The organism is Zavarzinella formosa DSM 19928 (genome assembly GCF_000255705.1).
Classification (GTDB): domain Bacteria; phylum Planctomycetota; class Planctomycetia; order Gemmatales; family Gemmataceae; genus Zavarzinella; species Zavarzinella formosa.
Genome location: NZ_JH636439.1, coordinates 299315 through 414657 on the forward strand (window position 1 = coordinate 299315; position 115343 = coordinate 414657).

Here is a 115343-nt window from a genome sequence, read left to right on the forward strand (position 1 = left end):
GGTCCCGCACCAGAGCCAGCGGCGGCCGTTGGCGAAGGCCCTTGCGGCCGAGAAACCGGCTGATCTGGGCGCGATGACGCGGCTCCGAGGCCACCGACCCCGAGGCTTGCGAGGCGCTCATGCGCCCCCAATGCAAACAAAACGCCGCCACGCAACGAATCACCAGGCCGAGCGCCCGGGGACTCAGGCCGGCCGGACGAAGAAACTGTTTGATTCCGGGGAGTCCTTCTTGCACAATCATGACCGAGACTCCTTCCGGTTGGTGATCACCCGGCCTCACGGCCCAACCGATCCGGCCGGGGGAGTCTCGTTTTTCTATCCCGGCCCACTCTCCTCAGCAAAAAGCGCAACTTCAAAACGCGCCAGCGAGGGAACCGCGACTCCCGCAGGTTCAACGGTTCCCCGACGGGCGAAGATGGAGTTCGGTGGCATGTGGTGGGTGAGACAACACTAAAGGGAAGGTTTTCGGCTCTGCAGGCCGCCGCACCCACCTGTTTTTATCATTATTTTGGTCTTGTCTGAATCTCTGTTTGATCTGTGTTTAGTCCGTGGCCAAAATTCTCTCTGCCTCCGCTTTCGTGACCTACACTTCGGTACGCTCAATCTGGGGTACCCCTTCCGATGACGAATCAAGAATGGATTGACCTGTTTCGGGCCATTCCCGAACGGGAACATGGCAAGACAGTGATTGTCCTCAGCAATAACTCGGAAATTTGCGTGGATGCCCTGATCCGGTTGGACGCCAATTTCTTGTCCCTTCGGGGACGGGTCGGTGGCACCATCGAGGAATCCCGCGGGTTCATTGTGCCGTTCCATCAAGTTGTTTATGTTCGCATTGAACGCAATGTGAAAATCGAAGAGATGGAAGCCATGTTCGGCGTTGGGAACCACGGCGGCACCAGCGCGGCCACGCCGACCGTGACCGCCAGCGTCACCCCGGCGGCAGCCCTTCCGGCCGACCCGGCGGCTGCCTCCCGAATGTTGCTCGACAAACTCCGGGCCAGTCGCTCCACCCAGCAGGGCAAGACCTCCCCCACGCAAGCAGGGTGAGCATTGGCCCTTTCAAGCCTCATTCCGACATCGGCGGCGTGATCGCTTTCCATGATCGTTTTTGATAGTCCTTGGCGGACTCGGTAATCACGATCCCCTGATTGATGGCGATGTCGTGGAAGACTTGTGTCGTGCCGCTGGTCGGCCAGTAAACCTCCAGGCGGGCCACCTTGTCGGCTTTACCCAAGCCGATGTGCTGTTCCAGCGGGTTGGCCCCGAAACTACTGCCGGAAGAAACATGTCGGCAGACCGTTAGCGGTTCGTTCCCTGAAGTCACCACTTTGATGCGCGCTCCGATCGCCGCCCGGTTGGTTTTGGCGCCGATCAGTTTGATCGAGAGCCAGTTGTTTCCCTGACCGGGGTTCTGAAACAAAACATTGTGATACCGGTCGCCGTGGATGGCCCCTCCCAGTTCGACAAACAAATCAGCGGTCCCGTTGCGGTCCCAGTCGCCGATGGCCACGCCGTGCCCTTTTTGCAGATGCCCCGTCCGCGATGATTCGGTGATTTCTGAGAATCGCTTCCCGGCGACATTTTTGAACAAGCGGTTGGGGATCAGCGTGCCCAAGCCGGGGTCGCCGGTGGCCAGATAGAAATCGAGATAGCCATCGTTGTCGAGGTCGCCAAAGTTGCTGCCCATCGGGGAGTAAACCTTGTCCAGCCCCGCTTCTTTGGTCACGTCCTTGAATCCCTTGCCCTGAAGATTGCGGTAGAGTCTCGCCTTGGATTGTTGTTTGCACGGCATGTCCAGAATGCCCTCGACCACCTCTTTCAACGTGTGGCTGCTGGAAGTGGCGAAAATGTCCAGCCAGCCATCGTTGTCGAAGTCGAACGCCCAACAAGAGAAGCCGGAAGTCGGCCCGTCAATGCCCGCTTGGGTGGAGATGTCTGTGAAGGAGCCGTTGCGGTTGTTTCGGAACAATCGGGCGCTTCCTTCTCCGCCGTTCCCCAAAATCCCGGTCGAGATGTTCAAAAACAATTCCGGGTAGCCATCGTTGTCAATGTCGATCCACGATGCCCCAAGGCAACCGATCGTCAGGTCGGTCGGCAAACCGGAGCGGACGGACACTTCCTCGAAGGTTCCATCCCCCTTGTTGTGGTAAAGAAGGCTGGGTTGCCTCTGACAGCAGACGAACAGATCGAGAAAGCCATCGTTGTCGTAATCCGCCCAAGTGGCGCTGGTTGAATTAGTCGCGAGAAGCAACCCGGCTTCGAGTGTGACATCAGTGAACGTGCCGTCGCCGTTGTTCCGCAACAAGCTGGGGCGCTGGGCCAGGTTTTGCGGCAGCCACGAGCCTCGGGGAATGAAAATGTCCATGTGCCCATCGTTGTTGTAATCCGTCTGGACGCAGTAAAGCCCCCCCTTCTGCTTGTCCAGCCCCGCCGCCTTGGTCCGGTCCTCGAAGGTGCCGTCTCCCTTGTTGCGATAAAAAGCCATCGGTTCGGAGGGCGCCCAGCAGGTGACCGCGAGATCGAGCAACCCGTCATTGTCGAAGTCTTCCATGATGGCGCCGCCGGACTGGTTGAGCCGGTTCACGCCAACGAGATGGCCCACGTCGCGGAATTTGCCGATGTCAAACTCGGACTTGGCCAGGCCGTCCGGCATCAACACATGACGCGGATCGACCTTGGCGGGATGTTCGCCGAGAGTCATGTGCGCCAAGTTCAGCAACCACCTCACCTCCAAGTCGTCGGGAAACAGCCGGAGATATTCGGTGAAATGTTCGATGGCCTGCCGGGAACCGCCGGGATTGGTGTGGATGGCGGTTTGGGCAATCGGAAAAATACAGGAACTTTCACCCCGGCACAGAATGCAATTGTCGGTCTCGCCGCGGCGAAGGGCGGTCACGCCCTTGTAGTAAATCACCGTGTAAAGCCACTTCTCCTCAAGCTCGGTGCCTTTGATCCGTGATTCCAAGTCTTCGAGTGTTTTGTAAGCGGAAACCGTGTCCCCTTTTGCGTGATAAACGCTTGCCCTTTGCAGGAGAATCCTCGGATGAAAACCCCGCTCCATGTAGAGGTCCATCGAGGTCAGGCCCCGAGGGATCGCTTGCAGGTATGACTCGGCATGTTGCTCCAACGATGAATCGGGGCGCCAAGGCTCGATGCTGGCGAAAACGGCGAGAAACCCGCTCGTCTCGATCTCCTGACGAGGCTCATAGCGAGTTTGCTCTGCCTCGTTGGTTTTGACGGGCACCGGACTTGATCGAAGTATCCAGGCGCGGATGCCGAAGACGGCAAGGCCGATCACGACCCAGATCAAAAGCAGGCGGTAAAATCTCGTCATGGATCGTCCTTAAACAACGAAGTCGTCAGAAGCAGACATCGAGGGGAGAGATGCGACCATTTGACCGATGGCAGGAATTTTATCCGGTGGCCGATCCGAACGCCAGAACCTTGTTCATCTATTGATACGATCAATTGATCTTACTTCATGCGGGCAGTTCTTTGGGTCGCGGCGAGAATCTCGTCAATTTGTTGTTTCACCCAAGGATGCGTCTCGCCTTGGGCCAGTTCCAGCGCCGGAACACTCGCCTCGCCGAGTTTGATGAGCGATCTCCGGGCCGCCAGTTGCACCGGCCGGGGACCATATTTGAGCGCGAGCAACAACGGGCCAACCGCCTCGCTTGTTCCCAACTCTCCCAGCAATTCGGCCGATGTCTTGGCGACTTCGGGAACGGCGTGTTCCAATCCCTTTTGAAGAATCGGCGAGGCATTTGAACCGAGTTGTCTGAATGCCGCATTCGCGGCTTCCCGAACGACCGAGTGACTGTCGCCCAGCAGATTGACCAGTGCCGGTCCGGCCCACGGTTCTGCCGACAGGGCCAGCCCGTCAACCGCCCCGCGTCGTGTCTCGGCATCCAATGAGTTTGCCCGAACCAGCAATTCCGGCCGAGTCTCGCGCCGGGCGGGCGCGAGCATTCGGCGAAGCCAATTTTGCATCACGAGTCTCGAACATGAGGGCATCAAATCGGATGGTGACAATCATTCAAACAATCGATCATGACTGTCGCCGACATCCATCAAGCGGTCAATTGCCCGTTTATACCACACACAGATTGCGGATAAAAGGATTCAGCACCAAGAGCGAGGAATGAGGAATGAGATCAGCAAATTGCGACACACTTGGGGCATTCGCCCGGTGTCGTCTGCCGGGAAGACTTGGGCTGATTGTTGACATCCGCTTCCGGGATCACCGGAGGCTGTGTGCCTTCAAGAATGGCCAGCAATTCATCGACGCTTGTGGCCCGTTTCACGGCGTCAAAGAGGGTAAAATCCCCGAAGAGGTCAGCCAGCCGCAGCCATTGTTTCATTCGATTGACGGTGCGGGTTTGCCAACGATCCGTGAACGTTTGATTCCAAGCCATCAGCTTTTTCATCCGGGTCGGCCAGCCGATGTCATCGTTCATCATGGGTTGGGCCAACCCCAATTCAGTCGCGATCTCGTGCGAGAGTTGCGGTCTGGCAAGGGCGCCCCGGCCGATCATGAAATGTTCGCAGCCGGTCTCTTCGCGGCATTGGCGAAATCCCTCGATTGACTGGATATCCCCGTTGGCAATCACGGGAATCGACACGCGCTCGCGGACCCGGCCAACCATCGGCCAGTCAACCGGCGGGGCGTATCCCTGCGAGCGGGTGCGGGCGTGGATGGTAAGCCAAGATGCCCCGCCCTCGGTGGCCATCTCGGCATTCTCAAAAACCGAATTCACACAATCCCATCCCAATCGCATCTTGGCCGAGACGGGGATGTCCGCAGGCACGGCCTCCCGGACCGTTCGGACAATTTCGCGGAGGCGGGCTGGATGTTTCAGCAGCGTGGCGCCGCCGTCATGACGGTTCACGGTGGGGGCGGGACAGCCAAAATTCAAGTCAATGGATGTCGCCCCGGCCGAACAGGCGACCAAGGCCGCCTCGGCCAACCGGCCGGGATGACCGCCGAGCAATTGCACTTGAACGGGCAACCCGGTCGGCGTCAGCCCGCCGTTGTGAAGTTCGGGGACATGATGGAAAAAGACTCCCTTATGCGGGACCGAGTGGCTGATCCGCAAAAACTCGGTCACCGCATAGGTGAAGGAACCGATCTCCCCTTGAAGCGCCCGCATGGGGGCATCGGTCACCCCGTCCATCGGGGCAAGGACCAAAGCGGGAACGCCGGGCGTGATCGTTGGCTGGCTCATGAACTCTTATTTTGCGGGAATCAAATCAAACTTCATCGCCTTGGGCTTGGCCGCTTCGCGGATTTTCTCATCGGCCGCCTCAACCTGCTTGAGCAAGGCGTCGAACTTGGCTTTCACGTTCGCATCAACCCCCGGAGCAATCGCGGCCTTCGATTGACCACGCACTTGGCCAACAAGGTTTTCCTTGGAACCGACCGCGTTGAGAATCGCCTTGCCTTGATCGGCAATTGCCCCTTTCGCGAAGGTGGTCAGGTTGACCCCTTTTTCCAATTCCTCGCCGGACACGGTTCCCACGGCGAGGCCGTTGATCGCCAGATTGTAGTTCCCCTTCAAGCCTTTTACCGCAAGGGTGTGCTGGCTCAATTCGAGAATCACCGGGTAAAACGTGAGCATGGAGCGGGCGTCGTCCGGAATCGGGAAACCAGCACAGTCATCCGTGCGGGTGAAACTGATCGTCCCGCCGTCTTCTTTGCCTGCTTCCACTTTGCAACCCTTCGCCTCCGTGACTTGTCCCTTGGAATCCAAGACAACGCTGCTGACAAACGGTTCGGCCCCGAGTTCCTTCAGCAAAGCGGCGGCCATCGTCAATTGACCGGGCGTGCCGGGGTGAACGGGGTCGCCCGTCATTGAATACAGTATTTTCTTGCTCTTCGCCTGAACCGCTAAAAAGTCTTTCAAATGTTCGACACCTTCCACTTTGTCATTTTGCGCAAGTGAGCGGATGGTGCCCAAAGCAGTGAGCAGGTTTTCGTTCGGCTTGTTGTTCCCCCACACATCGACGAGTTGATGAAACTGGTCGGCAAACGGTGCGTTCTTGCCTTCGGCGAATTTCTTCAGGGCAATCGCGTAGTCATTAAGTTTGGCGTTGCCGCTGATGTTCTTCATCGTGCTGCCGTTGTTGATCGGGCTGGCCGTGAAATAAACCGGCCGGGCGCCCGCTTTGCGGATCATGGCGTCGAAGTCGCCCATGTTGGCGATGTACTTGTCAGTCGGGGTTCCCCCTTGATCGTTCATGCCGAGTTCGACGGAAACGACGGTCGGCTTCCAAACGGCGATGTCCCAATCAAAACGGGCCATCGTGGACGGGATGGTGTGTCCGCCGACGCCCGAGTTGCGGAAGGCGAATTTCAGTTTCGGATACCGGGCGTAGCAGAACGCCTCGAAATAGTTCGAGTGCAAGTGTTGGGCGGTGATACTGTCGCCGGCCATCACCCAAACATCGCCGTCTTTGAGGGGGAAGCCAACTGGTACGGCGGTTTGCGCCCCGGCTTGCGGCACAAAGGCCATCAACATGGCGGCGGCAAGTAGAATCCGTTTGTTCATGTTCAACCCGTTTCCAGTAAACAATGGGAATACGCTGGCGGAGAGTAACGCGATCGACGGGGAGTATCATACGCGACGATCAACAGTGAATGAAACGGAATTCAAGACCGTCTTCCAATTGTCCCGGCTCATCAAGGAAACAACGTGAAAAGTATCATCACTCTGACGGCATCAGCCGTCTTCGCCCTTACCCTGTGCGGAGCCGAACCCGCCCCAACGGACAACTGGCCGACTTGGCGGGGACCAGCTTCCAACGGCGTCGCCCCGGCGGGGGCCAATCCTCCGACCACATGGGACGCCAAAACAAACATCAAATGGAAAGCCCCGTTGACCGGCCGGGGAAGCGCGACACCGATTGTGTGGGGCGATCAGGTGATTGTTCTGACGGCCGTGGAAACCGACCGCGTCGCCAAGGCTGATGAATTGCCGAAAGTGAACAACACCTTGGAGCGGAAGACCACCGCGCCCTCTAATTTCTATCGCTTTGAAGTCATCAGTTTTGACCGGGCAACCGGCAAGGTTCGCTGGAAACAAATCGCGGCCGAGAAGGTTCCGCACGAAGGGCATCACGAAACCCATTCCTACGCCGCCGGTTCGCCGACGACGGATGGCAAACGGTTGTACGTCTCCTTCGGGTCGTTCGGCATCTACGCTTATGATTTGGAAGGCAAACAATTGTGGGCCAGGGATATTGGCCGGATTGTCTCACGACTGGGGTGGGGCGAAGCGGTGACTCCGGTGATCCACGGCGACACGCTTCTGTTAAACTGGGACCAAGAGATCGACTCCAAACTGATCGCCCTTGATGCGGCCACCGGCAAGACGAAGTGGGAAGTCAAGCGGGAAGAGAAGACAAGCTGGAACACGCCGCTGGTTGTCGAATATGCCGGCAAAACACAAGTGATTCTCAACGGGACCAACAAAATCCGGTCTTATGACATCGCCGATGGCAAAGTGATTTGGGAATGCGGCGGGATGACCGTCAACGCGATTCCTTCTCCCCTCGCGGCCGACGGGGTGGCCTTTGTGTTGAGCGGTTATCGCGGGGCGGCGGCCGTCGCCATTCCCCTTGATGCAACCGGAGATATCACGGGGACGAAGAAGGTGTTGTGGAGTTATGCCAAGGGGACGCCATATGTGCCGTCGCCGATTCTGTACGAAGGCCGTTTGTATTTCACGTCGGCGAATACTCAGATGATGACGGTGTTGGACGCGAAAACCGGCAAGGCTCTTGTGAGCAACGAACGGCTCCCGGCAAGTTCCTTTTACGGGTCGCCGGTGGCCGCCGCCGGGCGGGTTTACTTCACTGATCGTTCCGGAACGACCGTGGTGGTGAAAGCCGGGGATGCTCCGAGCGTGATTTCCGTGAACAAGTTGAACGACCCGGTGGATGCCTCGCCGGTGATCGCCGGAAAGACGCTCTTCCTTCGCGGCGAAAAGTTCTTGTACGCCATCGAGGAAAAGTGACCCCTTTGGCCCAAGCGTGTACAACGAGTTGACGGTTCTCTCCCTCCAAGGATCATGATGGCCGACACCGATTCTTCTCCTCCTGCCGAACCTGTCCCACCCCGATCACACTGGCTTCGTTCGGAAGATGTTTTTGCTGTGCTTTTGGGTTGCCTCATCATCGGGCTGAGTCTCGGGGTGATTGGCAAACTTGACTTGCTCGGATGGGCCGTCGCCACCAAAGAGTGGGTCGATCCCGCCAAGGTCATCGCCCCGGCCTCCAAGAATTTCGCCGACCTCGGCGGGCTTGGCAGTCTGGGCGTCACCTTTGCGTTTCTGCTGGTCACTCTGACGGCCGGTTCATGGTTCATCGGCGGGAATCCCAAACGGTTCGCGGCCGGGTTCACCGTGTTGTTCTTCCTCGCCTTTGGATGCTGGATCCTCGGCAATCACGGCTGGATCGCCGCCACGCCAGACAAGCGGAAGGCTCTCGGCCTCGAATGGTCGGTGGGCCTGACCGGCGAGGCCGGGTATTTGCTCGCCTTGATCGGCGGGCTGTTGATCGCCAACTTCATCCCGCGATTCGCCGGTTGGTTGTCCGAGGCCGCCCGGTCGGAATTGTTCGTGAAAACGGCCATCGTGATTTACGGCGCCGGTCTGGGCTTCAAGGCCGCCGAGGCATCTGATCGCACTTACGCCCTGTTGTTTCGCGGGCTGGCGGCCATCATCGAAGCCTATCTGATTTATTGGGCGGTCGTGTATTTCGTCGCCCGCAAGTATTTCAAGTTCAGCCGGGAATGGGCCGCGCCGCTGGCGTCCGGCATCAGCATTTGCGGGGTGTCGGCCGCCATCACCACCGGGGCCGCCATCCGGGCGCGGCCGGTGGTGCCGGTGATGGTTTCATCACTGGTGGTGGTGTTCTCGGTCATTGAAATGCTTCTGTTGCCGTGGGCGGCCCGCACGTTTCTTTCCGATCAACCAATGGTCGCCGCCGCGTGGATGGGATTGGCGGTAAAGACAGACGGGGCGGCCATCGCCAGCGGCGAGATCACCCAAGCGTTCGTATACGCGAAAGCCGCCGAGGGGGGCGTGGTCTACAAGCCCGGCGAAATGGCCATGACGACGACCACCGTGAAAGTGTTCATTGACTTGTTCATCGGCGTGTGGGCGGTCATCCTCGGAGCCATCTGGTCGTGGAAGATTGACAAAACTCAAGGGAAGAAACTTCCCTTTGCGGACATCTGGCAACGCTTCCCGAAGTTCGTCATCGGTTATGCTCTGACCTTCGGCATCTTCATGTTCATCGGCATGAAGCGACCGGAGTTGCTCAAAGAGCTGAAATCCGGGACAGATCAAACGGACGTGTTCCGCAAACTGTTTTTTGTGCTGACGTTCTTCGCCATTGGCTTGCACGCGAACTTCCGCAAATTGTGGGCCGAGGGGTTGGGTCGGCTGGCTCTTGTGTATGTCGTGTCGCTGTTCGGATTCATCATCTGGGTGGGTCTGGGCATCTCTTGGTTGTTCTTCCATGATGTGATGCCCATGACCGTTGGAGGCGCCAAATGAGCAAGCCAAAAACACCGACCACGGCCGAAACCGCCGCCGAACTGGCCCGCGTGCAGGCCGAACCGTTGCTGCCCATTGAGAAGCAACTGATTGCCGGAAGCCTGATTCTGGGAGTCGTCTTGTTGGGCATCCTTTATCGGGTCAGCCAGACCTACTTCCCGACCGGCTGACCCCAAACCTCTCGAAAACAGGCTTTGTTGGTCATTAAGGCCGGCAAAGCCCGGCCATGTCTTTTGCCATGCGTTTCCAACGGGTGTAACCATTTCACGCCATCTCAAGGCTCATTGTAAATTCCTGCCCCTCTTCTGCGATAAACTGTAAGGGAAACACCGCTGCTCCTGTAGGAATGGATGGGTGATCCGTGCGATTGGAATAAAAAAGATGGCACATACGGCACATTTTGGAGATGTTGGGCATTGCGGCTAATTCTTACCCGTGATGGCATTCTCTTTGCATAAGTTGGGCTGTGAATATCGCCCCTTGACGCTGGCAGCCTTCATGGAATCGCGTCGTCGATTCCGTCGGCCGCCAGCCCATCAGGACCCTTAATCGGAAAATAAACGATGTATCCCATCATCCTTGGCCTTCTTTCGCTCGCCCCGGCCGAAACCCCGGTCAAACCATCCGGTCATGAGGCGACCAATCCGCTTTACAAAGAACTGCTCGAACCCGGCCTGTCCTTGGGGTCGGAGTTTAAAGCGAAACTGCCCGCCCCGACAATGACGGACGGGCTGGATTCGGAAGCCCAGAAAATCATCATTAAGAAAGTGATCGGCACGGATTACACCTATGAGGCATTCACCCGCCAATCGGTCGTGGCTCCTCATGTGCTGAGAATCAACAATATCACTCCTTCTGACCCGAAAGCCCCGGCCCGCAGCGTTGACACATGGTTTGTGGCCTATGGCAACTTTGGCAACGCAGATGACCAGTCGGCCATTGATCGATTCAGCAACGCGGGCAAGGACGGCGGCAAGAACGATGGCAAAGTACTCACCAAGGCTGATCTGGCCAAGCGAAAAATTGAGTTCACTGATGCCGATGAAAAGCGGGAACGATTCGCCAACATCCGGATCGACTTCTTGGAAAAAGTCCAGATTCAGGCCACCGGCCGGGTGATGTGGAGCAAGGGTGATGATTCCGTGATCATTGCCGCCATGATCGATCCCCGGTTCGCGGGCGATGCCGAGTTCCCCAATCAGTGGCTCCCTTTGTCCAAAGGGGCGGGCAAGCTCTCCAGCGGATCGGCTTCTCCTTACGGCGGGGCCGGTTTTTATATGAAAGTGACCAAACTGGCCGAACCGGCCGGAGCGTTGTTCATCGAACAACACGTGGTGTTCACCGAACCCACCAAATGGTTCGAGGGGGCTAACCTCCTGCGATCCAAGTTCCCGCTGGTTGTCCAAAGTCAGGTGCGGTCGCTGCGACGGGAATTGATCAAAGAAGTGGCCGCCAACAACAAGTAAACTGTGTTTCAGTTGGCGACGATTTGTCCGTCACGCATCCGAATCACTCGATCAGCCCGGGCGGCCACGTCCGGGCTGTGTGTCACAATCAGCAGCGACAATCGCCGATCTCTTCGCAAATTCGTCAACAAATCAAGCACCAGCGTCGCGTTATGGGAATCCAAGTTCCCGGTTGGTTCGTCGGCCAGCAACAGAACCGGGTCGTTGGCCAGTGATCTTGCCAGCGCGATCCGCTGCCTTTCGCCGACGGACAACTGTCCCGGCCGGTGTCCGGCCCGGTGGCTCATCCCCACCAACCCCAACAATTCCTCGGCCTTGCGGGTCCGTTCCCGGCTGCCCAAAGCCCCCTCAAACATGGGAATTTGAACATTCTCCAGACTGGTGAGCGTTGGCAGCAGAAAGAAGGACTGGAAGACGAAGCCGATTTGTCTGGCGCGAAACCGATCCAAATCCCGTTGGTTCCCCAAAGGGGCCCCGCGAAAAAACACTTCACCTTTGTCCGGCCGGTCGAGCGCCCCGATGACATTGAGCAGCGTCGATTTGCCGCAACCGGACGGGCCGGTGATGGCCGTGTATTCGGCTTCCTTGATTCCGAGCGAAACACCGCCCAAGGCGCGCACCTGGCCGTCCGGGTACTGCTTGTGCAGTTGATCGGCATACAGCAAAAAGTCTTTGGGGTTCTCAGACATGTCGAATCGCCTCGGTGGGGAGCAATCGGGCGGCCCGGAAGGCGGGATAAGAGCCACCGAAGAGACCGATGAGAACAGCGAACGCCGTACCCTCCATCGCCACCTTCAAAGGCACTCCTCCTTCGATGAAACCGTTCACCTTCGGGAACAACGCAAGAACATAGGTGGCGGCAAACGCCCCGATGGTTCCCAAAACCGCCGCCGACAGGGCCAATATCACCGATTCACCGAGGATCATTTTCACCACCCGGCGACGCGGCCAGCCAATGGCCCGCAGAATGCCGATTTCTTGTGTTCGCTCCAGAACAGACATCACCATTGTGTTCAACATGCTGATGACGCCAATGAGCATGCCGATGACCGACACCATCCATGCCATCGCCCGCACCACCTTGAGTTGGGAAACACTGTCCACATAGCTTTGCGTGGTCTGGGCGGAAAGTTTGGCGGGCTTTCCGGTGGAGTCTGTCAGGGCATTCACCTGCTGGCGGATCGCTTCGACCGAACTGTTGGGATCGTTGTGCGATTTCTCTACTCGCATGGAGAAACCAGTCACCTTGCCCGGCCGGGCCATCATTCGTTGCACTTCGTCCAGCGGAAGCGCGGCCGATCCGTTTTCAAAGACAACAAAACTCTGATACACACCGACCACTTCAAATGGCTCGCCTTGAATGGTGACCTTGTCGCCAACGCCTTTGCCCATGCTTTCGGAAAGGGTCAGGCCGAGCATCGCCTTGCCATGATCTCCGGCCAGCAGTCGCCGGCCGGAGAGGATCTTGATGTCCTCATAAACAAAGTTGTCCGCCGGCCAGCCTTGGACGAGGACGTTGATGCTGGTTCCGCTGTCGCGGGTGATCTCGATCAACTCGACCATTGCGGGGGAGACTTCTTTCACGCCGGGAATCTGACGCACTTGGTCGATGAGCTTTTCATCAATTTCGCTGGCGAGTTGGTCGGTTTTGCCAGCCGAGGTCACGACGAGATCGACCCCTCGCCGTGCCAGTGAATCGGTGATGGAATGCTCGACATTTTCACTGATGCCAAGCAGGGCGATCATGCTGCCGACGGAGACGGCCAGACCGATCACAGTCAGGGCGGTGCGCACCGGCCTCCGGGTCAGATTTTTCAAAACGAACGTCACAAAATACATGTCGTTCCCAATTCGACCGTCAACCAATGTTGGATTGTTGCCCGCCCGCCATGCGCCGAAGATGCCGTTGAACGGCATCCGTAAACGCGGGAGTGTTCTCCACCATCGCCAGGTGTTTCGCACCGGGGATGATTTCCGTTTCGCATTGTGGCAGGTTTGCCTTAAGCCAGTCGCAAGTGGCGAGGAACGGGGAGAATTCATCGTACAGAGCCGCGACGGGTTGGCGCACTCCGGCGATCTTCCCGGCCGTCAACCCGGCTTCAGTCAGCACGTCGTTGCCGCATGTCGTCTCGGCGAGTTTGGGAAGTTGTCGCAACCAACCCTGGCCGAACACGCCCACTTTTTGTTCCAATGTCTTCATTTGCGAAGGGGACAAGTCGGCCGCCGAGCAGAACAATCGGTTGAAATCAACGATTTCGCCAAGGTCCACATCGACCGAAGAGAACGTCTCCCGAAGATCGGCCCAGATGTTCATCCGGCCAAAGTTCGGCTCGATGTCACGCAGGCCCGGAAAAAAGGAGTCTGACAAAATGACGCCCGCGACTCGTTCCGGCGACGAGATGGCCGCGTGCATTCCGACGACCCCGCCGAAACTGTGGCCGACGAGGATCGCTGGTTTCAACCCAAGCGATTCGTGAAGACTCTTGAAGTCTTCGGCCATGTCGCGGGAAGTATAACCTGTCGGCGGTCGTTCACTGAAGCCGTGGCCGCGGAAATCGTACAGCGTGACCCGGAATTGGGTCGCCAAGGTTTCCACCAACCCGGTGAACATCCAGACGGCCAGATTGCTGGTGACGGCGTGGAGCAACACCACATCCGGTCCTTCGCCGGATTGCTGGTAATGAAATCTGATCCCGTTCGCCTGAACTTCCGGCATCTGTGTCCTTAATCATCCCACTTGTTGGTGCAGGAATGATACGATTTCACCCAACTCCAAATCTTTGGCCCCGCGATCCCGCAGGGTGATGAGCAATGCCCCGAACGGGAGTTTGCGGCCGTAATATCCTTCCAATTTTTCCGCAAGCACGACAAACTCAATGGAGGCCAGGCCAATGTCGCCAAAGAGCAGAGTGTCGGGACCGACCGGGCCGGAATATTCTCGGTCGGGGAATGTTCGGGCCATCACTTCTTGAAGATCTTCGTAAATCGCCTCCACAGATCGGCCGGTCATCTGGCTTCCTCGCATGTGGTGGTCGCCACCACCAAGCCCTTTTGCCGGGCCGTCTGAACGGAGACTTGTTTGCCGACACTTGGGAATTTCGCCGAAAGTCCGGCGGATAGTTCAACAACCGCTTTCCCGGTGTTCACATCCACTTTTGCAGTCAATCCTTCTTCGGCAATTCGCAAGGCATCCGCGACAGACCGAATAGCGGCCGAGGCGAGGAGATTCTTAATGTCTGACTTCTCCTTGGGAACAACCAGCAAAGCGATGCCGACACGCGGAGCAAACGCCGAGAATGCGGCCACTTTTCCGTCAGCCATCGCCACCGTGACCGGCGACAGCGGTTCCGGGCCGGGATTGCCCCGAGGCCGGGCGACAAACCGGTCGTCAGAGTCCACATCAATCTCGATGTCGGCCGGGTACAAAGCCTCGCCATGCTTCTCGTTCCAGGCGGCCCGCACGGCATCTTTTGCCAGCATCCGGCCGAAGAACCAATCGTTGAGTCCGGCATCGGTCCCGGTCCAGTCATTGAACTCGGCAAGTTCGCGCGGCGTCATCGTCACGCGAGCCGCCGCCGCTCGCAACACGGGTTGTTTGAGGTCGGGCGGCAGTTCCAGAGAATAGCAGCGTTGCGGCTGGGCTTTCCCCTGTTCATCAAGTCTTGATGCAGGCGGAGGACAGGCTTCCGGCCAGTCATCACTCAGGAAGTATTCATCCTTCGGGCCAAAGAAATTGACGTGGCCGAACGGCAGATAAAACCGCCAATAACCGGCCCCTGCCATTCGCAGCCAAAGCCGCTTATCCGGCGAGAAGATCTCCAGCCCATGCCGGAAATGCCGGGCCGATTCTTGCTCGTTGTGACCGCGAATCAAACACATTCCGCCGACGGCCGGGGGCGGGCCGTAGAAATCGATCCGAGCCACCTCGAAGGGAAGCAGGATTCGCCCGGTCCAGTCCGGTTGTTCGAGGTGCCACGCCCCAAAAATGTGCATGGCCGCATCGACCAGCGCCGGTTCGATCACGACTTCCGGGTCGGGATTGGAGCGCAGCCAACGATCCCGCGGCTGTACTTCCAGCGTTCCTTCAATGCCTTCGTTGCCCGCGCGGTCCAGCGTCCGAATCATTTGAAAAATCGGGCCGTGGAACATGTTTCGCCGCAACACCTCAACCGAGACTTTGCAAGGTTGTTCGGCCGTGAGCGGAAACGGGGGCATCGTCGGCGGTTCGGGATATTCGTCCGCGAGGACAATCACCGCCTCGGAGGCGACTTTGTTCGCCCCGTCCCGCATAAACGAATTGCCGAGGTCACGAATGTCGGCTCGAACTTCGACCACGCCGGATGAATCATCGGACGAGAGAACCGACGCCCGGATCTCCAGTGTCGTCGGCTTGGGGTCGAACGGCAGCCATCGAGAAAGCCGGACATTTTTGATCGCCACGACGACTTTGCCGGGAACAAGCGTCGAGGCGGCCTCGGCCATCGCCTCCAGGCTGAACGTCATTGGCAAAACAGGAAGCCCGTTCTGTCGCGGATCAACCCGGCTGACTTCCCGGCCGCCCAATGTGTGATCGTCCGCGTATCGGTCTTCGGTTTCATCCAAAACGCGGCGGGCCATCAACTCATGCCCCGGAACATGATGCTCAATGCGGCCCAGCAGCGCATACGACGGGCTTCGTTCCGGCGTTTCCGGAACATGATGTTCGACGTGCCCCAACAAAGCATACGATTCGAGTGATTCCGGTTCGACTGGCTCGGTGAATTCGGCCTCAAACACTCTGGCAATATCGATGGCGCTCGGTTCTCCCGCCTTGCGGCCATGCAGGAACGCCATCATCACGTCTTGCTGGACATCAAGGAATTGCTCCATCGAATCCAGATAAGACCCCATCACGAAAGCGGAGGCATTCGACGAAATCTCCTCGTCGAAATCCACCGGCAACGGAGGTTGTTCAAACTGTTCGGCAATCCGGTTGACGGGAGCGAACAAATGATCGATTTGTTCCGTCACCCGCCGCTCGTACAAGTGGTCGAGATTGAGGGGGACATGGTGCGCCGCCAATTGGGCGACCAGATGGTTGATCTGGGTCGGTCCCGAGCGTCGTGAGGTGTTCGCGGGCAAGGCGGCAAACGGCTTGCCTCGCAGAATGTCCTCGACAAAGGCGGACAGATTGCCGCGAGGGCCAGCCTCGACAAACAGGCGAATCCCGTCCGCGTGCATCGTCTCGATGAGTTTGGTGAATTCAACCGGTGAAACCCAATGATCGACCGCCAGACGACGAATCGCATCCGGCTGGTCCGGGAATCGTTGCCCGGTGCTGCCGCTGTAAACGGGAATGGGTGGTTTTACGAACGGAATGCCTTGAAAAAGTTCCCGGAACGGAGGCATCCACGGTTCAAACAACGGCGTGTGATAAGGGCGGTTGAATGGCAACCGCTCGCAAATCAAACTGCGTTCCCGCAGTTTTTCTTCAATCGCCGCGACCAAGTGGGTCGGTCCGACCGCGACGCATTGATGCGGGCAATTGTCCATCGCCACGATCACGGCCCCGCCCGCCACATTCGCCGCGATCTCTTTCACAACGCCGCCGCCCGCCCCGACGGCCACAAGGGCGACATCAACTCCGGTGGCTTCATCTTCCTGCCGTTGCATCAGATCCTGAATCATCGACAAACGACTGCTAAAATCATTTATCTCCGGAATCGCTCCAGAGGCGACCAACGCCGCCAGTTCGCCGGCGCTATGCCCGGCGATGGCCGATGCCGGAACCCGAAGGTTGCGGAGAATTCTCTCCAAAACCAGATCGCCGATCAGCACGCCCAAGATTGACGGACCAAGCTTTCGCAGTTCCGTTTCCGCGAAAGCTTTTTCCGCTTCGCTGGCATCGGCGGCGGGATGAATGATCCGGCGCAAGGATTGGTCCGGCCGGCCTGAATCTTTCGCGATCTGGTCACAAATCGCAAATGTTTCCTCAACCTCCGGGAAAGGCTCGCACAGGTCGGCCATCATCCCCATGTATTGCGCGCCTTCGCCGGGAAAGAGCAACGCGAGGTTTCCCGGCACATACAGAGGCTGTTCAAAAAAGTAGATGCCCGCCGCATCCCGGATTTGCTGGCAGGCCGGATCGGCGAGCCGCCCCATTGCCCGGCCCAGTTTTTTTTGCGCGTCCTCGGAGGTGCTGGCGACAAATGACAATCTCGCCTTGCCGTCCCCCAGATTCCGGGCGAGCGTCAACGCGAGCGATGGCAAACTGACGGAAGGATGTTCGTCAAGAAAACTTGACAGGGCGCGCGCCCTGTCAAGAAGGTCGGCCCGGTCATGGCCGTCCAAAATAATCACTTCGGAATCCCATCCCCCGGCGGACGACACGGCGGTCGCGCGTGAGGGACGGATACGTTCAATGGTGTTCATGCTTCAGCCCGCTCCGACGGGGACGAGTCGGGCCTTGGGGGCGGCGGAGGGTTTTGCCGCTTGCTCCGTGCCCCCCGCGAAGACAACTTCGGGAGTGCCTTTCCGGCCAAACACCATCTCATCGACCGCAAAACCAGCCCCGGCTTCCGGAGAAATCAGCTTCAATCCACGGGCGACGAGATGCTTCTCCAGTTCCGCAACCATCCCCACCTCGGCCCAAGGCCCCCAGGCGACGGACACCACCCGACCGGGCCAGCGGCGATCCAAATCGCACGCCAGTTTGCTCAGCACTTCGTTGGCGGCCGCATAGTCCGACTGGCCGCGGTTGCCATACCGGCTGGTGATGGAGGCAAAGAGGGCGAAAGCCTTCAACTTTGCCGGGTCCAGTTTGCCCGCCAGCGTCAGGGCGCTATCAACCTTGGTGGCAAACACCCGCTCAAACGACTCCGGGGTTTTGTCCTTTAACAGCTTATCCTCGATTACGCCCGCCCCGTGAATCACAGCGGCGATCCCGCCATTTGCTTTCAGTTCGTCGATCAACGCCCCGAAGGCGGCCGAATCTTTCACGTCCACGGATCGATATTCGACCTTGCCCCCGGCCTTGCGGATCGCCGCGAGGTTGTCACGAATTTCGCGATCCTTCAATAATCGGCGATACAAGGTTTCGGCCGCCGCCGGGGAGGCGGGATGACCGGCGTTTCGCAGCCTTGCCATCAACGCAGCCTTGATTTCGGCCGGATTCGTCAGCCCCAACGTGTCCGCTTCCTCGTCCTGCGGTTCGGGCGAACTGCCCACCAGCACCAGTCTCGGTTGGTATCGCCGGGCCAATTCCTCGGCGATCTTGGCCGTGATTCCTCGTGCCCCGCCGGTGATCAGAACGGTGTCGCCCGTATCAATTTGAATGTTCTGGCCGTCGTCTTTGTCCAACGGTCCCGGATTGCATTGCCAGGTGATTCTTCCCTCGTCGGAACGACCCACCTCGGCCGGGCCGTCCGGATCACCCAGTTCGGACAAAATCAGTTCAGCCAGTTCGGTGGCGGGAAGTTCCCCGTCCAAATCCACGACGCGAACCGCCACTTCCGGCCATTCGTGTGACAGGCACTTGGTGAACCCGGCCACGCCGCCGTGTCCGGCCGAGAATTCTTCGGGCAGATCATCGCCGAACCCCATCCGACCACCCATCGCCGTGGCCGTCAGCAGCACCGCCCCGCCTCGGTTGCCTGCTTCCCGAATGTCCGTCTCCAACGCGCGGGCAAGCAGGTAAAGCGATTTCACCTCGCGACGCGCCTGCTCCGGAGTCGTTTCCCCGTCAGGCGATTCAGCCAACGGAAGCAGGTGAATCAAACCGGCAATCTGTCCGTGTTTCTCGCGTGCTTTCGCCACCAGTTTGGCAACTTCGTCCGGGTCGGTCAGATCGGCCGTCAAGGTGTTCTTGGCGGGGGCCTTTCCGTCGGTCATGTTGACAAGAGCCGTTGAGACATCCAATTCACCAAGGGCCTCGGCCAGACCGGCCGCGATTCCCCGACCATCGTTTGTAATCAGTATTGTCCCGGTCGGAGCCGGCAACTTGGGCCGTTCCGGCAGCGGAGCGTCAATCAATTCAACCACCAGCCGCTGAACTTCGCCGCTGCGGGCGCCAGGGTGGGCTTCTGAAACAGGCTTGATCGGTTTCTCTTCCGTATCCGTGGTGTCTTCCGGCTTGGCATCGGACTGCTCCAGCGCCGAGGACACATAATCGGCGATGCCGCGAAGCGTCTTGATGACTGACAGCTTTTCCATCTCCAAGGGAAGCGGACCGTTGGAAGATGATTGCAGCGATTCGGCCAATCCGCCCAAGACTTCAACCCGTTTGATGGAATCAATCCCCAGATCGGCCTCCAGATCAAGGTCGATGCTAAGGGATTCCTTGGGGTATCCCGTTCGGTCACTGACAAGGTCCAACAACCGGGCGAGCAAAGCCTCCTTGGTGGGCGGTCCCGCGATGGCGGCCGCCGGTTGGGGAACTTTCTCGGCGACGACCGGCGGTTGTTCCGCTTTGACCGGTTCGGGAATCGACTGAGGCGGCAGAACAACGGGTGTGATTTTAGCCGGGGGGGCTTGGGCCGATTTTCCGTTCGTGTGTCCGTTGGCGGGGCGGGGAACCGTCGGGTGGCCATTGGCCGGACGGGGTGGCGCACCCGTTGACTCGGCCACACCGAGGAAGCCGAGCATGACACTTCGCTGAGTGTCCAGAAACCGGCTCATCACTTCCTGATAACGCAACATCACTTGGGCGGCGTCTGATCCCACCGGCTGAGCGGAGGCGGCTCCGTTTTGAGCGGGAGGAGTCCCGTTCCCGTTGCTCAGCGGTGGCGGGGTGAATCGAGGGGGAGCGACTTCAGTATGATTCATTTTCGCACGTGTGTTCAGGGGTGGGGCGGCCGGAGCCGGAACCGGGGAGATCGAAGGCGGCGTCTCTGCCGACTTGGGTTGAAGAGGTTTGATCGCTGAAGGAGGCAAGGCCTGACCAAGCAGACGGGGTTCCGGGCCATTGATCGGCCGGCTGCGCACACCGTTGACCACCCACGTGGTCGGCGTGTGTTTCGGCTTGCCGGTCTCCGCACTGAGGGAGGCCAGATCGAATGGTTGCAAGCCCCGGCCTTGGAACAAACGGTCAAGCCGGGCGGGAACACCGTTGACGAGCAACTGGCCCAACACATGAGCCAGTTGCAGCAAGCCGGGTCGTGTCTTCAAATCGGTGGCGACGGCCGTGTGCGGCTGATTCGCCAGAATTTGCTGCGTCAACCCGGTGAGAACGCCCTGCGGGCCGACTTCGACAAAAATCCTGGCTCCGGCCGAGTGCATGGCCTCGATCTCGGCTTGGAACCGGACCGGGGCGAGCAGATGTTCGCCGAGTTGTTTTGCCATTCCCGCCGGATCGCCGTGCGGGGCGGCGGTTGTGTTTGAATAGACCGGCTTCGTCGGAGCCGCAAACCGGACTTCGCCAAGAGCCTCGACCAGCGGACCTTGAGCGGCGGCGATCAGCGGAGTGTGGAAGCCACAGGCCACCGGAATTCGTTGTGCCCGCACTCCCTTGGTTTGAAGCGTTTCCAAGGCTGATTTCAACCCGGCCTCGGTCCCGGCGATCACGGTTTGATGGGGCGAATTGTGATTCGCCAGCCAGACATCCTTGATGCCCTTCAAAAGCGGTTCGAGCACCTCGGGCGTTGCGTCCGCCGCCGCCATCCCGCCGGGCGATTTCTCGGCCGCCGTGCGAATGACCTGCCCGCGGCGATGAGACAACGAGATCAACTCACCGGCGGTCATCGCCCCGGCCGCCGCCAAGGCGGCATATTCACCATAACTATGTCCGGCGAGGAAGTCCGGCTTGATGCCAAGAGCCTCCAGCAACCGGACCATCCCGAGGCTCGTCGCCCCGACGGCCGGTTGAGCCACGTCCGTCCGTTGCAGATTCTGGCGGTTCGCCAACTCCTGTTCCGGCGTGAACGGCGAAGGAGGATAAATGAACTTGCCGAGCGGCCGTTCCAATTTTCCTTCAAGCGTGCGGTCGGCTTCGTCCAACACCTCGCGGACTTCCGCGAACGTCATGGCCGCTTGGGCCAGCATGTCCGGGTATTGAGAGCCTTGGCCGGGGAAGAGGAACGCAACTGTTCCGGCGGCATTGGCTGGTTTCAGGCCGAAGTACACCCCGCGAGGATCGCTGAGTTGTTCCTTGGCCGTCGGCAGGGCGGTCAGCACAAACGCCAGTTTTTCCCGCAAATCATCGAGCGATGTCGCCACGACAGCCAGTGTGGCCTGCCCCTGGCCGTTTCGGCTGGATTGCCAGACAGAGGAGGCGAGGTCGGCCAGTTCGGGCTTCCCTCCCGCCGCCAGAGCGTCATGGCAATGTTTCACACCGGCAAGGATCGCCGACTTTTCGGGACGCCGCCAGACGAACAATTCCCCCGGCCAATGTCGAAGCCCGGCATCCGGCCGGTTGGTGAAATTGCCGGTGTATTCTTCCAAAACGGTGTGGAAGTTGGTTCCGCCAAAACCAAACGCGCTGACTCCCGCTGTTCGCGGATGTTCGGCTCCGTGGACCCACGGGCGGGCCTCGGTGTTCAAATAGAGGGGGCCGCCATCCAGATTGGCTTGCGGGTTGGGCTTCTCGGCCAGCGTCGGCGGGAGAACCTTGTAATGCAGGGCAAAGGCCGTCTTGATCAGTCCCGCCAGACCGGCGGCACACTTGCTATGACCGATCATCGATTTCACCGACCCGAGCGCGCACGATTGCGCCGCCCCGCCGGCGTTTCGGAACACCTGGCCCAGCGCGCTGGCTTCCGTCCGGTCTCCGACAACCGTGCCGGTTCCGTGTGCCTCCACCAAGCCCACATTGGCCGGGGAGACGCGGGCTTGGGCATAGGCCCGTTCGAGAGAACGCAATTGCCCCTCGGCTCGCGGGGCGGTCAGCCCCTTGTCCCGGCCGTCGCTGGAGGCTCCCACGCCTTTGATGACCGCATAAATCCGGTCCCCATCCCGTTCCGCATCGGCCAGACGCTTGATGACAGCGATGCCAATCCCTTCGGAAAGGGCAATACCATCCGCATCAGCGTCAAACGGCCGACAACGGCCTTTCGGGCTGAGGGCGTGCGTCTTGCTGAAGGCGACATACGCAAAGGGCGTTTGGACCGTGTCCGCCCCCATGACGACGGCGACATCACTGGTCCCCGTGGTGAGTTCGCGGACGCCAGCATACAGGGCCGCCAGCGACGAACCGCAGGCGGCATCAATGGCCATGTTCGGCCCGCCCAGGTTGAAGCGGTTCGCCACCCGTCCGGCGGCGACGTTCAACAAAATGCCGGGGAAGGAGTCTTCCGTCCATTCAGGCAATATTCCATCGCCGAGATCAACAATCTCTGATGCCTTGATGCGAACGCCGGGGATCGAATCCACCAACGGCAAGCAGGCCCGGAAACCATACGAGACGGAAAGGGGCATACCGCCGCCCCCCACACCGAGGATGGCGGCCGTGCGTTCCCGGTTGAACGGCCGGTCCGCGTACCCCGCGTCGGCCAATCCCTGTCGAACCCCTTCGAGCAACAGCAATTGAAGCGGCTCAATGTTCGGGATCGACTTCGGGGTGATGCCAAACGTCAGCGGGTCAAAGACGGTGTCGCCCATGAAACCGCCCCACTTCGAGACACTCTTGTCCCGAGCGCGAGGGTCGGCATCGTAGTAGGGCCGCCAGTCCCAATGAGAGGCCGGGACTTCTCCGACCGCGTTGGTCTTGGCGAGGATGTTCTCCCAATAGGACCACAGATTGCCGGCATTGGGGAAAAAGCAGGACAGGCCGATAATCGCCACATCGCACGGCGGCGGGGCAGGGGGCTCGGCGGCCGACACCCGGATGGGAGACTCGGCCGTCTTGGTGTCAGCTTTTCCATCGCCGCAGACATCGGCATGCAACTTGGCGATGGTGGTGATTTCAGAGCGGAGGGCGGCCACCTGTCCGATCATGTACATGCCGCGTTGAAACTGTTCCTCGGCCGGAACTTCGGCCAGACCGTTGCTTTTTCCGTTCGATTCGCCCGACCTGTCAACTCCCTTGCTGGCGACGCGCAGACGGCCCAAGTTCATCCGCTCCAGGGCCAGCCCCACTTCAAGCGGGCTTTTTCCGGCGGCTTGCAACCGGCGTTTTTCGGTTTCAAAAGACTCGGCATACGGTGTCGGAATGCAACGAATGGCATGACCGGGGCCGGTCTCCAACAGCGTTGTGGCGCCGCAACCCAAGGCTTCTTTTTGGAAACGGGGGGTGATCGCCCCCGCATCAACCGCCTCTTTCGTGAACAGGTAGGCCGTGCCGATCAGGATGCCGATCTTCACTCCCCGCTCGGCCAGACCGGCGGTGAGGGCGGCCACCATCTTGGCGGAGAGATGATCGTGGATTCCACCGGCGAACACCGCGTGGACATCATCGGCCGGTTTGGCGGCCGCATATTCGGCCAGCGCTTCCACCATGCTTTCCCACAGGGAGAAACTGGTTCGCGGGCCAACGTGGCCGCCGCACTCCCGGCCTTCAAAGATAAATCGCCGGGCGCCATCCTTCAGGAACATCCGCAACAGTCCGGGCGAGGGAACGTGCAAATAGGTGGCGGTTCCGTGTTTCTCCATTTCCTTCGCCTGATCCGGCCTGCCGCCGGCGATGATGGCGAAGGGGGGCTTGTGCTTGCGAATGGCCTCCAATTGCTCCTGGCGAATTTCGGGAGTGACGAACCCCAACATCCCGACGCCCCAAGGGCGGTTCTTGAGTTTCGCCTTGGTTGCGGCCAGTAATGTTTCGGTCTCGGCCTTGCGAGACAACGCCAGCGCCAGAAACGGCAAGGCTCCCCCGGCGGCCACCGCGTCGGCAAAGGCCGCCGTGTCGCTCACCCTCGTCATCGGACCTTGGAGAATCGGGTAGCGGGTGCCGTGAGACTTCGCCAGCGGGCTGCCTTCACCCAAGGGGGGGGACTTCGCCAGGGCATCGGCAAGGCGTTCCACCCGCTCGATAATTGACTGAAGTATTCCGGCCACAGTGACGGATTTCGCCACCAACGGGGCGGCCGAGGCGATGTCCTGTCCCACCAGCCAAACACCAGTGGCGGGATCATCGGAGGCGAGCTTTTGAATCACCTCCCGCCAATCTCGTCGTTTTTCATCGTCGCTGAGTTTCGCATCTTGGAGGCGAGCTTCCTCGCGAGCGAGTTCTTGCACAGGCAAACTGTCCGCACGGGAATAACAGCGGAAAGCTTGGCCGAGCCGTTCGCCAAAAACGGCGGTTTCCCCGCCGTCGCTGCCGGCCAGTCGTTTCCGAACCTCCTCGGATGCCTGCGATTCGCGGGCAAGCAACAACTGTGTGTCGAGAACGACCCCTCTGGCCCCGGCCGCGAGACAGGCGGCGGCCGTATTCGGCCCGATGCCGCCACGAACCCAGAACGGTGGAACCGCCCGGTCGGCTTGGTCGGTGTATTGCCGCCATTTTTGAATGAGGACAAACGACGGATCGGGGCCGATTCGGCCTCCCGCCTCATGACCTTTGAGAATCAGACCGTCAACATTTGCATCGACACCCCGGATGGCTTCTTCCATCGAAGTGGCTTCAAGGAAAACTTCCCGATTGGCCTCTTGGAGTTTTCCGATCCATTCTTTGAGGTTTGAAGCGTCACCCGTGAGAATCACCCATTTGAGCATTCTCATTTCTTGGGTTGCCAGAGAGTCAATCAGAGCCTCGGCATTGTTTCCAATCTTGATCCCGAAATGTCCGCGTGAATGTTCAGCCAATCGGGAGATGGCCGCGCCCGCCATGCTGGCGTCAGACGCGAATTCGAGATCCAAAACCCCCATCGCTCCGGCCCGGCAAGCGGCGACGGCCATCGAAGGGTCCGGGCGGGCGGGCGGCGTGAAGACGATCAGATCGTTTGTGTTCATGTTCCAATCCCAACTTCTCCCGGTCCGGGAGGATACGTCACTAATTACTAGTCAGCGGAGGGGAGAAATCTTGCAAGATTCCGGATTGAAGATGACGAACAATTGGCGCCCTCCCCCGGAGATTCAGACAGTGAACGGATGAATTGAAAAGAGGGCGAAGCGCTTTTGGCAGGCAGCCGCACGCGGGCACACATCGAAGATTGGGAATTGCGAAACATCAGAATCCTTGCGCCGGTTCATGTTTTGAACCGGTCTGACGTATGAGTGAATGACTCCATCATTCGGTTGATATCTAGAGCGTCGTGACAGGACACATCCATCTATCAAAGATCTGATCGCTGATCGGTGACGATCAAATCGATCAGACGACACTGACTAAGAATCAGACAATTTGGCGATCATCATTTGGTGATTGGGTATGACATCTGCCAAAGATTCACTCGCGGTCGAAATACTAATAGGAGTTAATCGGGTGGCATTCTAGGTAGTTTGTCCGTTTGGCGTATTCTGCCGAATATCTTCCCCAATGTGCCCAAAGTCGTAAATCTAACTACGGCAGAACTTTCAAGCATTTTTAATGCCAAAAATCATTTGAATTGTGCGGGACATTTTTTTCATTCCATTCTTGATCCAACGGCGATCAGCCGAAAAATCCAATGATTTTCAAATGGTTGGTTTTTGGAATTCATTGCTTTTTCGATCAAAGCCAAAGCTGACAATCGCAAATCAAGCAACTTTCCGCCATCAATCGGGAGCCGGGCTTCTCCAGTCGCCAGATTTTTATCTCAAACTCATTTGCTGTCAGTAATTGCGCGTTTTATCTTGATTAACATTTCGCAAAATGACCGACTTGGGGGCTTGAACATTTCGGAGAAGGAAAATGAAAAACTCCGCATGAATCGGGAGGGTTTTGCCGAAAAGAAGCGTGATATCTTTCAATTGGTAAAAACAGATGAAACCGATTATGCCGACGATGCCGCAACCGTACGTTGGCAAATTCGTTTTAATTTTGCTGATGATTTCCTTCGCCACAGGATGCAATTCGATTATTCGCACAGATAATCGTGTGAAAATCGACGGCCCGGTTGAGACCAAGGTGTCAGCCGACATTGCCCCGGTCTCCGTGGCCGGTCCGGTTCGGCAAGTGATGGTGTCCGCAGGGGAGGGATGTCCCCGCGTGGCGTTGGTGGATGTGGACGGCCTCTTGTTGAACACTCCCTTCGTAGGCCCGTTGTCGCTCGGCGAGAACCCGGTGGCGACCTTCCGCGAAAAACTGGATGCGGTCGCGGCCGACCCGGCTCTGCGGGCCGTCGTATTGCGGATCAACAGTCCCGGCGGCGGCGTCGCGGCGGCGGGAACCATGCGATTTGAATTGGAACGGTTCAAGGCCCGCACCGGATTGCCGGTGGTTGCCTGTCTGATGGATCATGGCTGTGGCGGGGCTTATCATCTGGCCTCGGCCGCCGATTACATCGTGGCCACGCCGGGCACGCTCACCGGCGGCGTCGGGGTCATCCTGAACCTGTTCAACTTGCAGGATTTGATGGCTCAGTACAACGTCGTTCCCCAACCGATCAAAGCCGGCAAGTATGTGGACATCGGCTCTTCCGCACGGCCCCAAACGGACGAGGAAAAAGCCCTCTTCCAAGCAATGGCCAACGAGTTTCACACCAAGATGAAGGCGGACATCGCCAAGTCGCGGTACAAGATCAAAGCGGATGATGCCACGGTGTTCGACGGACGAATTTTCACCGCGACCCAAGCGACCGAACGAGGCTTGGTTGACCGGGTCGGCGAACTGGATGACGCCTTGCATATCGCGGCTTGGATGGCCATCCCGCCGACCGCGAGGACGGAAGTCCGGTACAACCCGCCGGTGGTGATGTTCCGTCGCGGCAACGATCCGGCGAACTCTCCTTATGCAGTCTCGGCTAACATTCCCTTGCAGGGAGCGGGCTTGCTTCCCAACCTGCCCGGCTTGGATCGCACCAAGTTGCCAACGTTCCTTTCCCTGTGGCAACCTGAATTGACGATGGAAAAACTGAGCGGTAAGTGATTGCCGGGAAAACAGCACATCCGAGACGTCCCAGATTGTTCATCCTTGACAGTCCCCCCAATTCAACTTAATGATGAAAGGGACTCATTCGGGATGTTTCGTCAGGATGCACGATGTTTGTCCATCAACAACACTTACGGCATCTCCTGCGCCCGGATCAATATTACTCGGCGGAACAGCACCAAGCCGAATTGAGGCATCTCCTTCACCCGGCTTGGCATCCGGTGGCGATCAAAGCCGATCTCGCCAAACCGGGTGATTTTCTCACGCTTCAGTTGCTCGACACGCCGCTGCTTCTCCGCAACATGGACGGCGAATTAACCGCCTTCCTCAACGTCTGTCCGCACCGGCACAGCAAGTTGACGGATCAAGCCAGGGGATCGTCCCCCAAACTTAAATGCCAATATCACGGATGGGAGTTCGACCGGGACGGCCGCACCGGGAAAATCCCGGACGCACGGGCTTTTCGTCCGTGGGACCGGGAAAACTCTTGTTTGAGAAAGTTCCGCGTCGATACCTGCGGAGAAGTCGTGTTCGTTTGTCTGAGCGACGAGACCCCGGCCTTGCGGGATTGGGCCGCCCCTTTTTGGGAACTGTGGAACGAGGGCTTTGGCGGCGACTACGAGTTTTCGGCCGCGTGGGAGATTGATTTTTCCTGCAACTGGAAGGTGATTTTGGAGAACTCGCTCGAATCGTATCACATCCCGCAGGTGCATCCCAAAACATTCAAAGTCTTCCCCGAGGAGACGAACGCCTGGCACGAACTGAATCCTCGCTTTAGCTCGTTCCGAACCATCCCTCCCTCGGAAGTTGCCATTCGTATTCAAAATTGGATTATCCGGCGTCTGGGCGGGCGAATCACCCATGAATACTGGCACCGGGTTTTGCACCCGCATCTGACATTCAGCACAATGGACTCGACCCGCTTGATTCAGTGCGTGCTGCCGACTTCTCCAACGACCTGCCGTTATCGTTCGATGCTCTTCACGTTGCGGGGATCGCGACGAAATCCGCTGGCTTATGCCCTGTATCGCTTCCTCAAAATGACGGCGACTTTCGTGGCCAAGAAAGTGGTTAATGAGGACGGGGTGATCTATGAAGGTGTCCAACGTGGCTTGGAGGCCAGCCCCCATCCTGGTGTGATTGGAACACGGGAGGAACGCATTTTCGTTTTCCAAGAATACGTCCGCAATGCCTGCAAAGGCCCCAAGGCATTAACCGTTTTGGAGGATCATCAGGTTCCCGACGTGGCGAATCCTGTTCATTGACGCCAAAGGATCTTGGCGAACCGCCGGTGTGTCTGGCATCAGGGATCCCTCATTTTGGGCCATTTTCAATTGGTCAAAATCGCTGCGCATTTGTCCAAAATCATTAAGCGGCCCCTTTGTTTTTCCGGGGGTTTTGAAAAATAGTGTTCAGTTGGCCCGCTGTTTTTGACCACTTTTGGGGCGTGCAACTGTCCAAAAATGGTCACCCGAGGGCTGTTTTTGGCGTTTTCAGGTCACTTTTGGGGCTGATTTGGACCGGTTTTGAAAATCGTGAAACAGAGCGCCCTGTAGCCCCATCTCTCGGGAGCAGGAAACAAAAGCGGCCCTCTCTTCCACGGAAGAGAGGGCCGCTTTTGTTTCAATTCATGGCTTTCCAAACTCACTTCATGGGCGGCAATGGCACCTGTTCACGACCTTGCAGATACGCCACCAAATCCAGCACTTCCTTCGGCGTCAGTTGATCGAAGAGACCCTCGGGCATCATCGAGACTTTCGACACCGTGCGGGCATCGATTTCATCTTTGCGAATCAACAGGACTTCATTGGTTGTGGCGATGGTCAACGCCTGGTCGGTTTCGGTCTTGATGATGCCGTTGACCAATCGGCCGGACTTGAGTTCAAACACGTTGACCTGATACTCACGCGGCACAACAGCACTCGGGTCGAGGACGTTTTCCAAGATGTAGTCGAGGTTGCCGCGTTGCGCTCCGGTAAGGGCCGGGCCGATGTTGCCCCCTTCGTTGTAAAGCTGATGACACGAGGCACATCGCTTGGCGAAGACCGCCCGGCCGTTGCCCAAGTCGGCTCCTTTCAGTTTCTCCGGGGCAAGTTCGACTTTGTATTTTTTGGTCAGTTCCACCCGTTTCGCAGAGGCGGGCAACAATTGCCCCCACACGGCCGTCAGACGTTCGCCGACCTTTTTATCCTTCAATCCCTGCATTTGTCGAGCGATGAACGGGGACACATCCCGGCGGTTCACCTTTCCGGCTTCGACGGCATCCAACAGGGCCAAGGCCCAATCACTGCGGGCAGCGAGGGTTTGCACCACATCCTCCCGCTCGGCTTCGGTGAGTTCCGGGTAAATGCCTAACAGCAATTTTGGCGTTTCCGGGCTGGCGAACGCGGCCAGCCCACGAATTGCCTCAGCTCTCAAATCTTTGTCTTTGACCAGTTCTTTCAGCATCGGCGCCAAGTCGGGTTTCTGCCGACGCAGCAAGATTCGCAACGCGGCAATCCGCTCATCCTTCGGCGATCCGGCGTTCATCACCGTCTTCTTCATGGAGTCGATGGCCGAGGCGTCGCCGAAAGTGACGGCAATAATCATCGCCTTCTCCCGCACCGCCGGGTCTTTGCTGGCGAGCAAAGTCGGCGACAATTCCTTCCACCCATCCGCGGCCGGCAATTCCCGGCTTCCACCGAGAGCATCCTGAATCCCCGTGAGAATATCCCGCTGCGTGACCGCATCCGATTTCACCGCATGTTCGAGCAGCGGCTTGATGTATGAATGATTCGTCAGCGTCGCCTTGCGGGCGATGAACTCCCGATGCCGGGGGATCTTGGCCACTTTCAAAAGTTTCATCGTTGTATCTTGATCCGGTCCGATCAACGGTTCGATGGCGTACCACGCGACGAGTGGGATGTTCTGGTCATTCCAGTCTGATTCCGGCAGACTGGCCAGCAGAGTCCATGCAAGCGATCCGCGTGTCTTGGACGGTACCAAACGAATGTTTGATGCAAAGTTTAATCGTAACCACGCTGTCGAGATTGGTTTGATATTGAGGGTTTCATCGATTGGAATGACTGCTGATGCCTCCAGCTGATTGGCTGCCTGAATCAAGGAATTATCCATCATCAAACGCCGTGCAAATCCCAAAAGCAGATCAAAGTCCTTCCAATCGGCCGATTGAAAAACTTGGCCAGTCGTCTGGTAGTATGTCCATAAATACTTCAACGCATGATAACCCGCTGGCGTGTTGGCCATTCGATCCTCAATGACCGACTCGGTTGTCTTGTCTAATGCCTTCGTCACCGCCCGCTCGTGCAACAACCGCCGGGCATGTCGCGGATACCAGTCGTTTTTGTGTGTTTGCAAGTCGATCAGTTCCTTGTCGCTCAGCTTGCTCAAATCAAACGGTTTCACTTTCGGATCGCCGTACACGACACGATGTAGCCGACCGTTGGTGGCATCAACCAACACATAGTTGTGGCATTCGCCGGTGTCGCTCCAGTCGGAAACGTAGAGGCCGCCTTCGGGCCCGGTCTTCACACAGATGCCGCGAAACCACGGGTCGTTGGCGAAGAGAAAGTCCGGGGCGCGTTCGGCCTTATAGCCAGACTTGTAGGGGACGAGTTTGTCTTGGTTCAGCCGGTTCCCGTGGATGTTGCAGGTGAACAGATTGCCGCGATATTCCGGCGGGAAGTTGTCCCCCAAGTACACCACCGCTCCGCTGTGGGCGTGGCCGCCGCCGGCATCCGAGTGTTCCGGCTTGTTGCCGCGGGAACTGGTCCAGTCGCCGCCGGCCCAGTGAATATAGTCGGCGATGCTCGGGATCAGGGCGAAGGAATTCGGGTTGATGTCCTGCCCGTACATGCGGTCAAAGTGGGCGCCGGGGGCCACATGGAACAGGTGCTTGATGACGCAGTTCGTGATGAAGAATTCCCCGGCTTCGTTGTAATCCAGCCCGAACGGATTAGTGGTGCCGTGGGCGAATGCCTCGAAGATTTTGTGAACCGGGTGATAGCGCCAGACGCCCGCGTTGAGTTCGGTTCGCTTGTTGGCGGGCGTGCCGGGAGCGCCGACGTTCGCCTTGGCTTGGATGCCGTTGCAACCGTACAGCCAGCCATCCGGCCCCCAGATCAGCGAGTTGAAGATGTTGTGTTTGGTGTCCTTGACATTCCAGCCATCCAGAATGATTTTCGGCTCGCCGATCTTCGGAGTGTCCGCGTTGAAATCACAGGGCACGAACACCAGATTCGGCGACGAGCAAAGCCAGAGACCGCCGTGGCCCAGCTCGATGCCGCTGAGGTTGGCTCCCTTGTCGAAGATCACCTGCCGCTTGTCGAATCGGCCATCGCCATCGGTGTCCTCAAACATCGTGACACGGTCGGCCCCTTTGCCGTCAAACGTCCACTTCGGATAGGAGAGACATTCGACCACCCACACCCGGCCCCGGTCGTCAAATGTGAAGGCGATGGGTTGCACCACATCCGGTTCCCCGGCGAATAGGGTGGCCGAGAACCCCTTGGGCAGCGTGAACTTGCCGGGGGCTTCCTTGGCGGGGACAGGTTTGTCTTGGGAAATCGCCGGGCCGCACAGGCCCAACGCCAACAAGGTGGAAAGAACACATCGCTTCGTCATGAGTCAGTCACCGTCTGGTCCGGGGAGAAAGGAACATCGGACAGGATAACCGGCGGGGAGCCGAAATGCAAAAGGGTGATTGGAGAAGCGCAAAAAAGAACCCCGGTACGGGATCGCCTTCCCGCCGGGGCCTTGGCCAAAGTTAAGAACTTTGGTTTCTCGTGCTGAATGCTTGCAGAAGTCCGTTGACCGTTCGGAGCCAGTGAAAATTTAGGACACACGCTCTACCACTGAGCTACCACCCCGGAAATAGTCGGGCAAGCGGGGCGGGCAGAAGTTGAATCTGCGACCTTGTGTTTGAATTTGGCTCCAGTTCGATGACCTCCGACCCGAGAAGTTTAGCCTGGCGTGTGCAACCTGAACCTGTGTCTGACCCGGACAACCGAATTAACGGATTCCACTTGCCTCTGCTAATTGGGCTACCCGGCGGGGATAGTTTGGGCAGTCGCCGGGGTGGGATTTGCACCCACACTCTTGGTGGCCGCGTTCTTCAGGAACGTGGTTGGCCGATGAACCTCAGTCTGAATCTGCACGCCTGTGCTTCGTTATGATGACGCGGACAGTGCCCGCGTTCAAGCTCACTCTTTCACGACATCACCAAAAACATAATCCAGCAACGCCTTGGCCGATTGCTTTTCCACTTCCAACAGATTTGCCTGCTCGCGGGCAACCTTGACGGCCTCCTGCAATTTGCGAATCTTCGTCAACAGTTCCTCCTTGCGGGAGTTCTGAATCGCTCCGCTGTACTGAATCTGGCTCCACGTCCCGACCGGAATGTCCTTCGTGAAGATTTCCGTCTGGGCCGGGTGTTCCTTGGTGGCCTCGTACTTGACGATGACCGTTGGTTCCTTGCTGGTTCGCATGGATTCCGTCAGACGGCCCTTCAGAAGGTTCGTGTTTGGGTCCGTGGACCATTCTTCGGCCGGGTCCGGCACCGGCAGCTTGCTGATGAACGTTTCCAAGTCGTTCAGTTGCTTGTCGAAGTAGAGCAACGTGGTGACCGGGACATTTGCCAGCAGGGTTTTCCCGTCCACGACAATATCGGCCTTGGCCGACTGGTTGCCGGTGTCCTGCGTGAGCGTCAGCCCCCAGACGGTGTTCCACAAACTGGCGACCTTGACAATCAAGTCGTTGGCCCGTTGCTGAACCTTCTGGGATTCCGGCGGCATCCGCTGCCCCTTCTCCTCGTCTACGGGACGATAGGTGCGTTCCCGGCCTTGGAAGAGGACTTCCTTCTGGATCAGCTTGTACACTTCGGTGACCTGCTTCTCGACCTCAGATTTCTTCGAGGTAAGGATGGCATTCACCTGGTTCAACTTGCGCATGGCATTACTCGCAATCAGCCGTGACGGCCGGTATGAAAAAGAGCGGAATCGGGGTGTTTTATGAGAAGAAACCGGCCGAATGCTCGATTGACAATATCCGCCAGATAGGACGGGCGAACACGAACAAGGTTCAGGCGAGCCGGGGATTATTGGAAAGGAACCGGCGGACGGGAGATCACCCAATCCGTGGCGGGCCGTCCTTCATAGAACAATGTTTTGATTTTTCGGCCTCCAGGTTCATCATGAGCATCCGCACTCGGTTTGCCCCCAGCCCCACGGGATACCTCCACATCGGCGGCGTCCGCACCGCCTTGTTCAACTGGCTTCTCCGGCAACGCCTCGGCGGCCAGTTCATCCTGCGCATCGACGACACGGATGTGGAACGCAACCAAGCCGAAGCCCTGCAACCAATCCTCGACGGTTTCCGCTGGCTCGGCATCCAGTGGGATGAAGGCCCGGAAGTTGGCGGCCCGTATGCCCCTTACTTCCAGTCTCAACGGCTGGCCACCTACAAAGAAGCCGCATTGAAACTGCTGGCCACCGGGCACGCCTACCCGGATTACATGACCAAGGAAGAACTGGACGCCGACAAGAAGAAGGCCGATGCGGCCAAGAAGCCCTACGTCCATCGCGGCCCGCATCGGGATACCCCCGCCGACGAATGTGTGAAGCTTTACGAAGCCAACCCCACAACGCTGCGGTTCAAGGTTCCCGTTGGCCGAAAAGTCGTGGTGGAGGACTTGGTTCGCGCTAATTGCGAACAATCGACCGATTTGATGGGCGACCCGGTCATCCTCCGGGCCAATGGCATCGCCTTGTACAACTTCGCCAGTGTGGTGGATGATGCCGCCCTGAAGATCACACACGTGGTCCGGGCCAGCGAACATCTGGCGAACACATATTCGCAAAAGCTGTTTCTGGAAGCCCTCGGCTTGCCGATTCCCAAGTATGCCCACATTCCCGTGGTGAATTACAAGGGTGAGAAGATGAGCAAGCGGAAACTGCCGCCGCTCACCGAGGACGAACGGCAGAAACTCCGGATGCTTGGCTGGACGGATGAGGAGATCACCACGTCCGGCATCAACATCGCCACCGTCGCCTTCTACAAGGAAATGGGCTATCTCCCCGAGGCGATCATTAACTACCTTGGCCGTCTGGGCTGGTCCTTGGACGACAAGACCGAGTTCTTGCGCCTCAAGGACATGATTTCCCATTTTGACATGGAAACCGGCATCGGCCGGGTGACGAAAGCTCCCGGCGAATTCGACACGAAGAAACTTTTCTGGCTCCAAGACGAGTACATGAAGTTGCTTTCCGTTGAGGAAAAAGTGACGAACTGCATCCCGTTCCTGAAACGGGCCAAACTGATTTCCGAAACGCCTGACGAAGCTACGCTGACTTTGTTGAGTCGAATCGTGACGGCCAGTGGCGACAGGCTCAAGTTGTTCTCGGACATCCTCCAATACGGGGCGCCGATTTTCAAAGCGGAACCGGAGTACAACGCCAAGTCAGTTGAGAAACGGCTGAAGAAACCGGGTGCCGCTGACTTGCTCCGCGAGTTCGCCGTGGTGCTGGCCGCGACGGAATCGTTTGACGCCGCCACGCTCGACAAGGCGATGCACGAATTCTGCGCCGCCAAGAATGTGAAACTCGGCGACATGGTTCACCCGGTTCGCGTGGCCACCACCGGCGTCGAAGTGGGCTTCGGCCTGTTCGACACACTGGAAATCCTCGGCAAACAACGGGTGTTGGAACGGATTGAAAAAGCATTGAGTTTGTAACACCGCCAAGAGCCCCACTGCGTGAGCGGTGGGGGTGGCTTCTGGCAGGGAAGAAACCCCCACCGCTCACGCAGTGGGGCTCTTGGCTAATGTGAAATATCACGGCCGCCAGTTTTAATTTTCAGTTGGATGAAAACGAATGAAAGAGTTTGCTGTCTGCGGGATCGGCAACGCCATCGTTGACCTGTTTGTCGGCGTCACCGACGAGGAATTCGCCACGCTTGGTTTCGAGCGGGGAACAATGCGGCTCGTCGAGGCTGATGAGCAGAAGGACATCCTGAAGCAATTCCACGAACGGGTTCCCCGGCTCGTCAGCGGCGGTTCGGTCGCCAACTCGGTGATCGGGTTTTCGCAACTTGGCGGCAAGGCGGCCTTCATCGGCATCGTCGGTGACGACCGCTACGGCTTGCACTATCAGGAAGAATTCCAGCAACTCGGCATCGACATGGGGAACCCCATTCTCGTCGACCAGACGACCGGAACATGCGCATGCGTTATCACTCCGGATGCTGAGCGCACGATGCGGACCTGCCTCGCCGTCAATGGCCAACTGAGCGGCGCTCATGTGGACGCCGACCGCGTGGCGAAATCGGAATGGTTGTTCGTCGAAGGCTATTTGCTCGCCAACCCCGGCACGGGGCAGGAAGCGGTGGCCGAGGCCATTCGCGTCGCCAAGAAGAACGGTGTGAAGGTCGCCCTCACATGTTCGGAAGCGTTCATCGTCCATGTGTTCGGCGATGCGTTCTTCAAGACATTGAGCAACAGCGATTTTCTGTTTAGCAATGCCTCCGAGGCGATGGCCATCACCAAGACGGATTCGGCCAAGACTGCTTTCGCCAAGTTGAAAGACCTCGTCCCCGGTTGCGTGGTGACGGATGGGCCGCACGGGGCGTACATCCGTTATCAGGGTGTGGAAACGCACGTCGATGCCTACCCTTGCACGCCGAAAGACCTCACCGGTGCCGGGGACATGTTTGCCGGGTCGTTCCTTTACGGGATTACCCAAGGCTTGGCTCCGGATGCGGCCGGGCGCGGGGCGAACTTCCTCGCCATGAAGGTGATTTCGCAAGTCGGGGCCAGGCTCCACTCCGGCGCGAAAGAATTTTGGTCCGAAGCCACCGGCGGGAAATAACTCATGGCCCGAATCCGAACCTTTATCGCCTTCGCCGTCCCCGGTCGCATTGCCGGGGAGATTGTCGATTTGCAACGAGAGTTAGCAGTCGATCACGAGGGCGTGAAGTGGATGATGGAGAAGGAACTTCATCTCACGCTGTTGTTCCTCGGAGAAGTCGATGAGTTGGATCTGGTGTCCGTCTGCCGGGCGGTGAAGAAGATTGCCGCCAAACACCCGTCGTTTGCGCTGGATGTGACCGGCATGGGTGGCTTCCCGAATAAACGCCGACCCAAGGTGCTGTGGGCCGGCATCGGCGGCGAAGGAATCGACAACCTGCTTGCCTTGCACAAAGAACTGGAAGCCGCGTTGATGGAAATCGGCTGCTACCGCCGCGAAGAACGGGCCTACACCCCTCACCTGACCCTTGGCCGCATTTCCACGGAAGAACGCGACGAGGCCTGGGGGCCCGTCTTCACAAAACATGCCGACTGGAACGCCGGGACATTTTCGGTGAATGAAGTGCTGGTGATGGGCAGTGAACTACGCCGCAGCGGGCCGGAGTATTCAGTGATCGGGCGAGGGGCATTGGCTTCGGCAACGAATGACGAATAACCCTTCGGAAGAACCAGGCAATTTTCCGGCCGAATCATCAGACGACATTTTTCGCGGCTGGCGTCATTTTGTGGCATGTGCAATTGTTCTTCCGATACAAACCGGCTCGATGGAGCAATTGCTTAAACTCCGAGCGGCCGCCGTTGAGAATGATCTCGGCCGGAGTGAGGCCAAAGACCGCGAGGCTGATTGATGGCTCGCGGGAAACCACGGCATGCCAGTTTTGCCGGGGAATGAACAACGCATCCCCCGCCTCGACGCAAGCATACAAGCCTCGGGCCTTCGCAAACGACTCTCGTTTGTCCGGTTGTTCTCCGAGACGAGAAATATTGATGTCGCTGAGCGTCGCGCCCCAATCGTATTTCGACGAGCGGCAAAGATGCGGCGACTGATCGGGGGGGAAAAGAATCACTTCTTTCGTCCCCCGAACCTGACAAAACCAGTTGTTCGGAAAGTCGTAATGCAAACCGGTGACGGTGTTGGCCGGTCCCATGAACACAAATTCCCAAGTCCAGCGCCATCCCGGCCAGAGGGATCGAATGGCAAAATCTTTGCGCAGTTCGGGAAATTCGTCGAGGATGTTCCACTGGGCGAGGTAAAGCTTGTTGGGCTCGAATGACTGCATGTGCGACCAGTCGAGATGAAACGTAGCATCGCGGCCAAGCGATTCAAGACGCTCGACGGGCAGCAGTCCTCCTCGTGAAACAGAATTCTCCGCCTGACGGCCCAACTGTCGCAAATACGGCGAGATCGCCAATCGCGGCGGTTCTCGGGTCACTCCCTGCTCAACCAATCCGTCTTGAAAAGTGGCCGAGACTTCGGAACCGTCCTTCCGCTTGAGGTCGGCCAGTTTATCGAACGACCAGTTATCCCAAGCCGGCCAGGCGCGAACCGCTCCTTTGATGAGCAAGGGCGATGTGCGAGGCCCGAATCCCCCGCTTTTCGACAGCTCTTCCCACTGAATTTCTTCGACAAATTGAAATGACGGACCTTGGTATGTCATTTTCAGAACTCGCAAACGGAATGATGGCAAGCAGCCTAATCAAATTGGGCGGAACGCACAACCCGAAGCCACCGCGTGAAGGCAATGGTGGTTACGCCTTGTTTGGAATTGAACGCTCGGGTATTGGCCGCATCTGAAATTGGCGAAAATGTGTCCCGAGCCGTGACTCAAATGGATCGCACGAAACGCAGCCCGAAACTTCTCCTCTTGATCATCACGGCGGCGTTGTTCACTGATTTGGCCGTCTACGACATGGTCGTGCCGTTCTTGCCGCAATACGCCCTCCCTTGGTTGAGTGGTGACAGTGAGTTGGGATTGCTGTTTGCCGCCTATCCGCTGGCTCTGATCGCCACTTTACCGTTCGCTGGCCGGCTGATGAGCCGTGTCGGCCCCCGAAACATGGCGCTCCTTGGCGGCGCCGGGCTTTTACTGACACTGTTGCTTTACTTTTTCGCAAGCGGGCGGGAGCTCCTCTTCGCGGCCCGGCTCGTCCAAGGAGTGGCGGGAGGGCTCACTTGGACCGCCGGACTCTCGTTGGTGGCGGCAAATTACCCGGCCGAACGGCGCGGGACTGCCCTTGGATTCACCATGTCCGGCATGTCCCTCGGGGCGCTGGTCGGTCCGCCTCTCGGCGGATTTTTGTTTGATACTTTGGGAAGCCAATGGCCTTTTGCCATTGTTGGCGTTTGGGCACTGATTGTTCTGATCGGGTTGTTCGCCTTGGCGCCTCCGATCACGTTTCAGGAAGATCTGCCATCCTCTGATTCATGGCGGGACAAATGGCGGCCCTATTTCAAACCGGCGGTCGCGGTCGTGTTCGGGGCGGCCATCCTGAGTGCTCTTGAACCAATGCTCCCCCTTGACTTGGAACGTCGGCTCGGAATGTCACCGTTGACCATTGGGTTGCTCTTCGGTCTCGCGGCCCTGTCATATGGGATGTGCGCCCCGCTGGCGGGTTGGATTGCGGATCGCGTGGGTAATCAACGAACCATGACCGTTGGTTTGCTTGCATGCGTTGTGACATTCCCGCTGATTGTGCTTCCCGCCTCCATCACCGGAGTGGCAATCGCCTTGGTGGCTTTCGGCGCAAGTTGCTCATTGTTACTCACGCCGACATTGCCGGAATTTGCCTCCATCTGTGAGCGGCGAGGTTTTGGCTCGTTGGGATATGCCTATTCGCTGTTTAACCTCGTTTATGCCTTGGGGATGGCCCTCGGACCGATTGTCTCCGGAAATCTTGAGCCTCATATTGGCTTGCCGTTGACGCTTCTTGTGTTTAGCTTGGGCGCGTTGTGCTGCCTTCCGATTCTTGGGCGAAACGCGGGAAATCCCAACAAAAGCGAAGGTCCGGCCAATGATTTCTTTTCCATGCCAGGCATGACCAAGCACGCCGCTTAAATAGATGGTCGGGGATAGGCAGCGTCGGTGACAGAAGAACGGCTCTCGGGAAACGGCCCATTTCTTTCAACTCGTTTTCCGCAAATGCAATCTCAACAAGTTCAACGCCAGTTTCGCCGTCCGGCTTTGAACTTCCAATCGTGTTCCGGGCCAGTTAAATTTTTGGAAACTGGTTCCTTCGCTCGTCGCCAACGCAACAAAGACAGTTCCCGCAATCGTGCCGTCGTCGCCCCCGGTTGGGCCGGCGTAGCCGGTGGTGGCGAGGCCGTAAGTGGTGCCGAATTTCTCGCGGACGCCTTTGGCCATCGCTTGGGCCACTTCGGCGCTCACGGCCGTGTGGGTGGCAATCAATTCGGAAGGCACATCCAGTTGCTTGATTTTCATCTCGTTTGTGTAAACGACCACGCCGCCGTTGAGGATGTTGCTGGCTCCCGGAATGTGGGCGAGGCGGTTGGCGACCAGTCCGGCGGTGATGCTTTCAGCGGTCGCCACTGTTTCTTTGCGGCTGATGAGTTGATCGACGATGATGTGCTGGAGTTCGTCGTCCTCAGCCCCGAAGACCAGTTCGGCCAGTCGTTCGCGGATGGTGGCTTCCACCGGGGCGACTTGGGCGAGGGCTTCATCCAAGGAGGCCGCTTTCGCCAGAATCCGCAGGGAGATGACGGCATCGCTGACCGTGATTCCCACTTCGGGCACATGGCCCCGTTTCGTGAGATCAAGCAGCTTTTCCTCGACGGCTGATTCCCCCAACCCGAACGTGTTAATTTTTCGTTGGATGAACACCCCGCCGGTTAGGCCCATCGCCTCCAATCGGGGCTTCACCTGCTTGTCGAACATCACCTTCATTTCAGAAGGCACGCCGGGCATCGCGGCCATCACACATTGGCCGATCTTCAGCCAAACGCCGGGGGCCGTTCCGCATTCGTTGTAAATCGCCTCCCCCCCCTGGGGGATCAATGCCTGCACGCGGTTCCGGTCCGGCATCACCCGGCGGCGCTTGGTGAACATCTCCTGAATGGTCGCCAGCGACACCGGATCTTCGAGGAGCGGGACGCCCGCCACCGTGGCCATCACTTCCCGAGTGAGGTCGTCCTGTGTCGGTCCCAGGCCGCCGCTGCAAAGAACGAGGTCGGCCCGTTCGCTGGCGGTCTTGAAGACGGCGATGTTATCCGTGAGGTCGTCGGCCACCGTGGTGTGAAACGCGACCGGAATACCCATTTCGGCCAATCGCCGACTGAGCCATTGCGAGTTGGTGTCCAAGTTCTGGCCGCTGGTGATCTCACTGCCAATCGAAATGATTTCTGCTTTCATTTGCGTGAACACCGAGTTTCTGTTGTTGGCCGAATTTTGGAAAACGACCGTTCACACCGCCCGGATGGCCCAGCGAACTTTGGCCGAGCGGGAACGTGGATTCTGAAACCGCTCAATGGGCGACGGTCGCACAAAATCTTCGCTGATGGACGAATACAACCCCGTGCGCATGCCTTCCTTGAACGCCGCCTTCACCAGGCGGTCTTCGCCGCTGTGGAAGCTGATCATCACCGCCCGGCCGCCCGGTCGCAGAATCCAGGGTAGCACTCGCAACAATTCCTGAAGGCTGGCCAGTTCGCGGTTCACCAGAATCCGCAGGGCTTGAAACACGCGGGCAGTCGGCCGGATCTGCTGTTGCCACGGGGAAGGTTCGCCCGGCCGCGGGTTCTGGATCACCTTCACCGGGGCCGCTTTCATAATTAAGTCTTTGAGTTCCGTCGTGCGAGCGAGCGGTTCCGTTTCCCGGTGGCTCACGATGGCTTCGGCGATGCGCATCGCCTCCGGTTCGTCGCCAAACTCCGCAAAGGCTTTTGCCAGTTCCTCGGCGGGAAGCGTCATCAACAACTCGGCGGCGGTGCGGCCGCGACTGGTGTCCATCCGCATGTCGAGGGGGCCGTCCCGCATGAAAGAGAATCCCCGCTCGGCCTCATCCACTTGCATGCTGGACATGCCAAGATCGGCCAGGAGAATGTCACACCCGTCAAATCCCTTCTCGGCCAGCACACTTGGAAGACCGGCAAAATTGCCGTGGTGGAGATGGAAGGAAGAATTGATTTCAGCCAGCTTTTCCGTCGCGGCCGGGATGTTGAGTCCGTCCAGATCACAGGCGATGAGGAACCCGTCGGGTCCGACGGCCTTCAGGAACTCCATCGAATGCCCGGCAAACCCGAGCGTGCAATCGACGGCCACTTCTCCCGGCCTCGGGTCGAGAATCTCCATCACCTGATTGATCATGACAGGGATGTGTTCGTTCGTCGGTGTCGAACGCTGCGGCTTTCGGCGAAACATGCGATGAAACTCCGAGAACCTTGGAAGCCTGATTTTGGTGAGAGCAGATCAGGCTTCCGCTTTTTCCTTCGCCATATTTTCCAGGCGTCGTTTCTCCGTGGCAATTTCCAGTTCTTTCTCGTATTCCGCGTCCAGGGCGAGGATTTCGAGAGTGTCCCGTTTCGATTGCCACCACGACCAACTGACGGCCACGCCCGCGACCACCACCACCAGATAGCCAACGCCGGAACCGGCCAATTCCCCAGTCTTGACGTTGTACATGATGACTAGCGGCAACACCAGCAGACTCACCATGTTCATCACTTTGATGAGCGGGTTGATGGCCGGGCCGGCGGTGTCCTTCAACGGGTCGCCCACGGTATCCCCGGTCACGCTGGCTTTGTGTTGCGGAGAGCCCTTGCCGGAAATATCCGTCTTGTGCTGATCCTCGATCATCTTCTTCGCGTTGTCCCAAGCGCCGCCGGCCGTTGCCATGAACACGGCCAACAATTGGCCGACCACCATCATCCCCGCCAAGAATCCGCCAAGAGCATACGGCCCAAGGAGGAAGCCCACCAGCACCGGAGTGAAGATCGCCAACAAGCCGGGGCCGATGAGTTCGCGTTGGGCCGTCTTTGTGCAAATGTTCACCACTCGGGCGTAGTCCGGGCGTTTCTTTCCCGCCCAGATCTCCTCGTCCTTGAACTGCCGACGACACTCGTTCACGATCAGAAACGCCGCCCGACCAACGGCCCGGATGGTCATGCTGCTGAATAAAAACGGAACCGCCCCGCCGATGAGCATCCCAACGAACACCTCGGGCCGGGCGATGGAAAGCATCCCCGCCTTGCTCTCGAAGTCGGCGGCCGTCAGTTCGTTGATCTTCTCTTCGCTTTGCTTCACAAGAACCGCGATGAAGCTGGCAAACAGCGACACAGCGGCAATCACCGCCGAACCGATGGCGATGCCCTTGGTGATGGCTTTGGTGGTGTTCCCGGTCGCGTCCAGATCGGTGAGGATTTGCCGGGCCGCTTCCATTTCGGCCTTGGGTATGAAATCCGGGTGTCCCTCGGTCAGCTTTTGGTTGTTCTCGTCACGGTTATAGCCCATCTCGCCGATGCCGTTGGCATTGTCGGCCACCGGGCCGAACACGTCCATGCTCAACATGTCCCCGGTGAGGGCCAGCATCCCAATCCCGGCGAGGGAGATGCCGAAGGCGACAAAGATGGGGCTGTGGGTGTCCTGATAAATAAACACCCCGGCAAACACGGAGACGGAAACTAAAATGACCGCCCACACAGCGGATTCGTAACCCACCGCGATGCCCTGAATGATGTTGGTGGCGTCCCCCGTTCGGGAACTCTTGGTGATCGACCGCACCGGCGTGTATTCGGTGCTTGTCCAATATTCCGTGCAGAACATGAGCGCCAAGGTAAGGGCGATCCCCACCAGACAAGCGAACGCCGGGCGAAGGTCCAGCCCTTCCTGAACGGGGACAATCCGGTCGGCCTCCTCGAAGATTGTTCGCGTGGTCGGTTTGCCTTCGGTGTCCGACGCGAGAGTCACCCCGGAAAGTTCCTGTTGTTTCTCAGAGGGTAGGTTCTTCCAAGCGGCCAGTGCCTCCGCTCGGGTGGTCGTGGATGGAACACCCACGCCGGTTTGAAACTCTGGCAGAGCATATAGCCCGCGTTCGACGGCCTGCGTGATGATGTACGGTTTGTCGAACCGGAGAAAGACAACGGCGATGGCAAAGATCGCCACCACCGTCAGCCCGGCGCCGACGCGGAAACTGTTGTTGATGGCCCGCATTGTGCCGGCGGCCCCGTTGGCCGGTTCCTTCTTGCCCACCAGCGACGTGCTGAACACGCTCGCCAGAATTCCGGCCGCCTGCACCAGCAACGGCAACAGCATCGCTTTGGTGCCGAAAGCCGCATAGCCGAGAATCATCGCGGCCACCATCGTGACCGTGTAACTCTCGAACACGTCGGCGGCCATGCCCGCGCAATCGCCGACGTTGTCGCCGACGTTGTCCGCGATGGTCGCCGCGTTACGGGGATCGTCTTCAGGGATATCCTTCTCGATCTTGCCGACGAGATCAGCCCCGACATCGGCGGCCTTGGTGTAGATGCCCCCGCCGACCCGCATGAACAACGCCAGCAGCGATCCGCCGAAGGCGAAGCCGAGCAGCGTTTCATAAGCTTTCACCCCCATCACCACGACGATGAGGCAACCGCCGAACAGGCCGAGGCCGGTCGTCAGCATTCCGGTCACGGTGCCGGTTTGGTAGCCGAGTTTCATGGCCGGGGCCATCCCCTTGCGGGCGGCGGCAGCAACCCGGAGATTGCCGGTGGTCGCCAGCCGCATCCCGAAGAAACCGACTGACGCCGAGAAGATGGCCCCGATCAGGAACGCGGCCCCGCGAGAAATGGCGATCACTTTCAGATCAGCCGGGTTGCCCTCGCTGGCATCCCACGGCCATTTGCTGAGGACGATCATCGCCGTGAGAAAGACAAGCAAGATGCCGACCGTGGTGAACTGACGCCAGATGTAGGCATCCGATCCTTCGCGGACCGCCTGGGCGATGGCCCGCATCCCCGCCGTTCCTTGATCGGCGGCGAAGACCTTTTTGGCGAGAATCCATGCATAAACCAGTGCGCCAATGGAAATGATCATGGCCAGCAAAACGCCGGCCTGTTCGATGCCGCTGAAGTCCTTGGCGCTGAAGAACGAGGCAAACGGACTCCACGCCGGATGGGACATCCCTTCCACGCCGGCCGGGCCGGCGCCGAGAGCTCCCAACACACCGAAGACGATTGCCAAATGCAGCCACCAACGGGGTTGACGCCGAGATGATTGGGGTGAAATCACTCGCATCGGATGCCGAGCCTTTCCGTCTTTGCGTAAACGACAAAGCCGCCGAGTCCGCAGGGAATCCGCGATGGCGGTTGGTTGAAAGTAAACACAAGATAGGGGGGACGAGAGGCGAAGTCTAGGATGGGCTGGCATTTGCGAGAAAGCGTGAAAAGACGACAGTTTCGGTGTCAGGAGAATCCCGCTCATGATCGGCATGATGCCGCGTCCCGACAGACAATCCTCTGAATTGACTGGCATTATTGGCCGCTATCCAAACTGACGGTGTAAACTCTTGAATGAGTGTCAGGCTCGATTAATCAATGGAAACCAATTCCCAACGCGGCCGACATGGGTTCTCTGATGCGGACTTTCCCTGGAGAAATGCCACATGATTCGCAAAGCCGTTTGCTTCCTCGTCATTAACATCGGCGGCCTCTTCTCATTCACAAACGATCTGCCGGCAGCCCCCCGTCCGGCGGCGCCTCCGGAAAACAATGCCGTTGAGGTGCGCAAACTGGAAATCCCCGGCGTGTTTGTCAACATGGCGGCGTTCTCGTCTGACGGTGAAACGCTTGCCTCGGCCAGCGAGGACGGCATCGTCCGTTTATGGAATTGGAAAACCGGCAAGTTGCTGACAAACTTGGAAGGGCATACCGGGGGAGTCTTGCATGTCAGTTATTCGCCGGACGGCAAAACGCTCGCGACCTCCAGTCGGGACAAAACAGTCATTTTGTGGGACGCCGTCAAAAAGGAAAAACTCGCCACACTGGACGATCACGCGGGAGCGGTTAGTTCGACCCTGTTCTCTCCGGATGGCAAAACCCTCGCCACCGCTTCCGATGACCGGCTGGTGATCGTGCGCGAGCCAGCCGGAAAGGCACGGCTCAAACTTGAAAATCATCGGAATCCGGTGATCGCGCTGGCGTATTCCCCCGATGGCAAGACGTTGTTCAGCAGCGGCGGAATTTGGGCCAACACCAGCCAGGGAGGGGAGGTCAAGGCTTGGGATCTCGCCACCGGAAAAGAGCGATGGTCTGCGCCGGGCGATTTCGGCGGCGTCTGGGGCATCGCCTGTTCCCCGGATGGCAAGACCATCGCCGGAGGTTGTCTGGACAGCACGATCCGAATCTGGGACACGGTCACCGGCAAAGAAGTGGCTGTGTTGAAAGGTCACAAGAATTTCGTCATCTGGGTGGCCTTCACCTCGACGGGAAAAACACTGGCCTCGGCCAGTTCCGATGGCACCGCCCGTCTTTGGGATCTTTCCACCGGCAAAGAGAAAGCCGTGTTGAAGGGCCACACGGACAAGATTCAACGCCTTGAGTTTTCACCCACCGGAACACATCTGGCCACCACCGGCAACGATGGAACCATCCGAATCTGGCAACTCAAATGAATCGTTTGACCGGGCTTCATCCTGCGGAATTCTTCGGCGCCCCGTGACGCAGGCTCACGCCCCAGATTCGTTCCCAAGCGGCGGTGAGCCGGAGGACTGTCGGGCCGTCTTTCGGGAACGTCAACTCATTCACCCGAACCACGCTGGCCAACCCATAGGTCGAGTTCATAGCGAACACTTCGTTGGCTGTCGCCAGTTCGGAAAGCGGAATAGCCCGTTGTGAAAAGGGAATCTTCTCTTTCTCGCACAACGTGCGGACGGCAGCGAGGGCTGTTCCCGACAACACTTGTTCGGCCGGAGGAGTGACAACCTCACCGCCGATCACGGCCGCCACACTGGCCGATGAGGTTTCCAAGATGGCCGGGGCTTCCCCCGCCGTGACATACAACGGCTCAAAGCCGGGATGGGCTTCGAGTGTTTCCCGCATGGCAATCCACCACGGCAACCGGCTGCGGTGCTTGATCTGCGGCGAACAGCCAAGCGAAACATCCGAGGTCACCAGTTTGATGCCCCGTTCGTGGATGCCTGCCACCCGTTTGGAATCGAGCGGAGTAACCAGTACCATCAGTGTCGGGTTCATCACGGCGTGCCCGTGCGGAAAATGAGGCACGGAGCCGGGCGAAGCCAGGAAGAGATAAGCGAACTCCATCGATTTTCCGGCGCGCTGTTTGTTGTCAACCAGCAGGTTCTCGCAAAGCTCGGACAGGTCTTCCACGGTTAAAGCCAGCGGAACATGGGCCAGTCGGCAACTCTCCGCGAAGCGTTCCAAGTGTTCCTTCAACTGGAAGAGTTTCCCGCCGAAGGTCCGCAGGCGGTCGGTGATCATCGCTCCCCAGACGATGCCGAGATCATCCGGCGAGAATTTCGCATGGGAATACGGCAGGATTTCGCCGTTGGCGTAGCATATGGTTTCGATCAAGGGTGAATCCTCAAAAGGTCGTCAATTTCATCAAGCGTGCGAGTGGTTGCCCCCTGTTGCCGGAGGACAAACTCCCTTGCCGCTTCGCCAATCCCCGTCCGTCGTTTGGGATCAGCGATTAACTCGGCCATCTTCTGCTCTAACTCGGCGCCGTCGGTCAAGCGAATGGCCCCGCCGACTTCCAGCAACCCGGCGACCGCATCCTTGAAGTTCCAAGTGTGTGGCCCGAACATCACGGGAACGCCAAGGCCCGCCGGTTCGATCATGCTCTGGCCGCCGCGCTGGTCGTTGAGGCTGCCGCCGGTGAACCCGATGGTCGCCAAGGCCCAGATGGCCCCGAGTTCCCCCATCGTATCACCCAGGATCACGGCGGCCGGGTCGCTCACCGGGCCGGTCATCTCGCGGCGGCGTTCGCAAGTCAGGTTCGCCTGGCGAATGATCCCCGCCACCTCGTCGAACCGATCCGGCGAACGGGGGACGATGATCAATCGCAGCTTCGGGAACCGGCTTTTCAACCGGGCATAAATCTCGGTGACAATCTGTTCTTCCGGGGCGTGTGTGCTGCCCGCCACCCAGATAATATCATCCGGCTGAATCGTAAACAGACGCCGCAGTTCGGCAACTTTCGGATGGTACCGATCCGCCAGAACGCCGTCATACTTCACCGAGCCGGTTACCCGCACCCGATCATTCGGCACGCCCAACTGCCGCAGATGATCGGCAAATCGCTCCGATTGCATCAGGAAACGGCTTACCCGGCCGAACATCAATCCACGGGCCAACCCCGCCACCTTGGCGTACCTCGAAAAAGTGCGGGGACTCATGCGGCCGTTCAACACGATCACCGGCACCCGATGCCGTTTCGCCACATAGAGGAAATTGGGCCAAAGTTCGCTCTCCGCGAGGGCGATGAATCGCGGTTTGATCATCTTCAATGTGCGATCCACGGCCCAAGAGAAGTCAAACGGATACGGGATGACTGCACCCTCTCCAAAGTGTTTGCGGGCCTCGGCCAACCCGGTGTCCGTCGTGGAGGAAACGATGATTCGCCAATTCGGGTGACGTTTGCGAAAACCCTCCGTGACGATTTTGAGCAGATTCACTTCGCCGACGCTCACCCCGTGAAACCAAGCCACCGGGGCATCCCCGTTCACCGGCGAACGTTCCAACCCGAGGTACTTGTCTCGCAGATATCGGCGATAGCGTCCGGTCTTCCACGAACGCACGGCCAGAGCGGGCATCAAAAGCCCGATGACCGCGAGGTACAGGAAGTTCAAAAGAACCGGCATGGAATCCCGAACAATGGAACTTGCAACATCAGACGTGATTATCCTCACCGGCGACGGGCCGAACAGGGGGGCGGCTTGATTTCATCCCCTTACTTCCCTGTCTCGATCAACCGACAACCGGCTAGATAGGCGGCCTGCGTTTTCTGGCGTTTCTTTTGAAGCCATTTGCCAAAGACTTTCCACCACGGCTTGGCCTCGTTCTTCAGCGGTCCACGCTCGGCGAGCCAAGCCGCCGCTTCCGGATGAGTGGGACGCATCACTTCCAAAAAAGTCGGCCAGAACTTCGGCCACATGCAATCGTGATAATGGACAATCTTCGCCGCCCGCAATTTTTCCTCGCGGAACCATTCGGCATGGATGCTACTCGCCATCTCGTAGTTGTGCGAATGATTCAGGTGCCGAATCCGCAACCCTTGTTGATGGGCGACTAGGCTTAGTGCTTGTTGATCGTGGAAAAAGACTTTCGTGTGAATGGAGCCAAATTTCGCATCGAGCCACTTCATGCAGAAATCATGGTAATGCGTGCCAAACTTGGTGGTTTTGCGATAAACGAACAGTCCGCCGTTCACGCTGTAGCGGATTCGCTTGCCTTCGCGGTGCGTGTTCACCCAAGGCATTGAATTGATATCGATCCCGTGAAGTTTTCCCGTCTCCTGCCAATACTCTTCCCACAAGTCGCCGGGGCCGCTCGTCGTCCCGGCCGCGTCGGAGGGGGAGGCGAGAAAATCCTCGTCCGGGGCAAGCTCCAGTTCATGCGGCTCGCCGACGACGAACAAATCCGCATCCAGCCACGCGACCGCTTCTGTGTCGGCCAAATCCTCGACGGCCTTCACGGCCGCCAGTTTGTTCACATAGGGGTTCCACTCGTAGCCATCGTGTCGGCTGAACCGCAGATACTTGACGCCGAGATCACGAAATTCCCGAATGGTCCCGCTCGAAAGCGGCGCCCCAAACCGGGGCGTGACGGCATACAGCGGACAATTCGCAAACCGCCCGCCCCACTTGCGAAGACTTGCCGCCAGCCGACGAGGAGGGCCTTCCAAGGCCCCGGATTCCGCACAAGTCACAAACGTGATGGATGGCTGATTCATGCCAAGATTCTAGTTGGAGAGATCAAGAGAAGAATTTTTAGCCACGAACACAGCACAGATCGAACACGGATTTGGAAAAGACGAAGACATGATGAGACCAAAGTTAGATGAAAAGCCGTCAGCGGCTAAAAAATGGTTTCATTTCTCCAATGGCACCACATACGTCAGCACCGGCGTGAGTCCGGGGCGGGGGACTTCGCCGAGTTTCACCGGGCGGCCTTGGAACAGGACATTCACGTTGTGGTCGCTGGCGGTGGTCGCGCTGATGGCGAGTTCGTTTCGACCGGCGACTTCCAGCAATCGGCCAACCAGTCGGGGCGTCTGGCCGAAATAGTCCAGCCGGTCGTTCACAGTGGCGACCATCGCCATTCCCCGGTGGACGGCCACTCGCAGCGGCATTCCCTGTGTCAAAGGGTCGGCGGTGAGGGCTTCCGTCAGTGAAAGGCCCGCTCGCACGGCGCTTGACACCCCCTCAAAAGCGGCAAGGAGTCCTTCGCCAACAGTCTTCACGATCACGCCCCCCTCGGCCTTTACCTTGGCCTCCATGACCCGGAAACCGGCTTGAATAATCTGAAATGCCTTCGCTTCCCCAAGCACACTGAACATTTGCTCGCTGCGATCAGCCTGGGCTAGTAACAGGGTAATCATCGACGCTGGGGTAAGCTGGCCGGGGGACAACAGTTCGCCGGGGAAGAGTTCCCGAAAAGAGGGAAAGGACATCGCCCGCGCCGCCGTCAACACATCATCACGGCCCGCCGCTCGCTCGATGCGGACGATCAATTCACCGGCCGGACCGTTTTGCAACACAAGCACTTGACCAGACGGGCCGACCGGGGGAAGCGGCTCTTTCCCGGCCGATTCGATGTTTAATTCCCAGCGGTTGGTGACCGCGTCGTTTGCCACCCGCAGTTCCAGATTCCAGGGAAGCTGCGGTCCCCGCACCCGATACAGACCCTCGGAAAGCGACAATTCCAGTTCAACCCGCTCGCCCGGAGAAAGCCTCACTTGGGCGACGACGTGCGGCGAATGGGCCGGTCCTCCCGCGCAATACATTCCGTCCTCGGTCGGCCGCACATCAGGATGAACGCGAAACACCAATTCAACCGCCGTTGCGAAATCGGTTCGGAAGGAAGCATCGCAAGTCGGACAATTTTCGTGTTCGAGGATTTGTTTGAGCGTATCCCGATGCCCCGAGGGAACCCGGCACAGCGGGCAAATCACATCCCATTGAAGTTGCAATAATCCCTCAAGCACCGAGCGAAGGCAGGTTTCGACCATCGCCATCTCGTCGATTCCAAAACGTCTGGCGATGGCCAGCGGTTTGATCCGCGAGACTTCCTGATCCGGGGCGTTCGCCAGAAAAATCCCGAGCATTTCCACGGCATCATGGGCCGCCCCGGAGTGCAGCAACCGGTCAATGCGGGCATGCAATCGCCGTTGTCGGGGGCGGGAAAGTTGGGTCGGCAACTCGAACCGGTCCATGTCCGGGGCGTCCCCCTGTGACCCGCCCGAGAGATCGATTCGCCGATAAACGGCCTCCAAACCCTTTTTGGCTGCCCGGCCAAGATTCATCGGGGCGATCATTCGGCCCATGAAGCCCCGTGGCTCGGCCCGCAAGGTGTGCCGAAGAGTAGTTCCCCCCTCCGGCCGGGAAATGAGTTCCACGACGCTCAGCATCCACACGAACGGCCCCCGGATGAACTCCCGCAGGATGCCCATTCTCCGGCCTTCGATCCATTCAAACGGGTGTTCTTCCCACTCCATTTTGAACCCGACCACATTCGCATGAGCAAACCGCCGGGTTCCCAACAGCGGATCTCGCCGGATTTCGTATCGCACGGCCGGCAGACCGATGGCCCGATTCAGCCGCTCTGTGTTGGAGACATGGGGCCACAATTGGGCGGGGGTGGATTTCAGATCCCATGTGTGAACGTACTCTGCCGCCCGGCTTGAGGCGATCGGGGCGCGAGGATGCCCCAGAATGTCGCTTGGTTCGCCGCTGATGAGCCGTTCGATTTCCCGGAGAAACATCCCCGCATCAGTCGGCCGATCACTCGTCTCTTTCGAGAGACACCGGGCCACCAGCGCCGCCGTCGCCGCGCTGACCTCCGGGTTGACCCGGTCGGCGGCTGGTGGAATCTGCGAAATGACCGCCTGTGTCAGTTCCATCAGGTTGTCTTGCGGAAACGCGGGCTGGCCCGTCAGCAGATTAAAGAGCGTGGCCCCCAAGGCATACACGTCGGCCCTCGCATCCACGGGCTTTGCCCCGAACTGCTCCGGTGACATAAACCGGGGGGTGCCGAGCAATGCCCCGGCCCGCGTGACATCCTGAGACTCGGATTGAACCATCAGCCGGGCCAGCCCGAAGTCCGTCACTTTCACACGGGGGCCGTCCGTTCCTTCGGGAAGCAACAGCAGATTTTCCGGCTTGATGTCCCGATGAACAATCCCGATCCGATGCGCCACCGCCAGCCCGCGGGCGGCATCGGCGATCATCTCCAAGGCGAGTTTTTCTTCCACCATTCCCGCTGTCCGGAGGTATTGCCCGACATTCTGACCGGGCACAAACTCAACGGCGAGATAACACAATTCGTCATCCGTGTCGGCGGCGATCAGCCGGGTGACATGGGGCGTGTTCAACTTCGCCAGCAACCGTGATTCCTTGACGAACCGCCGCCGACTCGTCGGCGACATGGCCGCCTCGGGTTTCAAAATTTTGACAGCCACCATCGAACCATCGGCCTGATCTTCCGCCCGGAAGACAACACCCATGCCCCCTTCGCCCAGTTTTTCGAGCAGAAGAAACCGACCGACCTGATCTCCCAACCGGGGCATCGTCTTGGCGATAGACGCTTCCCCGAGATCATCGGCGGGCGTCACAGTCTCGTCAAGCGGCGGCCGCTTGCTCGGCAGATATAAGGCCATCTGAATGGCGGAAGCCGCATGAGTTGGCGGGGGGAGAGATTCGAGAGGGACAAAGCCAAGATGTGTTGCCGCTTCCTCGCATTCAAACCACGCGGCCACTTCGCTGGCCAGCGGTCGGCTCATGGGATTGGGATCGCGCATCGTCCCGACGACGGTATTCCAACCGGGCCAACGGTCGGCTCCGGTTTCGCCCGGTTGGGCCGGGACGGACAGAAGATCATCCAGAACATTCCCCAGCCAGGCAATGTCTTCCTCGTTCGTCGATTCTCGGGGGATGACATCAGTTCCCATTTCCCCTGTGCCGATGAGGTCAAGCGCCAGCCGGCCGGGGGCAATCCGACGAATCACCCCCGTGTCAACTTCGCCCACCGTCAATCCGATCCGGTGGGCCTCGGCCACCAGCAGGGTCAATCGAAGGGCAAAATCCAATGGCTGGTCGGACAGGAGAATCGGCCCCGCCGGCTCGGATGGCCTCACCGCAAGATAGGGCGGGTCATGTTCCAGATCGGCCGCCTCGGGTTGCAAGAGCAACTCATTTTTGACCAATGCCAAAAGCCGGAGCCTAAACCGGATATTGGCCCATGCATCACGATCCTCGCGGATTTTCTCCAGCGAACGGATTTCAAACATCTCTCCGTCGGCGACGGCGAGATACACCGGCCCGGCGGGAGTGTTGTCGAGGGGTGATGTCAGTTCAAAGCGACCAAACCGCATGGAAAATCCGATGAAAAGAGGCGACGATTATTGATGGATTGACAATGCCCCTGCGTTGTTTGATGGTGGAAACGAGACTCCACTCTATGAGGATATCCTTTGGATACCTCCGAAACCCACTCTTTGCATATCCGACAAATGATCTGCGTGCCTTCTTTTGCATACGTCTGACGTAAGATTCAAGATTGCATGATCGCGTTCTTTTTGCTCTCCATGTGCGACGATTCAAAAGACACATGATCCAACACTGGTCTGATCGATGATGGGATTCTTCAATCATCCCGAAGGACGTGCTTTGCTTGAGACAGTCAGGGAAAATCCTGACGACGATGCGCCACGGTTGATTTTGAGCGATTGGATTGAGGAATGTGATGATCCGGACCGGGCCGAATTTATTCGCATTCAGATCGAAGCGGAAAAACATCGGGTCAGATCGCCGGACCACACCCGCTTGAATGAGCGCGCGATTGAGCTATTGCGACGCAACATTCGTCAATGGTCAAACGGCTATGAGATACAGATGCCGCCTGACGTCGAGGTGAATTTCTACGGTGCAAATGGAAGGTACCGACATGGCATAATGGCCGTAAAGACCGAAAAAACAACGGAATTGAATCATTCAAACAAGCTGGGTTCGGTTTTGTTGTTTCGGCGTGGTTTTGTGGATGAGATCGATTTGACGTCACTGCAATTTTGCCAACTTGAGTCGATTGATATTCAGCCAACGGGACCGCTGCCAATCCTGAATCTTCGTCTCCATCATCCGCATGATATCTTGTCGGAAACACTTTCCAATTTTGTCGGCCGTCTGGCGTCCTCACCCATGCTTCAACGGTTTCGTGAAATCTCATTGGTAGGTGGCTTCGGAGGCACAAGTGAAGAGGGCATCCGATTGCTGACCAAGGAACCGGCGTTGCTGGAAAAACTAGCGGGCTTGTCCCTCAGCGAGGATCATATTGGCGATCAGGCATTGCTTCAGATTCTTGAGTCACCTGTGGTCACCAAGTTGAGAAAACTTCAGATTGATGACACAGGTTGCACATCAGCAATTGTGGACATTCTTGTTCGTTCAAAACGTTTTCGAGGGATGAATTCTTTGAATTTGGAAGGAATTTTTGAAGATGGAAGAGGTATCCGAACATTCGCCGTGCCTGGATTATGGCCTCGGCTGCAATATCTCCACCTCGGCGGGTGTGGTCTTGAAGACATGTCCTTAAAAGGCTTGATGCGTCCCGGCACTTTTCCCTCGGTTGAATTACTTGATCTGGCTCACAGCAATATTCAGGCTCAATCTATCCGCGAGTTACTCATGTCGGGCGCTCTTCCAAGCCTTCGGATGCTCGGCATCGGAGGCACCCCCTTGTCGCTTGATGACGTTTGGGCGCTCCGGGCCGAATTTGGACACTGCATCCAGTTTTATTTTCCCATTCGGGGATCGCAGATCGACCCAACGGCCGAAGCGCCTGGCCCGTTGGGTCGATTGAATTAATTCGGTTTCAGCCACCAGTTAACCGCAGCTCTGTTTCAAAATTGTTGTCAGGCATTTGCATTTCTTATCCAAGCTGTCCAACCTCTTGCAGTCAATCCGCAAATGGTCTACACTTCAGGCATGTTCCGGATGGGCCACGATTTCCGACGCCGATTGCTTGCCGTCCTCACTTGTTGGATGACGGTGATCGGCATGAGTGTGTCCGTTTCCCATAGCCATGCCGCCGGTGACTCGCCGCATACGCATGGGCTGGGATGGATGCCGCTGGCGTGTTGTACGCCCATTCTCTCGTCCCAAAGCGGCGGATGTCCTCTTGAGACTCATACGCACCTGATCATCCTCGGGATCGAAATGCCCGGCGATCATATGCCGGGTCCAGGGCTTCCTGCCGGTTGTTCCCATTTGGAAGCAGTCGGCAGTGCTGCCTCTGTGGATTTCGATGCCGATGAACTTCCGGCGACGGCTGATGATGACGTTGCCCCTCTTCCCGATTCGACAATCTTCCTTCAACAAGATTGTTCGGCAAGGTTCATTCCCCGGCCGCACTCCATTCGTCTCTGCCATGTCGCCGCGCGTCTGCGCACCGGCGTTCTCGTTTCTTAACCCGTTCGGGTTCTTTTCTCAAAAGCCCTCCGTGTCGATCCGTGCCTGACTTTCACGCATGGATTCCCATATTCGCCCGATTCACATGAGATTTCCCCATGACTGTCTCCACAGCGGAGCGTCGGGCTGTTGACCTGAGCGCAAACCGGCGTTGGAAAGCCCTGATTCCGGGGGCGGGTCTGTTGGTCGCCGGGTTGGTGATTGGAGTGGTCGCTACCCGTCTGTTATCCTCGGCCGGAAAAGCCGAGGCGGCGCCATCCACACCATCGGCCGCCGAGGCTTCGGAAATTACCTTTTCGAGCGACAAGTGGGCCGGCGCCGGGATCGAACTGGCGACCATCAACCCCGAGTCGTTTAACCACCGGACATGGCGTCCGGGTCGCGTCGCCTTCAACGAAGAACGGCTGGCGCACATTTTCCCCCCGGCCGACGGGATCATCCGCGAAGTGCGGGTGAAGATCGGCCAATCGGTCAACGTCGGCGACATTTTGGCTGTCGTGGACAGCCGGGATTTCGGCCATGCCAAGCTGGAAGTCGTCCGGACGAAGACCTCGTTGATGGCCGAACGAGAGGTGGCCGCCCGAACCAAGATCACCACCACTAATGCCGCCGAATTGCTGCGACTGCTCGATGCCGAGACGCCGCTGGCCGACATCGAAAAGAAAATGGCCGACAAGCCCATCGGCGACTGGCGGCAACAACTTCTCACGGCCTATTCCAAGCGGAATCAACTGGGAAGCCAGCTTGCCAACATGCGGAACTCGGGAGATTCTGTCTCCGGTTCCAATCTTCGCAAAATCGAGGCGGAAACGGAGTCCGCCACTGCCGGATATGCCGCCATTGTCGAGGAGTTGCGTTTCCAAGTGAAGAACCAACGAAGGCAATCAGAAGTGAAACTGGCCGAGGCCGAGACGGCGTTCAATGTCGCCTCGGCCCATGTGGCGATGTTCGGCCTCGCGGCCGTGGATTTGGACAAGTCGGACCCGGTGGCCGAGGGGGCGTCGGCCTCTTACTTGCCGGTGAAAGCCCCGTTCGCCGGGGTGATTGTCGAACGGCATGCTGTCTTGTCCGAGCGTGTCGGCCCTCAAACCCAGATGTTTGTCCTCACGGATCTTTCCAATCTGTGGGTGCAGGCCGACTTGTTCGAGGCCGACATGCCGCTTGTTCGCGGGCTGGCGGATCATCCGATTGTGTTTCGATCTCCGCACTGTGGCGTGTCGGAACGTCAGGCGACAGTGACACACACCGGCGATTTGATCGACAAAACTTCCCGTTCCATGACGCTGACCGCCGTGACCGCAAACACCGACCGCTTGCTGAAACCGGGTATGTTTGTCGAGGTGGGGTTTGAGATGGGCGACCAAACCCCGGTGTTTCAAGTGCCGGGAACGGCCGTTCTGCGGCATGAGAACAAGCCGTTTGTCTTCGTGCAGACAGGCGATGACACGTTTCGCAAAACCGAAGTCGTCATCGGCCGTTCGGCCGGGGACAAAGTCGAGGTGACGGAAGGACTGAAGCCGGGTGACCGGGTGGTGGTGCGGGGGGGCTTTTCCCTCAAATCCGAAATGCTCAAAGATCAACTGGTCGGGGAGTGAACTCATGTTGGAGCGAATCATTGATTTCGCCCTGGCGAATCGTTTCCTCGTCTTTCTCGCCTCTCTCCTGTTGTTGGCGGCGGGGATGTATTCCGCGTCCCGCTTGCCGGTGGACGCCGTGCCGGATGTGACCAACGTTCAGGTGCAGGTGATGACCACCGCCCCGGCGCTTGGCCCGTTGGAGGTTGAACAAGCCATCACCATTCCGGTGGAGGCCGCGATGAGCGGGATGCCGCACGTCGAAGAAATCCGTTCCGTCAACCAGTTCGGCCTTTCCGTGGTGACCGTGGTTTTTGAAGAAGGGACGGACATCTTCTGGGCGCGTCAGCAAGTCAACGAACGCCTTCAGGAGGCCCGCGAGAAAATCCCGCCCGGCATTCCTTCCCCGAGACCGGGGCCGATCGCCACCGGACTCGGAGAGATTTATCAATTTGAAGTCCGCTACAAATCCGGCCAAAAACCGGGAAAGCCGGATGACCTGATGCGGCTCCGCGAAACGCTCGACTGGCAGATTGCCCCGCAACTTCGCGGAGTGCCCGGTGTCATCGAAGTGAACACCAGCGGCGGCGAAGTGCGGGCCTACGAAGTGCGCCCGGACCCGGACAAATTGCGGACGTTCAACATCCCTCTCTCGAAAATCTTCGAGGCTCTTCGGGAAAACAATGCCAACGAAGGGGGTGGTTACGTTCTGTTCAAATCGCAGGAACAGCGCATCATCCGGGCCGAGGGGCTGATTCATTCACTCGACGATGTGCGAAACGTCGTGCTGGACAGCCGGGGGGATGGCACGCCGGTGTATGTCCACCAAGTCGCGGATGTGCAATTCGCCCCGGTGCTGCGGCAGGGGGCCGTCACGCGGGACGGCAAGGGAGAAGGTGTCGTCGGTATTGTGATGCTGCTGGCGGGGGAAAACTCCCGCGAGGTGGTGAAACGCAGCAAAGAAAAGATGGATGAGATTAGAAAAACACTCCCCGAGGGCATTGAAGTCGATGTGATTTACGACCGCACGGAATTGGTGGACCGGACGGTGCATACCCTGCAAACGAATCTCGTCGAAGGCGGCGTGCTGGTGGTGGTGGTCTTGCTGATTCTGCTCGGCAGTTTGCGGGCGGGATTGATTGTCGCCCTGTCGGTCCCGCTGGCGATGGCCGGGGCGTTCATCGGCATGTGGACCACCGGGCTTTCCGGCAATTTGATGAGTCTCGGGGCCATTGACTTTGGCCTGATTGTCGATGGCAGCGTGGTGTTGATTGAGAACGTGGTCCGGCGGGTCGCGGAACATCGGCATGAGCACAAAGAAGCCAAGGCCCCGCTCTCCGTGGTTAAGGAAGCCTGCCGCGAAGTGGCTCGGCCGGTGGTGTTCGGCGTTGGCATTATTCTGCTGGTTTACCTCCCCATTCTCTCGCTTCGCGGGGTTGAGGGGAAGATGTTCAAGCCGATGGCGCTGACGGTGATGTTCGCGTTGCTCGCGTCATTGTTCTTGGCCCTTGTGCTGATGCCGGTGCTGGCCGCCGTGTTTTTGCGAAGTGTTTCCGAAACCGAGCCATTTCTGGTGCGGTGGGCCAAATCGATGTATCAGCCATTGTTGCGAACAGCCGTCGATCATCCCCGCCCGGTGATGTTCGGCTCCGTCGGGTTGTTCGTCTTGAGCGTTCTCGTGGCTTCCAGTTTGGGGGCGGTGTTCATTCCGAAACTAGACGAAGGTTCCATTGCCCTGCAAGCCACCCGGTTGCCAAGCGTGTCCTTGGAAACATCCGTGGCGATGTGTACTCAGATTGAAAAATGCCTGTTGCAAATGCCCGAGGTGGAGTCGGTGAATTGCAAAATCGGCCGGCCGGAAATCGCCAACGATCCAATGATGGTGAATCTGACCGACGTGATGGTCAGCCTCAAGCCACGCAACACTTGGCGGTTTTCCCGCAAGGAAGACTTGGTGAAGGCGATGGAGGAAACTCTTGAACGGGAGGTGCCGGGTAACGCTTATAGTTTCTCCCAGCCGATTGAACTCCGGGTGGCCGAGTTGATCGCGGGAGTGAAGACGGATGTGGGCATCAGTGTTTATGGGGACGACCTCGACACTTTGCGCGAGACAGCCGAGAAGGTGGCCTCCGTCGTCGGCAAGGTTCCGGGAGCGGCCGACGTGGCGGTCGAACAGACCGGCGGGCTGCCCTATCTTCGCATCATCTTGAAGCGGGATGCCCTCGCCCGGCACGGGATCAACGCCCGACATGTGCTGGATGCCGTGTCAGCGATGGGGGGCAGGGAAGTCGGCCAGGTGTTCGAGGGGCAACGTCGCTTCCCGTTGCAGATTCGTTTCCCGGAGGCAGTGCGAGAAGATTTGCAACGGATGAAACGCATCACCGTCGCCGATCCGCAAGGGCGGCAGATTCCGTTGGAACAACTCACGGAAATTCGTTTTGAGGACGGCCCGGCCCAAATCAGCCGGGATGCCATTCGGCGCCGGGCGATCATCTCTTGCAACGTCCGTGGCCGCGACCTCGCCGGTTTTGTGGCCGAGGCCCAGCAAGCGGTGAACACCAAGGTAAAACTTCCGACCGGCTATTCGGTTGGCTGGGGAGGCCAGTTCAAAAATCTTCAGGAGGCGACCCGGCGGTTGTCGGTCGCCGTCCCGGTGGCGTTGCTATTGATTTTCGTGTTGCTCCATTCGACATTCGGATCGTCCAAACTCGCGGCCCTGATTTTCATGAACGTGCCGATGGCGGCCTCCGGCGGGGTGTTCGCCCTCTGGGTACGCGGAATGGATTTCTCGATCTCGGCCGGAGTCGGCTTCATCGCTCTGTTCGGCGTGGCCGTCCTTAACGGGGTAGTGTTGGTGACTTACATTGTGGAACTGCGGAAATCCGGCAAGGATGTGAAAGACGCCGCCTTCGACGGGGCGATGATCCGCATCCGGCCGGTGTTGATGACGGCGATGGTGGCGACTCTTGGGTTCATCCCGATGGCCCTCTCAAACGGGGCAGGCGCCGAGGTGCAAAAACCGCTGGCCACTGTGGTGATCGGTGGATTGATGACCTCCACACTTTTAACGCTATTCGTGATCCCGGCTGTTTACCGCTGGTTCGACCCGCATTTTGAGAACAAGAAGGAACCAGCCGAAAACTCAGTCCACCACTTTTCCACTGTCGAGTCGTAACCGCCGGGTCACCGTTCGGGGAAGTTCTTCCGGCAGATGACTCACGAAGATGAGGGTCTGCCCGGCGGCCAGTTCGGTATCGAGCCAGCGACGAGCGGCGTCGATGGCTTTCGAGTCAAGCCCTTGAAACGGTTCATCCAGAATCAGGATCGGCGGGCGTTTCACCAGTCCGCGAATGAGCAACACCAGTCGTTGCTCGCCGGTGGATAGTCGGCGGAACGGCCGGTCGGCCAAGGGAGTGATGCCGAAATAATCGGTGAATTGCCTGATGATGACCTGTTGTTCGGGTGTTGTCGGCCGATAGGCCATCACATCATAAAAGCCGGTGGCGATGGTTTCGGATGCCGTCAGCGGGGCCGAGAAATACAGGTGAATCTCGGGAGAAACCAAGCCAAGGTTTTTCTTGATATCCCAGATGCTTTCTCCGGTGCCCCGCCGCTTGCCAAACAACCTGACATCATTGCCATAGGCTTGCGGATGGTCCCCGGCGATCAGGCTCAACAGGGTCGTCTTCCCGGAACCGTTCGGCCCGAGCAAGGCCCAACGCTCCCCGGCCCGGACGGTCCAGTTCACGCGGTCGAGAATGGTTTGCCCACCATAGGTGACCGTCACCTCCCGCAGTTCGATGACTGGCTCGCCGACAGATTCGGGGGCAGATGCCTCAACAGGAACGGATTCGCTCACGGGGGGCTGATAGTCGCCGCGAGGCCCCTGCCAGCGGATCGCCCCGGCCTCCAATTCAACAACATCCGTCACCCATTCCGGGATGGCGTCCGGCCGGGTGATGAGCATGAGGCGATGTCCCGTTGTCACCAAATTGGCGAGCAGGTCGGAGAGGTCGGCCCGCGAGGCAGTGTCCAGACCGATGAATGGCTCGTCGAGAATCAGCCAGTCCGGCTTGCGGAGCATTGCCCTCGCGAGTCTGGCCCGGCGGGTCTGGCCGTTCGAGAGTTTGATGACGGAGAGATCAAGTTTGTCTGCGAGCCGGAAGCGTGTGGCGACCGCCAATAACTCGCTTTCTTCGACGACCAAACCGCTCCGTAAGAAGTCCCGCAGGGTGAGATCGTCTTCCGCTTCGATGAAGTTGAAACGCTGCTGATAATAGTGGTTTGAGTGGGAAAACGCCCGCGATTCTTCCTTGAAGGAAACAACATGGATGGCATCAGCCGGCCAATTGATGGTTCGGCCGGACGCGCGAAGGTCTTCCAGAAAAGGCCACGCAATATCCCCCTCGGTGACACGAAGACGGCCCCGGAGTGTGTCGGCTAAAGTGGTTTTGCCGGAACCCACCGGTCCGACGATGGCCCATGTTTGTCCCTCTAGGATTTTCCACGAGAGATCGGAAAAGGCGGTCAGAACAGAATCGGCCCCCGGTCGGACGATCCGGGCATGGGCGGCGTGAAAAAGAATGTTGGACGTCATGCCCCCATGATGGAAATTCCGGGGGCCGGAGTCGAGGAGATTTTCAGCCCAAGACGGTGGTGACAAACTCGGCGCTGGATTTCGCGTCGTCCGTGCCATTGACTTCGACTTTGAGGCGTGCTTCGCCTCCCTTGGCCGCCTTGGCGAATACTTTCACCTTCCGGCTGGAACCGGGGTCCAGCGAACCGATGGTAAAGTTCGGTGCGAGTCCGTCAGCCCCGAGCAATTCCGGCGGCAAAACCAACCCTGTCGTGATGTTCTCAACGACCCAGTTGCCGGCGTTTTGAGTTTCGATCACATATTCCGCGAGCTCGCCGACGCGGATAAACTCCGGCCCGGTGATCTTCACGGCCAGTTTCGCCCGGATCAGTGGTGTCTGAAAGTAAAGATTCTGGGTGTAGGTGGCGTTGAAGTTCGTCAGTTCGCCGACCGTGAACTTTGTCCCCGGTTCCGGCAAGACCACGACTTGCAAGCGGAGTTCTTGTCCCGGATCGAGGCGGCCGAAGTTCCAGATCAGGTGTTCGCCGACGATGGTGGCGCGAGGCTTGGCTTCCAAGAGCGTCACATTCGGCGGCAGGTCGTGTTCCACCTTAAAATTGAAGGCCGGGCGGGGAAGGAGCACTTTGGCGACGAGGCCATACGCCAGCGGAACTTCCTCAAGCTGGGCCGGAGCGGGTTCGAGAACCGCCTTGGGAATGTCTTTGGTTTCGGGAACGATGCGTGAATCAGCGGGCAACACAATCTCAGCCTTCCAAACAAGGGCATCCCCTCCGTCAGCGGAGGCCGAACCGGACCAAGCGGGTTGATGTTCGGTCGACTCTCCCGCAAAAGGGAGCGTTTGTTCAAGGTGGTCTTTCATCAAGAAACCCCTTCATGCTGGAACGGGTGCGAGAAACGCTGATCAGTTGACGGGCGTGATCGTTCCGCTCATACCCTAGAACATGAAGTTGAAGGTTTCTCCCAAAGCTGGCGAAAAATTCCTCACTCCGTCAATCATCCAGCACCGGTTTGGTGGCATTCAGGTTTAGGGCGCAAAATGAAGCCAGCAAGAAAAAACCGGCGCACATCAGAAACATATTGTTATAGCCATAATTTCGTTGCACAAACCCAAGCAACAACGGAGAGGCCGCCGCACCGAGGTTGCCGATCATGTTGCCGAAGCCAAGCGTGGCTCCCACATGCTTGCCTCCCACGTCTTGGGAAAAGGCCCAGACGCTGGGAATGCCGATGTCTTGGCAAATGGCCATGCAGGCAAGGACGATCCCCATCAACCACGCATCTTGAATGCGAATCATTGACCGGCTCTCGGCCATCATTGGCGAGGTGATCATGATGCAGGTGAGGTAAGCGAGAGCTGCCAGAATAAGCATCAGACTGATCGGCAATCGACGCCCCCATAACAGTCCGAAACGCCGCACACACCAATCCCCCACAAAGCCGCCGAGGAACATTCCCAGGCAACTGGCGGCCGGAGGCATCGCTGCGATCCAGCCGCGATCCGAGGGATTGTCACATTCAAGATAATTTTCCAGCATGGCGGGAAGGTTGGTGATCAGAAAAGCCCATCCCACATTGGAGCCAAACTGAGTCAAGCCAAAGAACCACATGTTTCGGCTGGAAAGCAAGGCCATCACCGGCCAAGTTTCGGAAGTCTGTGACGCAACAGGCACAGTTCCCGCGTAATCGACTTCGGCTTGATTCGACCAAGGATGTAGTTTTGCCTTGTCCCGAACCAACCACCAAAAGACAAAGGCCCAGAACATGCCGAGAATGCCGTACAGAATCAATGCTCCCCGCCAGCCAAAAAAAGGATAGCCCGCGATCCACGGTGTCAGGATTTGAGAGAGGACAAATCCCAGCCGACCGCCAAGCGCCACAAAACTGTTTGCCCGGCCTCGTGCTGATATGGGAAACCATCCCTTCACAATGGCCGCCGCCGAGGGATAGGCGCCGGCTTCCGTGACGCCCACGGCCAACCGTGAGGCGAACATGGCCGCAAACCCCGTGGCCAAGCCGCAGACGGCCGTGCAAACCGACCAACTGAACAGCATGATCGCCAGCGTTTTACGCATGCCAAACCGCGAACCGACGAACCCGCTCGGGACTTGAGCCAGCGCATAGGACCAGAAAAACGCGCTCATGATCCAGTCCATTCCCTGATCGGAAATGTCCAGATCCTTGCCGATGACCCCTTTTAATTGGGCGATGCACCCCCGGTCCACATACATGAAAATGGCTGTCAGCGAAGTGACAATCACGATCAGAAAACGAACGTTGGTCGGTTTGGCCGCGGGATCACCCATGAAATTCATAACCTGTCTGGGATATCGGGACAGAACGCCCGAGGCGGGGGAGGTTTGGTGAATGTACCACGCCCGACGGGGGGACGGCAACCTTCCACAGATGAAATTGCGGGTTTCACCTGAAACTTTCGACAGATGTGCGAGCGCATGAACAACCGCTCTTGTCGGAAGGGGTTAAATTCGATTAGCATTAACGTCCAAAGCGTCTCTTCATTCGTAATAACAACGCGAGCGTTCGACGCCACCCGCCAGGACCACCCGACGGACCGGGGAAAAGGGCCATGGACACGCTTTCCAATACCACGCCGCTCGCCCGCCGACGAAAGGTCGCCGGGCCGGAGACTCCCGCCGTCGAGGTGCGGAGAGTGGGGGACTATCGGCTGTTGCGGCGTCTGGCCGCCGGGGGCATGTCCACGGTTTATCTGGGTTACGACGAAACCAGACGCCGGTTGGTGGCCCTCAAATTCCTTGCTCCCGAACTTGCGCACAATCAAACATGCGTTGACCGCTTTCGGCAGGAAGCGGCGATGGGAACCCGGCTCGATCATCCCAACATCGTGCGATGCTTTGATTCCGGTTGGGACGAATCATCCGAAACCCATTATCTGGTGATGGAGTATGTGGCGGGCCGAACCGCCCAACAACTTCTTGACGACGACGGCCCGATGCCTGTTGGCGTGGCCGCCCGGCTGGCCTTGGATATCGCCCGCGGGTTGCAAGAGTTGCACCACCTCAAATACGTCCACCGGGACGTGAAACCGGGCAACATCATCCTTGATGACGATGGCCGGGCGAAACTGGCCGATCTCGGCGTGGCGAAATACCGCGAGCGCGAAACGGAACTGACGAGCCACGACACGGGCGTGGGCACGCCGTTTTACATGCCCTATGAACAGATGATGAACTCCTCCATCGTGGACGAGCGCACGGATCTTTTCGCCCTCGGCGTCACCCTTTACCAACTTCTCACCGGGCGGGTTCCCTTCCCCGGCCGAAGTTTCGACGAGGTGTTCCGACGGAAGGAAGAAGGGGTGTTTCGCCCGGCCTCCAGTTGGGTGCCCGAACTTCCCCCCATTGTGGACGTGATTATCGCCCGGATGCTGGACCGCAACCCACACCAGCGATATCGGGACGCCGGGCACTTTATCGAAATCCTGCTGGCCTCGGGCCTGCTGGACACCGTCGGCGCCTCGGGAACGGCCGACGAAGAGGAAGAAGTCCCCGCCGCGACCCGGCAGGACATGGAACGATCAAAAGATCCCCCCCGGCCGGCCAAGAACGTTGCCCCGTTTTGGACAGTGCAATACCGATCCCGCGCCGGGAAACTCATGCGGCTTAACGCTCGAGTGGTCACCATCGAACGCTATTACGAGGAAGGGCGGCTTCCCCCGAACTTTCTCGTGTTGCACGAAAACACCTTGAAGCCATTCCGCACCGTGCCGGAATTCCAGCACCTCGCCGACCATCCTCCCGCCGATTGGGAAACGCCCGCTCCGTCAACAAACACGGAAGCGAACGACCTCCCTCCGGCCATGTCACGATTGGCGAGATGGGGCATTATTTCGCTGGCCTCCTTGGTGGTCACGGCGATGGCTTCCACGTTCTACCACTTCATGGGCTGGGGCGGGTCGTCCGGCTGGCGCGTGTGGTGACCCAAACCGCACCGGTCGTGTTCTACCATTTTCACACCCGGCATCTATAAACCCCGGATGATCCATCCTTCCCAAGCAGAGATCCGACACGGCCGCTGGTGTTTGGTGCTGGCTGCCGTGTTGTGGAGCCTCAGCGGCTTGGGCACCCGATTGCTGAAGAATCCGGGGCCGCTCGGATTGAACGAGCCAGCGCTGACTCCCGTGCAAATCGCCTTTTTCCGGGCGTTGTTCGCCGGGCTGGTGATGTTGCCGCTTGTCCCGTTTCGCCAAGTCGCGATCCGGCCGATTATGCCCGCAATGATTGTCTGTTTCGCGGTGATGAATTACCTGTTCATCTCGGCCATCACGCTCGGCTCGGCGGCCAACGCCATCTTGTTGCAGAACACAGCCCCTTTCTTTGTGTTCGCATATTCCATCTTCGTCCTGCGTGAACGAGCCGACACCAAAAGCGTGATCGCCATCACATTGGGGATGCTTGGAATGGCTGTGATCGTCGGCGGGGACGGGAAACTTTTCGACGATGGCCGGTTCGACGTGACACTCATGGCCGTCGGCAGCGGCATCACCTATGCAGGGGTGATCCTGTGTTTGCGTCATCTGCGGGACCAACCCTCTGCCTGGCTCTCGGTGCAAAACAACTTGGGAAGCGCCGTTTGCATGTCTTTGGCGATCATGGCTCTTCACGGAATCGGATTCTGGATTGACTGGATCACAACACCGACACTGCGCCAAATCGGCTTTCTGATGATCTTCGGCGGCGTGCAAATGGCCTTGCCATATTTCCTCTTCGCCCGAGGGTTGCGTTTCGTCAACCCGCAAGAAGCGGGAGCCATCACTCTTCTGGAACCCCTGCTGAACCCCGTGTGGGCCTATCTGGTATCCCCGGAGACAGACACTCCGACCCGATCCACCTGGGCGGGCGGGGCATTGATTATCGGGGCACTGGCCTATCGCTACTGGCCTCGACCTGCGAAAATCAAAATTCAGGATTGAATCAAAATCTGAATTCGAAAAAATGCAAAGTTTGTGTGGGTGATCAGACTGTATTAGAGATGCTTGCCGACCTCTCAATCCGCAAAACTCATACAATCGTCACTCGTCGAAAATGCGAATCCGTCTTTACCAATTCTTCTCAATCTACCTGATCCAATAATCTTGCCCCATCGGTAGAAATTGCGTGAATTCTCCTGTAACATGGGTAGCTTCCGGTCGGTTGGACTAGCGAATTCATTGCTTCTCCGGTCACACTGACGGGTAGTTACCGGCTCTCCCCACACCAGTATCACGGGGTTTTCCATGCGTTGGGCTGCTCGGCTTTTTACCAAAGCCTTCTCTGTTTCCCCGGTTCGTCCCGCCAAACGTCGTTCGCCATTTAACGTGCAATCGCTTGAACACCGGGAGATGCCATCGGTTTCGGGCTTGGTCTTTGTGGACTTGGACCAGAATGGCACGCAAGATCCCGGCGAAGTCGGCGTGCCCAACGTGCTCGTGACCGCCACGGAAGCCGACGGCACCACGACAACAGCCACCACGGACACAGGAGGGGCCTACACCCTCGACACCAACAGCACGGCCGTGCGATTGGAATTCTCGGCGATCCCCGAAGGGTTGATTGTCGGCAAATCCACCCCGACCACTGGGGCCACAGTTCGCTTTGTGGACGCCTCGACCGACCCGACCGATGTGAATCTGGGATTAAACAGTTACTTGGTGGCCCTGAACACTTATTTCTATGACAAGGCGACGACTGGCGTGGCGGCGGGGGAAGGGGCCATCGTCACGGTCGAATACGCCGCCGATGGCGTGCAAACCCCGAACGTGCTGGCGACCTACGATCAGGTGGGCAGCACGTTCGGGCTGGCCTATCAACCGCAGTCGAACAGTTTGTACGCCAGTTCTTTTGTGAAGCGTCATGCCGGGCTGGGGCCGAACACGCTTGATCCGGACGCCACGACGGTTGGCACGACCACCGGGGGCATTTACCGGATTGACCGGACCAATGGCAATGAAGTGTCGATTCTGCTCGACATGAATAATATTCCGGCGGGGATCATCCCGGCCGGTTCGACGGCCACAAACTTCGCCACCGGGGCCGATCCGCATCCGGTGGATGCCGACATCGACGGAGGGGACTGGCTGCATGACGCCGCCACCGTCTCCAAGGTTGGCAAAATCGGCTTGGGCGGACTGGCTGTCTCCGCCGACGGCCGGACCATGTACACGATCAATCTCAACACACGAGAACTGATCGAAATTCCGGTGAACGTCGATGGCACGCTGGACACCACCCGCAAACTGCGACGCACCCCTGTCCCGCTGACCAATCCGGGCGGCATCACCAGCTTCAGCGCCGCCGATCTGCGACCCTTTGCCGTCACGGTGAAGGGGAATGCGGTGTTTGTCGGCGAAACGTACACCTCCCAGTCACAGAGCGGGGCGACGGCCAAGACCAATCTGAGGGCCATCGTCTATGCCTTCAACCCCGCCACCGGGACATTCAGCAGTTACAACGGCGCCACGAGCACTTTCACTGCCGGAACCACTCCCGTCATCTCGGCCCCGTTGAATTACAACCGGGGTTTCATCGACCAGGGTGATCCCGACGTCACAACGGACAACGCCTCGGGCAACTGGAATGGCTGGACGGACACGTTCACCAACCAAACGGCGACCACCGGCAGTGTGTTCACCAAACCCATGCCGTGGCTCACGGATATTGCTTTTGACGGCAACAACATGGTCCTCGGTTTGCGTGATCGCTTCGGGGACATGGGGGGCTATCAACTCTATACGACGGACACGAACGCGACAGACCCCATCAATACCGTCGGCGGGGGGGATATTCTGCGGGCCGCCTTGAACACATCGGGGGCATCGGCCGGTTCGTGGTCCCTTGAAAGCAACGGGTCGTCCGGCGGCGTGACCACCGGTGGCGCCGGCAATGGCCAAGGCCCCGGCGGCGGCGAATACTATTACCAAGACGATTTCAACGACATCACGCAAGAAGCGACGACCGGCGGTCTCGCCCAAGTCCCCGGTTATCAAACAATTGTTTCCTCGGGGATCGACACGCAGGACGCCGATTCCGGCGGGGTCTACACCCTGCTGAACTCGGACACGGACCCCTCGGCCTCCGTCAACACCGCCGGGACCACCTTTGCCCGTGGTGAAACGTATCTGACTTCCGATTTCAGCACGTTCGGCTCGGCCAACGGCGTTGGGAATGTGGAAGTTCTCGCCTCTGACGCCGGTATTCAAGTCGGCGACCGGGTGTTCAACGATGCCAATAACAACGGTATTCAAGATGCCGGAGAAGCGGGCATCTCTGGTGTCGTCCTCGGCTTGTTCAAGAACGGAACGCAAGTTAGTTCGGCGACCACGGACGTGGACGGCAACTACTTGTTCGAGAGCCTGGACCCCTCCACGGCCTATGAAATCCGCATCTCCACGACGCAGACCGCCCTTGCCGGAAAATCAATCGCCAAGACGACGCAGGGAACCGACACGGCCATCGACTCCAATGCCACGGTGAGCGGAACGACCGCCACGGTTGCGTTCACCACCGGGGGAGCCGGAACAAGCGATCACACGCTTGATGTCGGTTTCACCGGGGCGGCCGCCGGTACGCTGACACTTGGCAACCAAGTGTTCGTTGACACCAATAACAACGGAATATTGGACACCGGTGAAGTCGGCATCGCCGGGGTGACGGTTCAACTCATCAATTCCGGCGGGACCGTGGCCGCGACGACGACTACCGGGGCCAACGGGATTTACACATTCACCGGTCTCGCCGCCGGAACATATCGGGTGCGGATCGCGGCCAGCAACTTCAGCACCGGAGCGATTCTCGCCGGTTATACCAGCAGCACGGGAACGGGCGGGGCTTTTGAAACGAACAATCCGCCGAACCCGGACCTGAACGTCGATAACGACGACAACGGCATCACCGACACCACCGCTGGCGCCCTCGGGGCGGGTGGCTTCATCCAATCTGGCCCGATCACGCTGTCAGTGGGCGGTGAACCCGTCAACGACGGGGACACGGATGCCAACACCAACCTGACGCTCGACTTCGGCGTCGTTGCTCCGGCCGCCGCCGGGAACCTGACACTTGGCAACCAAGTGTTCGTTGATGCCAACAACAATGGCGTGTTGGACACGGGCGAGACCGGCCTCGCGGGGGTGACAGTTCAACTCATCAATTCCGGCGGGACGGTGGCCGCGACGACGACCACCGGGGCCAACGGCATCTATACTTTCACCGGCTTGGCGGCCGGAACCTACCGAGTGCGGATCGCGGCCAGCAACTTCAACACTGGGTCGGTTCTCTCTGGCTACACGAGCAGCACGGGCACGGGCGGGGCTTTTGAAACGAATAATCCGCCGAACCCTGACCTGAACGTCGATAACGACGACAACGGCATCACCGACACTACTGCCGGAGCTTTGGGCGCGGGCGGCTTTATCCAGTCTGGCCCGGTCACGCTGTCGGTCGGCGGCGAACCCGTCAACGACGGAGACACGGATGCCAACACCAACCTGACGCTCGACTTTGGTGTCGTCGCCCCGGCCGCCGGTGGAGTGTTAAGCCTCGGCAACACGGTCTTCAACGATGTGAACGACAACGGCATCCTCGACAGCGGCGAAAGCGGCATCGCGGGCGTGACTGTCCAACTCATCAGTTCGACGGGAACGGTCCTCCAGTCGGCCACCACCGTGGCCGGCGGACAGTACACGTTCACCGGGTTGACGCCCGGCGATTATCGAGTGCGGATCGCGGCCAGCAACTTCACCGCCGGCGGCACACTCGTCGGCTATGTCAGCAGTGTTGGGCCTAACGGAGCCTATGAAACAAACAACCCGCCGGACCCGAACAACAACATCGACGGCGACGACAACGGCATCACCGACACCACCGCCGGCGCCCTCGGGGCGGGCGGCTTCATCCAGTCGCCCCCGATTAATCTCGCGGTGGGAGCCGAGCCGACCAACGATGGCGACTCTTCCGCCAACACCAACCTGACGCTCGACTTCGGCGTTCGACAGCCAACGACGGCGAACACCCTGACGCTTGGCAATCAGGTGTTCGTTGACACCAACAACAACGGCCTGTTGGACACAGGCGAGACCGGCCTCGCCGGGGTGACGCTCCAGCTCATCAATTCCAGTGGCACGGTGGTGGCCTCCACGGTCTCCGCCGCCAACGGAATCTATTCGTTCGCCAACCTGAATCCCGGCACATACCGAGTGCGGATCGCGGCGAGTAACTTCAATTCAGGTGCCGTGCTCTCAGGCTACACGAGCAGCACCGGAACGGGCGGGGCGTTCGAGACGACCAACCCGCCGGATCCGAACCTCAACGTCAACAACGACGACAACGGCATCACCGACACCACCGCCGGCGCTCTCGGGGCGGGCGGGTTCATCCAGTCGAAGCCGATCACGCTGTCCCTTGGCGGTGAACCGACGAACGATGGCGACACAGATGCCAACACCAACCTGACGCTCGACTTCGGTGTCGTCGCCCCGGCCGCCGCCGGGACGCTGAGCCTTGGCAACACGGTTTTCAACGATGTGAATAACAACGGCTTGCTCGACAATGGCGAGGCGGGCATTTCGGGCGTGACGGTGCAGCTTATCAGTTCGGCCGGAGCCGTTCTTCAGACGGCGACGACCGATTCCGCCGGGCAGTACACATTTACCAATCTGGCGGCGGGGAATTACAAGGTCCGCATTGCCGCGACCAACTTCACCACCACGGGCACACCCGGCGCCCTGGCCGGTTTCACCAGTAGCACGGGGACAAACGGATCGGCCACCGGCACCTACGAAGCCACCCCGCCGCTTGATCCAAACAACAACATCGACAGCGATGACAACGGCGTGATTGTTTCCACCGGCGGAGCGCTCGGAGCCGGCGGGTACATCGAGTCCGGCACGATCACCCTCGCGGCCGGGACCGAACCCGTCAACGACGGCGACACCTCGGCGGACACGAACCTGACCCTCGATTTCGGCGTGTTCCGCAAGTTCAGCATTGGGAACACCGTCTTCAACGACCTGAACAACAACGGGATCAAAGATGGCAACGAAAGTGGCATTGGCAATGTGACTGTCCAGTTGCTTTCCACGGCGACCGGCAACCCGGTCGTGGCCACGACGACAACGAACAGTTCCGGCCAATATCTGTTCACCAACCTGATTGCCGGGGATTACATCGTCCGACTGGCGGCGACGAACTTCAACACCGGCGGGGCGCTGGCCACCTTCCAGTCCAGCACCGGCGGGACGGGAAGCCCCTTCGAGGGGGCGGCGACGCCAGATCCGGACACGACGCCCACAGACAACGACGACAACGGCACGACAATTACGACGGGCGGGGCCTTGGGCGCCGGCGGTGTGATTCAATCGCTGCCCGTCACCCTCGGGCCGACCGCCAACGAACCGATCGGAGAAACTTCCAGCAACGACACGACCACCCCGGACAACCAGAGCAACCTCACGGTGGACTTCGGGGTGTTCCAGCAAGTCCCGGCCACTGCGTCTGTCTCGGGCCGGGTCTTCCTTGACTACGACAACAGCGGAACCTTCAACGGGCCGGACACCGGGATTTCCGGGGTGACCATCACGCTCACCGGCGGGAATCTGACCGCCCCGATGACCGTGACCACGGATGCCTCCGGGAATTATAGCTTCACGAACCTCGCGGCCGGCACCTACACAGTGACGGAAACGCAACCGACCACCCCGGCCAACCAGACCGGCAAAGTGACGGTGGGGACATCCGGCGGCAACAGCACGACGACCGCCAACACGATCTCAAGCATCGGGCTTGGCGCCAACGCCCAAGCCACCGGCTACAACTTTGGCGAAGTGCCGCTCGTCAGCACCGGCGGCTCGGTGTACGAGGACACGAACGGCAACGGCGTCAAGGATTCCGGCGAAACGGGCATCTCCGGGGTGACCGTGACTCTCACGGGCACGAATGTCGTCACCGGGGCGATCACCCCGGTCGTTGTGACGACCGATTCCAGCGGGAATTACACGTTCAGCAACATTCTGCCGGGCACTTACACCATCGCGGAAACCCAGCCGGCGGGCTTCAACGACGGCCAGGAACAGAACGGCACCCCGGCGGCCGCCAGTGTCTCGGCGGATCGCTTCGTGGGGATCAACCTCACGACCAGCGCGGCGACAAGCGGCGGGTTCAACTTCGGCGAAGTCAAAGCCAGCGGTCTCTCCGGAACTGTCTTCGCCGACTTGAACAACAACGGCACGAAGGACACCGGCGAGACGGGCATCGCGGGCGTGACTCTGAAACTGACCGGAACCAGCAATGGGGTGGCGGTGAGCAAGACGGCCACGACGGGCGCCGACGGGACGTATTCGTTCACGAACCTCGGGCCGGGAACTTATGCGATTACGGAAACCCAGCCGACCAAGTATCTCGACGGCATCGAAACCGCCGGAACCTCGGGCGGGACGGCGGCAACCAACGCCATCAACGCCATCACCCTGGCTTCCGGCGCCACGGCGACAGGATACAACTTCGGCGAACTGGTGGCTCCGGATCTGACCATCACCCAATCGGAAAGCCCGCCCCGGCCGAAGCCCGGTACGTTGGTGACCTTCACTTACACGGTGACGAACAACGGCACCGGCCCGGCGACGGCTGCCACGGCCAATATCAACCTTGCCGGGTTCACGTTTGTGTCGTCATCTGATTCGACGGCTTTCGATTCCTCGACTAGCAAGTGGACAATCGGAGACGTGGCGGCGGGAGCCAGCGAAACGCTGACCATCACCGCCCGCGTGCCCAATGCCCCCGGCCGGTATCGTCCGTCTTCCAGCGTGTCGGCCACCAACACGGAAACGGTCTCCACCAACAACTCGACAACGACGGTGATCTCCGCGGGCCTCGGGGTGTCGCTGCAATCGTATCTGGCTTCGTTGTTCGGTCATTGATCGAAACACCAAAGTGATGTCACGAAAGGCCTCCGGTCGAAAAACCGGGGGCCTCTCTCGTGACGTGTTTTAAAAGAGCCCGTCTCATTTCTGTCAGACAAACGCCTGCGCCGGTTCGGCCAAAGAAAACAGGATTTTCGTCGCTTGTTCACGCTCACTTCCCGCGAATCTTCCTTGCACAATCGCCGGTTGGTTGGGACAATCAACCACACATACTGCCGGGCTTGATTCGCCGTGAAACTCTTCTCCCTTCGCGTGTCGGCCGGGCAACCGCATTCCATCCATCGAATCTTCGGAAGGATCATCCTTGAACGCGAATGATGAGTCCCCCCCGTCCGTGCCATCCCCGTCCGACTCCACCATCATCACCACCGTGCTTCCGCCGCCAATGCCCTTCGTCTGGCGTGTCGGCATTTTGGCGGGGATTCTGGCCGTGGGGGGAATGTCCTATCTGCTGCGGGACATCATTGGCGTCCGGGGGCAAGCTGTCGCGGGCGTGCTGTGTTTCTTCGGCATCGTCGCCGCGTTTTCGCAGAACCTGCGGGCCGTTAACTGGCGGACCATCGGTTTCGGATTCGGACTCCAGATTTTCTTGGCTGTGATGGTCTTGAAGGTTCCCTTTGTCTATCGCGGGTTTGAGTTGATCGGAACCATCTGCAAGAAGTTCATCGGCTTTTCGGACCAAGGGGCCGAGTTTGTGTTTGGCCCGTTGGTCAAGCAGGGCGAGTTCATGATGAGTCCCAAGGTGGATCATTTGTTCATTTTCGCTTTCAAGGCGCTGCCGCCGATCCTGTTCGTCTCTGCTTTCTTCACGCTTCTGTATCACTACGGCATCCTGCAATTCTTCGTCCGGCTGATGTCCCGCGTGATGATGCACCTGATGAAAACCAGCGGGGCCGAGACGTTGTCTGTCTCCGCGAATGTGTTCATGGGGCAAACCGAGGCCCCGCTGATCGTGAAACCCTATGTCCCGCGGATGACGAGTTCTGAGTTGTTCACGCTGATGGTCAGCGGTTTTGCCCACATCTCCGGTGGCATGATGGTAGTGTACATCATTTATGGGGCCGACCCGGTGGCCGTGCTGACAACCAGCGTGATGGCCTGCCCGTGCAGTCTGTATCTTGCCAAGTTGTTTCTCCCGGAAACAGGCAATCCGGAGACCGGTGGCACGGCCAAGATGGAAACGACCCGTTCACCTTATGTGAATGGCGTTGATGCCGTCGCGGCGGGAACCGGCGACGGGTTGAAACTCGCCCTGAACGTGGCGGCGATGTTGATCGTGTTCATCGCCTTTGTGGCCATGTTCGACGCGATTTTGGCCAGCATCAAGCCGCTCCTGATCTGGCTCGGGATTTCCGCCGAAGCCTTGGGCGGTTGGCCCGATGATCTGTCGCTCCGCACCGTGTTCGGCTGGCTGTTCTCTCCGGCGGCGTTTTTGATGGGTGTCGAGACGCAGGATTGCGGCAAAGTGGGCAGCTTGCTCGGCTCCAAGCTGGCCATCAACGAACATTTTTCTTATCTGGAGATGAAATCGTGGAAGACGATCCCGGATTTCATGACAGGGCGTTCATATGTGCTGTCGGCATTCGCCCTCACGGGCTTCGCCAACTTCGCATCGGTCGGCATTCAACTCGGCGGGATCGGCGCATTGGCTCCGGATCGACGAAAGGACTTGGCTCGTCTCGGCGGCCGGGCGTTGTTCGTCGGCTTCACGGCCACGCTTCTGAATGCCGCCATCGCCGGTGTGATGCTTTGAAAGAGCAAACCGCCCGAGATTCACCGCGAAGACAGTCTTCGCGGTGAATCTCGGGCGGCTTCGATCTCTTTGGCCTGCTCAACTCCCCGGCGGCGGCAATGCCGACAAAGGCGGGGAGGCTTCCCTTTCCAAAGGCGGTTCCCTCATTTCTCGCGGCGGGACGGGCAACACGCCACCACTGGCTGGCGGGGGTGGATTCCTCGGATTCAGCGGGCCTTTGGGCCGTTTGTCAAGATCCGGATAGCGAGGGGGAGGCAGACCTTGCGACCGGCGACGAAGCTCGTCTGCCTCCATTTTCAGTTGGTCGAGGTTTGGCGGTTGGTTGGGCTCAAGCTCGTAATAAAGCGGCCGGAGGTCCGAGAACTGAAGCGGGACAACCACTTCCGAGATGAAGTCGATGCCCGGATACTCGTACCACGGCGTCGAAATCTTCTGCTGGACGTTCTTCGTCTGGAAACCGTCCTTCACCAACTTGATGTCGTAGGTTCCGTAATACAGGAACGGAATATCCACGGGCGTCGGGCCATAAGGCTCGTTGTTCACGAACACCATCGCGCCCGGAGGATTGGACTCCACGACAAACCGGCGCTCCACGCAGCCGGTCGAGAGAACGACCAGCCCAAGGGCAAACACCATACTGAACGCTCGGCGACGCATACGCTCCTCGCGCGGATTCCGGGGACAGGCCGCCCCATAATCGAAGTCCCGGCGGGGAGCAAGAGAACTATTATTCGGATTGCTTTGAGCTTGACACCATGATGGATGACGTTATGGTTCGCCCATTACTGGGGAAACGGACTTCTCTCGGTCGGGGGACGCCCATGAAGGGTTGCTGGCTGGCATTGGTGACGATGATTCTCGGCCTGGCCGGTTGCACGAGCACGCCGAAACGAGAGATGAAACAAACTCAGGTTGAGGAATTTTCGATTCCCCCCGCGAAGTACGACAACCCGCCGGAATACCCGAAGGACGACCGGGGCTTCGCTCCCAAGATATCGGGCCAGCCGTTCAACATGTCCGGCGTCGGCCAGGGAGGCGGCTCCGGTGGTCCGGGCGGTTCCGGTGGTCTTCCCGGCGGCCCCTCTTCGGGGATGAGCGCACCCAGACGCTGAGAAACGGTCGCGGCTTGCCTCCGTTGTTGTTGGGGGTTGTCATGCCGAATGCAAGTTTTGACCGTCTCTGATTATTCCCGAAACGGCCGGACGAGTTCTTGTAATCCGAGTTCGGCCAATTCCTCGTCGATCTGCTCGGGAGTCGCGTTTTCGATGGTCCGTCGAACCTCGTCCACCAATAAGTTGGCCAGCACGGTCCTTGCCCGGCTAAGCTGTTTGCGAAACGCCTCCGGAGTCATTGGCCGGCCGCTTTTTTTCGCCGCCAATTCGGCGAGCGTGACGGAATCCGCCTCCGGGTGATCGCGGGCGAGAGTCAGCGTCAGATACAACCGGCCGGCCGGGGCGAGCCGTTCCTGATCTTCCAGTTTCTCCAGCGCCTGGCCGAGCATCGTGCCCCGCCATTCGGCGATCCATTCGTTATCGGCCGCCGATCCGGCATCGTTTTCGGCGGGGATCGTTTCCAGTTGCCCGTCGGCGGCCTGATTATCGGATCGGCGTCGCAAATGCGAGAGGGCCGCATTGCGCACAGACACTTTCAGATAATCTCGAAATCGTCCGCGAACGGCGTTTTCCTGCACAAGCCCCCGTTCGATGACGCGAGCCAGAAAATCTTGGATCACATCCTCCAAGTCATGCGGATCGCGGATGATCGCGGCGAGATAGCAACGAATCGCCGTCGCATACCTCAGCACAAACTGGGCGGGGTCCGTGATGAGCGGCCATCGGGTGGTGATCTGGTTGAGATGGGTGTTCTGCTGGTCCATGCGTGTTCCTCAATCGGCCTCCCGCACATCCCATAAAATCACTTCGCCCTCATGTCCCCCGCCGGTCACCAGCGTTTTGCCATCCGGGGAGAAGGCCACCGACCGCAAGAAATTGTCGGTTCGGTGCCTCGTTTCTTGCTTCGTGGCGAGATGCCGCAACCAGAAACTGCCGTCCGAACCCGGACCATACGCCAAGGTGCCCCCGTCCGGGGAAAACGCCACCGCATTCATTTCCCCGATCCCCGACGCCAGGGAAACCGGGGGTTCCTTGGTTAGAGGTTTCCAGAGCATCGGCCCTCTCCCTGTTCCAAACGCGACGAGTTCCCCGTGCGGACCGTAAGAGGTGGAAATCCGGATTCCTCGTAGTCGGCGCACGGAATCGACTTCCTTGCCGGTGATGGCGTCAAATCGATGGATGGCCCCTTGAAACGTGACAATATCGATGCTCCGGTCATCCGCGGTATATTCGATGGCAACAGCCAGTTGATTTCCAAGCGAGGCATTGTGAAGGGGATTCAGGCCGACCCGGCCGTTCCGTGTCCAAACGACCAGTCCGGCATATCCCTTCGCGGCCGCCAGTTGGTTTCCGTCATGAGAAAACGCCACATCGAAGATGGCGCCCAGTCCGGAGACATTCCGCAATTGCTCCCCGCTCGTCGCGCCCCAGAATCGAATGCCTTGGTCGTCCCCGGTCGCCACCGTGCGGTTGTCCGGGGCAAAAGCGGCGCAATAGGCCCTCCCTTTGTGGCCATTCAAGACGTAATGTTCCGTCCCCTCGGGCATCTTCCATAATCGGACATGGAGATCTTCACCGGCCGTGGCAAGTAGTTTGCCATCCGGGGAAAACCGCACCGTGCGGATCTCACCGCTGTGGCCGGGAAGGGATTTTCGCCGGACCACCGTGAGTGCTTTGCCGGGATTTTGGGCCGTCACCACCGGGGGCACGGGGTCCGGAGGGACGGGCTTTTGTTCCTCTTGTGTTCCCTCGGATTTGCCCTTGCCGCGAGTGACGACGTAACCGATCCCTGCCAACAAGATGATTCCAACTGATGAACCACCGATCATGAAGAAACGTCGCCGAGCAGGGGGCTTCTCTGAGATTATCGGCATCCGCCGGTCGGTGATGGTGAGAGAAGGCGAGTCGTCGCCAACCGGGACGGGTGGAATCGTTGGTTTGACCAGCCGGGGAACCGGAGTCTGAACCGCCGCCGATAACGCAAGGGTGGCGGATAGGATTTGCTCCAATTCCGCGAGCATCGTCATCGCGTCCGCGTGACGGTCGCCCCGTTTTTTGGCCATCGCCTTCATGACAATGGCGGCGCATTCGTCCGGGATATCCTTGTTTACGTGGCGAGGATCGGGAACGGGGGCGGAGCAATGGGAAAACATCACCTGCATCGGGTCACCGACCGGATACGGAAACCGGCTGGTCAGCAGGTGGTAATAAGTCGCCCCGAGCGAGTACAGATCGCTTCGCGGCTCAAGCATTTCAGCGCGGCACTGCTCGGGACTCATGAACGCCGGAGTGCCCAGCACATGGCCCGTGCTGGTGATGCCGCTGTTGCTGCGGTGAACGGACCGGGCGAGTCCAAAGTCCCCAAGTTTCACCGTTCCGTCGGCCGAGAGGAGGAGGTTGGCGGGCTTGATGTCGCGATGGATCAACCCCGCTTCGTGGGCAACGGCCAGTCCCCGGCAGGCCCCGGCGATGATGGCGGTCGCCTTTTCCCAAGATAGCGACCCGTGGTTCCTCAAATGATCCTGCACACTGCCGCCGGGCATCAGTTCCATCACCAAAAACCGATGATTCTCGGCATGCCCGAATTCGTGAATGGTGACGACGTTCGGATGGTTCAACCGGGCGGTGGCCCTCGCTTCGTTCTCGAATCGCCTCAACGTGTCATCGTTATCCGTGAGTTCGTCGGCCAGCATTTTGATTGCCACCGTCCGAGACAGCCGGGTGTCGAGCGCCTCGTACACAACACCCATCCCGCCGGAACCAAGTCGGCGTACGATCCGATAAATGCCATATTCCCGGCCGATCAACGGATCATTCTTTGAGGATGAGCCCCCATCTGCGGTTGTCGGCCGCGATCCATTGGAAACCGGCTGATCGTCGGGCATTGACATCGGCGATGCCACCGTTGAATATGCGAAAAGTGCGAGAATCGCGGGGTCTTGAAAAAATTCTATGGATCAACCTAACCAGATCGAATGCTCCGGGGCACGATTCCATTTGAACGGATGCGGAAACGAAGTCTTCTTGAACGGCTCACTCGTCCGAAGTTGTCCCGCTCGATTTCATTGTCATCAGTAAAATCGAGCAGCCGAGAATCGCGCTGGCGCAGGAACCGGCCAGCGTGCCGATTTTCGCGGCATCCAGCAACTCCCCCTTGAGGGCCAGTCCGGCCACGAAGATCGACATGGTGAAGCCGATGCCGCCGAGACTTCCCGCCCCGACCATCACCGGCCATGTCACATTGGTCGGCAGACGGGCGACCCTCGATTTCACGGCGAGCCAGCAAAACAGGGTGATCCCGAGCGGTTTGCCGAGAAGCAACCCGCAGGCCACCGCCAGGGCGACCATGCCGGAGACGGCCGCCGGTTGCACCGTGACCCCGGCATTGGCCAGCGCAAACAATGGCATGATGAGAAACGCCACCCACGGATGCAGGCCCGTTTCGAGCCGTTCGAGCGGAGAGCGTGCTTCCTTCGCGGCAAACTGCAACGCCTCCAGCGAGCCTGAATGATGGTCATGCAATTCGCCCGGCCGGGTCAGGTCTTCGTTCACTCGATTGACCACCACCGCCAGAAAATCGTCCGCAATATGGGCGGTTGTCGGAGTGATGAGGCCAATAATCACCCCCGCGATCGTCGGATGCACGCCGGACTTCAGGAAGCACAACCAAATGGTCGCCCCGACAACCACATACAGGGGAACAGATCGCACGCCGATGCGGTTCATCAACAGCATCAAGGCAAAACCGGCCCCGCCGAGGCCGAGTAACATCAGTGAAAGGTCCGTGGAATAAAAAATGGCGATGACCAGAACCGCACCGATGTCATCCGCGATGGCCAGCGAGAGCAGGAAAATCTTGAGGCCCGAGGGAACCCGTTTGCCGAGCAACGCCAGAAAGCCGACGACGAAGGCGATGTCTGTCGCCATCGGAATCCCCCAGCCATTTCGACCCGGCCCCGAGGATTCAAAGATCAGATACACCCCCGCCGGAGCCAGCATTCCCCCCAACGCCCCCAGAACCGGCAGAGCGGCTTTCTTGGGATCGCGCAACTCGCCGTGAACAATTTCGCGTTTGATCTCCAACCCGACAACGAAAAAGAAAATCGTCATCAGACCATCGTTGATCCAGAACTCCAACGGCTGGTTCAATGCGAATTCGCCAATTCCGATTGCCGTGGGCGTGTGCCACAAATGATGGAACGCTTCGGCCGTGGCCGGAATGTTCGCCAAAGCGAGGGCGAGCAACGTGCAAATCAACAGAACAATGCCGCCGGCCGCTTCCACGCGAAAGAACCTCACAAATGGCCGGGTGAGTTTGCGCGAGATAGTGACGGGGATTAGCGGATTGGTGGACGGACGCAAAAGAATGACTCCGTCGGAAAGATCATTACGGCTTAATAATCCGTTCGTTCCAAACTCTCCAAGGCTTCTCGCATGGCCTTGGCGCTGGCGAACCGTTCGGCGGGGTTTCGGGCGATGGCTTGAATGAGGATTTTGGAGATGTCGTCGTCCAGATTCTTGTTGATTTCCTTGGGTTCCCTCGGCGGGACGTTCAGGTGGCGGCGAAGGGTTTCCTCGGAACTCATCGCCCGTTCCCACGGCATCTGGCCGGTGAATATTTCATAGGCGGTGATGCCGAGGGCGAAGATGTCCACCCGGTGATCGGTTGACTGTCGTTTGATGATTTCCGGAGCCAGATAGTCGGCCGTGCCCGTGCGGTTCCCCGGTCGGCAATAGTCCGGTGTGTAGGGGATCGTCAGGCCGAAGTCGATCAGTTTTACGACGTTGTCCTTGGACACCATCACGTTTCGCGGGCACAAGTCGCGGTGCAGGTATTTTTGCGTGTGCAGGTATTCAAGGGCCTTGCAAAGCTGGATCAGAAAGTTGACCCGGTTGCCCTTGAGTTGCGGGCTGTTGGTTTCGATGAGGTAGTTCAACCCCATGCCATCGATCCATTCCATGACGAGGCACGGTTCCCGGTCGGTGGTGATCCCATATTCGTAGGTCTGAACGCAGTTCTCGTGTCGCAATTCCATGCAGATCTCGCCCTCGCCGGGCTTGCTGAGACCTTGGGAACTGAAGCGTTCCTCAAATTTCTTGGTCTTTTCCTTGTCGAGTACCTTCAGACACACCATCCGGCCGAGTTTGTTGTCGTAAGCGTTCCAAACCTTTGACATGCTCCCCTGACCACTGCGGTTGCGCAAATCAAACCGCTTGGCCACGTCGATGATCGACATCTTGGCGCGTTTCTTGAAAACGGCCTTCTTGGGGCCGGCGGCTTTGCCGCCGAAGAAATATTTCAGTCCGTCAAAGATGCCCACGTCAACACCCCCGCTCGAAGCGCGGCATTTGGAATTGAAATCAGGAATTGAGATCTGCCCTATTCTAGCATCAACTTTGGCTCTTTTCACAGTAGTCCACGAGACTGGCCAGTTCAGTGCGGAGATCATGCCGGTGGACGATTCGGTCCACGAAGCCATGCTCCAGCAAAAACTCACTCGTTTGGAAGCCTTCGGGAAGTTCAATCCGCACGGTGTTCCAGATTGTCCTGGCCCCGGCGAAGCCGATCATCGCCGCCGGCTCGGCCAGCGTGATGTCCCCCTGCAACGCCCAACTGGCGGCCACGCCCCCCATCGTCGGGTGGGTCAGCACGGCGATGTACAGACAACCGGCCGCGTCGTGCCGGGAGATTGCCCCGGACACCTTGGCCATTTGCATGAGGGACAGAATTCCCTCCTGCATTCTCGCCCCGCCGCCGGAACCGCTGACGATGATCAGCGGCAACTGAAGCCGGGTGGCCTCCTCGATGGCCCGCGTGAGTTTCTCTCCCACGACGGAACCCATGCTGCCGGCCATGAATTGAAAGTCGGTGATGCAAAGCACCACCGACCGGCCACGGATGAAGCCTTTCCCCACGGTCGCGGCATCGTTCATGCCGGTCTTGCGCTGCTCGTCCACAAGTCGCTTGGAGTAAGGAATCCGATCCACGAAGCCGAGCGGATCGCACGGCTTGATATCCGTGAACCATTCCTCGAAGGAATCTTCGTCCAACAGTTGGCGTACCCGCTCACGGGCCGAAAGCGGCATGTGATGGCCGCACTCCGGGCAGACATTGAACTTTGCCTGCACGTCCTTCCGGTAAAGGGTGGCCTTGCACTTGGGGCAAGGCATCCACAATCCCTCGGGAACTCCGCGATTCGGCCTTGTGCTCATCGGTTCCGTCACCCGCTTTGCTCCGCGTACGATCCCTGTGTCTTCTACAATCATTATCCGTCGATCTGGGCAAGCGACTGGAATTTCTTCCCTTCCACATAAGCGAGGAATGCCCCGCCCCCGGTGGACACATGAGTCATCTTGGAATCATATCCAAATTGCTCGACGGCCTCGGCCGTTTCGCCGCCGCCGACAACTGTGACGGCCGGGCTTTCGGACATGGCCTTGGCGATCCCCTTGGTGCCATTGCTGAAGGCCGGTTGTTCAAACCAGCCAACCGGGCCGTTCCAAATCACTGTCCCGGAGGCTTTGATCTTTTCGGAATACGCGGCCAGCGTCTTCGGGCCGATATCCACGCCCTCGAAACCGGCGGCAATCGGTCCTTCAAAAACCTGGGTGACGCTCAGATCGTCCGACTTCGCGGCCAGCGAATCAACCGGCAGGGTGATTTTCTTGCCGACGTGCGGCAAAAGAGCCTTCGCGGCGTTCACTTCCTCGTCGGCAATCTGCATGCTGCCGACGGCCACGCCGGTGGCCTTCAGGAAGGTGTAGGTCATCTTCCCGCCGATCAGCAAGGAATCGACCTTCCCCAGTAAAGCGTTGATGAACGCGATCTTGTCGGAGACCTTGGCCCCCCCCATGATCGCCACCACCGGCGGCTTGGGGGAAGTCATCAACCCTTCGATGATTTCGATTTCCTTCGCCACCAGCAATCCGACGGCCCGAGGCTTCCCGGCGGCTTTCAAATTGGCGGGGACGGCGACCATCGAGGCATCTTTGTCGTTGTGACAGGTGCCGAAGGCGTCGTTCACATACACATCGCCCAAGGCGGCGATGGTGGCCGCGAATTCCGGGTCGTTCTTCTGTTCCCGAGGGTCGAAGCGGACGTTTTCAAGCAACATCACCTCGCCGGGCTTCAATGCAGCGGCGGCCGCCCGCACTTCCGGGGTGACCACATCACCCGCGAGTTTCTTCACGGGCTTGCCAAGCAACTCGCCAAGCCGGGTGGCGACGTTGTCCATTTTCAGGAAGGCATCCTTGGCGGGATCGCCGGACGGCCGCCCCAAATGGCTCATCGCAATGACGGCAGCGCCTTTTTCCAGCAAGGCGTTGATCGTCGGCAACGCCCCCCGAATCCGGCGGTCATTCTTGATCGCCCCGGTCTTCTTGTCCAGCGGAACGTTAAAGTCCACGCGGATGAGGACTTTTTTGCCTTGGAGGTCCGGGAGGTCTTTGAGAGTCGTTTTTGGCATATTTCGGTCTGTGAAAAATCAATTAGGTTGTTTTGATGCTCAAAACTGAATCGGCGACGAATACATCACGAAAATGTGGTGAAATCGGTCGTCGATCCAGCCGGAATGGTTTTCACGTCTCAGATCCATTCTGTTCGGTCGCAACGAGTTCATTTCGGGCAGCAAGCCGGGATCGGCGGGGGCCTCGATGAGATATCTTTCCATCCCGGATGCCCCAATCACATATGCTTCGCCGGAATATTTGTCGTTCGGATTAGGTCGGCTTTTCGAGAGGGTGATTTTGGGGTAACCGGAAGCCAGTTTGATCATACGGCCCGGCAATCCGGGAGGCGGCGAGGGCTTGACGATTTGACGGGTAATCTGATCCAAATCGCGATCCGCAGGCTCCTGCTCCCACTTCAATTTCCCGTGCCGGTAAAAAATAACGGTTCTGGGAGACGCCTGAATCATGAGGAAACGCTCGCGTTCGGTGAATACCCAGTAATACGGAACCTTGTTTAGTTCACCCTTTTCAAACTGATATCGGGTCGCGATGGCCGACAAGTCAACCGGACTGGCGTACTCCACGTTTACTTGAGTCGCGTCGTTGCTGCCACCATGAATGGTGGTGATGACCACGCGAGTGAACTCGCCGGGATTCATCAACGATTGATTAACCGGCCCCTTGAAATCCTTGAAATTGGAGTTTAATCGAAACCCCGGCATGGCGTTGATGGCAAAGTTCGACACGTTCATCTGGATCGGTCGATTCAGCCTCCTGATTTCGGCCATGTCGTGGAAGACGGCAGTGATCCGCTCATCTTCATACGGCAGGTTCCATAAATCAGTCGGGACATCCTTTTCCGGCAGATGTCGTGCCTGAACTTCCGCAGGGACGCCGCCGCCGCCGACCGCTTCCAGAGGTTGATCCGCGACCACGGCGTGGCCGATGATCTTCACGGCCAGAAAAATCACCGTTCCGCTAACGGCCGCGATGAGAAAGACAAAACCGACCAGCAACAAAACCACCTTGCTCGTGTTGGATTTTTTCGCCAGGGAATCTGCCGCCCATTGGGCTCCCCTGGCCTCCAAGGCCCATGATTCCGCACGCCCGTCGTTCTCGACAGACTTCTCGCGGTCGTTTTGTGGGTCGCCAGCCATCAGCAAGTGTCCTTGACCGAGAAACCCCGGCGACAACGCCAGTGGCTCCGGGGCGAACAAAATGACATGTTCCTGCCCGGCATCCCCGGAGTTTACCGCCAACCAATCAGTTCTTGCTAATCATGAACTTGATCAAATCCACACAACGGTTCGAGTAGCCCCATTCGTTGTCGTACCAGCTCACCAGCTTGAAGAACTTGCTGTTCAGTTCGATGCCGCTGCCGGCGTCGAAGATGGAGGAGTGGTTGTCGTGGATGAAGTCCGTCGAAACGACTTCGTCGGAGGTGTAGGCCAGAACGCCCTTGAGGTACGTTTCGCTGGCGGTCTTCATGGCCGCGCAAATGTCCTTATAGCTGGTATCCTTGACGGTTTTCACCGTCAGGTCCACCACGGAGACGGTCGGCGTCGGCACGCGGAAGGACATGCCGGTCAGCTTGCCCTTCACTTCGGGGATGGCCAGGCCCACGGCCTTGGCGGCTCCGGTGCCGCTGGGGATGATGTTGATGGCCGCCGCCCGGCCACCCTTCCAGTCCTTCTTGGAGGGGCCGTCCACCGTCTTTTGCGTGGCGGTGTAGCTATGGATCGTGGTCATCAGGCCTTCGGCCACGCCGAAGCCTTCCTTCAGCAGAACGTGAACAACCGGGGCGAGGCAGTTCGTCGTGCAACTGGCGTTCGAGATGATGTGGTGCGACTTGGGGTCGTATTTGTCGTTGTTCACGCCCATCACGACCGTCAGGTCTTCGCCCTTGGCCGGGGCGGAGATGATGACCTTCTTGGCGCCGGCGGTGATGTGTCCCTTGGCCTTGTCGGCTTCGGTGAACAAGCCGGTGGATTCGATCACGTATTCCACGCCGAGTTCTTTCCACGGCAGGGCGGCCGGCCCTTCTTTGACGGCGAGGCACTTGATCTTGTGCCCGTTGACCACCAACACGTCGTCCTCGGGAACGCTCGGGGAGGACTTTTCACTGTGCACTTCACCCTTGAACACACCTTGCGTGGAATCGTATTTCACGAGGTACGCCAGATTGTCGGCCGGAACGAGGTCGTTGACGGCCACGACATCGAGTTCCTTGCCCAACAAACCCTGTTCGACCAAGGCCCGGAACACCAAACGGCCAATGCGACCGAACCCGTTAATCCCGACTTTGACGGCTGCCATCGAAGACAACTCCTGAACTTGCGGTTAGCCGACCTAATTATTCTTCGCTACATCAGAGTTTATGGCCCAGCCCTCCTTAGTCGAGAGTTGCTTCGTTTCCTTTCCTCCATGAGAAGTCCCATGTCCAATGTTGTTCGCGTCGCGGTAACCGGTGCAGCCGGTCAGGTCGCATATACCTTGCTGCCCCGTTTGGCCTCCGGTGAGGTGTTCGGCCCGAACACCAAGGTCATCTTGCAATTGCTTGAGGTTCCGCGTTCCGTGTTTCCCAAGGCCATGGAGGGCTTGGAAGGCGTGGCTATGGAGTTAGAGGACTGCGCTTTCCCGACGCTTCAAGAAATTATTGTGACCGACGACGAAAACACCGCCTTCAACGGCGTCAACTACGCCCTGCTCGTCGGGGCGGCCCCGCGCGGGCCGGGGATGGAGCGAAAAGATCTTTTGATGAAGAATGCCCAGATCTTCCAAAAACAAGGCTCAGCTTTGGCGGCGAAAGCGGCCACCGGTGTGCGGATTCTGGTCGTCGGCAACCCGTGTAACACGAACTGCCTGATCGCTTACCGCAACGGCAAGGACATCCCCCAGAACCAATGGGGGGCGATGACCCGCCTCGACCACAACCGGGCCGTCGGCGCTTTGGCCAAGAAGGCGGGCGTGGCTAACGAAGAAGTAACGAACGTGACCATCTGGGGTAATCACTCCAACACGCAATATCCGGACTTCACGAACGCCAAGATCAAGGGCAAACCGGCCACCGAGGTCATCACGGACCGCACTTGGCTGGAAACCGTCTACGTTCCGCAATGCCAGGAACGCGGCAAGGCGATCATCAACAAGCGGGGCCTCTCCAGTGCCTTCTCGGCCGCCAACGGAGCCTTGGACCATGTGAAGAGCTTGCTTAAGCCCACCCCAGCCGGTGACTGGACCAGCGCTGCCGTGATCTCGAACGGCGAATACGGCGTCCCCAAGGGGTTGGTGTTCGGCTACCCCGTCCGCAGCGACGGCCAAGGCAACCTGAGCATCGTTCCGGGCCTCTCGCTCGATACCTTCGGGAAGTCGAAATTCGATGCCACACTCAAAGAGTTGCTGGAAGAACAAGACGCCGTGAAGGATTTGCTGCCGAGCTAAACACATCGCCGGTCAATTCCTGGCGAACCGGGCCGTGTCAGTGCCCGGTTCGCCAAAGTGACAATAGAATCTTCTCGCCGCTCTCAATTTCCGGCCTCGCAAAAATGTCAACCAAGCAAAAAAGCCGCCATCGCTGGGTGCGGATCATCATCCTGGCGATCCTCGTTGGCTTGTTCATCTATGTGTTATGGCCGGGGAAGATCACCCACACGGTCAGCCCCGAGACGACCTACGCGACCTCGCCGTTGGACGCAGACGGTTTCGTGGACAACGTCGTCGCGTTGAACATGCGGCTTCGCGAAGACATCTCACCGGAGCAAAACGCCAATGTTCTCATTTGGCAAGCCATCGGACCGCGACCGGAAGGGCGCGCCATGCCGGAACAATACTTCCTCTGGCTCGGCTGCGCGGCGCCACCGGATGAAGGGGAATATCTGATCCCGTGGACTCAGTTCATCAGCATGAAAACCGCTGCCGACAAAAACGCTCTGCCGTTTGATCGCCAGTTTGAGAACAACCATCGAGAGCGGGCTCGACAATGGCCTTGGAAGGCGGCCGACGAGCCAGACTTGGCCGAATGGGTGGCAAAGAACGCGCGACCGCTGGCCCTTCTGACGCAAGCCTCGACCCGACCGGCTTATTACAACCCGGTGATGCCTCTCCCCTCGCCGACCGGAGGAAACGGCCTGTTGATGGAGGAGTTTTCCCCAAATCTGTGGATGAGCCGCGAAATGGCGTCGCTCCTCGTCTGCCGGGCGATGATGCGCCTCGGGGCCGGAAATCCCGACGATGCCTGGAGGGATTTGATGATATGCCATCGATTGGGTCTCTTGGTGGCAACGGGAGGCCGACCGGGGGAATACTCGGCCGGTGTCTTGATTCAGACGATCGCCATTCATGGTGAACTGGTTCTTCTAAGTCAAGGCAAGCTCTCGGCCGCGCAACTGGCAGCCTGCCGGGCCGACCTGCGGCAACTTCCTCCGCTGGTCCCCGTCGCGGATAGACACGGTCTCAATGAAAGGTTTCAGGCGCTGGATGTTGTTCAGACACTCATCCGAAAAGGGCCGGATGTTGCGAGTGACCTTGTTGGCTTGCCGCCGGGGGATGATGCCGGAATTGGTCGTCAGTTCTCTCGGAATGTCAATTGGGACACGGCGATGCGAATAATCAACACATGGTGCGACCTCCTTATATCAATCATGCGAATAGATGATTTTCAACTTCGCGACCAAGCGTTGAAGGAGCTTGAATCGAATTTCAAGGCGATGGCTGACGAGGCAAGCGAAGAAGGAAAACATGGCATGGGGATCGGAGCGAAGCGGCGAGGAAAACATTACGGGGTCAGACTGGTCGCCATGATGATATTGGGAACCGCCTTGATATCGGACGTGGAAATTCGGGCCGATCAACAGAGCCGCAACCTGACTGTCGCTTGTGCCTTGGAGGCCCATCGGGCCGAACATGGCGCCTACCCGGCCAGACTGGCCGACTTGGCTCCGAAGCACCTCCCGGAGATTCCCAATGATGCTTACACGAACAGCGAACTTAAGTATCAACGGACACCGACAGGCTACTTGCTCCACAGTGTTGGCCCCAACCGGATCGACGACGGCGGCCGCGACAAGAATGCCATCCCTCCGGGCGACGACTTGGCCATCGAAATGCCGGTGAAGGAACCGCCACCGATGAAGAACATGGAGAAAGAGAAAAAGTGACGGCGCCAATTCTCCCTGACTGAAAAAGAAAAAGAGCTTGTTCGATCCAAGTCGCCCCATCTCTCGTTTAACACCTGTTTTAACCGTAAAACAAACGACTGGCCTCGCTCATTCCCCCCGCAATCGGGAGAAACGCGTATGCGTCCGTATGCCGTCCACGGTGTTTTCTTCTTGCTTCTGGTCGGTTGCGGCAAGCCCGCGCCCAAGGTGATGGAACCGGTCGCGGTTCCGGATGCTGCCGGCGTGCCGGTTGAAATCGCGCCGGAACCGCCGGTAATCGTCCCGCCAAAGGAGCGAGTCCGGCCGGAGCGGCCTGCCCGGAAGCCCGCCACGCCTCCGGCGGTCGATGAACTGGCGGCCCTTCTTGTCAAACTCCGACAGGATGATTCCCGAGCCGAAGCGGCCACCCAGATTGGCAAACTCGGGGCGAAGGGTGTCCCGGCTGTGCCCGAATTGATGAGCATTCTCGATGATGCCAATCCGGACGTCCGAAAACAGGCGGCCACGGCCATCGTCGCCTTGGGCCGACAGCCGGTGTCCGGGCTTCTTGATTTTTATGCCACTTGGTGCGGCCCTTGTCGCGACATGAAACCGATCGTTGACAAACTCGAAAAAGAAGGGCTGCCGATCATCACAATCGACATCGACAAGCACCCTCAACTCAGCGAGAAGTTTAAGGTGACGGCGGTCCCGACTTATGTGGCCCTGAAAGCCGACAACTCGGTCGGACGCACCGAGGGGATGATGTCCGAAAAGGGATTGCGGAATCTCGCGGCCAAGGCTGGTCCTCTGCCGGGCGCGGTGGCCCGGCCCGGTTTGGGTGAACCGGCGGCGGAGGCCGCGTTGATGGCATTGGTTCTTGGCTTGGACGAAGAAGACGCCTGGACTCGTTTCGGAGCCGAGGCTGGTTTGCGTTCTCAACCGCAGGTTGTTTCGCTGCTCGCCCCGCTTGCGGACAAGAAATACCCGGCCCGGATTCGCTGCGGTGCCATCCAAGGGTTTCTCGTCATCGGGAAGGATTTGCCGGAAGAGGTTCGGAAATCATTGGCCAAATCGTTGGCCGACGAAAAAGAATCTGTTGATGTTCGCGGCTATTCGGCGATTGCCTTGGGCGATGGAAGCGAGGCCAAGGCCGCCTCAATCACTCCGGTATTGTTGACGGCATTGGGCGAAGGCCGGTCGTCTGATCTTCGCGCCCGTGCGGCCACCCGGCTTGGCGAACTACGGGCCAAAACAGCGGTTCCGGTTCTGACGAAAGCGTTGGGGGATCAAGCCGAGCCAGTGCGGTTGGCGGCGGCCACCTCTCTTGGCCAACTCGGTGCAGCGGCGATATCGGCCATTCCCGATCTTCTCGCGGCCAATGCCGAAGACGAGAACAAACTTTACCGGGAAGCCCTCGAGCAAATCTGCCGGTCGGGTGACGCCACCCCCGCCCTCGCCAAAGCTCTCGGTCATGAGACCGAAGCCGTTCGGTTGCTGGCAATTGAGATGCTTTCCGAATCGGCCGATCCGTCGGCCGCTGTCAAGGAATTGGAAAAAGCCCTGGCCGACAAGAATCTTGGCATCCGTGTCAAGGCGGCCATGTTGTTGCAGCAAGCTGGCGAACACGACAAAACCATCCTGCCCGTGTTGATCGAATCGCTGGTGAACGATCAGGAATCCGGCGAGGCCACCGGCGCCCTGATGGGCATGGGGCGGCGGGCCGTTCCCGAATTGGTGAAATATGTGACAAACGCCGAACGACCGGACGCCGGCCGTTTGCGGGCGGCCCGCGCCTTGCGGAACGCCAAACTTTCCAAATCGGACGCCACGGCGTTGAAGGAGGCCCTCGGCTCCGGGAATGTCCGCATGCGAGTTTGCGCGGCCTTGGTCCTGTCTCGACAGATGCCGAGCGACGAGGCGGTGCAAGCCGCCTTGATTGCCGGGATGGCGTTTAAGGACAGGGAAATCCGAAGCGAATCCTGCCAGGCGCTTGGCCAGACAAAATCACCGGCGGCGATCACCGCATTACTGACCGCTCTCAGTGGCAAGGACGACGAAAGCCGATTGGATGCCTCTTTCGCCTTGTCGCAACTCGACTTGGACGAAAAGGCCGTTGACCGGGTCATCACTCTTTTGAAGTCGAAAACCGCCCGGCCCCAAGCAATCACGGTGTTGGCGGCGGCCGGAAGGAAATCGCCGAAAGCGGTGGCGGCATTGATGAAGGAATACACCACCGGCAAAGACGATGACCGGGAGATGATTGGTGCCTCGCTGGGATCAGCCGGCAAATTGGCGGTTCCCGCCCTGATTCAATTGGCCGAGGATAACGCCCGCAATGACTCTCTCCGGATCGGGGCGTTGATTAGCCTAGGCCGGTTGTACCGGGAGGGTGCGGAAGCCGCCCCTAAACTCGTCGGCTTGTTGAAATCACCTAACAAATCAATTCAGACAAGGGCGGCCATTGCCCTCGCCCAAACGAGCGCCGATCCTGCGGCTGTGCCCGTGTTGCTGGAAGCGCTCTCCACCGATGACGACATGATTTTTGAAGAAACCTGCCGGGCCTTGAACACGCTTGGCCCCAAAGGCGCCCCGGCGGCCGACCGGTTGATTGAACGGCTCAAAACCGCCAAGGAGGAAAAGCGGTACACCTTGGCGATGGCTCTGGCGGCCGTCACCCGTGGCACCGACAAAGGTGTGCCGACCCTGCTTGCTTTGCTCCGAAACGATGCGGAAGAACGTGATCGGCAATTCGGCGTCGATGCGATCCAATCCGTTGGCAAACCGGCTGTCCCCTCTCTCATCCGGGCGTTGACGGACGGTCAATACTCTCGTCCCCAAGTGATTCAGGCATTGAGAGGCTTCGACGACGATGAGGCTGGCGAAGCCGGTCCGGCGCTGGCGAAAATGCTTGGCGACAAGGATCGAACCGTCGCCATCGCGGCGGCCGAGGCGTTGGCCCAGATTGACCCGAAACAGGAGGCCGCCGTTCCGGTGCTGATCGAAGCGGTCAAATCCGCCGACATCGAAAAACGTCATGCCGCGATTAATGCGATTGGGCAGTTTGGAAAAGCCGCCCGCCCGGCCCTTCCGGTTCTGATCGAAGCATTGAAAGAACCGGCCATCCGGGGCACGGCCGCCTACGCCCTCGCCCGTCTCGGCCCTGATGCGGCCGAGGCGGTTGATCCGCTCATCAGGATGCTCACGACACGCGAAGGTCCGGCGGCGGCCAATGCCTTGGCGGCCATTGGTCCAAAAGCGGTCTCGGCCGTTCCAGCCCTAATCAAGTTGCTCGACCGCGAGTCGACGATCCACTGGGCGGCCCCCGCTCTGGGCAAACTTGGCGATGCAAAGATTGTGGTTCCAATCATTCTCAAAAAACTGGACAGCGACGATCAGCGGCTGGCCGCCCTTCATGCTCTCTCGTCGATGCCCGGCCTCAACCCGGAAATAGTTCTGCCGGAACTCTTGAAACGGACGAATGACACGGACCCCGAATGCCGGACGGCCGTTATCCATGCCTTGGGAACAATGAAATCCCCCAAGACCGTCCCCGCCTTGCTCAAGGCGTTGGACGACCCGGAAACCGAAGTCCGTCTGGCGGCCGTTGGGGTGATTGGTCAGGCCGGTCAAGACGCCGCCCCCGCCGTTCCTGTTTTGATTAATTTCCTCAAGGGAAAAGATGATTTTCTGCGACACGCGGCCGCAAACGCCTTGGGCCGCCTTGGCGCGACGGCCGAGCCAGCCATCCCGGTTCTGATGGAGGCCCTTGATGACAAGTCAATTCGCAATTCGGCCGCGTATGCCTTGGGGAATATCGGCCCGAAAGCGGGAGCGGCCTCGCCGCGTCTCATCGCGATGCTCGACGAGCAGGAATTCCGCTATCCGGCGATCCATGCCTTGAGTCAATTCGGGCCGGCAGCCAAGGAGGCGCTGCCAAAACTGCGCAAACTCCTCGAAAATTCTCCGGAAGACGGCGAACGGATGATCAAAGAGGCGATTTTGAAGATCGAAGGCAAAAAATAACCGATGTGATCCAATCCGATGTTTTCTTGAAGAAATCTCCCGTTCGATAGACTGTCACCACCGAGAAGAACCCGAGAGAATTTTTCCGATGTTGATTTTCGATGCCCACCTGGACCTGGCATGGAACGCGATTGACTGGAACCGTGATCTGCTCCTGTCGGTGGAGGAAATTCGCCGATTGGAGACCTCCGGGCGGGAGAGCGACTTCAAGGCTCGCGGGCGAGGCACCGTGACATTTCCCGAACTCCGCAAGGGGGGCTTCGGGATCTTCATCGCCACCCTGCTCGCCCGGCTGTTTCGACCGGATTTGAAGCCGCCGATTCAGCGATTTGCAAACATGAACTCGGCCTACGCCTGCGCCCACGGGCAAATGGCCTACTACATCGCCTTGGAAAAAGCCGGTCATCTTCGCTGGATCAAGGATGTGGCCGCTCTCGACAAACACGTCGAAGCTTGGAAGACCGGCGTCTCATCGGACCCGCTCGGTTTCATCCTCAGCATGGAGGGGGCCGACCCGGTGTTGGACCCGGAACAGGTTCATGAGTGGTATGCCAACGGCTTGCGGATCATCGGGCCATCGCACTACGGTGTCAGCCCGTATGCCCACGGAACGGGGACGGTCGGCGGGTTGTTTCCCCCCGGCAAACCGCTTCTGCGGGAGATGGAAAAGGCCGGGATGATCCTTGATGTGACTCATCTCGCAGATCAGGCGATGGACGAAGCCTTGGATTGCTACGGCGGCCCGGTGCTGGCCAGCCACCACAATTGCCGGGCACTGGTGGACGATCAGCGACAACTTCCCGACCGGCACATCAAACAATTGATCTCGCGTGGGGCCGTCATCGGCTCGGCTTTGGATGCGTGGATGCTCGCCCCCGGATGGGTTCGCGGAGAATCCACCCCGCAAAGCGCGAACGTGACGATGGCCACGTATGTCGATCACATAGACCATGTGTGCCAACTGGCCGGCAACACCAACCACGCCGCCATCGGCACCGACCTCGACGGCGGCTTCGGCACGGAACAAACCCCGATGGACCTGAACACCATTTCCGACGTGCGCAAGATCGGCGACATCTTGAAAAGCCGGGGCTACACCGACACGGACGTGGAAAAAATCTTCTCCGGCAACTGGATCAACTTCTTCCGTAAGGCGTGGAGTGGAAAGAAATAAGAGTTCACGCAAAGCTCGCAAAGGGGACGCAAAGCCCGCAAAGAGTCAACGAAATGAATTGATGATCTTTCCGGCTGCAAAGCCTTCATTTTTATCATCAATCCTTTGCGAACTTTGCGTCCTCTTTGCGAACTTTGCATGAAGTCTTCTCTTCGTATCTTTCGATCCCGATAGCTGCAATTGACAGGTTTCCCAGACTGGCTACAATCGCTCAACTTCGTGAACTGACACCCTGACTGGTCGTTGACCCCCGAGTACCCTAGTGTCCGCAGAATCACCGAATCCGAATCCCGCCCCGGAACCCACCGCCAGCGAACATGCGGCCGTGCGTTTGGAGAAACTCCACAAGATCGAAGCCCTCGGCATCGACCCTTGGGGGGGCCGGTTTGACGGCCATCAACCCATCGGGACGATTCGGGAACTGGAGGCCCTGCCGTTCGACGACACGAAGCCGGACGCCAACCCGAAGGTGATTGCCGCCGGGCGGATTGTCCAGCGGCGGGATCAGGGAAAGCTCTTCTTCCTCGACATTTGGGATCACACCGGCCGTGTGCAGGTGATGCTCGGCCAGAAGCAGATTGGCGACCTCGGCTGGCAGCTGGCTAACCTGCTTGACCTCGGCGACCTGATCGGCGTCGAAGGGGCGTTCGGGAAGACCCGTCGGGGCGAATTGTCGATCCGGGCGACCAAGCTCACGATTCTCTCGAAGTCGCTGGAACCGCATCCGACCGTCCACTTTGGGATGGAGGACATCGAGTATCGCCTGCGGCATCGCTATCTCGACTTGGTTCACTCGCCGGACACGCTGACGCGGGCCAAGCAACGGGTGAAGATCATCCGCACGATGCGGAACTATCTGGATGGCCTCGACTTCATGGAAGTCGAAACACCGACGTTGCATGCCATCGCCGGGGGAGCGGCCGCGAGGCCGTTCGAGACGCATCACAACGCCCTTGATATCCCGCTGTTTCTGCGGATCGCCCTTGAATTGCATCTAAAGCGTCTGCTCGTCGGCGGGATGGAAAAGGTTTACGAAATCGGCCGGGTGTTTCGGAACGAGGGGATCAGCCACAAGCACAATCCCGAGTTCACGATGATGGAACTCTATCAGGCTTACGGCGATTACCGCTCGATGATGGACCTGACCGAAGGGTTGATCGTCGCCTGCGTGGACGCCATCGGCGGCGGCCGTGTGCGGCCGTGGGCCGACAAGACGGTCGATTACTCCCCGCCGTTCCAACGGGCCAGATACGCGGATTTGGTGAAAGAACACGCCGGTTGCGACATGCACGACCCGGCGGCCGTGATCGAAGCGGCCAAGAAGTTCCACCTGCCGACGGCCGGGAAGGAACACGATGTGATCGTGAATTCCTTGTTTGAGCATTGCGTGGAAGACAAACTAGTCGGCCCGGTGTTCGTGCACGATTACCCGGCGGCCATCTGCCCGCTGACGAAACGACAGCGCGGTGACGCCCGGATGGCCGAGCGGTTCGAGTTGTATGTCCACGGGATGGAACTGGCGAACGCTTACACCGAACTGAACGACCCGCTGACGCAGGAAGAAACCTTCAAGCGGCAACTGGTGGGGATGAAGGACGAAGACTCGATGGCCAAGATGGACCACGACTTCATCCGTGCCCAACGCCACGGCATGCCCCCCGCCGGTGGCCTGGGCATCGGCATCGACCGATTGGTGATGCTGCTGACAAACACGCAGACGATCCGGGATGTGATCTTGTTCCCGCTATTGCGGCCGGAATGACGTGTTAAGGGTTTAGGAGTCGCCTTCGGCGACAGGGTTTAGGGTTTAGGAGTCGCCTTCGGCGACAGGGTTTAGGGTTTAGGGTCTAGGGTTTGGCAGACACAAGATTACCAAGCGAGGGAGAGGGCTGCCCCCATTGGTATCGTAGCCAAACCCTAAACCCTAAACCCTAAACCCTGTCGCCGAAGGCGACACTCAAAGGTGGCCGAAAGGAATCAGCCCCCATGTACAAGGTCTTGCTTTGCTGGAAATATCTCCGGACGCGGTTTCTCGCGTTTGTTTGCATCGTCAGCGTGATGCTTGGGGTGGCCACGCTCGTCGTTGTCAACAGCGTCATGGCCGGGTTCAGCAACAAGCTGAAGGACCGCTTCCACGGCCTCCTCTCTGATGTGATCGTCGAATCCCCCAGCTACAACGGTTTCCCGCTCGAAACCGATGACATGATGGAGCGGATTCGCAATTCCTCCGTCGCCGAATATATCGAAGCGATGTCCCCGACCATCGAAGTCTTCGGGATGCTTAGTTACGAAGTGGGGCCAAACCGCGAACAGGTGACCATTCCCGTCAACATCGTGGGGACCGACCCCAAAACACGTTCGCTAGTCGGCGGGTTCGGGAAGTATTTCAAACAAGACGAGCGCTCAGCCAATCCCTCGTTTGATCTCACGCCCGAGGCGATGAACCGCTGGTCTTATTTCAACCCCATGCTGCCGCCGCCACGGTTGCCGCAAAACCCGGATGATCCACCCGCTATCGCCCCGCCGCCGGCCGAGCCGCAATCGCCCGTCGGGGCCATCCCCGGATTTGGCATCACCCATTATCGGCATACCAACCCCAAAACCGGGAAGGTGGAAGACAAGCCGATCCTGCTGCCGGGCGACACCATCAAACTGATGACCGTCGGGGCGGGCAAGAAGAATCTAGAGCCGGTGTTTTCCAGTTTCGCCGTCGCGGACTCGATCCGCACGGAAATGACCGAATACGATTCGCGGTATGTGTATGTGCCCATTGATTACCTGCAACGTCTCCGGGCGATGGGGAACCACGTTACGCACATTCAAATCCGGCTGAAAGATTATTCAAAGGCCCCGTTAGTGGTGGCTGAATTGCGGAAGCTCTTTCCGCAGGAATATTTCTTTCAGGTTAACACATGGGAGGACAAACAAACCTCCCTGTTGAAGGCGATCAACATCGAACGCGGATTGCTGAATCTGCTGCTGTTCATGATCGTCGGCGTGGCCGGGTTTTGCATCCTCGCCATCTTCTCGATGATCGTGCGGGAAAAAACCCGGGACATCGGCATCCTCAAATCGCTCGGCGCCTCCGACCGGGGGATTTTGCAAATCTTCCTCGGATACGGGTTGCTGCTCGGCGTCTTTGGCGCCGGTTTCGGCACGGCCTTGGGCCTGTTAATCACGATTTTCATCAATCCCATCGAGCATTTCCTGTTTGCGATGACGGGGGTGGGTTTCAGCCCGGATGTGTATTACTTCGACCAGATTCCGACGAAGATCGAACCGATGACCGTGCTTTTGGTCAACGTCGGGGCAATCTCGATTGCGGTGGCGTTCAGCGTGTGGCCCGCCATCCGGGCCGCGTGGTTGAAGCCGGTGCAAGCGTTGCGGTATGAGTGAGATGCTAAGGCTGGCAGCTGTCGGTTCTAACTTCGACCGCATTAACCGTTGGTGGGAAACAGGCTCATGATCTCCGTGCAGAATCTTCGCAAAACCTACCGTCGGCATGCCAACGTCGTCGAAGTCCTCAAGGGCATTGACCTCGTCATTGAGAGCGGGGAATTCCTTGCGGTTGTCGGCGCTTCGGGTTCGGGAAAGTCTACGCTGATGCATGTGATGGGCACGCTTGACCAACCCGATTCCGGCATGGTCATGCTTGGGCCGCGTCGCATCGACAACTTGGGCCGTTCGGAGCAAAACCGGCTTCGCAACGGCACTTTCGGCTTCATTTTCCAGTTTTACCACCTGCTGCCGGAACTTACGACGTTGCAAAACGTGATGATGCCCGCCCTTGTCGGAGCCGGAGTCTTTAACTGGATGGGGCGAAAACGAGAAGCCGTGCGAAACGCCACGGAAATGCTCGAACGGGTAGGGTTGGGCCATCGTTTGCACCACAAGCCCCGCGAACTCTCCGGGGGAGAGATGCAACGCACGGCCATTGCCCGCGCGCTGGTCGCCAAGCCGAAGATTTTGTTCGCCGACGAACCGACCGGAAATCTCGACACGGACAGCGGCAAGGACATTGTCGAACTGCTCAAGTCCGTCAACCGGGATCAAGGCGTGACGATCCTGATGGTGACGCATAACCTAGAGTTGGTGCGACAAACCGACCGCGTCGTCCGGATGACGTCCGGCCGGCTCGGCGAGCTACCCGTGGAGCGTGCTGTTCTCGCGGAATGCTGAAAGTCTGTCGCCTCTCCCGAGTGGAACGAAAGGCGACTCATGACGCGGGTTTATATCAACGGCGAATTTTTCGACAAAGCGGACGCCAAAGTCAGTGTGTACGATCACGGCCTCCTCTATGGCGACGGTGTTTTCGAGGGCATCCGCGTCTATTCCGGCAAGGTTTTCAAACACCCGGAACACATCGCCCGGCTGTTCGAGTCGGCCAAACATATCACTCTTGAAATCCCCATGTCTCCGGCCGAGGTCCAGAAGGCCGTCGAGGACACGGTAAAAATCAACAACAAGGTGGACGGCTACATCCGGTTGGTGGTCACGCGCGGGCCGGGCAACCTGGGGCTGGACCCGCGAGGTTGCAAGCCGAACGTCATCGTGATCGTGGACGACATCAGCTTGTATCCGAAAGAATTGTACGACAGCGGCATGAGGATCGTCACGGCCTCGCTGATCCGCAACCATCCGAACGCCCTGAATCCGCGGATCAAGTCGCTGAATTATCTGAATAACATTCTGGCAAAGATTGAGGCCATCCGGGCGGGTTGCTTCGAGGCCCTGATGCTCAACCACAAGGGCGAAGTGGCCGAATGCACCGGCGACAACGTCTTCATTGTCAAAAACGGTGTGTTGAAGACTCCGCCGACAGACGCCGGCATTCTTGAAGGGATCACCCGCGATGTGGTGATGCAACTGGCCCGCGAAGCCAAGATCCCGCTGCAAGAATGCACGATGACCCGCCATGACATCTACGCCGCCGACGAGTGCTTCCTGACCGGATCGGCCGCCGAGGTGATTGCCGTCACCGATTGCGACGGCCGTATTATCGGCACCGGCAAACCCGGCCCGATCACGAACAAATTACGTGAGGCGTTTATGAAGGTGGCTCGGGCGTAAACAGGTTTCTTGTCGCTCACTTGAACAAAACGTGATCGTTCAAGTGAGTGACAAAAAGAGAAGTGAATTGATCCGTAGACTCAAACCCGCCAACGCCATTCAAGACCGCCCGGCAATGTGAACGCGGCGAATTCCAAATGAATCACCCGTCGATGGCAAGGTTCGGAGGCCGAACTTGACGCATGGAGGAGCAGCGGGCGAAATCCCAAGATGGACCCCGCCTCGGCCACGCCAACCTCTGGTTCTCGGTCAGTGACACATTTCTCAATCGACGCAGGCGAAAGAATCCCTATGGAGTGGGAGTTTGGAATTAGGCGAAGAGGCCCGTTGTTCGGTCCGCAATCGTCCAAATGAATGCGCACGGCAAGCATGTGCGTCAGCAAAATCTCGGGAGCCTGGACATGATGCACATTAGCCTTGATTGACCAAGGACCAAATCCTTCAACCTCATGCTTTTCCCTGACGGCAACAGTCAAATCCTGATGCCACGGCACTCGCCAGTTCGCATCGACAGACTTGTCAAAGAAAAGACCTCTCACGGCGAAACAATCCAACCCGAGAACGGAAGAGGCCGCCTCACGAACAGGAGTTGAACGGGCGAGTTCGCAAACCCAAGGCAGATCCAAGAGGTTTCGCATCCCGCCCCGCAGGTGAGTATTAGATTCTGTCGCCAATGATGTGATGATGGAACACAAAGTGGCCGGTTCAATAACCGGCCCGGTCATGGCCCATCCTTTCAAGTGGATGGAAGCGGCAAATGATTTGGCCCAATTCATTCTTGGCGCCTTCAAAATACGACGATCATGTGGTGATTATCGGATTTTGTCGGCCGCACGGAAAAGAGTGGCCTCGCCAAAAATGATCTGAGACAAAGCCACCCGTGGGGCGAGCCGTCTCTTGAACAGAATCTCAGCCGTTCCCCAAAGCCGAATTGACCATTGCTTCGGGGGGCATAAAAAATGGCAGACATCCCGGCTCGGTGGTGTAACTGGCAGCCACGCAGGTCTTAGAAGCCTGTGCCGCAAGGCGTGCGGGTTCGATTCCCGCCCGAGCCACTTTGATTGATTACTTTTTGACTTCCGTTTTGGCCTTCACATCGACCACTTCGGTTCCCAACAGGGTTCCGGCTTTCTTCGACACAAAATTCGCAATCAACCCGTTCGTTTCGCATCCCGAGGCGATGGAGACGATCTTGCCCCCCTTGGCGATCAAGAAGTTCGTCGGCATGGCCTTGGTTTGAAACGTCGTCCAGCTTTCACCCTTCGGGTCAACCGCATACATCATTCCCAGTTTCTTCTCGGCGGCGTATTTTTCCATCTTAGCGTCCGGTTCCTTGAACACATACAGACTCACCAGACCAGCGCCTTTGTAGGCTTCGTCCAATTTCTGGAAATAAGCCAGTTCCTTGTCGCAACCGGAACAACCGCAGGTCAGACGGACGAGCACCGGCCCCTTGGCCGTCAACTCGGCGAGATCGATCAACTTGCCGGAGGCATCCTTGATCTTGAAAGCGGGGGCGGGTTGGCCGATTTCGACCTTGGCGGGCGGGGTTGGCTCGGCGGCGGTTGCAAAGGCGGGTAGGGCGGCAAGCAACAAGGCGGCGACAATGCGATTCACAAGACACCTCGGAACGGGTGGGGTGGGATAGGCCAGCAAGGCGAGAGTCAGATCTTAACACAGGCAGAAATGGCTTGCCAGCGAAAATGATTTCAAAAATTCCCTCGCCAAGATCATCAAAGTGCGTTATGGGACATCCGACTCGCCTTGTCGGGGATCACCTTCATGCGCCGCCGTATCGTGACGCTCGTGGCCGGGCTGGCAATATTTTGCCTTCCCGCAGGCGCTCACGCGCAGACGCGGCTCGAACAGATTTACAATCACATGCATCCGGGGCCGAACTTCCGGTTCCCGGATAATCCCCGTGACAACAACACTTACAACAATCTCTGGAACCAAGTCCAGGGGCCGGCGGCCGACACGGCCCTGATCGGATTGGCCACCGGGCTTGGCGTCATAGCGACGGTTCCCTTCTGGCTGCCGAGCGCGATCTTTGACGAAGATAATCTCTTGTTTCCGAAATACCCCTATGCGTATCCGACGGCCGGCCTCGTCCGGCAGGCGAATTGCAAACCGGAGAACAACGTCGGTGATTATTGGGACAACGCCCTGATTACCAAGGGCTGGTCTGTGCGGGCCTCCGTGGACACCGGGAGCAACTTCGACGACCTAAGCCGGATTGGCGGGCAGGTCTTTCTTGACACGAATTTTTACCGCCTTGGCGTGATGACCAATTGGAATTGGTACCGCGAGTACAACCCGTTTGGGAAGGCCCCAACAGCCTTGATGTCCGATGTGAACCTCACCTATCGGCTCACGCAAAGCGAATGGTTGCAAATGCACGTCGGGGCCGGGATGCGGATGTGGAGTTCGCTGGGAGATTTTTCCGGCGGGTTCAACGCCTTCTATCGTGGCGATCTGTTCCCCGGCGAACCGGTGAACCTGTCGACGATTTACGAACTCGGCAATCTCGACCAGTCCTTCATCATGCACTTCCGCACGCAAATCGGCATGAACTGGCGGCAGGGAGAAATCTATCTCGGCTATGACTGGACCCGTTTTGCCGGGGTGACGCTTCAAGGTCCGCTGGTCGGCATTCGGGTCTGGTTCTGATCCACCTTCCTCAAAACCACAGTCGCAAACCGATCGTCGGACCTTGCAAGTCCACACGGGAAATATGCGTCCAGTCGTAGCCAAGAAACACTTCGCCGTGTCTCCAAATAAACCCGATGTTCGCGTGAAGGTGCGTGAATAGCAATTTGTCCAGATTGCCTGCCTCTCCGATCATGGTGATGTGCAGTGGTTTGAGAGGAAAGAAATCCGCTCGGTAAAGGAAGTTCACGCCGCCGTGAGTCTCGTCGAAGGAGTTCCACATCCGGCCGCCAAAACCCACATGCAAGAACATGCTGTTGTTTTGCACAGCCCGGAAGGTGACGTTGGCGTCAGTCATCAAAGCATCGGCCGTCGAACCTTGAGCGGTTTCCCGGTAATAATTCACATGGCTAAGAAAGCCGAGCCGGTAGTAGTTGGTGTCCAGGAACAATTCTCCCCCAAGGCGGTTGACCCCGGCAAAATCATTCCCAACCTCCAGAGAGCTTCGCAGGGACCATTCCTTCACGCACAGCGGATTGTCCCAATACTGATTGTTTTCAAGACGGCCCTTCGGGCAGTATCCCAAGACGGAGCAGTTTTCCTCTTCTCGCATGTACGGATATGCCGGCCAGCGGCAATCGACGTTGTAACCGGAATCGAACAGTGTCGCCGGAACCCAGACGGGAGAAGTGACCACGACGCCGATCAGGGCGAGCGTGTAAAACGCATCGTCACCGGTTCCCAGCCAGCGAAAATCGCTCAGCGTGTTCGATGGCGGGGCCGGGGGTTTGGGGAACACTTCTTGGTGAAATAACCCGTGGATGCGTTGAAGCGATGTCTGGGCCGCCGCTTGGTCTGGCAGGCCAATGATCCCCGCCAATGCGAGGATGGCCGCCACGAAAGATCTTCGTTTGAACAGGGAGGGAAACGGCATGAACAAACCGCTCACGAAACGAGGGCCGGTTGCGAGTGTTCCGGTAAATAGCGTGGAGCGGGGGAGTTGTCGAGGTCAGATCATCGGGCGGGCGTTCCCGTGATGGTTATTTGCCAATCGTGACCACCAGCGTGGCGTAAAGCCGTTCTTCGTCGTATTTCTTGCCGTCAACTTCGCCGACGGTGGCCTCGGCATGTTTGGTTTGCGCGCCGTATTGACCGGCTTTCTCGAAGAACTCTGTGTGGCCGGTTTCGTCCGTTGCGACGGTCTTTGCTTTTTCCTCTCCCGGAATCAGCACGCTCACTTCGGCCTTGGCCAATGGCTGGCCTTTGTGAGTGACCAAAAAGCGAATTTTGGCGCCATCTTTCACTGGTGAGATTTCCAGCGGCACGGCCTTCCCGGCCATCACGCCCGCCCCGTTGGACCAGTCGCCGAAAATCGCCTTCGGGTAATACTTCAACAGGAACGGTTTTGCGTCACCTCGTTGCAACACCCCGTAATTGATTGACCCGGCCACCACGCGGGCATTCCCGCCGGGAACCTCGATCCGGTAGAGGTTGGCCTTCTTGTCGAGGGTCATGGCGATGTCTTCGGCCTTGCCATCGGTCACAAGTTGGAGCTTGAGATTCGCCAGCCGTTCGACCGTGACTTTTTCGTCGGCCTTCAAATTGTCGCTAAACACCACCCGGCCTTTGTTTGGCCCTTCGGGGACGACATAGGCGAAATGAGCGGAAGCGGCCGGGATGGAAAACGCGAGAACGAGGAGTGAACAGAAACGCATGGTGTAACTCCTTGGATGCGAAGAGACCAGCCATCTCACGCCAGCTTGCTTTGGTCGAGAAAAACTTGAAAATCCGAGTGAATCCGGCGTCGCACCAGATACTCGTCCTCGTCCAGCCAGCGACGGGCCGAACCGCTGTCCGCCAGATTGTCGTGGATCAATGATCGCACGATTTCTTCTACGATGTCCAGATGCAACCGGGAAAAGTGCGAGGCCGTCGTATAAGTATTTGGCAACTTTTCCAAGTGTTGGAACAGTTCCTCAATTCGGTTCAAGGCGTCATGAATCGGCCCGTGTGCGGAAGCCGAAATATAGGCTTGCACGATCCGTGTGATATTCTTGAAAACGATTCGCTTGTCTTTCGGCTCTTTCGCGTTGCCGTAAATCGTCGAGCGGGCCTCGTCCAAAATTGGCCTGGCCTGGTCGAATGCCCCGAAAAACTGCCAGCCTTCCGCGAGATTCAACAGCGCGCACAAGAGGTCCGGCCATGAGGCTCCGGCGGTGCGACGGATGTAATCAAGCGGTTTGCCGCCGAGCAGTGAATCGGCGATCTGCTTCAGAAACCGGTCAATTTCATCACGCAGGCCAAGCCGCCGCAGATTGCGAATGCCTTCCCCGGCAATGCGATTGATCGCGTCGTATTGGGCTTGCGGCGTCTTTTGACGTTTCACAAAATCGAGGAACGAGTCGAAGAGTCCCCGCACCAAGTCCGTTCGGTTGAAGTGACCGGCGACATGGATTGCCCGTTCCAAAATCTGGCATTGGGTCATCGCCAAGGTGACAGCCTGTTCGCCACGCTGGCTCTCGGCCATCAACACCGGCACTTTGGTGAGCAGTTCCACGGCCAGCGACTCACCAGCCCGCGCGGCATGCGGAAGCACCCCGGCATAGACGGCCAACCGGCCTTCCGGGGTGGTGGCCGATCTGGTCAGTTTGCGGATTGCTTCTTCGAGGCGTGTCTGATCTTTCACATTGGCGAGATCGGCGATGGCCCGCAAAAGCTCCATGCTCTTGCCGTACCAAGTCGCGTAGGCCCGAGTTTTTTGATCCGGCTCAAGGGTCCAGTATTCCTCCCGCATCCGGTCCACGACATACTTGAGGCTGGGCAGGTTGTTCCGGCCGTCATCCATCTTCGCCAACCGGTTCATCATGTCGTCCGGCAAGGGACCGGCGTGCGTCTCCCCCTTGATGGCGTTTTCAATCCGCCAGCAGAAGGCTTTGCCAAGGAATTCATGGACTTGGTCCGGAGAACCTTTCGCCTTGTCTGCCAGCAATTGCGAGCGGGCGGTATTCATCAGATCGCGGGCGGTCGTGATCTCGCCCAACTTGGCAAAGCCGAAGGCGAACATCAGTTCCACATAAGGGCGGTTTACCTTCACGTCGTCGTGGTGATGCCACTTTTCGACGAGGCGAAACAGCCGCATGGCCCGTTCCCGCAGGCCGCGCATCCGTTCGCCGGATTGTTCGCCGCCGGCGCGTAGGAAATAGGGCAAGTCCCGTTCTTTGTTTAAGCCTTCCGTAAACAGTCGGCTTAGCAACCGGTCCCGAACGCGGGCGAGGGCCAGCACGTCCGCCGAGCCATCGGCGGCTTTCGACAGGGCGTGCCACGCCAGCCAGACGGTGCGCGCCCCCAACACGCCTTCGTGTTGTTCAAGGAAAGCCCGGATGGCCGGAAGCCGGTCGGTGAGGGAGGCTGGCAGCAGGTCAAGTCCGCAGGCGTAAATGGTTCGCACCGCCAGCGCCCGCACTTGCTGGCCGCTTGGCGAATTGCCGCTTAGCACAAGGTCGAATTCGATGTCCGTCGGAATTTTACGGGCATCGCGGTCTTCGCTGCGGAGCCACGCCCACACCATGTCGGTGTTGTCGGCGGTTTCTTCCCAGAGGGCGTTTGTCCAGCAGATGGCCGATTCGGTCAGGTCATTGAGGGAGGCGTTTAGCCTGGCCAGCTCCGGCCAGAGTCTCACTCGTTCGTCCGCGTCGAGCGGCCCGGTGACGGCGAGAAAATCCTGCTCCATCTGTTCGCGTTTCACCCGCAGTTCGCTCGGAGCCGCCGGTAGTTCGGATGGCCGGTCCAGACTGCTGGCAAACGAACTGGCCGAGGAGGGGCCGTTTAGGGCGTCCTTGGTTTCTTCAATTCCGGGAGACTTGTTGCCGTCTTTGCGGCCTTTGCCCTTCTTGTTCGGTGGCGGAGCATCTTTCGGCGGTTCGACATTTTCCTCTTTGCAGAGGAACGATTCAAAGTCGAACTGAGTGGCCCGAACCCAACTAGCGAGGGCCTCGCGGTCATGGTCGATGACGTAATCGATCCAGTCTTCCAGCGGCCGGAAGGCGGTGTCCGGCAATGTTTCCGGCGTGAAGTCGTTCGTGGCGGTCGGCATCAGCCAGACGACTTGAGCCGGGTCTTCGGCGAGGAGTTTCCGCACGGCCTCCCGGCGCAGCGTCGGCATCAGCCGTTTGCCGACGGGGAGGAACAGGTTCGGCAACTTCCAGAACGGCTTGAAACCGATGGCGTTGTCGAGCGGCAACGCGGGAGGTTGCAACTTGGATGGCCGGGTTTTCAAAACGATGGTGGGCGGGCCGTTTTCGTTGCTGGCAATGGCGAAGGCGAGTCGTTGCATCAGGCGGTCGTCCGCGTTCCGCACGAGGGCGTCCAATTGATTGACGGCATCCTCGGTGACGACCCAAAAATCCGGCAGGTCGGCGGCGTTGCCCGGCACAAGCCGCAGGGGAACGACCAGTTTACCTTTTAGAGTGGATTCCTGCCATTCCACCGGATTTTCCGGCAGCACCACGTCGAGTGCTTCGTAGATGTCCGCATAGGGGGCGTCGTCCGTCACAGTCCAGCCCCGCCCGGCCCGCATCAGGATGTGTTGTCCGGCGGGGGGCTTCAACTGGCCAAGCAGAGGATGGGTGTGCCCGTATTGAATCCACAAGCCGGGCGAGCTTTCGGAATAGGCCACGATGGTGGACGGAGCCACCCGGTCGATGGCCCGGAGCAACGTGTAATACGGCGGGCCAAGCACTTTCAGAAGCACGCGAGAAGCCGATCCGTCGGCATCGGCCATTGTGCGGAAACTCTGACGGTCGTTGCCCAACCGGAGCATCTCGTTGACGAGTTCCGGAAATTCCTCCGGGGACATCTCGAAGAGAATCGGCGTGTTGGAACCCAATTCCGGTGTGTGCTGGCTCTTGGTGGTCGGGAGCAGTTGCGCCCAACAAAGAAATGTTTCCGGCGTGCCGGAATAGTGTTCTTTCGCCGTGGTGACGCCAAGTTTTTTGAGGTTCGCCACGACGGTTTTGGAGGGTGAACCCTGTGGCGATTGAACCGACAGACGATCAGCCGAGAAAACGGCCTCGACGGGCGCGCCGGCCATCTCGGGCGGGATTTGCCCGCCGCCCAACGCCAGTCGAAGAGTCTCGAAATTTGGAAACAGGAACATCATCGTGTGATCACGGGGTCAGCCGGCCCTCGAAATCCTTTCCGAACGGACACCTAATCAGGTTGAAAGGCTCACGCCCGCCCTTTTCAGGTTAGCGAAACCTTGCGGTCGCTCCAAGCGGTGTTATGGACCGGGAACGGCCTGAACGGACGGACAGATATTGGAGAGAATCGGGAAAAGGAAGGATTCGGATTCAGATGGGATGCCGCCAGGCCAGGATGGGGCCATCAAAACAAGAGCCGGATGCCTGATGGCATCCGGCCCGGAGAGTTGATCCGTTGACCGCAATTACGCGGCGTTCTTTTTCTTGGCCCCGGCAGCGCCGCCGATCACTTCCTTGATCTTGGTGAACTCTTCCAGCGTCAGGTAGCCATCTTTGTTCGTGTCCAACGCCTTGAACCAAGCGGCCCGTTGCTGGGCGAGATTATTCGATTGGTTCTTCTTGGGCTTCTTGGCCTTGTTCCCATTTTTGGGCTTCTTGGCCTTGTTGGCGGGCTTCTTGACGACAGGCTTTTTGACAACGGGCTTTGCGGCCACCGTCGTGGAAATTTGAAACTTCGCGGCCTTGTTGGCTTTGTTGGCCTTCTTGACGTTTTTAGCCCCGGCGGCGGCTTGGAGACCGTTGAAGGAGTCAAATTCCTTAACGCTCACTTTGTTGTCTTTGTTCACATCCAACTTGGCGAAAAGAAGAGCGAGATCCGGCCCTTGGTCAACTTTGGGCTTCTTTTTGTTGTTTTTGGCGGCTTCGACGTTTGAGGTGACAGCCAGACAACACAAAGCGGCAACGATCATCAAGCGGCTCATGATATCTTTCCCGAAGAGTTGGAAACGTTAGAATCTGATTAACACTTTGAACCCTTGGGGTTCGGAAAAGTTCCGCAATTATCCCCTGACAATTCCGCAAGAATCGCCGAGTGCAAGCGTTCCATCACTTCGCCATCGGACGGGTAATGAGTCGGCAACAAGACTTGCAAAGGGATGGGAATTTCATCCATGCGATAGGCCGTGCCCGGCCGGTGAACGCCGTAAACGGCCGTGGTGAAACGCACCGCCGGGGGAGCCATCGTGACGGTGTTCGGGGCTTCCAAAGCAATCACCGGGATGGATTTCAAATGCTCGATGGCTTCCGGCGGGAACTCGGCGCTTGTCTCGCTGCCGACGAACAGACAGGCATCCACTTCCCGCCGGGCCAGCATTGCTGGGGCCGAGAATTCGCCGGGGTTGAAACGCGGATAACCTTTTGAAAAATTCACGCCGAACGGATAGCCAGTCTGCCAGGTGAGAACGCTGTCGGCGCCGGCGATGTCCCCGAAGCGACGCATCCGGCGGGCGTAAAACCGCGTGTGATCGTTCAGATCAGTCACCAATTGCAACAGGGCTTCCACGTTTTTGTTGGCCAGCGCCCCTTTGATGAGGCCGCCGCCGAAGAACACCACGCCAAACTTGGCCAATTTCATTTGGTTTGCGAGGGCCGCCAATTCCGGACTCGCCTCCGGCATCGGCACGCCTTTGACCAAGGCTCGCAGCGTCCAGAGGGCTTCCCAATCGGATTCCGGCTTCAACCGGATGGCCGAGTTCGCGGCCTTGCTGGTGGCGGTTTCCCTCACATCGACAGCCACAATCGTCCGGCCGGGTCGTGGCGGGGCGTAACGCTCTACGTGCCGGGGGTGGGTGGTGAGCGGGTCGCAGCCCCAATAGATGACCAAATCGGCCCGTGACTTCACTTCGCCAAGCGAACAGGTCGATTCGCCGACTTGTTGCAGGGCCATCAACGACGGGGCGTGTCCGGTGGCGGCTGTGGTGTCGATGGTCGCCCCGACGAGTTCGGCGAGCGCGACGGCCGCTCGTTGGCCCTCGGTGGTGCTGCGGGAAAGGCCGTAGATCAGTGGGGATTTGGCCTGCCGAAGAATGGCGACGGCCGCCGTGATGGCCTCGTCCAGGGGGACTGATTCCCCCCGAATTTCGGCCACCGGCGGGAAATAGGCGTTCTGTTCCAGAAAACGGGGCCGGGCGAGATCGCACGCCCCCTCGGCCGACGTGATGCGGCCCCCCTCGACCGTGATGGAGAGATCGTCGCAAACGCACCCGCACACTGTACAGGGGACATTTTGGAAGAGGGTCTTCTTCATGCAAACTAGATTACGAAAACAGCGGGGAAACATGGCGTTTTTCATCCCCGCCGACCGATTTGGAACCTCTCAAAACTGAACACATTGGACACACTAAAAAGAAAAGAAAGGAAAAATTTCACTTCTTTTCTTCAACCAATGGAACTGGCGGGACGACCGGGGGCGTCTTTGCGTCCGGAACTCGGGCAAAACCGCTGAGAACTTCTTCGGACCACTTTTCGCCGGATTCCGGCCGGTCGCTCTTGGGATAGGAAACGCGGGCCTTCACGATCCAACGGCCTTCTTCGCTGGCGACCTCGAAGAGAAACAGCGTGCCGTCGTATTTCTCGCCACGATCCGGACCGCCTTTGACGTTGACCTTGTGGACCTCGAAGTTGCCAACGGTGATCTTTGTGGGCTTGCCAACTTTGTCGGCCCCGTACACGACTTTGAGGGTCTCGTATTCCTCGCCATATTCCCCGGCGACTTCCGTTTCACGAATCCAATCGGAAAACTTGGAAGCGATGGGGATTGGTATCCAGTACAACGTAGCCACCATGTCGCGGTCCTGGCGCTCCACACCCAGAACGGTGCTGGTCCGGGGTTCGAGCTTTCGCGCCAGGCGGAACGGGCGGATTTCTGTCCAGCCCTTGGGAATCGTGTAAGTGGTCTTGGTGGCCTCGTGGAGAAAGCTGGTTTCGGAGATCCGTCGCAGGAGGGTCAAATCCCGCCGGTCGTCATCCTTTTTGACCAGAATTTCTTCCTTGGGCGCGCCCGAAGTCGCGGGGGGCGTTTTGGGTTCGACTTGGGCAAGGGCCACGCAACCCATCCCGAGAATGATGACACAGGCCGCCTGTCGGTACATTTGAATTCTCCGCGTTGAAACGTCTTGCTTACAATGTCTTGGTTCCGTGCCGCCTCAAAAGGCCCAATTGCATGAACCGTTTTCGTCTGCTTGCATCCAGCCTCCGGTTTTACGTCCGGGGCAACATCGCCGTGTTATTCGGGGCCGCCGTCAGCGCCGCCGTGCTGGCCGGGGCGTTGCTCGTCGGCGATTCCCTTCGGGGAAGCCTACGGGACCGGACCGAACGACAACTCAACGGCACCCAATACGTCCTCACCGCCGGACGCTTTTTCCGCTCGGCCCTCGCCGACGAACTGCCGGGAGGTGTCAAGCCGGTGATTCTGCTTCAGGGGGCCGTCCGCACCCCGGCCGCCCGTGTCGGCAAGGTCAACATCCTCGGCGTCGATGCCCGCTTCGCCCCGCCGGACCAATTGCCCGAAGGGGACACGGTCGTTCTTTCGCACGCCTTGGCCGAAGCCTTGCATGCGAAAGCCGGGGACACCGTCACGGTCACCATGCGGAAGGGAGGCACCCTTCCGCAAAGTTCGGCCCTCGCCAAGCGAGGAGCCTCGGCGACCACGCAAACCAGCGCCTTCACCGTTGGCCGCATTCTCCCCCAAGATGCCCAAGCGGGAGAGTTTACGTTATCGCCAAATCCGTCAACACCGTACAATCTCATCGCATCCATTCAGTCGTTACAACGCGAAACTGGCAAATCCGATCTCGCCAATGTGCTGCTTTCGCCCGCACAGTCATTACAGCCGTTAGAATCGGACTTGCAAGCCCATCTGACGCTACGGGATTGGGATCTCAAAGTTCGCGTCCCGTCAAAACGGCAGGCGTATATCGCCATCGAAAGCGACCGGATGTTGCTCGAACCGGCGGCCATCGAAGCCGCCCAGGCGACGGCCAAAGAAACCAATTGCCGCCTTTCGCCGCTATTCGTGTATCTGACCAACCGCCTGCAAGGAACGGGCGTCGATTTGCCCTATTCCGTCGTCGCCGGGATCGACCCGGCCGACGCCTCGCCGCTGAATCCATTGGCGGGCCAATCGTTGGCCGATGATGAAATCATTTTGGTGCAATGGGAAGACGCCAAATCAACGGATTTGCCGTGGGGCATCAAACCCGGCGAATCGGTGACGCTCACCTATTTCAAACCCGAGGTGGAGGGGCGCATTGAAGAGGCTACCCACACTTTGAAACTCAAAACGATTGTCCCGTTGAAGGGAGCCTTGGAAGATCCGGATCTTGTGCCCGAGTTTCCAGGGATCACCAGCAAACTAAGCATCAAGGATTGGGACCCGCCGTTCCCTTACGACAACACGCGGGTGAAACCAAGGGACGAGCGTTATTGGAATCGTTATCAGGCGACGCCGAAAGCGTATGTGACCCTCAAAACCGCCCGCAAACTATGGGGCGGCCGATTCGGGGACACGACGGCCATCCGGTTGTTGCCCAACTCCGGTGATTTGAAAACCGCGTTGCCGCTTGTGAAAGCCTCCTTGCTCAAAAACCTCGACCCCCAAAAGGGGGGCTTCGTTTTCGATGATGTGCGGAAACGGACGCTCGACGCCAGTTCTGGCAGCACCGATTTTGGGATGTTGTTTGTCGCGTTTAGTTTCTTCCTGATCGCGGCCGCATTGATGTTGGTGGGGTTGTTGTTCCGGCTGAACATGGAACGCCGGGCGAAGGAATTTGGCCTTTTGAGGGCGACCGGGTTTCCGCTCTCCATTGTTCGCCGTCAGATGCTTTGGGAGGGATTGGTTCTTTCCTCGGCGGGAAGCGCCATCGGCTTGGTCGCGGCGGCGGGTTTTGCCGCGTTGATGCTCAAAGTGATGATTAGCCTGTGGCCGACGGCCGGAGTCGGAACATTCTTGAAACTGCACATCTCCCCGACGAGTCTCGCCATCGGATTCGTTGGCAGCGTTTTAATGAGCGAACTGGCCATCCTCTGGGCCATCCGGGGGCTGAGCAAAATCGCCCCGGCTCAATTGCTCAAGGGAAGCACGACTTCGGATGTCGCTCCGAGCCGTTTCCCGATGATGTGGGTCGGCATGGCCTGCGTTGGCTTCCTCGGGGCGGCCGGGCTGGCGTTGATGGCTCCGTCGCTTCCGGCAGGAGAACCACGGGCGGGGGCGTTCTTCGGTTGCGGTTCGATGGTTTTGATTGCACTGATGTCCTTGGTGGCCCTGTGGCTTCGCACGCCGAGGCATCAAACCGTTCACGGGGTGTCCGGCTTGAGCGTGCGGAATGCCTCCCGGAATCCGACTCGCAGTTTGCTGACCGCCGGGTTGTTGGCCTCGGCCGCGTTTCTGATTGTGGCCGTCGAATCGTTTCGCCGAACTCCTGACCAAGACTTTTTGAAATCCGATGGTGGCAGCGGCGGCTTCCCGTTGCTGGCCGAATCGGACAGCCCGTTGTTCATGGATTTCAACACGAAGGAATCCGCCGGGGAGGACAACCCGGCGATGAACCAAGTCACCATCATAAACGAGATCATTGGCAATTTGCAGCAGAAGGCCCAGGCAGATGGCAAAACGGCGAAAGAGCGGGAAGCGATCATCGACCGGGCGACGCATTTGCTCCAGGAAACGACCTTCCACCCCTTTGCCGTGCGGGCCGGGGACGATGCCAGTTGCCTGAATCTCTATCAGGCTACCCGTCCGCGTGTGTTGGGCGTGCCAGATTCGATCATTGATGCCAAGGGATTTCGCTTCAGCGACACGGACGCCAAGACGGAGGCCGAGAAGGCGAATCCGTGGCTGATCTTGCGGCGGGAGGGGGATGCCATCCCCGGTTTCGTCGAGGAAAACACGGCCATCTGGCAGTTGAAAAAGGGCATCGGCGACATTTTGGAAATCCCGGATGAAACCGGCAAACCGGTGAAGATCGTCCTCGCCGGGTTCCTCAAGGATAGCGTGTTTCAAAGCGAAGTGCTGATCGCCGGAAGCGCCTTCCGCAAGGCATTCCCCCGCACGGAAGGGGCCGCTTATTTCCTCATCAACGCGCCGTCCACCGAGGTTGATGCCGTAAGCGCCATCCTCGCGGACGGGCTGGCCCCCTATGGTTTCGAGCCGGTGAAAAGCTCCGACCGCCTCGGGATGTATCTCGCCGTGCAGAACACCTACCTGTCCACATTCCAATTGCTCGGCGGTTTTGGTCTGCTGCTCGGCGGATTGGGGCTGGCGGTGGTGCTGTTGCGAAATGTCTTCGAGCGACGGGGCGAACTCTCCCTTTTGCGGGCGTTCGGCTACCGGGCCGGAACACTGGACCGGTTGGTGTTCGTCGAGAACTCACTGCTGTTGGTGATGGGGCTGGGAGCCGGGGTGCTGGCCGCCCTCGCCGCCGTGGCCCCGCACTTGGCGGGAGGCGGGGAAATCCCGTGGGCAAGGCTGGCCCTTGTCCTCACAGGGGTGTTGGTCACCGGGTTGCTCGCCGCCGCGATTGCCGTGCGATATTCCCTGCGGATCTCGGTGGTGCAGGGGTTGAGGAAGGAATAAAGAATTGCCTCAACCAATTTGGCCTTGGAAGACAAAGACGGGGGGCTGATTCCGCCAAGCTTCTTCTCGGGCCACATCTTCATGGAGTTGTCGAACCCGTTGCCGGAGATGACTGACACGGAACCATTCAAATAGTTCCTCCGGATCAGATTCATTCAGAGGGGCCGGGGGCGGCCAGGCTGTGTTGGAAGCAGCCCCCAAGAGTTGTCCACAAGTCGGGCAAATTGGTTCGTCCATCGGCAGGCACTCCGATTGTTCAAAACTCGGCGACGAACCCCCGACCGAAAATCACTTCTTTTTCTTGGCAATGGCTGCTTGAACGGCTGACCCGAGATCGGCCGGGGTCGGGGCGATTTCGATGTTGGCCGCCGTCAATGCCTTGATCTTGCTTTCGGCCGACCCGCCGCTGCCTTCGACGATCGCCCCGGCGTGGCCCATCCGGCGGCCGGGGGGAGCCGTCACCCCGGCGATGAACGCGGCCACCGGCTTTTTCACATGCTTGGCGATGTAATCGGCCGCCCGTTCCTCGGCGTTGCCGCCGATTTCGCCGATCATCAGGATCGCTTCCGTGCCGGGGTCGTTCTCGAACATTTCCAGCAAGTCGATCTGCGTCGTGCCGGGAATCGGATCGCCGCCGATGCCCACACAGGTGGACTGGCCGAGGCCCAACGCCGAGAGTTGGAACACGGCTTCGTAGGTCAGCGTGCCCGAACGGCTGATGAGGCCGACGGGGCCGGGCTTGTGGATGTAACCCGGCATGATGCCGATCTTGCACTGGCCGGGGGTGATGATGCCCGGACAGTTCGGCCCGATGAGCCGCACGCCCGGCTTGGTCTTGAGGAAACGCATCACCTTGGACATGTCCAGAACCGGGATGCCTTCGGTGATGGCAATGATAACCTTGATGCCCGCGTCGGCGGCTTCCATGATCGCGTCGGCGGCGGCGGGCGGCGGCACGAAGATCATGCTGGCGTTTGCCCCCGTCTTGGCGACGGATTCGGCCACCGTGTTGAAGATCGGGAAGCCTTCCTTGACCGTGCCCCCCTTGCCGGGCGTGATGCCCCCGACCATTTGTGTGCCGTAATCGCGGCATTGAATGGCGTGGAACGTCCCCGCTTTGCCGAGGCCCTGACAGATCACGCGGGTGTTTTTGTCGACGAGAATGCTCATGGAAATCCGGGGTCCGGGGTTTTGTTTATCAGGTCTCGGGTCACACCTTGGCGAAGTCTTCGACAAGCCATTGGCCGGTTGTCTTGTCCTTCACCAGCTTCACTTGGTAGGTTTTCTTCTGCCCGCCGGACTCCAGTTCGGCAGTCACGGTGGCCGCGTCCTTGTTGCCGGTCAGTTCGCTTTTCGGCATCGAATAGGCGATCGTTTCGCCCCGCCATGACTTCATCTTTTGGGTCACGAAGCCGACGTTATAGGCGAAGCCGTTTTTCTTGTCTGTCTCGCTCGGCGCTTCGATGGAGGCCAGCCACGAGGGGAGCATGAGGGCCTGGGCCTGTCGCAGATCGCCGCCGATCAGCGTCTCCAGGAAATTCCGGGCCGTGTCCGAGGCGGCCGCGAGTTCGGGTTCCTCGGTCTTGGGGGCGTCGCCCGCCAAGAACCGGTCCGATCGGTGCAGCCAGTCCACCTTGAGGCCGTTCGCCTCGCGGATCATTTTCAGGCAGAACGCATCCACTTTGTTCGGGGATTTGGCCCGGCCTCGCAGGACGATGGTGTTGCCGTAGCCGGATTCCTTCACATCCTCGACAGTCATCTTTTCAAACTTGCTGAGGAAGTTTTGCACATCAGCGTCCGAGTAGCCGACTTTCTTCTCTTCGTCGGTCATCGGCTTGGAGATGGTCTTTTTGAAGGCCGGGGTGAGATCATCCGGCTTGGCTTTGCCTTCGCTCAATGCCTTCAAAAACTCATCGGCCTTCGCACGGGCGCTTGGGCCTTGGGGAAGCGTCGCCACCGTGTCCGTCGTTGACGGCTTGCTCGAAGGCTTTGTCGCCGTCGATTGTTCTTTGCAACCGGTCATCAGGGCCAGCGCCAACAACAAGCCCGAACCCGGCATCGTCCGAATCATCGTCCGCCGCATGAAGCACCTCATGTTGTCACACGGACGAGGGAGAGAATCGTCCTTGCTCATTCTCCCCGCGACGCTCGCGGGGCGTTGTATTGTTGTCACGCTGTTCCGGGAAGCCGGAACAAATCAGCCACCGGACACGAAAAATCCGGAAGTATTCCGTTGCCGGTCAGGGTGTCCGATTCGTCCAGAACTCTCATCTGACCGCTCAAAGAGAACTCGATCACCGCTTGGTCGTCTGAATCGATCACCCAAATCAGGAACACGCCTAATTTCAGGTATTGAATCACTCTCCGCATCATGATGGTAAGATCATTACAAGAAGAGAGAAGTTCGACACATAGCAAAGGAACTCGACGGCAAAATCCTTTGCTCAAGTCCTTGCGGCCAACCCTCTCTCCGATCATCATGAGGTTCGGTCCAAGGACGGTGTCGTCCGAAGTAACCAAGCCCGCACTCTTGCCGAAAACCGTTCCCCGGCCGTGCAAGAGAGAATAACTCATCAGTCGATATCCAACGATGGCCGACACAATTCCGTAAAGTTCCCCGGCCAAAGGCACATCGACAATTTTCCCGAGATGCAGTTCACACTTCCGGTCCTGATTCTCGGGCAGGTCACGCCACGATTGGAACTCGTCAACTGTCATGTGCCCGGAGATCATGAGGTTGCCCTCTTACGCCTTGGCGGCCGCCACGACCATCTTGGCCGCTTCGGTCAACCCGGAGGCCGACTGGATCATGGGCAGTTCGGCCTTCACGCTGTTCAGGATTTCGCGGGCTTTCTCGACGTTGGTTCCTTCCAACCGGACGATCACCGGA

General features: G+C 58.7%; 77 protein-coding genes and 1 tRNA gene (1 of these 78 cut by a window edge). 33 read left to right on the forward strand and 45 right to left on the reverse strand.

Annotated elements, in window-relative coordinates:
- The coding region (locus BGIM_RS64620; RefSeq protein ID WP_040887539.1) for a hypothetical protein at positions 1-241 on the reverse strand (241 nt) is incomplete at its 3' end.
- A 380-nt stretch (positions 242-621) separates the two neighbouring features.
- On the opposite strand from BGIM_RS64620, the gene BGIM_RS0102180 reads away from it, so the two are divergent.
- The gene (locus BGIM_RS0102180) at positions 622-1050 is read left to right on the forward strand and encodes a hypothetical protein (protein ID WP_020468161.1); all 429 of its coding nucleotides are present in this window, start codon (positions 622-624) and stop codon (positions 1048-1050) included.
- A gap of 19 nt (positions 1051-1069) precedes the next feature.
- Here BGIM_RS0102180 and BGIM_RS48320 read toward each other — a convergent pair whose 3' ends face one another.
- From BGIM_RS48320 to BGIM_RS0102200, 4 genes are all read right to left on the reverse strand, one after another.
- Positions 1070-3337, reverse strand: a complete 2268-nt coding sequence (locus BGIM_RS48320) for a CRTAC1 family protein (RefSeq protein WP_020468162.1) — start codon at positions 3335-3337, stop codon at positions 1070-1072.
- A 140-nt stretch (positions 3338-3477) separates the two neighbouring features.
- Positions 3478-3993 carry a HEAT repeat domain-containing protein gene (locus BGIM_RS0102190; RefSeq protein WP_020468163.1) on the reverse strand — a complete coding sequence of 172 codons (516 nt, stop codon included), beginning with the start codon at positions 3991-3993 and terminating at the stop codon, positions 3478-3480.
- 164 nt (positions 3994-4157) lie between these two features.
- Positions 4158-5228, reverse strand: a complete 1071-nt coding sequence (locus tag BGIM_RS0102195) for a tRNA dihydrouridine synthase (protein ID WP_020468164.1) — start codon at positions 5226-5228, stop codon at positions 4158-4160.
- A gap of 6 nt (positions 5229-5234) precedes the next feature.
- Positions 5235-6551, reverse strand: a complete 1317-nt coding sequence (locus BGIM_RS0102200; RefSeq protein WP_020468165.1) for a GDSL-type esterase/lipase family protein — start codon at positions 6549-6551, stop codon at positions 5235-5237.
- Positions 6552-6695: 144 nt separating this feature from the next.
- Between BGIM_RS0102200 and BGIM_RS0102210 the strand changes: the two genes are divergently transcribed.
- The 4 genes from BGIM_RS0102210 to BGIM_RS0102225 all read left to right on the forward strand — a co-directional run bounded on the left by BGIM_RS0102210 (position 6696) and on the right by BGIM_RS0102225 (position 11029).
- Positions 6696-8018, forward strand: coding sequence for a PQQ-binding-like beta-propeller repeat protein (locus BGIM_RS0102210; protein WP_020468167.1), 1323 nt, complete (start codon positions 6696-6698; stop codon positions 8016-8018).
- Positions 8019-8075: 57 nt separating this feature from the next.
- Positions 8076-9563, forward strand: coding sequence for a putative sulfate exporter family transporter (locus tag BGIM_RS0102215; protein WP_086026082.1), 1488 nt, complete (start codon positions 8076-8078; stop codon positions 9561-9563).
- Entirely contained in the window at positions 9560-9733 is a 174-nt protein-coding gene (locus tag BGIM_RS65515; RefSeq protein WP_020468169.1) for a hypothetical protein, read from the forward strand. The genes BGIM_RS0102215 and BGIM_RS65515 overlap by 4 nt, the downstream gene beginning before the upstream one ends.
- A 393-nt stretch (positions 9734-10126) precedes the next feature.
- A complete protein-coding gene (locus tag BGIM_RS0102225) occupies positions 10127-11029 on the forward strand; it encodes a hypothetical protein (RefSeq protein WP_020468170.1) in 903 nt (300 codons plus the stop codon).
- Between the two features lie 8 nt (positions 11030-11037).
- Here BGIM_RS0102225 and BGIM_RS0102230 read toward each other — a convergent pair whose 3' ends face one another.
- From BGIM_RS0102230 to BGIM_RS48325, 6 genes are read right to left on the reverse strand one after another with little or no spacing between them, the layout of a single operon-like run.
- On the reverse strand, positions 11038-11718 hold the full coding sequence (locus BGIM_RS0102230) for an ABC transporter ATP-binding protein (RefSeq protein WP_020468171.1): 681 nt from the start codon (positions 11716-11718) through the stop codon (positions 11038-11040).
- A complete protein-coding gene (locus BGIM_RS0102235; RefSeq protein ID WP_029629672.1) occupies positions 11711-12868 on the reverse strand; it encodes an ABC transporter permease in 1158 nt (385 codons plus the stop codon). The genes BGIM_RS0102230 and BGIM_RS0102235 overlap by 8 nt, the downstream gene beginning before the upstream one ends.
- A 19-nt stretch (positions 12869-12887) precedes the next feature.
- On the reverse strand, positions 12888-13745 hold the full coding sequence (locus BGIM_RS0102240; protein WP_020468173.1) for an alpha/beta fold hydrolase: 858 nt from the start codon (positions 13743-13745) through the stop codon (positions 12888-12890).
- Between the two features lie 12 nt (positions 13746-13757).
- Complete coding sequence (locus BGIM_RS0102245; protein WP_020468174.1) at positions 13758-14039, reverse strand: hypothetical protein; 282 nt, start codon at positions 14037-14039, stop codon at positions 13758-13760.
- Positions 14036-17440, reverse strand: coding sequence for an acyltransferase domain-containing protein (locus BGIM_RS0102250; protein WP_020468175.1), 3405 nt, complete (start codon positions 17438-17440; stop codon positions 14036-14038). Before BGIM_RS0102250 ends, BGIM_RS0102245 begins: the two co-directional genes overlap by 4 nt.
- A gap of 3 nt (positions 17441-17443) precedes the next feature.
- Positions 17444-24886, reverse strand: coding sequence for a type I polyketide synthase (locus BGIM_RS48325; protein ID WP_020468176.1), 7443 nt, complete (start codon positions 24884-24886; stop codon positions 17444-17446).
- 678 nt (positions 24887-25564) lie between these two features.
- Here BGIM_RS48325 and BGIM_RS62465 point away from each other — a divergent pair.
- The 3 genes from BGIM_RS62465 to BGIM_RS0102275 all read left to right on the forward strand — a co-directional run bounded on the left by BGIM_RS62465 (position 25565) and on the right by BGIM_RS0102275 (position 28210).
- Positions 25565-25948, forward strand: coding sequence for a hypothetical protein (locus tag BGIM_RS62465; protein ID WP_157368564.1), 384 nt, complete (start codon positions 25565-25567; stop codon positions 25946-25948).
- A gap of 34 nt (positions 25949-25982) precedes the next feature.
- On the forward strand, positions 25983-26942 hold the full coding sequence (locus tag BGIM_RS0102270; RefSeq protein WP_020468179.1) for a S49 family peptidase: 960 nt from the start codon (positions 25983-25985) through the stop codon (positions 26940-26942).
- A gap of 113 nt (positions 26943-27055) precedes the next feature.
- Positions 27056-28210, forward strand: a complete 1155-nt coding sequence (locus tag BGIM_RS0102275) for an aromatic ring-hydroxylating oxygenase subunit alpha (RefSeq protein ID WP_020468180.1) — start codon at positions 27056-27058, stop codon at positions 28208-28210.
- A gap of 379 nt (positions 28211-28589) precedes the next feature.
- On the opposite strand, the gene BGIM_RS48335 is transcribed toward BGIM_RS0102275, so the two are convergent.
- Together BGIM_RS48335 and BGIM_RS0102285 are read right to left on the reverse strand one after the other, a co-directional pair.
- A complete protein-coding gene (locus BGIM_RS48335) occupies positions 28590-31568 on the reverse strand; it encodes a PVC-type heme-binding CxxCH protein (protein ID WP_020468181.1) in 2979 nt (992 codons plus the stop codon).
- Between the two features lie 578 nt (positions 31569-32146).
- Positions 32147-32893, reverse strand: coding sequence for a DUF7873 family protein (locus BGIM_RS0102285; protein WP_020468182.1), 747 nt, complete (start codon positions 32891-32893; stop codon positions 32147-32149).
- A 242-nt stretch (positions 32894-33135) separates the two neighbouring features.
- On the opposite strand from BGIM_RS0102285, the gene gltX reads away from it, so the two are divergent.
- From gltX to thpR, 3 genes are all read left to right on the forward strand, one after another.
- Positions 33136-34674: a glutamate--tRNA ligase gene (gene gltX, locus BGIM_RS0102290; protein WP_029629674.1), complete on the forward strand. Its 1539-nt coding sequence runs from the start codon at positions 33136-33138 to the stop codon at positions 34672-34674.
- 139 nt (positions 34675-34813) lie between these two features.
- Entirely contained in the window at positions 34814-35806 is a 993-nt protein-coding gene (locus BGIM_RS0102295) for an adenosine kinase (protein ID WP_020468184.1), read from the forward strand.
- Positions 35807-35809: 3 nt separating this feature from the next.
- Positions 35810-36400 carry an RNA 2',3'-cyclic phosphodiesterase gene (gene thpR, locus BGIM_RS48340; RefSeq protein ID WP_020468185.1) on the forward strand — a complete coding sequence of 197 codons (591 nt, stop codon included), beginning with the start codon at positions 35810-35812 and terminating at the stop codon, positions 36398-36400.
- Between the two features lie 37 nt (positions 36401-36437).
- Here the strand turns inward: thpR and BGIM_RS0102305 are convergent, their stop codons facing one another.
- Complete coding sequence (locus tag BGIM_RS0102305) at positions 36438-37403, reverse strand: cupin-like domain-containing protein (protein ID WP_020468186.1); 966 nt, start codon at positions 37401-37403, stop codon at positions 36438-36440.
- A gap of 171 nt (positions 37404-37574) precedes the next feature.
- On the opposite strand from BGIM_RS0102305, the gene BGIM_RS0102310 reads away from it, so the two are divergent.
- On the forward strand, positions 37575-38801 hold the full coding sequence (locus tag BGIM_RS0102310) for an MFS transporter (RefSeq protein WP_157368566.1): 1227 nt from the start codon (positions 37575-37577) through the stop codon (positions 38799-38801).
- Between the two features lie 66 nt (positions 38802-38867).
- Here the strand turns inward: BGIM_RS0102310 and BGIM_RS0102315 are convergent, their stop codons facing one another.
- From BGIM_RS0102315 to BGIM_RS0102325, 3 genes are read right to left on the reverse strand one after another with little or no spacing between them, the layout of a single operon-like run.
- Complete coding sequence (locus tag BGIM_RS0102315) at positions 38868-40112, reverse strand: competence/damage-inducible protein A (protein WP_020468188.1); 1245 nt, start codon at positions 40110-40112, stop codon at positions 38868-38870.
- 51 nt (positions 40113-40163) lie between these two features.
- Positions 40164-41120, reverse strand: coding sequence for a 16S rRNA (cytosine(1402)-N(4))-methyltransferase RsmH (gene rsmH, locus BGIM_RS0102320; RefSeq protein ID WP_020468189.1), 957 nt, complete (start codon positions 41118-41120; stop codon positions 40164-40166).
- 48 nt (positions 41121-41168) lie between these two features.
- On the reverse strand, positions 41169-43973 hold the full coding sequence (locus tag BGIM_RS0102325) for a sodium/proton-translocating pyrophosphatase (RefSeq protein WP_020468190.1): 2805 nt from the start codon (positions 43971-43973) through the stop codon (positions 41169-41171).
- A gap of 367 nt (positions 43974-44340) precedes the next feature.
- Between BGIM_RS0102325 and BGIM_RS48350 the strand changes: the two genes are divergently transcribed.
- On the forward strand, positions 44341-45348 hold the full coding sequence (locus BGIM_RS48350) for a WD40 repeat domain-containing protein (RefSeq protein ID WP_020468191.1): 1008 nt from the start codon (positions 44341-44343) through the stop codon (positions 45346-45348).
- Between the two features lie 16 nt (positions 45349-45364).
- Here the strand turns inward: BGIM_RS48350 and BGIM_RS0102340 are convergent, their stop codons facing one another.
- The 4 genes from BGIM_RS0102340 to BGIM_RS0102355 all read right to left on the reverse strand — a co-directional run bounded on the left by BGIM_RS0102340 (position 45365) and on the right by BGIM_RS0102355 (position 52286).
- Positions 45365-46267 carry an aminotransferase class IV gene (locus BGIM_RS0102340; protein WP_020468192.1) on the reverse strand — a complete coding sequence of 301 codons (903 nt, stop codon included), beginning with the start codon at positions 46265-46267 and terminating at the stop codon, positions 45365-45367.
- Positions 46264-47556: a 3-deoxy-D-manno-octulosonic acid transferase gene (locus tag BGIM_RS0102345; RefSeq protein WP_020468193.1), complete on the reverse strand. Its 1293-nt coding sequence runs from the start codon at positions 47554-47556 to the stop codon at positions 46264-46266. Before BGIM_RS0102345 ends, BGIM_RS0102340 begins: the two co-directional genes overlap by 4 nt.
- Positions 47557-47645: 89 nt before the next feature.
- On the reverse strand, positions 47646-48647 hold the full coding sequence (locus tag BGIM_RS0102350; protein WP_020468194.1) for a hypothetical protein: 1002 nt from the start codon (positions 48645-48647) through the stop codon (positions 47646-47648).
- Positions 48648-48785: 138 nt separating this feature from the next.
- Positions 48786-52286 carry a protein kinase domain-containing protein gene (locus tag BGIM_RS0102355; RefSeq protein ID WP_020468195.1) on the reverse strand — a complete coding sequence of 1167 codons (3501 nt, stop codon included), beginning with the start codon at positions 52284-52286 and terminating at the stop codon, positions 48786-48788.
- Positions 52287-52545: 259 nt separating this feature from the next.
- Here BGIM_RS0102355 and BGIM_RS0102360 point away from each other — a divergent pair, with 259 nt between their 5' ends.
- The 4 genes from BGIM_RS0102360 (at position 52546) to BGIM_RS0102375 (ending at position 59127) form a co-directional block, all read left to right on the forward strand.
- On the forward strand, positions 52546-53775 hold the full coding sequence (locus BGIM_RS0102360; RefSeq protein ID WP_020468196.1) for a TIGR02996 domain-containing protein: 1230 nt from the start codon (positions 52546-52548) through the stop codon (positions 53773-53775).
- 192 nt (positions 53776-53967) lie between these two features.
- Positions 53968-54378, forward strand: a complete 411-nt coding sequence (locus tag BGIM_RS0102365) for a hypothetical protein (RefSeq protein WP_157368567.1) — start codon at positions 53968-53970, stop codon at positions 54376-54378.
- Positions 54379-54476: 98 nt separating this feature from the next.
- Entirely contained in the window at positions 54477-55973 is a 1497-nt protein-coding gene (locus BGIM_RS0102370; protein ID WP_020468198.1) for an efflux RND transporter periplasmic adaptor subunit, read from the forward strand.
- A gap of 4 nt (positions 55974-55977) precedes the next feature.
- On the forward strand, positions 55978-59127 hold the full coding sequence (locus tag BGIM_RS0102375) for an efflux RND transporter permease subunit (protein WP_020468199.1): 3150 nt from the start codon (positions 55978-55980) through the stop codon (positions 59125-59127).
- Here BGIM_RS0102375 and BGIM_RS0102380 read toward each other — a convergent pair.
- From BGIM_RS0102380 to BGIM_RS0102390, 3 genes are all read right to left on the reverse strand, one after another.
- Complete coding sequence (locus tag BGIM_RS0102380; protein ID WP_020468200.1) at positions 59095-60549, reverse strand: ATP-binding cassette domain-containing protein; 1455 nt, start codon at positions 60547-60549, stop codon at positions 59095-59097. The two genes, BGIM_RS0102375 and BGIM_RS0102380, sit on opposite strands and share 33 nt — an antisense overlap.
- A 43-nt stretch (positions 60550-60592) precedes the next feature.
- Positions 60593-61408 carry a COG1361 family protein gene (locus BGIM_RS0102385; RefSeq protein WP_020468201.1) on the reverse strand — a complete coding sequence of 272 codons (816 nt, stop codon included), beginning with the start codon at positions 61406-61408 and terminating at the stop codon, positions 60593-60595.
- Between the two features lie 130 nt (positions 61409-61538).
- Entirely contained in the window at positions 61539-62852 is a 1314-nt protein-coding gene (locus tag BGIM_RS0102390; protein WP_157368568.1) for an MFS transporter, read from the reverse strand.
- A gap of 281 nt (positions 62853-63133) precedes the next feature.
- Between BGIM_RS0102390 and BGIM_RS56830 the strand changes: the two genes are divergently transcribed.
- The 4 genes from BGIM_RS56830 to BGIM_RS0102415 all read left to right on the forward strand — a co-directional run bounded on the left by BGIM_RS56830 (position 63134) and on the right by BGIM_RS0102415 (position 74228).
- Positions 63134-64504, forward strand: coding sequence for a serine/threonine protein kinase (locus BGIM_RS56830; RefSeq protein ID WP_020468203.1), 1371 nt, complete (start codon positions 63134-63136; stop codon positions 64502-64504).
- Between the two features lie 57 nt (positions 64505-64561).
- The gene (locus BGIM_RS48360; RefSeq protein ID WP_020468204.1) at positions 64562-65497 is read left to right on the forward strand and encodes a DMT family transporter; all 936 of its coding nucleotides are present in this window, start codon (positions 64562-64564) and stop codon (positions 65495-65497) included.
- A 303-nt stretch (positions 65498-65800) separates the two neighbouring features.
- Positions 65801-72472, forward strand: coding sequence for a beta strand repeat-containing protein (locus tag BGIM_RS0102405; RefSeq protein WP_020468205.1), 6672 nt, complete (start codon positions 65801-65803; stop codon positions 72470-72472).
- Positions 72473-72779: 307 nt separating this feature from the next.
- A complete protein-coding gene (locus BGIM_RS0102415; protein ID WP_157368569.1) occupies positions 72780-74228 on the forward strand; it encodes a NupC/NupG family nucleoside CNT transporter in 1449 nt (482 codons plus the stop codon).
- A 78-nt stretch (positions 74229-74306) separates the two neighbouring features.
- On the opposite strand, the gene BGIM_RS48365 is transcribed toward BGIM_RS0102415, so the two are convergent.
- Positions 74307-74885, reverse strand: a complete 579-nt coding sequence (locus tag BGIM_RS48365; protein WP_084759655.1) for a PEGA domain-containing protein — start codon at positions 74883-74885, stop codon at positions 74307-74309.
- Positions 74886-75049: 164 nt separating this feature from the next.
- Here BGIM_RS48365 and BGIM_RS0102425 point away from each other — a divergent pair, with 164 nt between their 5' ends.
- Positions 75050-75340 carry a hypothetical protein gene (locus BGIM_RS0102425; protein WP_020468209.1) on the forward strand — a complete coding sequence of 97 codons (291 nt, stop codon included), beginning with the start codon at positions 75050-75052 and terminating at the stop codon, positions 75338-75340.
- Positions 75341-75411: 71 nt separating this feature from the next.
- Here BGIM_RS0102425 and BGIM_RS0102430 read toward each other — a convergent pair whose 3' ends face one another.
- The 8 genes from BGIM_RS0102430 to gap form a co-directional block, all read right to left on the reverse strand.
- Positions 75412-76104, reverse strand: a complete 693-nt coding sequence (locus BGIM_RS0102430; protein WP_020468210.1) for an RNA polymerase sigma factor — start codon at positions 76102-76104, stop codon at positions 75412-75414.
- Between the two features lie 9 nt (positions 76105-76113).
- Entirely contained in the window at positions 76114-78231 is a 2118-nt protein-coding gene (locus tag BGIM_RS56840) for a WD40 repeat domain-containing serine/threonine protein kinase (protein ID WP_084759657.1), read from the reverse strand.
- A 142-nt stretch (positions 78232-78373) separates the two neighbouring features.
- Positions 78374-79702, reverse strand: coding sequence for a Na+/H+ antiporter NhaA (gene nhaA / locus BGIM_RS0102440; protein WP_020468212.1), 1329 nt, complete (start codon positions 79700-79702; stop codon positions 78374-78376).
- Positions 79703-79734: 32 nt separating this feature from the next.
- A complete protein-coding gene (locus BGIM_RS0102445) occupies positions 79735-80661 on the reverse strand; it encodes a serine/threonine protein kinase (protein ID WP_020468213.1) in 927 nt (308 codons plus the stop codon).
- Between the two features lie 70 nt (positions 80662-80731).
- Entirely contained in the window at positions 80732-81553 is an 822-nt protein-coding gene (gene accD / locus BGIM_RS0102450; RefSeq protein ID WP_040887924.1) for an acetyl-CoA carboxylase, carboxyltransferase subunit beta, read from the reverse strand.
- Between the two features lie 53 nt (positions 81554-81606).
- Entirely contained in the window at positions 81607-82806 is a 1200-nt protein-coding gene (locus BGIM_RS0102455) for a phosphoglycerate kinase (protein ID WP_020468215.1), read from the reverse strand.
- Between the two features lie 39 nt (positions 82807-82845).
- On the reverse strand, positions 82846-84048 hold the full coding sequence (locus BGIM_RS0102460; RefSeq protein WP_020468216.1) for a hypothetical protein: 1203 nt from the start codon (positions 84046-84048) through the stop codon (positions 82846-82848).
- Between the two features lie 4 nt (positions 84049-84052).
- A complete protein-coding gene (gap, locus tag BGIM_RS0102465; RefSeq protein ID WP_020468217.1) occupies positions 84053-85105 on the reverse strand; it encodes a type I glyceraldehyde-3-phosphate dehydrogenase in 1053 nt (350 codons plus the stop codon).
- A 120-nt stretch (positions 85106-85225) separates the two neighbouring features.
- Between gap and BGIM_RS0102470 the strand changes: the two genes are divergently transcribed.
- The 8 genes from BGIM_RS0102470 to ilvE all read left to right on the forward strand — a co-directional run bounded on the left by BGIM_RS0102470 (position 85226) and on the right by ilvE (position 98194).
- Positions 85226-86230 (forward strand): malate dehydrogenase, encoded by a 1005-nt coding sequence (locus BGIM_RS0102470; protein ID WP_020468218.1) that lies wholly within the window; start codon positions 85226-85228, stop codon positions 86228-86230.
- 104 nt (positions 86231-86334) lie between these two features.
- Positions 86335-87945, forward strand: a complete 1611-nt coding sequence (locus BGIM_RS0102475) for a hypothetical protein (protein WP_020468219.1) — start codon at positions 86335-86337, stop codon at positions 87943-87945.
- A gap of 138 nt (positions 87946-88083) precedes the next feature.
- Positions 88084-91950, forward strand: a complete 3867-nt coding sequence (locus BGIM_RS0102480; RefSeq protein ID WP_020468220.1) for a HEAT repeat domain-containing protein — start codon at positions 88084-88086, stop codon at positions 91948-91950.
- 88 nt (positions 91951-92038) lie between these two features.
- Positions 92039-93124: a dipeptidase gene (locus BGIM_RS0102485; protein ID WP_020468221.1), complete on the forward strand. Its 1086-nt coding sequence runs from the start codon at positions 92039-92041 to the stop codon at positions 93122-93124.
- 262 nt (positions 93125-93386) lie between these two features.
- The gene (gene lysS, locus BGIM_RS0102490; protein WP_020468222.1) at positions 93387-94886 is read left to right on the forward strand and encodes a lysine--tRNA ligase; all 1500 of its coding nucleotides are present in this window, start codon (positions 93387-93389) and stop codon (positions 94884-94886) included.
- A gap of 224 nt (positions 94887-95110) precedes the next feature.
- Positions 95111-96520 carry an ABC transporter permease gene (locus tag BGIM_RS0102495; protein WP_020468223.1) on the forward strand — a complete coding sequence of 470 codons (1410 nt, stop codon included), beginning with the start codon at positions 95111-95113 and terminating at the stop codon, positions 96518-96520.
- Positions 96521-96586: 66 nt separating this feature from the next.
- On the forward strand, positions 96587-97303 hold the full coding sequence (locus tag BGIM_RS48375; protein ID WP_020468224.1) for an ABC transporter ATP-binding protein: 717 nt from the start codon (positions 96587-96589) through the stop codon (positions 97301-97303).
- 39 nt (positions 97304-97342) lie between these two features.
- Entirely contained in the window at positions 97343-98194 is an 852-nt protein-coding gene (gene ilvE, locus BGIM_RS0102505) for a branched-chain-amino-acid transaminase (protein ID WP_020468225.1), read from the forward strand.
- A gap of 80 nt (positions 98195-98274) precedes the next feature.
- Here ilvE and BGIM_RS68145 read toward each other — a convergent pair whose 3' ends face one another.
- A complete protein-coding gene (locus BGIM_RS68145) occupies positions 98275-98970 on the reverse strand; it encodes a phytanoyl-CoA dioxygenase family protein (protein ID WP_020468226.1) in 696 nt (231 codons plus the stop codon).
- Between the two features lie 197 nt (positions 98971-99167).
- On the opposite strand from BGIM_RS68145, the gene BGIM_RS0102515 reads away from it, so the two are divergent.
- Positions 99168-99249, forward strand: a tRNA-Leu gene (locus BGIM_RS0102515).
- A gap of 10 nt (positions 99250-99259) precedes the next feature.
- Here the strand turns inward: BGIM_RS0102515 and BGIM_RS0102520 are convergent.
- Positions 99260-99811 (reverse strand): peroxiredoxin family protein, encoded by a 552-nt coding sequence (locus tag BGIM_RS0102520; RefSeq protein ID WP_020468227.1) that lies wholly within the window; start codon positions 99809-99811, stop codon positions 99260-99262.
- Between the two features lie 165 nt (positions 99812-99976).
- On the opposite strand from BGIM_RS0102520, the gene BGIM_RS0102525 reads away from it, so the two are divergent.
- Positions 99977-100864 carry a hypothetical protein gene (locus BGIM_RS0102525; protein WP_020468228.1) on the forward strand — a complete coding sequence of 296 codons (888 nt, stop codon included), beginning with the start codon at positions 99977-99979 and terminating at the stop codon, positions 100862-100864.
- Positions 100865-100874: 10 nt separating this feature from the next.
- Here BGIM_RS0102525 and BGIM_RS0102530 read toward each other — a convergent pair whose 3' ends face one another.
- The 6 genes from BGIM_RS0102530 to BGIM_RS0102555 form a co-directional block, all read right to left on the reverse strand.
- The gene (locus tag BGIM_RS0102530) at positions 100875-101741 is read right to left on the reverse strand and encodes a hypothetical protein (RefSeq protein WP_157368570.1); all 867 of its coding nucleotides are present in this window, start codon (positions 101739-101741) and stop codon (positions 100875-100877) included.
- Positions 101742-101883: 142 nt separating this feature from the next.
- Complete coding sequence (locus BGIM_RS0102535; protein ID WP_020468230.1) at positions 101884-102558, reverse strand: DUF4198 domain-containing protein; 675 nt, start codon at positions 102556-102558, stop codon at positions 101884-101886.
- Positions 102559-102593: 35 nt separating this feature from the next.
- Positions 102594-106001: a hypothetical protein gene (locus BGIM_RS0102540; protein WP_020468231.1), complete on the reverse strand. Its 3408-nt coding sequence runs from the start codon at positions 105999-106001 to the stop codon at positions 102594-102596.
- A gap of 285 nt (positions 106002-106286) precedes the next feature.
- Positions 106287-106802, reverse strand: coding sequence for an EF-hand domain-containing protein (locus tag BGIM_RS0102545; protein WP_020468232.1), 516 nt, complete (start codon positions 106800-106802; stop codon positions 106287-106289).
- 38 nt (positions 106803-106840) lie between these two features.
- Positions 106841-108127, reverse strand: a complete 1287-nt coding sequence (locus tag BGIM_RS0102550) for a formylmethanofuran dehydrogenase subunit B (protein WP_052639625.1) — start codon at positions 108125-108127, stop codon at positions 106841-106843.
- A gap of 118 nt (positions 108128-108245) precedes the next feature.
- Positions 108246-108971, reverse strand: a complete 726-nt coding sequence (locus BGIM_RS0102555; RefSeq protein WP_020468234.1) for a hypothetical protein — start codon at positions 108969-108971, stop codon at positions 108246-108248.
- A gap of 71 nt (positions 108972-109042) precedes the next feature.
- Between BGIM_RS0102555 and BGIM_RS0102560 the strand changes: the two genes are divergently transcribed.
- On the forward strand, positions 109043-112453 hold the full coding sequence (locus BGIM_RS0102560) for an ABC transporter permease (RefSeq protein WP_020468235.1): 3411 nt from the start codon (positions 109043-109045) through the stop codon (positions 112451-112453).
- Between the two features lie 288 nt (positions 112454-112741).
- Here the strand turns inward: BGIM_RS0102560 and sucD are convergent, their stop codons facing one another.
- The 4 genes from sucD to sucC all read right to left on the reverse strand — a co-directional run.
- Entirely contained in the window at positions 112742-113623 is an 882-nt protein-coding gene (gene sucD, locus BGIM_RS0102570) for a succinate--CoA ligase subunit alpha (RefSeq protein ID WP_020468237.1), read from the reverse strand.
- A 40-nt stretch (positions 113624-113663) separates the two neighbouring features.
- On the reverse strand, positions 113664-114536 hold the full coding sequence (locus tag BGIM_RS0102575) for a hypothetical protein (protein ID WP_020468238.1): 873 nt from the start codon (positions 114534-114536) through the stop codon (positions 113664-113666).
- Between the two features lie 86 nt (positions 114537-114622).
- On the reverse strand, positions 114623-115186 hold the full coding sequence (locus tag BGIM_RS0102580) for a Uma2 family endonuclease (RefSeq protein WP_020468239.1): 564 nt from the start codon (positions 115184-115186) through the stop codon (positions 114623-114625).
- A gap of 12 nt (positions 115187-115198) precedes the next feature.
- Positions 115199-115343, reverse strand: partial view of an ADP-forming succinate--CoA ligase subunit beta gene (gene sucC / locus BGIM_RS0102585; protein WP_020468240.1) — the final stretch only. The gene runs 1055 nt beyond the window's last position; 145 of the gene's 1200 nt are visible here — the last part of the coding sequence; the start codon falls outside the window, past its right edge; the stop codon is at positions 115199-115201.

Excerpts from the sequence above, each read along its gene's own strand:
- BGIM_RS0102375 (WP_020468199.1), top strand. The coding sequence starts at position 55,978 with ATGTTGGAGCGAATCATTGATTTCGCCCTGGCGAATCGTTTCCTCGTC.
- BGIM_RS0102390 (WP_157368568.1), bottom strand. The coding sequence starts at position 62,852 with ATGGGTGATCCCGCGGCCAAACCGACCAACGTTCGTTTTCTGATCGTG.
- BGIM_RS0102535 (WP_020468230.1), bottom strand. The coding sequence starts at position 102,558 with ATGCGTTTCTGTTCACTCCTCGTTCTCGCGTTTTCCATCCCGGCCGCT.
- BGIM_RS0102560 (WP_020468235.1), top strand. The coding sequence starts at position 109,043 with ATGAACCGTTTTCGTCTGCTTGCATCCAGCCTCCGGTTTTACGTCCGG.
- BGIM_RS0102545 (WP_020468232.1), bottom strand. The coding sequence starts at position 106,802 with ATGAGCCGCTTGATGATCGTTGCCGCTTTGTGTTGTCTGGCTGTCACC.
- BGIM_RS0102470 (WP_020468218.1), top strand. The coding sequence starts at position 85,226 with ATGTCCAATGTTGTTCGCGTCGCGGTAACCGGTGCAGCCGGTCAGGTC.
- BGIM_RS0102310 (WP_157368566.1), top strand. The coding sequence starts at position 37,575 with ATGGATCGCACGAAACGCAGCCCGAAACTTCTCCTCTTGATCATCACG.
- BGIM_RS48350 (WP_020468191.1), top strand. The coding sequence starts at position 44,341 with ATGATTCGCAAAGCCGTTTGCTTCCTCGTCATTAACATCGGCGGCCTC.
- BGIM_RS0102355 (WP_020468195.1), bottom strand. The coding sequence starts at position 52,286 with ATGCGGTTTGGTCGCTTTGAACTGACATCACCCCTCGACAACACTCCC.
- BGIM_RS0102380 (WP_020468200.1), bottom strand. The coding sequence starts at position 60,549 with ATGACGTCCAACATTCTTTTTCACGCCGCCCATGCCCGGATCGTCCGA.
- BGIM_RS0102305 (WP_020468186.1), bottom strand. The coding sequence starts at position 37,403 with ATGACATACCAAGGTCCGTCATTTCAATTTGTCGAAGAAATTCAGTGG.
- BGIM_RS0102360 (WP_020468196.1), top strand. The coding sequence starts at position 52,546 with ATGATGGGATTCTTCAATCATCCCGAAGGACGTGCTTTGCTTGAGACA.
- BGIM_RS0102200 (WP_020468165.1), bottom strand. The coding sequence starts at position 6,551 with ATGAACAAACGGATTCTACTTGCCGCCGCCATGTTGATGGCCTTTGTG.
- BGIM_RS0102525 (WP_020468228.1), top strand. The coding sequence starts at position 99,977 with ATGCGCCGCCGTATCGTGACGCTCGTGGCCGGGCTGGCAATATTTTGC.
- BGIM_RS0102315 (WP_020468188.1), bottom strand. The coding sequence starts at position 40,112 with ATGAAAGCAGAAATCATTTCGATTGGCAGTGAGATCACCAGCGGCCAG.
- BGIM_RS0102365 (WP_157368567.1), top strand. The coding sequence starts at position 53,968 with ATGAGTGTGTCCGTTTCCCATAGCCATGCCGCCGGTGACTCGCCGCAT.
- BGIM_RS0102295 (WP_020468184.1), top strand. The coding sequence starts at position 34,814 with ATGAAAGAGTTTGCTGTCTGCGGGATCGGCAACGCCATCGTTGACCTG.
- thpR (WP_020468185.1), top strand. The coding sequence starts at position 35,810 with ATGGCCCGAATCCGAACCTTTATCGCCTTCGCCGTCCCCGGTCGCATT.
- BGIM_RS0102230 (WP_020468171.1), bottom strand. The coding sequence starts at position 11,718 with ATGTCTGAGAACCCCAAAGACTTTTTGCTGTATGCCGATCAACTGCAC.
- BGIM_RS48360 (WP_020468204.1), top strand. The coding sequence starts at position 64,562 with ATGATCCATCCTTCCCAAGCAGAGATCCGACACGGCCGCTGGTGTTTG.
- BGIM_RS0102495 (WP_020468223.1), top strand. The coding sequence starts at position 95,111 with ATGTACAAGGTCTTGCTTTGCTGGAAATATCTCCGGACGCGGTTTCTC.
- accD (WP_040887924.1), bottom strand. The coding sequence starts at position 81,553 with ATGAGCACAAGGCCGAATCGCGGAGTTCCCGAGGGATTGTGGATGCCT.
- BGIM_RS0102250 (WP_020468175.1), bottom strand. The coding sequence starts at position 17,440 with ATGAACACCATTGAACGTATCCGTCCCTCACGCGCGACCGCCGTGTCG.
- BGIM_RS48335 (WP_020468181.1), bottom strand. The coding sequence starts at position 31,568 with ATGACGAAGCGATGTGTTCTTTCCACCTTGTTGGCGTTGGGCCTGTGC.
- BGIM_RS0102235 (WP_029629672.1), bottom strand. The coding sequence starts at position 12,868 with ATGTATTTTGTGACGTTCGTTTTGAAAAATCTGACCCGGAGGCCGGTG.
- BGIM_RS0102385 (WP_020468201.1), bottom strand. The coding sequence starts at position 61,408 with ATGAAAGACCACCTTGAACAAACGCTCCCTTTTGCGGGAGAGTCGACC.
- BGIM_RS0102370 (WP_020468198.1), top strand. The coding sequence starts at position 54,477 with ATGACTGTCTCCACAGCGGAGCGTCGGGCTGTTGACCTGAGCGCAAAC.
- BGIM_RS0102540 (WP_020468231.1), bottom strand. The coding sequence starts at position 106,001 with ATGATGTTCCTGTTTCCAAATTTCGAGACTCTTCGACTGGCGTTGGGC.
- sucD (WP_020468237.1), bottom strand. The coding sequence starts at position 113,623 with ATGAGCATTCTCGTCGACAAAAACACCCGCGTGATCTGTCAGGGCCTC.
- BGIM_RS65515 (WP_020468169.1), top strand. The coding sequence starts at position 9,560 with ATGAGCAAGCCAAAAACACCGACCACGGCCGAAACCGCCGCCGAACTG.
- BGIM_RS0102225 (WP_020468170.1), top strand. The coding sequence starts at position 10,127 with ATGTATCCCATCATCCTTGGCCTTCTTTCGCTCGCCCCGGCCGAAACC.
- BGIM_RS0102475 (WP_020468219.1), top strand. The coding sequence starts at position 86,335 with ATGTCAACCAAGCAAAAAAGCCGCCATCGCTGGGTGCGGATCATCATC.
- BGIM_RS48365 (WP_084759655.1), bottom strand. The coding sequence starts at position 74,885 with ATGCGTCGCCGAGCGTTCAGTATGGTGTTTGCCCTTGGGCTGGTCGTT.
- BGIM_RS0102275 (WP_020468180.1), top strand. The coding sequence starts at position 27,056 with ATGTTTGTCCATCAACAACACTTACGGCATCTCCTGCGCCCGGATCAA.
- BGIM_RS0102345 (WP_020468193.1), bottom strand. The coding sequence starts at position 47,556 with ATGCCGGTTCTTTTGAACTTCCTGTACCTCGCGGTCATCGGGCTTTTG.
- BGIM_RS0102240 (WP_020468173.1), bottom strand. The coding sequence starts at position 13,745 with ATGCCGGAAGTTCAGGCGAACGGGATCAGATTTCATTACCAGCAATCC.
- BGIM_RS48320 (WP_020468162.1), bottom strand. The coding sequence starts at position 3,337 with ATGACGAGATTTTACCGCCTGCTTTTGATCTGGGTCGTGATCGGCCTT.
- BGIM_RS0102425 (WP_020468209.1), top strand. The coding sequence starts at position 75,050 with ATGAAGGGTTGCTGGCTGGCATTGGTGACGATGATTCTCGGCCTGGCC.
- BGIM_RS0102430 (WP_020468210.1), bottom strand. The coding sequence starts at position 76,104 with ATGGACCAGCAGAACACCCATCTCAACCAGATCACCACCCGATGGCCG.
- BGIM_RS0102455 (WP_020468215.1), bottom strand. The coding sequence starts at position 82,806 with ATGCCAAAAACGACTCTCAAAGACCTCCCGGACCTCCAAGGCAAAAAA.
- BGIM_RS0102405 (WP_020468205.1), top strand. The coding sequence starts at position 65,801 with ATGCGTTGGGCTGCTCGGCTTTTTACCAAAGCCTTCTCTGTTTCCCCG.
- BGIM_RS0102215 (WP_086026082.1), top strand. The coding sequence starts at position 8,076 with ATGGCCGACACCGATTCTTCTCCTCCTGCCGAACCTGTCCCACCCCGA.
- BGIM_RS0102580 (WP_020468239.1), bottom strand. The coding sequence starts at position 115,186 with ATGATCTCCGGGCACATGACAGTTGACGAGTTCCAATCGTGGCGTGAC.
- rsmH (WP_020468189.1), bottom strand. The coding sequence starts at position 41,120 with ATGTTTCGCCGAAAGCCGCAGCGTTCGACACCGACGAACGAACACATC.
- BGIM_RS0102195 (WP_020468164.1), bottom strand. The coding sequence starts at position 5,228 with ATGAGCCAGCCAACGATCACGCCCGGCGTTCCCGCTTTGGTCCTTGCC.
- BGIM_RS0102555 (WP_020468234.1), bottom strand. The coding sequence starts at position 108,971 with ATGTACCGACAGGCGGCCTGTGTCATCATTCTCGGGATGGGTTGCGTG.
- BGIM_RS0102350 (WP_020468194.1), bottom strand. The coding sequence starts at position 48,647 with ATGAATCAGCCATCCATCACGTTTGTGACTTGTGCGGAATCCGGGGCC.
- BGIM_RS0102485 (WP_020468221.1), top strand. The coding sequence starts at position 92,039 with ATGTTGATTTTCGATGCCCACCTGGACCTGGCATGGAACGCGATTGAC.
- BGIM_RS0102245 (WP_020468174.1), bottom strand. The coding sequence starts at position 14,039 with ATGACCGGCCGATCTGTGGAGGCGATTTACGAAGATCTTCAAGAAGTG.
- BGIM_RS0102550 (WP_052639625.1), bottom strand. The coding sequence starts at position 108,127 with ATGAAGAAGACCCTCTTCCAAAATGTCCCCTGTACAGTGTGCGGGTGC.
- BGIM_RS68145 (WP_020468226.1), bottom strand. The coding sequence starts at position 98,970 with ATGAATTGGGCCAAATCATTTGCCGCTTCCATCCACTTGAAAGGATGG.
- gap (WP_020468217.1), bottom strand. The coding sequence starts at position 85,105 with ATGGCAGCCGTCAAAGTCGGGATTAACGGGTTCGGTCGCATTGGCCGT.
- BGIM_RS48325 (WP_020468176.1), bottom strand. The coding sequence starts at position 24,886 with ATGAACACAAACGATCTGATCGTCTTCACGCCGCCCGCCCGCCCGGAC.
- BGIM_RS0102325 (WP_020468190.1), bottom strand. The coding sequence starts at position 43,973 with ATGCGAGTGATTTCACCCCAATCATCTCGGCGTCAACCCCGTTGGTGG.
- BGIM_RS56830 (WP_020468203.1), top strand. The coding sequence starts at position 63,134 with ATGGACACGCTTTCCAATACCACGCCGCTCGCCCGCCGACGAAAGGTC.
- BGIM_RS0102190 (WP_020468163.1), bottom strand. The coding sequence starts at position 3,993 with ATGCAAAATTGGCTTCGCCGAATGCTCGCGCCCGCCCGGCGCGAGACT.
- BGIM_RS0102480 (WP_020468220.1), top strand. The coding sequence starts at position 88,084 with ATGCGTCCGTATGCCGTCCACGGTGTTTTCTTCTTGCTTCTGGTCGGT.
- BGIM_RS56840 (WP_084759657.1), bottom strand. The coding sequence starts at position 78,231 with ATGTCAATGCCCGACGATCAGCCGGTTTCCAATGGATCGCGGCCGACA.
- BGIM_RS0102285 (WP_020468182.1), bottom strand. The coding sequence starts at position 32,893 with ATGCGCAAGTTGAACCAGGTGAATGCCATCCTTACCTCGAAGAAATCT.
- BGIM_RS0102575 (WP_020468238.1), bottom strand. The coding sequence starts at position 114,536 with ATGCGGCGGACGATGATTCGGACGATGCCGGGTTCGGGCTTGTTGTTG.
- ilvE (WP_020468225.1), top strand. The coding sequence starts at position 97,343 with ATGACGCGGGTTTATATCAACGGCGAATTTTTCGACAAAGCGGACGCC.
- BGIM_RS48375 (WP_020468224.1), top strand. The coding sequence starts at position 96,587 with ATGATCTCCGTGCAGAATCTTCGCAAAACCTACCGTCGGCATGCCAAC.
- BGIM_RS0102180 (WP_020468161.1), top strand. The coding sequence starts at position 622 with ATGACGAATCAAGAATGGATTGACCTGTTTCGGGCCATTCCCGAACGG.
- gltX (WP_029629674.1), top strand. The coding sequence starts at position 33,136 with ATGAGCATCCGCACTCGGTTTGCCCCCAGCCCCACGGGATACCTCCAC.